97 protein-coding genes and 1 pseudogene (2 of these 98 running past the window's edge) are annotated in these 115,343 nt (G+C 62.4%); 69 read left to right on the top strand and 29 right to left on the bottom strand.

Going from position 1 to position 115,343, the window contains the following annotated elements:
- The 3 genes in view from AB4Y31_RS01320 to AB4Y31_RS01330 are tightly spaced (at most 36 nt apart) and all read right to left on the bottom strand, a layout consistent with a single transcriptional unit that may run on beyond the window.
- On the bottom strand, nt 1-109 hold the start of the coding sequence (locus AB4Y31_RS01320) for an ABC transporter ATP-binding protein (protein WP_368672370.1). It extends 731 nt beyond the left edge of the window; 109 of the gene's 840 nt are visible here — the first part of the coding sequence; its start codon is at nt 107-109; its stop codon lies off the left edge, out of view.
- 5 nt (nt 110-114) lie between these two features.
- On the bottom strand, nt 115-1,176 hold the full coding sequence (locus AB4Y31_RS01325) for an ABC transporter substrate-binding protein (RefSeq protein ID WP_368672371.1): 1,062 nt from the start codon (nt 1,174-1,176) through the stop codon (nt 115-117).
- A gap of 36 nt (nt 1,177-1,212) precedes the next feature.
- Entirely contained in the window at nt 1,213-2,067 is an 855-nt protein-coding gene (locus tag AB4Y31_RS01330; protein ID WP_368673415.1) for a TauD/TfdA dioxygenase family protein, read from the bottom strand.
- Between the two features lie 290 nt (nt 2,068-2,357).
- Here AB4Y31_RS01330 and AB4Y31_RS01335 point away from each other — a divergent pair, with 290 nt between their 5' ends.
- Together AB4Y31_RS01335 and AB4Y31_RS01340 are read left to right on the top strand one after the other, a co-directional pair.
- Nucleotides 2,358-3,197 (top strand): DMT family transporter, encoded by an 840-nt coding sequence (locus AB4Y31_RS01335; protein ID WP_368672372.1) that lies wholly within the window; start codon nt 2,358-2,360, stop codon nt 3,195-3,197.
- A gap of 184 nt (nt 3,198-3,381) precedes the next feature.
- On the top strand, nt 3,382-4,968 hold the full coding sequence (locus AB4Y31_RS01340; RefSeq protein ID WP_368672373.1) for a methyl-accepting chemotaxis protein: 1,587 nt from the start codon (nt 3,382-3,384) through the stop codon (nt 4,966-4,968).
- A 36-nt stretch (nt 4,969-5,004) separates the two neighbouring features.
- On the opposite strand, the gene AB4Y31_RS01345 is transcribed toward AB4Y31_RS01340, so the two are convergent.
- The 12 genes from AB4Y31_RS01345 to phnF form a co-directional block, all read right to left on the bottom strand.
- Nucleotides 5,005-6,465: an efflux transporter outer membrane subunit gene (locus tag AB4Y31_RS01345; protein WP_368673416.1), complete on the bottom strand. Its 1,461-nt coding sequence runs from the start codon at nt 6,463-6,465 to the stop codon at nt 5,005-5,007.
- 27 nt (nt 6,466-6,492) lie between these two features.
- On the bottom strand, nt 6,493-7,995 hold the full coding sequence (locus AB4Y31_RS01350) for a DHA2 family efflux MFS transporter permease subunit (RefSeq protein ID WP_368673417.1): 1,503 nt from the start codon (nt 7,993-7,995) through the stop codon (nt 6,493-6,495).
- Between the two features lie 124 nt (nt 7,996-8,119).
- Nucleotides 8,120-9,223, bottom strand: coding sequence for an HlyD family secretion protein (locus AB4Y31_RS01355; RefSeq protein WP_368672374.1), 1,104 nt, complete (start codon nt 9,221-9,223; stop codon nt 8,120-8,122).
- A gap of 67 nt (nt 9,224-9,290) precedes the next feature.
- Nucleotides 9,291-9,716, bottom strand: coding sequence for a MarR family winged helix-turn-helix transcriptional regulator (locus AB4Y31_RS01360; RefSeq protein ID WP_368672375.1), 426 nt, complete (start codon nt 9,714-9,716; stop codon nt 9,291-9,293).
- 125 nt (nt 9,717-9,841) lie between these two features.
- Entirely contained in the window at nt 9,842-10,894 is a 1,053-nt protein-coding gene (locus tag AB4Y31_RS01365; protein ID WP_368672376.1) for an NADP(H)-dependent aldo-keto reductase, read from the bottom strand.
- A gap of 94 nt (nt 10,895-10,988) precedes the next feature.
- Nucleotides 10,989-11,645, bottom strand: a complete 657-nt coding sequence (locus AB4Y31_RS01370) for an acetyltransferase (RefSeq protein WP_368672377.1) — start codon at nt 11,643-11,645, stop codon at nt 10,989-10,991.
- 44 nt (nt 11,646-11,689) lie between these two features.
- Complete coding sequence (gene phnE, locus AB4Y31_RS01375; protein ID WP_368672378.1) at nt 11,690-12,490, bottom strand: phosphonate ABC transporter, permease protein PhnE; 801 nt, start codon at nt 12,488-12,490, stop codon at nt 11,690-11,692.
- 2 nt (nt 12,491-12,492) lie between these two features.
- Nucleotides 12,493-13,347, bottom strand: a complete 855-nt coding sequence (gene phnC, locus AB4Y31_RS01380; protein ID WP_368672379.1) for a phosphonate ABC transporter ATP-binding protein — start codon at nt 13,345-13,347, stop codon at nt 12,493-12,495.
- Nucleotides 13,344-14,243, bottom strand: a complete 900-nt coding sequence (locus AB4Y31_RS01385) for a phosphate/phosphite/phosphonate ABC transporter substrate-binding protein (RefSeq protein WP_368672380.1) — start codon at nt 14,241-14,243, stop codon at nt 13,344-13,346. Before AB4Y31_RS01385 ends, phnC begins: the two co-directional genes overlap by 4 nt.
- 217 nt (nt 14,244-14,460) lie before the next feature.
- Nucleotides 14,461-15,030, bottom strand: coding sequence for a phosphonate metabolism protein/1,5-bisphosphokinase (PRPP-forming) PhnN (phnN, locus tag AB4Y31_RS01390; protein ID WP_368672381.1), 570 nt, complete (start codon nt 15,028-15,030; stop codon nt 14,461-14,463).
- Nucleotides 15,027-15,770, bottom strand: coding sequence for a DUF1045 domain-containing protein (locus AB4Y31_RS01395; protein ID WP_368672382.1), 744 nt, complete (start codon nt 15,768-15,770; stop codon nt 15,027-15,029). The genes phnN and AB4Y31_RS01395 overlap by 4 nt, the downstream gene beginning before the upstream one ends.
- A gap of 12 nt (nt 15,771-15,782) precedes the next feature.
- Nucleotides 15,783-16,571, bottom strand: coding sequence for a phosphonate metabolism transcriptional regulator PhnF (phnF, locus tag AB4Y31_RS01400; protein ID WP_368673418.1), 789 nt, complete (start codon nt 16,569-16,571; stop codon nt 15,783-15,785).
- A gap of 292 nt (nt 16,572-16,863) precedes the next feature.
- On the opposite strand from phnF, the gene phnG reads away from it, so the two are divergent.
- The 21 genes from phnG (at nt 16,864) to AB4Y31_RS01505 (ending at nt 49,226) form a co-directional block, all read left to right on the top strand.
- Nucleotides 16,864-17,343 carry a phosphonate C-P lyase system protein PhnG gene (gene phnG / locus AB4Y31_RS01405; RefSeq protein ID WP_368672383.1) on the top strand — a complete coding sequence of 160 codons (480 nt, stop codon included), beginning with the start codon at nt 16,864-16,866 and terminating at the stop codon, nt 17,341-17,343.
- Complete coding sequence (phnH, locus tag AB4Y31_RS01410; RefSeq protein WP_368672384.1) at nt 17,340-17,960, top strand: phosphonate C-P lyase system protein PhnH; 621 nt, start codon at nt 17,340-17,342, stop codon at nt 17,958-17,960. The genes phnG and phnH overlap by 4 nt, the downstream gene beginning before the upstream one ends.
- A complete protein-coding gene (locus AB4Y31_RS01415) occupies nt 17,960-19,117 on the top strand; it encodes a carbon-phosphorus lyase complex subunit PhnI (protein ID WP_368672385.1) in 1,158 nt (385 codons plus the stop codon). The genes phnH and AB4Y31_RS01415 overlap by 1 nt, the downstream gene beginning before the upstream one ends.
- Nucleotides 19,114-20,100 carry an alpha-D-ribose 1-methylphosphonate 5-phosphate C-P-lyase PhnJ gene (locus AB4Y31_RS01420; protein ID WP_368672386.1) on the top strand — a complete coding sequence of 329 codons (987 nt, stop codon included), beginning with the start codon at nt 19,114-19,116 and terminating at the stop codon, nt 20,098-20,100. The genes AB4Y31_RS01415 and AB4Y31_RS01420 overlap by 4 nt, the downstream gene beginning before the upstream one ends.
- Complete coding sequence (phnK, locus tag AB4Y31_RS01425; protein WP_368672387.1) at nt 20,097-20,867, top strand: phosphonate C-P lyase system protein PhnK; 771 nt, start codon at nt 20,097-20,099, stop codon at nt 20,865-20,867. Before AB4Y31_RS01420 ends, phnK begins: the two co-directional genes overlap by 4 nt.
- Nucleotides 20,868-20,907: 40 nt before the next feature.
- Nucleotides 20,908-21,660, top strand: a complete 753-nt coding sequence (gene phnL / locus AB4Y31_RS01430) for a phosphonate C-P lyase system protein PhnL (RefSeq protein WP_368672388.1) — start codon at nt 20,908-20,910, stop codon at nt 21,658-21,660.
- 80 nt (nt 21,661-21,740) lie between these two features.
- Nucleotides 21,741-22,874, top strand: coding sequence for an alpha-D-ribose 1-methylphosphonate 5-triphosphate diphosphatase (locus tag AB4Y31_RS01435; protein WP_368672389.1), 1,134 nt, complete (start codon nt 21,741-21,743; stop codon nt 22,872-22,874).
- Between the two features lie 293 nt (nt 22,875-23,167).
- Complete coding sequence (locus AB4Y31_RS01440) at nt 23,168-23,434, top strand: BrnT family toxin (protein ID WP_368672390.1); 267 nt, start codon at nt 23,168-23,170, stop codon at nt 23,432-23,434.
- A complete protein-coding gene (locus AB4Y31_RS01445) occupies nt 23,421-23,729 on the top strand; it encodes a BrnA antitoxin family protein (RefSeq protein ID WP_368672391.1) in 309 nt (102 codons plus the stop codon). Before AB4Y31_RS01440 ends, AB4Y31_RS01445 begins: the two co-directional genes overlap by 14 nt.
- 240 nt (nt 23,730-23,969) lie before the next feature.
- Nucleotides 23,970-24,776: an enoyl-CoA hydratase/isomerase family protein gene (locus tag AB4Y31_RS01450; protein ID WP_368672392.1), complete on the top strand. Its 807-nt coding sequence runs from the start codon at nt 23,970-23,972 to the stop codon at nt 24,774-24,776.
- A gap of 156 nt (nt 24,777-24,932) precedes the next feature.
- Nucleotides 24,933-25,808 carry a helix-turn-helix domain-containing protein gene (locus AB4Y31_RS01455; protein ID WP_368672393.1) on the top strand — a complete coding sequence of 292 codons (876 nt, stop codon included), beginning with the start codon at nt 24,933-24,935 and terminating at the stop codon, nt 25,806-25,808.
- A 294-nt stretch (nt 25,809-26,102) separates the two neighbouring features.
- Nucleotides 26,103-29,117 carry a molybdopterin cofactor-binding domain-containing protein gene (locus tag AB4Y31_RS01460; protein WP_368673419.1) on the top strand — a complete coding sequence of 1,005 codons (3,015 nt, stop codon included), beginning with the start codon at nt 26,103-26,105 and terminating at the stop codon, nt 29,115-29,117.
- Nucleotides 29,114-29,935: a xanthine dehydrogenase family protein subunit M gene (locus AB4Y31_RS01465; protein WP_368672394.1), complete on the top strand. Its 822-nt coding sequence runs from the start codon at nt 29,114-29,116 to the stop codon at nt 29,933-29,935. Before AB4Y31_RS01460 ends, AB4Y31_RS01465 begins: the two co-directional genes overlap by 4 nt.
- A gap of 62 nt (nt 29,936-29,997) precedes the next feature.
- Nucleotides 29,998-30,531, top strand: a complete 534-nt coding sequence (locus tag AB4Y31_RS01470; protein ID WP_368673420.1) for a (2Fe-2S)-binding protein — start codon at nt 29,998-30,000, stop codon at nt 30,529-30,531.
- Nucleotides 30,524-32,089, top strand: a complete 1,566-nt coding sequence (locus AB4Y31_RS01475) for an AMP-binding protein (RefSeq protein WP_368672395.1) — start codon at nt 30,524-30,526, stop codon at nt 32,087-32,089. The genes AB4Y31_RS01470 and AB4Y31_RS01475 overlap by 8 nt, the downstream gene beginning before the upstream one ends.
- Before the next feature lie 92 nt (nt 32,090-32,181).
- On the top strand, nt 32,182-33,537 hold the full coding sequence (locus tag AB4Y31_RS01480) for an MFS transporter (RefSeq protein ID WP_368672396.1): 1,356 nt from the start codon (nt 32,182-32,184) through the stop codon (nt 33,535-33,537).
- Nucleotides 33,538-33,711: 174 nt separating this feature from the next.
- Entirely contained in the window at nt 33,712-42,975 is a 9,264-nt protein-coding gene (locus tag AB4Y31_RS01485) for a DUF4347 domain-containing protein (RefSeq protein WP_368672397.1), read from the top strand.
- Between the two features lie 44 nt (nt 42,976-43,019).
- Nucleotides 43,020-44,780, top strand: a complete 1,761-nt coding sequence (locus tag AB4Y31_RS01490; protein ID WP_368672398.1) for a TolC family protein — start codon at nt 43,020-43,022, stop codon at nt 44,778-44,780.
- A 27-nt stretch (nt 44,781-44,807) separates the two neighbouring features.
- Nucleotides 44,808-45,674: an efflux RND transporter periplasmic adaptor subunit gene (locus AB4Y31_RS01495; RefSeq protein ID WP_368672399.1), complete on the top strand. Its 867-nt coding sequence runs from the start codon at nt 44,808-44,810 to the stop codon at nt 45,672-45,674.
- A 10-nt stretch (nt 45,675-45,684) separates the two neighbouring features.
- Nucleotides 45,685-47,046 carry an efflux RND transporter periplasmic adaptor subunit gene (locus AB4Y31_RS01500; protein WP_368672400.1) on the top strand — a complete coding sequence of 454 codons (1,362 nt, stop codon included), beginning with the start codon at nt 45,685-45,687 and terminating at the stop codon, nt 47,044-47,046.
- A complete protein-coding gene (locus tag AB4Y31_RS01505) occupies nt 47,031-49,226 on the top strand; it encodes an HlyD family efflux transporter periplasmic adaptor subunit (RefSeq protein WP_368672401.1) in 2,196 nt (731 codons plus the stop codon). The genes AB4Y31_RS01500 and AB4Y31_RS01505 overlap by 16 nt, the downstream gene beginning before the upstream one ends.
- Before the next feature lie 49 nt (nt 49,227-49,275).
- Here AB4Y31_RS01505 and AB4Y31_RS01510 read toward each other — a convergent pair whose 3' ends face one another.
- A complete protein-coding gene (locus AB4Y31_RS01510; protein WP_368672402.1) occupies nt 49,276-49,851 on the bottom strand; it encodes a flavin reductase family protein in 576 nt (191 codons plus the stop codon).
- Nucleotides 49,852-49,893: 42 nt separating this feature from the next.
- Complete coding sequence (locus AB4Y31_RS01515; RefSeq protein WP_020566418.1) at nt 49,894-51,336, bottom strand: PLP-dependent aminotransferase family protein; 1,443 nt, start codon at nt 51,334-51,336, stop codon at nt 49,894-49,896.
- Nucleotides 51,337-51,822: 486 nt separating this feature from the next.
- Between AB4Y31_RS01515 and AB4Y31_RS01520 the strand changes: the two genes are divergently transcribed.
- From AB4Y31_RS01520 to yfcF, 9 genes are read left to right on the top strand one after another with little or no spacing between them, the layout of a single operon-like run.
- Nucleotides 51,823-53,160 carry a KamA family radical SAM protein gene (locus tag AB4Y31_RS01520; protein WP_368672403.1) on the top strand — a complete coding sequence of 446 codons (1,338 nt, stop codon included), beginning with the start codon at nt 51,823-51,825 and terminating at the stop codon, nt 53,158-53,160.
- A 2-nt stretch (nt 53,161-53,162) separates the two neighbouring features.
- Nucleotides 53,163-54,236: an Ldh family oxidoreductase gene (locus AB4Y31_RS01525; RefSeq protein WP_368672404.1), complete on the top strand. Its 1,074-nt coding sequence runs from the start codon at nt 53,163-53,165 to the stop codon at nt 54,234-54,236.
- Nucleotides 54,233-55,138 (top strand): branched-chain amino acid aminotransferase, encoded by a 906-nt coding sequence (locus AB4Y31_RS01530; RefSeq protein WP_368672405.1) that lies wholly within the window; start codon nt 54,233-54,235, stop codon nt 55,136-55,138. The genes AB4Y31_RS01525 and AB4Y31_RS01530 overlap by 4 nt, the downstream gene beginning before the upstream one ends.
- Complete coding sequence (locus AB4Y31_RS01535; protein ID WP_368672406.1) at nt 55,131-55,922, top strand: TauD/TfdA family dioxygenase; 792 nt, start codon at nt 55,131-55,133, stop codon at nt 55,920-55,922. Before AB4Y31_RS01530 ends, AB4Y31_RS01535 begins: the two co-directional genes overlap by 8 nt.
- Nucleotides 55,923-55,942: 20 nt before the next feature.
- Entirely contained in the window at nt 55,943-56,905 is a 963-nt protein-coding gene (locus tag AB4Y31_RS01540; protein WP_368672407.1) for a diiron oxygenase, read from the top strand.
- A gap of 36 nt (nt 56,906-56,941) precedes the next feature.
- Nucleotides 56,942-57,793, top strand: a complete 852-nt coding sequence (locus AB4Y31_RS01545) for an N-acyl homoserine lactonase family protein (RefSeq protein WP_368672408.1) — start codon at nt 56,942-56,944, stop codon at nt 57,791-57,793.
- On the top strand, nt 57,790-58,338 hold the full coding sequence (locus AB4Y31_RS01550; protein WP_368672409.1) for a cupin domain-containing protein: 549 nt from the start codon (nt 57,790-57,792) through the stop codon (nt 58,336-58,338). Before AB4Y31_RS01545 ends, AB4Y31_RS01550 begins: the two co-directional genes overlap by 4 nt.
- Nucleotides 58,325-59,575 carry an MFS transporter gene (locus AB4Y31_RS01555; protein ID WP_368672410.1) on the top strand — a complete coding sequence of 417 codons (1,251 nt, stop codon included), beginning with the start codon at nt 58,325-58,327 and terminating at the stop codon, nt 59,573-59,575. The genes AB4Y31_RS01550 and AB4Y31_RS01555 overlap by 14 nt, the downstream gene beginning before the upstream one ends.
- A gap of 38 nt (nt 59,576-59,613) precedes the next feature.
- Complete coding sequence (gene yfcF / locus AB4Y31_RS01560; RefSeq protein WP_018442530.1) at nt 59,614-60,249, top strand: glutathione transferase; 636 nt, start codon at nt 59,614-59,616, stop codon at nt 60,247-60,249.
- Nucleotides 60,250-60,306: 57 nt separating this feature from the next.
- Here yfcF and AB4Y31_RS01565 read toward each other — a convergent pair whose 3' ends face one another.
- The 4 genes from AB4Y31_RS01565 to tssJ form a co-directional block, all read right to left on the bottom strand.
- Complete coding sequence (locus AB4Y31_RS01565; RefSeq protein WP_368672411.1) at nt 60,307-60,699, bottom strand: hypothetical protein; 393 nt, start codon at nt 60,697-60,699, stop codon at nt 60,307-60,309.
- Nucleotides 60,700-60,984: 285 nt separating this feature from the next.
- Nucleotides 60,985-61,770: a type IVB secretion system protein IcmH/DotU gene (gene icmH / locus AB4Y31_RS01570; RefSeq protein WP_368672412.1), complete on the bottom strand. Its 786-nt coding sequence runs from the start codon at nt 61,768-61,770 to the stop codon at nt 60,985-60,987.
- 4 nt (nt 61,771-61,774) lie between these two features.
- Entirely contained in the window at nt 61,775-63,121 is a 1,347-nt protein-coding gene (gene tssK, locus AB4Y31_RS01575; RefSeq protein ID WP_368672413.1) for a type VI secretion system baseplate subunit TssK, read from the bottom strand.
- 90 nt (nt 63,122-63,211) lie between these two features.
- Nucleotides 63,212-63,832, bottom strand: a complete 621-nt coding sequence (gene tssJ, locus AB4Y31_RS01580) for a type VI secretion system lipoprotein TssJ (RefSeq protein WP_368672414.1) — start codon at nt 63,830-63,832, stop codon at nt 63,212-63,214.
- A gap of 324 nt (nt 63,833-64,156) precedes the next feature.
- Between tssJ and AB4Y31_RS01585 the strand changes: the two genes are divergently transcribed.
- From AB4Y31_RS01585 to tssA, 8 genes are all read left to right on the top strand, one after another.
- Nucleotides 64,157-64,810 (top strand): hypothetical protein, encoded by a 654-nt coding sequence (locus AB4Y31_RS01585; RefSeq protein ID WP_018442525.1) that lies wholly within the window; start codon nt 64,157-64,159, stop codon nt 64,808-64,810.
- 40 nt (nt 64,811-64,850) lie between these two features.
- Nucleotides 64,851-65,387 carry a type VI secretion system contractile sheath small subunit gene (tssB, locus tag AB4Y31_RS01590; protein WP_368672415.1) on the top strand — a complete coding sequence of 179 codons (537 nt, stop codon included), beginning with the start codon at nt 64,851-64,853 and terminating at the stop codon, nt 65,385-65,387.
- 15 nt (nt 65,388-65,402) lie between these two features.
- The gene (gene tssC, locus AB4Y31_RS01595; protein WP_368672416.1) at nt 65,403-66,893 is read left to right on the top strand and encodes a type VI secretion system contractile sheath large subunit; all 1,491 of its coding nucleotides are present in this window, start codon (nt 65,403-65,405) and stop codon (nt 66,891-66,893) included.
- Between the two features lie 80 nt (nt 66,894-66,973).
- Nucleotides 66,974-67,477, top strand: a complete 504-nt coding sequence (locus AB4Y31_RS01600; RefSeq protein ID WP_018442522.1) for a type VI secretion system tube protein Hcp — start codon at nt 66,974-66,976, stop codon at nt 67,475-67,477.
- A 133-nt stretch (nt 67,478-67,610) separates the two neighbouring features.
- Nucleotides 67,611-68,114 carry a type VI secretion system baseplate subunit TssE gene (tssE, locus tag AB4Y31_RS01605; protein WP_018442521.1) on the top strand — a complete coding sequence of 168 codons (504 nt, stop codon included), beginning with the start codon at nt 67,611-67,613 and terminating at the stop codon, nt 68,112-68,114.
- A 53-nt stretch (nt 68,115-68,167) separates the two neighbouring features.
- Entirely contained in the window at nt 68,168-70,033 is a 1,866-nt protein-coding gene (gene tssF / locus AB4Y31_RS01610; RefSeq protein ID WP_368672417.1) for a type VI secretion system baseplate subunit TssF, read from the top strand.
- Entirely contained in the window at nt 69,997-71,115 is a 1,119-nt protein-coding gene (tssG, locus tag AB4Y31_RS01615) for a type VI secretion system baseplate subunit TssG (RefSeq protein ID WP_368672418.1), read from the top strand. The genes tssF (AB4Y31_RS01610) and tssG overlap by 37 nt, the downstream gene beginning before the upstream one ends.
- A 16-nt stretch (nt 71,116-71,131) precedes the next feature.
- Entirely contained in the window at nt 71,132-72,247 is a 1,116-nt protein-coding gene (gene tssA / locus AB4Y31_RS01620) for a type VI secretion system protein TssA (protein WP_368672419.1), read from the top strand.
- Between the two features lie 80 nt (nt 72,248-72,327).
- On the opposite strand, the gene AB4Y31_RS01625 is transcribed toward tssA, so the two are convergent.
- From AB4Y31_RS01625 to AB4Y31_RS01640, 4 genes are all read right to left on the bottom strand, one after another.
- On the bottom strand, nt 72,328-73,209 hold the full coding sequence (locus AB4Y31_RS01625) for an OmpA family protein (protein ID WP_368672420.1): 882 nt from the start codon (nt 73,207-73,209) through the stop codon (nt 72,328-72,330).
- Between the two features lie 58 nt (nt 73,210-73,267).
- Nucleotides 73,268-74,254, bottom strand: a complete 987-nt coding sequence (gene tagF / locus AB4Y31_RS01630; RefSeq protein WP_018442516.1) for a type VI secretion system-associated protein TagF — start codon at nt 74,252-74,254, stop codon at nt 73,268-73,270.
- Nucleotides 74,251-78,192, bottom strand: a complete 3,942-nt coding sequence (gene tssM, locus AB4Y31_RS01635; RefSeq protein WP_368672421.1) for a type VI secretion system membrane subunit TssM — start codon at nt 78,190-78,192, stop codon at nt 74,251-74,253. Before tssM ends, tagF begins: the two co-directional genes overlap by 4 nt.
- 64 nt (nt 78,193-78,256) lie before the next feature.
- Nucleotides 78,257-79,120 (bottom strand): M15 family metallopeptidase, encoded by an 864-nt coding sequence (locus AB4Y31_RS01640; protein ID WP_368673421.1) that lies wholly within the window; start codon nt 79,118-79,120, stop codon nt 78,257-78,259.
- A gap of 128 nt (nt 79,121-79,248) precedes the next feature.
- Between AB4Y31_RS01640 and AB4Y31_RS01645 the strand changes: the two genes are divergently transcribed.
- From AB4Y31_RS01645 to AB4Y31_RS01730, 18 genes and pseudogenes are all read left to right on the top strand, one after another.
- A complete protein-coding gene (locus tag AB4Y31_RS01645) occupies nt 79,249-80,256 on the top strand; it encodes a hypothetical protein (protein WP_368672422.1) in 1,008 nt (335 codons plus the stop codon).
- Nucleotides 80,257-82,077 carry a type VI secretion system baseplate subunit TssF gene (gene tssF / locus AB4Y31_RS01650; RefSeq protein WP_368672423.1) on the top strand — a complete coding sequence of 607 codons (1,821 nt, stop codon included), beginning with the start codon at nt 80,257-80,259 and terminating at the stop codon, nt 82,075-82,077.
- A 274-nt stretch (nt 82,078-82,351) separates the two neighbouring features.
- Nucleotides 82,352-84,400, top strand: coding sequence for a type VI secretion system Vgr family protein (locus AB4Y31_RS01655; protein WP_368673422.1), 2,049 nt, complete (start codon nt 82,352-82,354; stop codon nt 84,398-84,400).
- Nucleotides 84,401-84,430: 30 nt separating this feature from the next.
- A complete protein-coding gene (locus AB4Y31_RS01660) occupies nt 84,431-84,868 on the top strand; it encodes a DcrB-related protein (protein WP_368672424.1) in 438 nt (145 codons plus the stop codon).
- A gap of 53 nt (nt 84,869-84,921) precedes the next feature.
- Complete coding sequence (locus AB4Y31_RS01665; RefSeq protein WP_368672425.1) at nt 84,922-89,208, top strand: RHS repeat-associated core domain-containing protein; 4,287 nt, start codon at nt 84,922-84,924, stop codon at nt 89,206-89,208.
- Entirely contained in the window at nt 89,208-89,642 is a 435-nt protein-coding gene (locus AB4Y31_RS01670) for a hypothetical protein (RefSeq protein WP_368672426.1), read from the top strand. The genes AB4Y31_RS01665 and AB4Y31_RS01670 overlap by 1 nt, the downstream gene beginning before the upstream one ends.
- Nucleotides 89,643-89,848: 206 nt before the next feature.
- Nucleotides 89,849-91,324: an RHS repeat-associated core domain-containing protein gene (locus AB4Y31_RS01675; RefSeq protein ID WP_368672427.1), complete on the top strand. Its 1,476-nt coding sequence runs from the start codon at nt 89,849-89,851 to the stop codon at nt 91,322-91,324.
- Nucleotides 91,325-91,454: 130 nt separating this feature from the next.
- A complete protein-coding gene (locus AB4Y31_RS01680) occupies nt 91,455-92,066 on the top strand; it encodes a hypothetical protein (protein ID WP_368672428.1) in 612 nt (203 codons plus the stop codon).
- A gap of 269 nt (nt 92,067-92,335) precedes the next feature.
- The gene (locus AB4Y31_RS01685; RefSeq protein WP_368672429.1) at nt 92,336-93,823 is read left to right on the top strand and encodes an RHS repeat-associated core domain-containing protein; all 1,488 of its coding nucleotides are present in this window, start codon (nt 92,336-92,338) and stop codon (nt 93,821-93,823) included.
- Nucleotides 93,820-94,431, top strand: coding sequence for a hypothetical protein (locus AB4Y31_RS01690; protein ID WP_146013376.1), 612 nt, complete (start codon nt 93,820-93,822; stop codon nt 94,429-94,431). Before AB4Y31_RS01685 ends, AB4Y31_RS01690 begins: the two co-directional genes overlap by 4 nt.
- A gap of 252 nt (nt 94,432-94,683) precedes the next feature.
- A complete protein-coding gene (locus tag AB4Y31_RS01695; RefSeq protein ID WP_102607176.1) occupies nt 94,684-95,043 on the top strand; it encodes a hypothetical protein in 360 nt (119 codons plus the stop codon).
- Nucleotides 95,044-95,209: 166 nt separating this feature from the next.
- Nucleotides 95,210-95,548: a hypothetical protein gene (locus AB4Y31_RS01700; RefSeq protein WP_018442505.1), complete on the top strand. Its 339-nt coding sequence runs from the start codon at nt 95,210-95,212 to the stop codon at nt 95,546-95,548.
- 274 nt (nt 95,549-95,822) lie between these two features.
- Nucleotides 95,823-96,149, top strand: coding sequence for a hypothetical protein (locus AB4Y31_RS01705; RefSeq protein ID WP_368672430.1), 327 nt, complete (start codon nt 95,823-95,825; stop codon nt 96,147-96,149).
- A gap of 32 nt (nt 96,150-96,181) precedes the next feature.
- Nucleotides 96,182-96,796, top strand: coding sequence for a pyridoxamine 5'-phosphate oxidase family protein (locus tag AB4Y31_RS01710; RefSeq protein WP_368672431.1), 615 nt, complete (start codon nt 96,182-96,184; stop codon nt 96,794-96,796).
- A 250-nt stretch (nt 96,797-97,046) separates the two neighbouring features.
- Nucleotides 97,047-98,642 carry a diguanylate cyclase gene (locus AB4Y31_RS01715; RefSeq protein ID WP_368673423.1) on the top strand — a complete coding sequence of 532 codons (1,596 nt, stop codon included), beginning with the start codon at nt 97,047-97,049 and terminating at the stop codon, nt 98,640-98,642.
- Between the two features lie 58 nt (nt 98,643-98,700).
- Nucleotides 98,701-101,259 carry a PAS domain-containing protein gene (locus AB4Y31_RS01720; protein WP_368672432.1) on the top strand — a complete coding sequence of 853 codons (2,559 nt, stop codon included), beginning with the start codon at nt 98,701-98,703 and terminating at the stop codon, nt 101,257-101,259.
- A gap of 19 nt (nt 101,260-101,278) precedes the next feature.
- A pseudogene (locus AB4Y31_RS01725) lies at nt 101,279-101,485 on the top strand (STM2901 family protein); the annotation flags it as partial.
- A complete protein-coding gene (locus AB4Y31_RS01730; protein ID WP_368672433.1) occupies nt 101,482-101,853 on the top strand; it encodes a DUF1493 family protein in 372 nt (123 codons plus the stop codon). The pseudogene AB4Y31_RS01725 and the gene AB4Y31_RS01730, both read left to right, overlap by 4 nt.
- Nucleotides 101,854-102,535: 682 nt before the next feature.
- Here AB4Y31_RS01730 and AB4Y31_RS01735 read toward each other — a convergent pair.
- The 3 genes from AB4Y31_RS01735 to AB4Y31_RS01745 all read right to left on the bottom strand — a co-directional run bounded on the left by AB4Y31_RS01735 (nt 102,536) and on the right by AB4Y31_RS01745 (nt 104,741).
- Nucleotides 102,536-103,645, bottom strand: coding sequence for a macro domain-containing protein (locus tag AB4Y31_RS01735; protein WP_368672434.1), 1,110 nt, complete (start codon nt 103,643-103,645; stop codon nt 102,536-102,538).
- 16 nt (nt 103,646-103,661) lie between these two features.
- The gene (locus AB4Y31_RS01740; RefSeq protein WP_368672435.1) at nt 103,662-104,249 is read right to left on the bottom strand and encodes a DUF4433 domain-containing protein; all 588 of its coding nucleotides are present in this window, start codon (nt 104,247-104,249) and stop codon (nt 103,662-103,664) included.
- A 237-nt stretch (nt 104,250-104,486) separates the two neighbouring features.
- Nucleotides 104,487-104,741, bottom strand: coding sequence for a hypothetical protein (locus AB4Y31_RS01745; RefSeq protein WP_368672436.1), 255 nt, complete (start codon nt 104,739-104,741; stop codon nt 104,487-104,489).
- Nucleotides 104,742-105,463: 722 nt separating this feature from the next.
- Here AB4Y31_RS01745 and AB4Y31_RS01750 point away from each other — a divergent pair.
- From AB4Y31_RS01750 to AB4Y31_RS01760, 3 genes are all read left to right on the top strand, one after another.
- On the top strand, nt 105,464-106,024 hold the full coding sequence (locus tag AB4Y31_RS01750; RefSeq protein ID WP_368672437.1) for a hypothetical protein: 561 nt from the start codon (nt 105,464-105,466) through the stop codon (nt 106,022-106,024).
- Between the two features lie 169 nt (nt 106,025-106,193).
- A complete protein-coding gene (locus tag AB4Y31_RS01755) occupies nt 106,194-106,883 on the top strand; it encodes a hypothetical protein (RefSeq protein ID WP_368672438.1) in 690 nt (229 codons plus the stop codon).
- Between the two features lie 312 nt (nt 106,884-107,195).
- A complete protein-coding gene (locus AB4Y31_RS01760) occupies nt 107,196-107,843 on the top strand; it encodes a hypothetical protein (protein ID WP_368672439.1) in 648 nt (215 codons plus the stop codon).
- 171 nt (nt 107,844-108,014) lie between these two features.
- On the opposite strand, the gene AB4Y31_RS01765 is transcribed toward AB4Y31_RS01760, so the two are convergent.
- Entirely contained in the window at nt 108,015-108,728 is a 714-nt protein-coding gene (locus AB4Y31_RS01765; protein ID WP_368672440.1) for a hypothetical protein, read from the bottom strand.
- 103 nt (nt 108,729-108,831) lie between these two features.
- Between AB4Y31_RS01765 and AB4Y31_RS01770 the strand changes: the two genes are divergently transcribed.
- The 8 genes from AB4Y31_RS01770 to AB4Y31_RS01805 form a co-directional block, all read left to right on the top strand.
- Complete coding sequence (locus AB4Y31_RS01770; protein WP_368672441.1) at nt 108,832-109,137, top strand: cellulose synthase; 306 nt, start codon at nt 108,832-108,834, stop codon at nt 109,135-109,137.
- A 222-nt stretch (nt 109,138-109,359) separates the two neighbouring features.
- The gene (locus tag AB4Y31_RS01775) at nt 109,360-109,572 is read left to right on the top strand and encodes a major capsid protein (protein ID WP_368672442.1); all 213 of its coding nucleotides are present in this window, start codon (nt 109,360-109,362) and stop codon (nt 109,570-109,572) included.
- Nucleotides 109,573-109,823: 251 nt separating this feature from the next.
- Nucleotides 109,824-110,087 carry a hypothetical protein gene (locus AB4Y31_RS01780; RefSeq protein WP_368672443.1) on the top strand — a complete coding sequence of 88 codons (264 nt, stop codon included), beginning with the start codon at nt 109,824-109,826 and terminating at the stop codon, nt 110,085-110,087.
- A 30-nt stretch (nt 110,088-110,117) separates the two neighbouring features.
- Nucleotides 110,118-111,677 (top strand): virulence factor TspB C-terminal domain-related protein, encoded by a 1,560-nt coding sequence (locus AB4Y31_RS01785; RefSeq protein WP_368672444.1) that lies wholly within the window; start codon nt 110,118-110,120, stop codon nt 111,675-111,677.
- A 121-nt stretch (nt 111,678-111,798) separates the two neighbouring features.
- Nucleotides 111,799-112,077, top strand: a complete 279-nt coding sequence (locus AB4Y31_RS01790; RefSeq protein ID WP_368672445.1) for a DUF2523 domain-containing protein — start codon at nt 111,799-111,801, stop codon at nt 112,075-112,077.
- Between the two features lie 9 nt (nt 112,078-112,086).
- The gene (locus AB4Y31_RS01795) at nt 112,087-113,004 is read left to right on the top strand and encodes a zonular occludens toxin domain-containing protein (RefSeq protein WP_368672446.1); all 918 of its coding nucleotides are present in this window, start codon (nt 112,087-112,089) and stop codon (nt 113,002-113,004) included.
- Nucleotides 113,005-113,207: 203 nt separating this feature from the next.
- Entirely contained in the window at nt 113,208-114,404 is a 1,197-nt protein-coding gene (locus AB4Y31_RS01800; RefSeq protein WP_368672447.1) for a type II secretion system protein GspD, read from the top strand.
- A gap of 421 nt (nt 114,405-114,825) precedes the next feature.
- Nucleotides 114,826-115,343 carry the 5' portion of a hypothetical protein gene (locus AB4Y31_RS01805; RefSeq protein ID WP_368672448.1) on the top strand. It continues 259 nt past the right edge of the window, so the window shows 518 of its 777 coding nt (coding positions 1-518); its start codon is at nt 114,826-114,828; its stop codon lies off the right edge, out of view.

Consider the following 115,343-nt stretch of genomic DNA (forward strand, 5'->3'; position numbering starts at 1 on the left):
ATTCGAGCGTCAGGTCGGCGACGCGCAGCAGGCGCGCGCTTGCGAGCGACGATCGCGCGCCGTCGTGCCATGCGCGCCGCTCGGCTAGTGTCGAGGGGTTCGCGGCCATGCTTCTCAGCTCCCGTTCGCGATGGCCGGATCGTCGAAGAAGTAGTCCTTCCATGATTTGGGCTCGTTGCGGATCGCGCCGACGCGGTGCATGAACTGTGCGAGCGGGAACGTGTTCTGCGGCACGATCGTGAATTGCACTCGAGGGTCGCGGATGATCTTCAGAAGCAACGCCCGGTCCGTCTTCGAATGCGTGACGCGCAGATAGATGTCCGCCGCGTCGTCGGGATGAGCGGTGACGAACTTCGCCGCGTCGGAGAGCGCCGCGACGAATGCGCGATACGTCTCCGGGTTCGACTCGCGGAATTTTTCCGTCGCGTAAAGCACGGTGGCCGAGCTCGGGCCGCCGAGCACCTCATAGGAGCTCAGCACGATGTGAGCAGACGGATTGCCCGCGAGCTCCTGCTCTTGGAACGGCGGATTGCCGAAATGGCCCGTGATCTCGGTGCCGCCCGCGACGATGGCGGCCGTTGCGTCGGGGTGCGGAATCGCCTGCGTGAGCTTGTCGAGCCGGTCGTAAGCGCCGTCGCCCCAGCGCTTCGCCGCGGCCATCTGCAGAATTCGCGACTGGACGGAAACCGACACCGCGGGCACCGCGATGCGGTCCTTGTCGGTGAAGTCGGCGATCGAGCGTACGCGCGGCTGATTGCTCACCAGGTAGTAGGGCAGATTGCCGAGCGACGCGACGCCTTTCACGTTCTGTCTGCCGTGCGTGCGATCCCATACCGTCAGGAGCGGCCCGACGCCGGCCGCCGCGATGTCGATCGCGCCGGACAGCAGCGCGTCATTGATGGCTGCGCCGCCGGAGAGCTGAGTCCATTCGACTTTGATGTCGAGCCCTTCTTTACGTCCTTCCTTTTCGATGAGCTGCTGATCGCGCACGACGTTGAGCAGCAGGTAGACCACCCCATATTGGTCGGCGATACGCAGCGTCCCTTCGGCGTGAGCAATGATCGGAGCGCCGCACGTGGCAAGGCCGAACGCGATGGCCGCTAAGAAGGTGGTGAAGCGAGCGGTGCGGTGCCGGAATCGCAAGCGAGCGGCACGCGTGGCGCGGAAAAACGTCATTAAGAGAAGCTCCCCAAAAACGCGGGCGATGCGCGCTCAGAACGGCACGTCGCCTTCGATGGTCGTGCGATGGAGTTTCCGCCGCAGGTGATCGGGCGTGCCGGCCGCCAGATGCATCAGCGAGCGGTTGTCCCAGAACACGAGATCGTGCGGTTGCCACCGGTGGCGATAAATGTGCTCGGCTCGCGTGCTGTGGGCGAAGAGTGCTTGCAGGAGGGCGTCGCTCTCGTCTTGCGGCAGGCCGACGATGCGAGTCGTGAAATGCTCGCTGACGAAGAGCGCGCGGCGTCCCGTCTCGGGATGGGTTCGGACGACCGGATGCACGACGGGCTTGACCTGCGCCAATTGATCTTCCGATAGCTTGGGCCGCCACGGGCTGAGATGGCGCAGCGTCTCGTATTTGGCGAGATAGGTATGCTCGGCGAAGCGGCCTTCGACCGCCTGGCGCAGCGCCTCGGGCAGTGTTTCCCATGCGAGGTGCATGTTGGCGAAGAGCGTGTCGCCGCCTTCGGCGGGCAACTCTTGGGCGTGCAACATCGAGCCGAGACTCGGCCGCTCCTTGTAGGACAGATCCGAATGCCAAAAGTGGCCGGCATCGCCGAGACCGATCGGTCTGCCGTTTTCGACGATGTTCGAGACGACGAGGATCTCCGGATGCCCCTCGAGATGGAACTGATGCAGCACGTGCACTTGCAGCGGGCCGAAGCGACGGCTGAACGCGATCTGCTGGCCCGGCGTGATTCGTTGATTGCGAAAGACGAGAACGTGATGTTCGAGATGTGCCCGGTGTATGCGCGCGAAATCGTCCGCATCGAGGTGGCGGCTAAGGTCGAGGCCGATGACTTCGGCGCCGAGCGGCGCGTCGAATGGACGGATGTCGATACGGTGCATCAGCGCCGCGTCGTCAGCATGGGCGGTGGTCACGGCAGGTCCTTCGGGTGAATGGCTGCGGAGTTTCGAGGGATAGAGCCGTTGACTATAGGTGCGCCGACAGGCACAAACAACGAAGCAAATCTGCAACGCTTAGCAGAGATGGTGATAAGAGCGCCCGGCTACGCGTTGAACGGGCGGCACTGCGTTTCGCATTCGTGAGAGTTTTTCTGTTCCGAGTGCGCAATTGATCTCGTTTGTCTCGGAGCAACAACATCGTTATTCTGGTCGGAGATCAGGAGAATCGATCGATGCCGACGAACGTCATGCTGTTGGTGCTTTTCGCCGCTTTTCTGCATGCGAGCTGGAACGCGGTGGTGAAGTCCAGCCCGGATAAACTTCTCGACATCGTGCTCGTCACCTGCGGGGCAGCCGTGCTTTGCGCAATCGCGCTTCCGTTCCTTCCGTTTCCGGCGCCGCGCAGTTGGCCCTACATCGCGGCATCGATAGCGATTCATATCGTCTATTTCGCCTTGATCGGCGCGGCGTATCGCAGTGGCGACATGGGCCACGCTTACCCGTTGATGCGCGGAACGCCTCCGCTCGTCATTGCGTTGCTCAGCGGCCCGCTCATTGGCGAGCATCTCTCGGCCGGTGAGTGGAGCGGCATTTTGTTGATATGTGCTGGAGTGCTCGGACTATTGCTCGCGAATCCGGGAGGCCGCAGTACGATCGAGACGACTCGCCTCGCCCTTGCCAACGCGCTCGTGATCGCCGTCTATTCGCTCGTCGATGGGACGGGTGCACGACTGTCCGGGCATCCGGTTTCCTACACCATGTATATGTTCCTATTCACCGGACCATCGCTGCTCGCGTGGGCAATCGTGCGCCGCAAAGGCGACGTGCGAGCTTACATCGGCGCACGGTGGTACCTCGCATTGGCCGGTGGCGCTTGCACGCTGAGCGCTTATGTGCTCGTGCTGTGGGCGATGACGCGCGCGCCCATCGCAATGGTCGCCGCCTTGCGCGAGACGGCCATTCTCTTCGGCACGGCGATCTCGGCTTTCCTGTTGAAAGAGCGGCCCGGATATGGCCGACCTATTGCTTCCGTCGTTATCTTGCTCGGTGTAATTGCACTCAAATTGACGTGACTGCGAGGTTTGCTTACAAGGGATTCAGGAAATCCTGATCCCGGCCGACTATCAAAAACTTCCCTTTTTTGCCGATATTGCGGGTGAACCTCGTTCGCTGTTCAGTGCCTCTTGTCCCGCGTGCCTATCCTCGCCGAAAGCGGGACGCCGTGTGTCGAGCCTTCTACCCGATTTCGTTCCCAGCATGCGCATCTCCGCTCTCAAAGTCCGCACACGCCTATGGTTGGGCTTCGGCATCGTATTAATCGCGCTTTTCTTCATTACTGCGATCGGCTTGATGAGGCTTGGCACGATGGACGGCGAAATCACGAACGCAGTCGATTTCAATGCGCCCGAAGTGAATCTTATCGCCGATGCGCAGATATACCTCGATGATGCGAGGAGCGCAGTGCAAGATCTTATGCTTGCGGGCGACGCCGCGAGTGCGGCCGTCGATAAGCAACGATTGGACGACAGCATCACCAAGTATCAGGCGGCCGAAAAGAAGGTTGCGGAAAAGTTCAATGCGGACCCCGCCACCGACGAGAGTGAGCGCGGGTTCGTCCGGCAGCTTGCCGATGCGGAAGCGGCAGGACTCCCTCTCCTGCAAAAGGTTGCTGCACTGGGCCTCGCGCACGACCCGGCGACCGTTGCCGCGCTGACGAACGAACTCTCGCCTGCCATGCGCCGCTGGACTTCGTTGCTCAAGCAATTCCGTGACTATGAAGTCAAAGCACTTTCGGAGAGTGGGGCGGAGGCGCATCGTGCATATCGCGCCGGCCGAAACATTCTGTTGAGTCTGTCGGCGCTTGCTGTGGCGCTGTCGATCGCCATGTCGATCGCGATCGCCGGGAGCATTTGCAAACAGCTCGGCGGTGAGCCCGATTATGCGGCGGGCGTCGTCGCGCAAATCGCGCAGGGCGATTTGTCGGTATCTATCGCCTCCGAGGGACGAGATGAACGCAGCCTGCTGCACTCGATGCAGCTGATGCGCGAGAAGCTTCAGGCCGCCGTTAGCCGGATCCGTCTGGGCACGGACAGCATTGCGACAGCTTCGAATCAGATCGCGAGCGGGAACGCCGATCTTTCGGCGAGAACGGAAGAGCAGGCCGCCTCCCTCGAAGAAACGGCGTCGAGCATGGTGCAATTGACAGAGACCGTGAGGCAGAACGCCGACAATGCGCGCCAGGCGAACGGGCTCGCGGTTCGCGCCACCGACATGGCCGGCGCTGGCAATGAATCGATGCAGGCAATGCTCGGGACCATCGAGCGGATAAGCGGCAGTTCCAGCAAGATTTCCGATATTACCGGCGTCATCGAAGGTATAGCGTTCCAGACGAATATTCTTGCGCTAAACGCGGCCGTCGAGGCCGCGCGAGCCGGCGAGCAGGGCCGGGGCTTCGCCGTCGTGGCGGGCGAGGTCCGCAGTCTCGCGCAGCGCTCGGCCGCTGCAGCCAAGGAAATCAAGGAGCTGATCAATTCCTCGGTATCGACGATCGAGGAAGGCGCTAAGCAAGCCACCGAGGTCGGCGACGCGATTGGGCAGGTCAAGCAAGCCATTCAGCAGGTCGCGGATATCGTCGGCGAAATCGCCGCGGCCTCCGAGGAACAAAGCCGCGGCATCGAGCAGGTGAATCGCGCCGTCAATCAGATGGACGAAGTCACGCAGCAGAATGCGGCGTTGGTCGAGCAGGCCGCCGCGGCGGCGCAGTCGCTTTCGGAGCAGGCGGCAGGCTTGAGAGACGCTGTCGCCGTGTTCAAGGTCGCCGATTCCGCTATCGCGCGGGTTTGAGTGCCGCGTAGGCGCCCGGCGTGCGCTTGACGATGGTCAACGGACGAGGGGCGGCGTCTTGGTCAAAAGTGCTGCGCGGCTGATGTCGTCCTCAGACGCTTGCGTGCTCCATCCGCCGCCAAGCGCGCGGTAAAGCGTGACGGCCGCGAGCGCATGGGCTCGTTTCACCGCGTTCAGCGATTGAGCGTCGGCGAGATTGGCTTGTTGGGCGGTCAGCACGTCGAGGAAATTCGCCGCGCCGCCGCGGTAGAGGCGATCCGAAAGTTGCAGCGCGTGATCGGAGGCTTGGAGGGCGTCGGCCAAGCGTGCGGCCTCGGCATCGTCGCTGACCAGATCGTTGCGCGCATCTTCGATTTGCCTCAACGCTTCGAGCATCGTCTGGTGCAGTGCCAGCTCGGATTCCCGCATGCGGCTTTCATTCGCGTCGATACCGGCCTGGATTCGGCCCGCGTCGAAGATCGGGCTCGCCGCGTTGAGCGCGGCGCTGAAAAGATTGTCCGTCAATGTTGGGAGACCCAGGTACGACGAAGCCAGCAGTCCGTCCGTCAGCCTCAGGTTGAAGTGCGGATAACGCGCGGCATGCGCCTCGCCGACTTCAGCCGCGCGCTGTTCGATCGTCGCGTAGGCCTCGAGGACGTCGGGCCGGCGCAATAACGCCTGGGAGGGCAGCGTCCCGGGCAGTTGCTGTGCGGGGACGGGAATCGGCGTCGGACTCTCGAGCAGCGCGTCGACGCTTTCGGGAGGGCGTCCCGCCAGCACCGCAATCAAATGCAGTTGCTGCGCGACGCGGGCCTGTGCGCGCGGAATCTGCGCCCGGATGTCTTCGAGTTGACCGCGAGCACGCTCGACGTCGAGCCGCGTCGAGAGCCCGTATCGAAGGCGCTCCTCGGTCAATGCGAGCTCGCGGCCTCGGCTGCTCTGCTGATCCGACAAGATTTGCAGCTCGTTTTGTTGCCAGCGCAGATCAATGTAGGCAGCGGCCGTATCGGCTGCGAGCGCGAGACGCAGTGCATCGAGCGCTTGCCGGCTGCCGCTCACGCGAGCTTGGGCAGCGAGCACGGCGAGGCGCTGGCCGCCAAACACATCGGGTTCCCACGTCAACGCGAGACCGGCGCCGGCTTCTTTAACGTAGCCGAGCGGCGGCGGTGTGTTCTGCCTGACGTACGCTGCTTGCGCAGTGGCGTCGAGCTCGGGCTTGCGCGCGGCATCGACTTGCCGCTCGAGCGCCTCAGCCTGCCGGACGCGCTCGCCGGCCGCCTGCAGATCGAGATTGCCATGCAGCGTCGAGGCTACGAGGTCGTGCATGACAGGATCGCCGAACTGCTGCCACCAGACGTCTGCATCAATGCTGTCAGTTGGCGCCGGCTCGCGCCACGCGTCGGGCGCGACTTTGGCGACCTTCGTGACGAGATCGGCATGCTGAGCGGGCGGGACCGCGCAGCCGGCGATGCCGAGTGCGGCGAGGCAGGTAATCGTGGCGGCGAGGATCGACTTCATAGTTTCCGGACCTGACATGGGTATGACTCAGTGCGCATCGGGAGGGGGCGCGGTATTGCCGAACGGCTTCGCGAAAGCGGCCGCGACGAGCGCGACGATGAAGCACAAGGCAAGCGCGAGAAACGTATCGGAGAACGTCAGCGTCAGCGCCTGGCGCATCAGCGTTTCGTGCAGCAGGGCAAGACCGGCCTTCGATGCGTCGATCGTCTGCCCCGTGGCGCCGAGCACGTCTGTCGCGCGTTGCATCAGTCCTTCGACGACGGGCCTGCCGATGCTTGCGTGCTCCGCAAGGCGTTCGTAGTGCAGGTTCAGCCGGTCATTGAGCATCGTGTTCGCAACGGCGATGCCGATGGCGCCGCCGAGATTGCGCATCAGATTGAAAAGCCCGCTTGCGGAACGAAGCCGCGGTGGCGGCAGTGAGCCGAGCGCCATCGTCACGATCGGCGGAATGCAAAACTGCTGACCGATCCCGCGCAACGCTTGCGGCAGCAGTAGTTGCTGCCAGCCCCAGTCGCTCGTGAGCGGGACGTAGAGATAGCATCCCACGCCGAAGCAGACGAGTCCGAAGACGAGGAGCATGCGCATATCGACGATGCGCGCAAGCAGCGAATAGACGACGAGGCCGAGTATCTGAAAGCAGCCTACCGACAGCAGCGCCAAGCCGATCTGCAGCGAATCGAAGCCGCGTACGCGTCCGAGAAAGACAGGCGTCAGAAAGACAGTGCAAAAGATGCCGGTGCCGGTGACGAACGAAAGGAGGCTCCCAATGCCGAAATTGCGTAAGGCAAGCGCGCGCAAATCGACGATCGGTTCCTTGGCCGTGAGCGCACGGACGATGAAAAGGAAACCGCAGATTGCGGCGATCCATACGCACGCCACGATGAGGTCGTCGCCGAGCCAGTTCTTTCGCGGCCCTTCTTCGAGCACATATTCGAGGCAGCCGAGAAAGCCCGACATCAATGCGATGCCCCAGTAGTCGCCTCGTTTCGCGAGCGTGAGGTCGGGGCGGTCGAAGTCGACGAAGCGCGGCACGAAGAGCGTGACCGCGATGCCGGGCGCGAGATTCAGGTAGAAGAGCCAGTGCCATGACCACTGCGACGTAATCCAGCCGCCGATCACCGGACCGATCGTCGGCGCGAGCGTGGCCAGCGCACCGATCGTCGTCGACGCGATCAGTCGCTGGCGTGGTGGAAACAGCACGAACGCGGTCGTGAACACCGTCGGAATCATCGCTGCGCCGAGTGCGCCTTGCAGCGCGCGGAATGCGATCATCGATTCGATGTTCCAGGCGAGTCCGCACAGGATGCTCGTCACCGTGAAGCCGAACGAAGAAAAAGTGAAGACCCAACGTGTCGAAAAAACGCGCGTGAGCCATCCGGTCATCGGAATGACGATGATCTCGGCAATCAGGTAGGACGTCTGCACCCACGAGAGTTCGTCCTGGCTCGCGGACAATCCCCCGCCGATGTCGCGCAGCGATGAGGCGACGATCTGGATGTCGAGGGTCGCCATGAAAAAGCCGACACACATCAGCGCGAATGCCAGGACCTTCGTGCGCGCAGGCAAATCGGCGGGGTTCAGCGGGGCGGCGGTGGCCGGCGCCAGCGTGACGGTGCTCATGAGCAGGCTCTTCTCTAACGTGACTCGATCAGGACTACGAAGCAGCCTTCGCGTGAGAGGCGCCGACATGGACTTCGACGTTCGCCGAGAGGCCCGGACGCAACGTCCCTTGCATCGGCGGCGGAACGGTAAGGCGGATGCGTACGGGCACGCGCTGAACGATCTTGGTGAAATTGCCGGTCGCGTTCTCGGCCGGCAACACGCTGAACGTCGCGCCCGTCGCCGGCGCGAGGCTTTCGACGACGCCGTGCAGCGTTCCGCTCGATGCATCGAGTGTCACGTCGGCCGCATCGCCAGCCCGCATCTTCTTGAGTTGATCCTCCTTGAAATTGGCATCGACCCAGAGCCCGCTCGCCGGCACGACGGTCAATAGCGCCGTGCCGGCGCCGGCCAGCATGCCGACGCGCGCGGTGCGGTTGCCGATGTAACCGTCGACGGGCGAGCGGATCGTCGTGTATTCGACGTTGAGCGCGGCGACGCGACGAGCCGCCTCCGACGTTTCGACGCGCGATCGTGCCGCCGCGATTTGAGCGTCGAGCACTTGCATTTCGCGCTGTGCTGCAACGAGCGCCGCCGCGCCGCTCGCAACGGCGGCGCGCGCTTTGCGCTCGTCCGCATCGGCGCGCTCGGCCGCCTGGCCGGATACGGCGTCGTCCTTGACGAGTGCGCGGTAGCGCATCCGATCCTGCACGCTGCGCGTGAGCTCCGCTTGCGCGGCCTGCACATCGGCGGCGCGCTGATCGATCGTCGCGACTTGCAGCGATTTCTTCGCCTGCCACTGAACGAGCTCGGCGCGTGCGCTGTCGATGTCGGCATCGGCTTGCGCCAGGCGTGCTTCATAATCGCGCGCATCGAGCCGGATCAACACCTCGTTCTGGTGCACGTATTGGTTGTCCTGTACGAGCACTTCGGCAATAAAGCCGCTGACTCTCGGCGCCATCACCGTGACATCGCCGCCAACGTAGGCATCGTCCGTCGACTCGATCAGGCGGCCGACGAAGTACCAGCGCAGGGCCGCGCCGGCCAGCGCGATCAGGACCACGAGGATGGCAATGCGCATCCACGGAATGGGGCGCGTGCCAGGCCTCGCCAGGCCGGTGCCGCCGGCGGGAGCAGTGGAGGGAGATGTCGACGACATGGGCTTATCTGTGCATATGCACTTTAAAGGTTAAAAAAACGTGCGGAACCGCCGCTCGCAGGGTGACTCATTTCCCGGTCAGCGCGAACAGTTCGCTGCGCAGCGCTTTTGCTCGCGCCCGGCCGAACTTTGTCTCGAGCTCTTCCTGGGCGGCATGCCAGCCGCGCTTCGCGTGTTCGAGGGTGCGCTGCCCGGCCTTCGTCAGACTGAATGCATGCGTGCGCGCATCGTGCTCGGACGGCTCGGCCTGGATCAACCCGTCGCGCTGCAGCGGCTTCAGTGCGCGCAGCAGCGTCGTTCGCTCCATCATCATCGCCTCCGCGAGCTCGAGCATCGTTTGATGCGGACGCCGCGCCAGCTTTGCCAGAATCGAGAACTGCGCGGCCGTCACGCCCGCCTCGCTCAAGTGACGCTCGTACAGTTGAGTCACATAGCGCGCGGCCCGCCTGATCGCGAGCAAGTTGCATTCGTCGTAGGAAGTCGGACCTGTCATGATGCGAATCATACCTGTGCATATGCACGTGACAAATCGCGATTCTAGCGGAACTGTTGCTCGGACGCTTGCACAATCGGCAGATCGATGGACCGAGCGGCGCCCGGCCGCCCGGCGTTGCCCGATTACGGCGCGGGATTCGGCTGCGCTTCGTGCAGGGCATCGATATCGGCCAGTGCCTCGGCTGGCAGCTTCACATCGATGCTTGCGATGTTTTCGCGCAATTGGTCGAGCGAAGTCGCGCCGATCAGCGTGCTCGTCGTGAACGGCCGCGTGTTGACGAAGGCGAGTGCGAACTGCGCCGGCGAGAGGCCATATCGTTTCGCCAATGCAACATAAGCGCTCGTCGACTTGACCGCTTGCGGCTTGCTGTAACGCTGAAAACGCTCGAACAACGTGATTCGCGCGCCGGCCGGACGCGCGCCGCCTTCATATTTCCCCGACAGCCAGCCGAACGCGAGCGGCGAGTAGGCGAGCAGGCCGATTTTTTCCCGATGGCTGAATTCGGACAGCCCTGTCTCGAACGTGCGATTGAGGAGGCTGTAAGGATTCTGGATGCTGACGATGCGCGGCAGACCGAGGCGCTCGGCCGCCCGCAGGAATTGAGCCACGCCCCATGGTGTTTCGTTGGATACGCCGACATGGCGAACCTTGCCCGACTTCACGAACTCGGCCAACACCGAAAGCGTTTCCTCGATCGGCACGGTGTAAGCGTCGTCGATCCACGGATAGGTGGAGCGCCCGAACGTCATCGTGCTGCGATCCGGCCAATGCAATTGATAGAGGTCGATGTAGTCCGTCCGCAGACGCTCGAGGCTGCCGTGCAGCGCCTCCGTGAGGTTCTTGCGGTCGAACTGATTCGTGGCGCCACGGATATGCCGGGGGTTGTGCGGCTGGCGTGCGGGCCCCGCGATCTTCGTGGCGAGCACGATCTTTCCGCGGGCGTCTCGATTGCGCGCGAGCCACGATCCTATGCAGCGCTCCGTTGACCCTTGGGTCTCGGGTCGCGGCGGGACCGGGTACATTTCGGCGGCATCGATGAGATTGACGCCACGATCGAGCGCATAGTCGATCTGCGCGTGCGCTTCGCGCTCGCTGTTCTGCTCGCCCCACGTCATCGTGCCGAGGCCGATCGCGCTCACGCGCACGTCCGAATCGCCGAGTCTGCGATATTCCATGCTTCGTCCACCGGTTGCAAAAATGGAACGCTATCACGAGGGGCGGCAACCTGCAGCGAACTGTGAATAGAGATGTACCGACAGCCCGCGGAGCTCAAACGTCGTATTTCTCGGCGAACCCTTGCGCGCCGAGCGTGCGGAAATCGCTCAACGCGGCGTCGATGCGCTCGTGCGGCCAGTCCCACCAGGCGATGCGCTGAAGGCGTTCGGCCGTCTTCGCATCGACGCGCAATCGCAGCACGCGCGCCGGCACCCCGACGACGATCGCGAAGGGCGGGACGTCCTTCGTCACGACGGCACCCGAGCCGACCGCCGCGCCGTGGCCGATCGTCACGCCCGGCATGACGATCGCGCCATGGCCCAGCCAGACATCGTGACCGATGGCGACGCGGTCTTGCGCGCGCCACTCGAAGATCTCTTCGTCGTCTGCGAGCGAGAGCCCGTATGAGCGCGAACGGTAAGTGAAATGGTGAAGCGTTGCGCGCCAGGTCGGATGATTGGGCGGATTGATGCGCGCGCAAGTGGCGATGTTGACGAACTTGCCGATACGCGCGTGAGCGATCTGATTGTCGCCCATCGCGTAGCTGTAATCGCCGAACGCGGAGTTGGCGATCTGACTGCGCGGTCCGAAGTAGGTATAGCGCCCGAAATCGCTGTTACGGACCACGGCCGTCGGATGGATGTCGGGCGTTTCGGACAACACGCGGCCGAGCGTCCAGGGGTCGACGCCGCCGAGCTTATCGATGTGCATGGAGCAAATTTTTTCGACGCGCAAGCAAAAGCTGTGTCCCACCCTCAGGCCACGAGGCTGCGCAAATAGGCCGAGATCCGCTCGGCGCAGGTGACGAGCACGAAAGTGACGATCAGCAAAAACGCGACCGTCTGGTATTGGAAGAGATTCATCGCGGTCAGCAGCATAAAGCCGATCCCGCCGGCGCCGACGAAGCCGAGCACGAGCGACGAGCGCAGGTTCTCGTCGAAGCGGTAGAGCGCGATGCCCAATAGAGACGGCAATACGCCGGGGACGACGGCATGCGTGAACACTTGCAGACGTCCGGCGCCGGTCAGCGTCAATGCTTCGACAGGGCCCATGTCCATGTCCTCGATCACTTCGGCGAAAAGACGGCCGAGCATGCCGACCGAGTGGACCGCGAGCGCCAAGGCGCCCGGAAACGGCCCGAGTCCAACCGCGGTGACGAAAAGCAGCGCCCATACGAGATCGGGAACGGACCGCGTAATGCCGATCACGGCGCGTGCTCCGTAATAGAACGGTTTTCCAGGCGTCACGTTTCTTGCGGCGAGGATCGACAGCGGAAAGGCAAGCAAAACGCCGATCACGGTTCCAAAAATCGCCAGATCGATCGTTTCCAGGACAGGCATCAACGTCGGTCCGAACTGGTCGAACGCGGGCGGCAGGGAGCGGGAGATGATGTCGGCCATCCCGCGCGCCCCGGTAATCAGATCCTGCGGGCGGGCCTGCACGACGATCCATGCTTGCACGAAGAGCGCGGCCGCGACGATCATCGCACCGAACGAGGCGACGTTGCGGGCCATCGACGGGCCGCCCGCTATCCGGCCTTTGTAAGGAGTGCTCATCGTCACGCATCCGCCACGTACAGATCGGCGATCTCGCGAGCCGATACGGTCGACGCGGGGCGATCGAATACCGTGCGCCCGCGGCGCAAGCCGAGAAGACGATCCGCATAACGCGTCGCCAGCTCGGGCTGATGAAGCACGCAGACGACGGCAAGGCCGTCCTCGGTCGCGAGCCGGCGCAACAGACGCATCACCTCGTCGGCGGCCTCCGGGTCGAGACTGGCAACGGGCTCGTCGGCGAGCAGCACCTGAGGAATTTGCGCGAGCGCGCGCGCCACGGCCACGCGCTGCGCTTGTCCGCCGGAGAGTGTTCCCGCGCGCTGATCCGCCAGGTCAACCAGGCCGACTTCCGCGAGGTAGCCGAGCGCCGGTTCGACTTCGTCGCGCGGCACGCGGCCGAGCACCGTGGCGAGCGTGCGATGGCGGCCGAGCGCCCCACAGCAAACATTGGCGAGCACGCTGCGACGGCGCACCAAATTGGCGTGCTGCGAAATCAGGGCGAGCGGCATCCGTGCCTCGCGCAGTGCCTTGCCCGATAGTGACGCCAGGTCACGGCCCGCCACCTCGACGGTGCCGGTAGTCGGCCGATTCAACCCGACCACGCATTTCATGAACGTCGACTTGCCGCTGCCGTTGCTGCCGAGCACGACGACCATTTCGCCGGCTTCGACCGACAGGTTCATGTCCTGAAGGGCGGTGTGGCCGTTCTCGTACCGCATCGTCAGATTACGCACGGCAAGCTTCACGCCGGACGCGAGCGCGGCGCCGCGCGCCGCCTCGCGAGCCGCGGCGTGAGCCTGCCGGGCTCCCGCCGACTCGAGCGCCGCGGCGCCCGATGTTCCGAAGATCGTGTTCACAGTTTTGCCAGGTCGACGTGCAAGGTCTTCACCAGATCGCGAATCTGGTTGTAGGCGGCATCCGATTGCGCCGTGGTCTTCAGCGCCGGGTTTTCATTCGCCGCGAGGAACTTCTGATCGGCCTCGGGCAGCTCGTGGAGGTCGAGCGAGCTCAGGACCTTCGCCAGACGCGCTTTGAACTCGGCCGGCAGATTGCCGCGCACGGCGAGCGGGTCGAGCGGAATCGGCTCCGATTGCCAGAGCGTGACATAGGCGTTCGGATCGAACTCGTTATGCAGCTTCGCGCTCGCGATTTCCTCGCTGTTCAGCTCGCCCGCTTGCACCTTGTGGTTGCGCAGCGCTTCAAACGACGCGGTGTGGCTGCCCGCGTAGATCGCCTTCACGCCCTTGTCCGGATCGATGCCGCTCTTGCTCAGGCCGTAAGCCGGAAACAGGTGACCGGACGTCGAGCTCGGGTCCGAGTAGGCGAACGACTGGCCCTTGACGTCGGCGATCGCCTTGACGCCCGATCCAGGCCACGTGACGATGGACGCGGTATAGGTAGCCGGTTTGCCGTCCTCGCCCGCGAACGTTGCCACGGCTTCCGCATGAGCGACTTGATGAGCGAGCACATAGCCGAGCGGCCCGAATTCGCCGATCTCGAGCTTGTCGTTGCGCATCGCTTCGATTTCGGCGTTGTAGTTCGTGGCGACATAAAGCTCGACCTTGCAGCCAATCTTCTTGCCGATCATCTCCGCCAGATCCTTGTAGACCGGCAGCAATCGCTGCGACGATTCGTACGGCTCGACCCCGAAACGGACCACGCCGTCGTTCGGGCAGGTTCCTTCGGCATGGGCCGCCCCGGCGGCGAAGCCTGCGACGAGCGCGGCGGCAGCGAAAATCCTGGATACCTTCATATGTTCCCTTTCCCCGAGTGGTTGCGCATCGATGGGACGCGGACCGTGCGCGAATGCGCCGTGCCACGTTCAGGGCATTGTGGGACGCGTAGATGATGAATTTATGAACGTGGCGCACGCAGCGCCGAAAGCGCGCCGCAGGGCCGGATGTGCGGACGTCTAGATGTATCGATGTCCGGATAGAAGGCAGAGAGGTGAAGCGTTGAGTGTCCCGCCGTCATTCGGCGGCGAGCACCTCCAGCAGTGCGCGACCGGCTTCTTCGATCTCGCCCGAGTTGTCGATCGTCGCGAGCGCGACCTGCGCAGGAACGGCGAGCGGCACGCGGCGAGCGAGCCGCGCGTGGACTTCGTCGAGCGTCTCGCGTCCGCGCGAAGCGAGGCGGGCGGCGAGGACTTCGGGGCGGGCATCGATATGCACCGCGGCGAGCGTGGGATATCGCGCGACCGCCTGCTGCAGGTATTCGCGCGAGCCGTTGACGACGACCGTAAAGCCGCGGTCCATCCATTCCTCGATCTCTATGCCGATCCCATAGCGCAGCCCGTGGCTCGACCATTGCAGCACGAACAGCCCCAGCTCGGCGCGGATACCGAACTCTTCGTGGCTCAGGTAGATATGGTTTTCGCCGCCGGCGCCGGCTTCGCGCGTGATATACCGGTGCGCAAAAATCACGCGTGAGCCGCTCAGGCGATCGCGTGCGTAGCCGAGCAGCGTATCTTTGCCGGCGCCCGACGGTCCCATGACATAGACGAGCCGTCCCTTCGTCGGCACCTGTGGCGGTAGGTTCATAGCGAGTCTCCGAACGGCAGTCTGGCGGCGAGTGTAAAGGGTTCGCCGGGCCGGGGCTCGATGAAGAGCGCCGCGCCGTCGACGGGCAGCGGGCCGAGTTCAGGCAACTGCGCGCGCCACCAGTCGATCAGAATCTGGCGATGGCCCGAATCGATGGAATCGCTGAGCGTCATATGAAAGCGAAACTCGTCGAACACGTACGGGTAACCCCAACGATCGAGCAGCTCGCGCTGGCGCTCGGTCAGATTCGAATCGAGCCTGCGCTCGCGTTCCGCTTCGCTCGGCATCTCGCGCAACGGGGCGAACTCGCGAACGGCATCGGCCGCGAGCGCGCCGATCGCCGTGGCGCCGTCGGCCGTCGCCGGTCGAATCGCAACGAACCGTTCGAGAGCAGCCGCTTCGACGGCGAGATCGAACCGGCGCTGGCGTCGAGCCCATGCGAGCGCCCGCTCCAGGATGTCATCGAAGCGCACACCGGCAGCGGCGCGCGCCGGCGCGACCAAGGTGCCGTGCCATCCGTAGCGCCGCGGCGAGTGCGATAGTGCCGGGACATCCAACCCACGCGCCGCGAGTGCCGCGATCAGCGGTGGCGCGAGCGTCTCCGCCGATTCGGGATCGCGCGAGAGCCAGCGGCACCCGGCGCTCCACCACGACGATCCGCGCGCGGGCGCGTAATAGATCGCGAACCGGCTCTCGGCCAGCCACTCGATCGGTTCGTTGTACTGACCGTCCCGTTGCATGAGTCCCCCAGCTCAGACATCCTGTTCCACATAAAGCTGCACCCGATCCGCGGCGAAATGCGTGATGCCGTATTTGATCGGTACGCCGTCCGCGTCCACATCGACGTTCTCGACCCAGAGCACGGGCTGCTGACGGTTGATGTTGAGTCGGCGCGCGACTTCGGCATCGGGCAGCATGCTGCCGATGCGGCTCCAGCGCCGCGAGTAGTCGACGATGCCAAACTCGGCGAGCGCGACCGAGAACCCGCCGTCCGCTCGTTCGAGCGCCTCCGGGAAGCCGGCGAAGCGTGCAGCGGGATACCACGCGTGCGCGTAGGTGAGCGGTACGCCATCCGCCGCGTGAAGCGACTCGATTCGATAGACGAGCGTGCCGGTGCGCAGGCCCAGCGCCTTCGCGACTTTCGGTTCGGCCTTCACGGACGCCGCCGACAATACGATGCCGCGCGCCGAGTGCCCCTGTTCGCGCAAGTTTTCGGTAAACCGCGTGCGGCGCCCGATCGTATAGTCGATCGCCCCCGGTTGAACGAATGTGCCTCTGCCTTGTTCCACACTGACGAGGCCCTGCGCGGCGAGTCCGAGCATGGCGCGGCGCACCGTGTGCCGGTTCACGCCGAAACGCTTCGCCAATTCGCTCTCGCTCGGCAGGCGTCCGTTCTCGCCGAATCCGCTCGAGGCGATCTCCGCGGCGAGCACTTGTTCGATCTGTCGCCATACCGCCACGCCCGCCCCGCGCTCGACGGCACTCGCGGGAATCGGCGATGTGCTGATTTCCGTGGCCCGGCCGCTGTTACCGCGTTTCATCATCATGTCATTCCGATCGGTCAAATTCGTCGTTCAGCGAGCATTGTATGGGCCCCCACGTGATCGGGGCGTGAAAGGCAAAGCAAATCGTTGCGGAAACACAATGCCGCACGCTGCCGACGACGATATGCTAGCATGTCGAGCATCGATCTAATCGTCTAGACGACTAGATGAAATTGCTGCGGAGGCAACAACGAGAGTCGAGGCGACCCGGCATAAAGACGGCAGGGGCCGGTCCGAGTTCGTATTCGCGTACCAAAATGCATTCGCGACAGATCCAGGAACCGCATACATGAACGATTCATCCCCCGATATCGAGCTCGAGCGGCGGCGCTGGCTCGCGCAGCTCGCGCGGGCGCCGCGTGCGACGCTCGAGTGCGCGCTCGAGGCCGTCTGCGACGGCATGCCGTTGCCAGCCTTCGACTGGCTGCGCGCGCCGCAGACCGGGCTCGCGATGGTGCGCGGGCGCATCGGCGGCACCGGCGATCCGTTCAACGTCGGCGAGACGACGGTCACGCGTGCCGTGCTTCGTCTGAAGTCGCGCGACGGCGTCGGCCTCGTCGGCGTGGCTTATCAACTGGGGCGCGACAAGCGGCGCGCTGAACTCGCGGCGCTCGCCGACGCGATGCTGCAGTCGCCGCGCTGGCGCGACGCAGTGCGCGATCGATTGTTGGCGCCGCTCGCGCGAACGCTCGATGAAGCGCGGCGCGAGCGCACCGAGAGCACTGCCTCGACGCGCGTGGATTTCTATACGATGGTCCGAGGCGAATGATGATCGACAACGACAAGCTTTCTTCGCTCGATGCGCTCGTGCGCGGCTTTGCCGATCCGGTTCACGATGCCCAAGCCTGCTTTCGCGTGCTGCTCGATGCACTGGCGCGGCCCGGTACGGCGTACTCGATCGACGTTGCTCTCGACGACGACGCGCAGCGTCAGTGGCCCGCGGCGGCGTTCGCGGCCCTCCTGACGCTCGTGGATTTCTCCACGCCCGTCTGGCTTCAGCGGCGCGACGAATCGCTCGCGCAGGCGATCCGCTTTCATACGGGTGCGCCGCTCGCCGATGCGCCGGAAGCGGCCGCCTTCGCGTATATCGCCGATGCGGCGAGCCTGCCCGCGCCCGATGCGTTTTCGCTCGGCACACCCGAGGAGCCGCAGGGCTCGGCCACGTTGCTGATCCGAGTCGACGCGCTCGAAGGAGGGCGGCCGCTGACGCTGTCGGGCCCGGGCATTCGATCGAGCGTTCGCGCCGCGCCGCTCGGCATCGCCGATACGTTCTGGCATGCGCGGGCAGCGCTTGCCACGCAGGCGCCCTGCGGCGTCGATTGTTACCTCTTTTGCGGGCGATCCGTGATCGGCATCCCGCGGACGACTCGAGTGGAGCTCAACTGATGTACGTCGCAGTCAAAGGAGGCGAGCGCGCGATCGAGGCATCGTGGCGCTTGCTCGAAGCAGCAAGGCGCGGCGATCGCGCGCAACCCGAGCTGACGATCGCACAGATCCGCCAGCAGATGCGCCTCGCCGTCGCACGCGTGATGACCGAAGGCTCGGTCTACGACGAAGACCTCGCGGCGTTGGCCATCAAGCAGGCGGCGGGGGATCTCGTCGAAGCCATCTTCTTGCTGCGCGCCTACCGCACGACGCTGCCGCGCTTCGGCTACACACGCCCGATCGACACCGAGCGGATGGACGTGCAGCGGCGTATTTCCGCCACGTTCAAGGACGTTCCAGGCGGACAATTGCTGGGGCCAACCTACGACTACACGCAGCGGCTGCTCGACTTTTCGCTGCTCGCCGATCGGGATCATGAAGGCGTCGGCGCCGAACACTCGGTGCCGCCTTCCGCCGGACTTAACGCCGGGTCCGCGCAATCCGGTCCCGAGGCCGCTGAACCGACGCCGATACCGCGTGTCGTGACGCTGCTCGACGCCGAGGGTCTGATCGAACAGGAGCGTCCCTCGGAGAATTCTGCGGAGCCCGTCGACCTGGCGCTCGAGCCTCTTTTAATGCCGGCGGAGCGCGCCGTGCGGCTGCAAAATCTCGCGCGCGCCGACGAGGGCTTCCTTCTTTCGACGGCGTACTCGACGCAGCGCGGCTATGCGCGCAACCATCCGTTCGCGGGTGAAATCCGGTTTGGCAAGGTGGCCGTCGAGATGGAGATCCCCGAACTCGGTTTTGCCGTCGAACTCGGCGAGATCGACGTCACGGAATGTCAGATGATCAACCAGTTCGCGGGCAGCAAGAAGACGCCGCCAAGCTTCACGCAGGGATACGGCCTGGCGTTCGGCCATTCGGAGCGAAAGGCGATGGCCATGTCGCTCATCGATCGGGCACTGCGCGCGCAAGAGCTTGGTGAAGCGGTGACCGCGCCGGCGCAAGACCCCGAGTTCATGCTTTATCACAGCGACAACGTGGAGGCTTCGGGGTTCGTGCAGCACCTGAAGCTGCCGCATTACGTCGATTTCCAATCGGAGCTCGAATTGATCCGACGCCTGCGTGCCGCCCACCCGGCGGCGCGCGCGGCCGAGCCAGAGGAGGACGAAGCATGAATGCGCGGCATAGGCAGCAATCGCCCGAATCGAGACAACCGAATGAATCGACTTCGACGGGCGCGGCCGTCGAGGGCTACAACTTCGCTTATCTCGACGAGCAGACGAAGCGCATGATTCGCCGCGCGTTGCTGAAGGCTGTCGCGATACCCGGGCACCAGATACCGTTCGGTTCACGAGAGATGCCGCTGCCGTACGGTTGGGGCACGGGGGGCATTCAGGTGACGGCCGCGATCATCGGCCGCGACGATACGCTGAAAGTCATCGATCAGGGGTCGGACGACACGACCAACGCCGTCAACATCCGGCGCTTCTTCGCGCGAACGGCCGGCGTGCGGACGACGACGCGCACGGTCGAAGCTTCCATCGTGCAGACGCGTCACCGGATTCCCGAGACGCCGCTGACGGAGAAACAAATCCTCGTCTATCAGGTGCCGATGCCGGAGCCGCTTTATCGCCTCGAGCCGAGGCTCGCGGAGAGCCGCAAGCTGCATGCGCTGTCCGAATATGGGCTCATGAACGTGAAGCTCTACGAGGATATCGTCCAGCACGGAAGCATTGCGACGACCTACGACTACCCCGTCATCGTCAACGGCCGCTATTTGACCGCGCCTTCGCCGATTCCGAAGTTCGACAATCCGAAGATGCATATGAACCCCGCGCTGCAGCTATTCGGTGCTGGGCGCGAGCGGCGCATCTATGCGATTCCTCCTTACACGAGCGTGCGCAGTCTCGACTTCGAAGACTACCCGTTCCAAGTGCAGCGGTGGGCACAAGCCTGCGCGATATGCGGCTCGCGCGAAAGCTTTCTGGATGAAATGATCGTCGACGACAAGGGCGCGCGGATGTTCGTTTGCTCGGACAGCGACTATTGCCGGCAGCAACTCGAAAAGCGCGAGGCCGGTGAGGCGCATGCGCAGCAGGCGCAAGAGCCCGATTGGAGGAACGTGCTTGCAAGTGAGACCGATGGAGGGCGAGCATGACACCGTTGCTGACTGCGCGCGGCTTGACGACGCGCTATGGCGAGCGGATCGGCTGTGAGGACGTGAGCTTCGATCTGTATCCGGGCGAAGTGCTTTGCGTCGTCGGCGAATCGGGTTCGGGTAAGTCGACGTTGCTCAACACCATCGCGCTGCGTGTCCGCGCCGCTTCAGGTAGCCTGCAATACACGACGTCGAACGGCGAAGCGCTCGACCTGCTGACGTTGTCGGAGCCGCGTCGGCGCCTCTTGATCCGCACCGAATGGGGTTTCGTCGAGCAGAACCCGCGCGACGGATTGCGGATGGCCGTATCGGCCGGCGCGAATATCGGCGAGCCGCTGATGGCGGTCGGCGCGCGCCATTTCGGCAAGATCCGCGAGACGACGACGAACTGGATGCGCCGTGTCGAGCTCGATGCCGAGCGCATGGACGAACTGCCCGGCTCCTTTTCGGGGGGCATGCAGCAGCGGCTTCAGATCGCGCGCAACCTCGTCACCGGTCCGCGGCTCGTGCTGATGGACGAGCCGACCGCGGGCCTCGATGTGTCGGTGCAGGCGCGCCTGCTCGATCTGCTGCGCACGCTCACCGCGCAGCTGAAGCTCGCATGCGTGATCGTGACGCATGACATCGGCGTCGCGCGCCTGCTCGCGCATCGCCTGATGGTGATGCAAGGCGGACGCGTTGTCGAGGCTGGCCTGACCGATCAAGTGCTCGACGATCCACAGCACCCCTATACGCAATTGCTCGTGTCGTCCGTGTTGCCGGCCTGAGCGCGATGCCGACCGCACTGTGAAACAACAGGAGTCCTCAATGAACGGCGAACCGATCGATACGAGCTTTGTCGACGACGAAAGACTGATGCTGCGCGCACGCGGCATTGCAAAGACGTTCGTGCTTCACACGCAGGGCGGGCAAGCCATTCCCGCCCTGCATGGCGTCGACCTAGACGTTTCGCGCGGGGAATGCGTGGCGCTCGTCGGTCCCTCGGGCGCGGGCAAGAGCACGCTGCTGCGCTGCCTCTATGGGAACTATCTGGCGAGTGCTGGATCGATCGAGCTGCGCGATGTCGCGAGCGAGCGCCGGTACGTTGCGCTGACGGGCGCGAATCCGCACGACGTCATGCGCATGCGGCGCGACGTGATCGGCTACGTCAGTCAGTTTCTGCGCGTGATTCCGCGCGTGACGACGCTCGATCTCGTTTCGGAGCCGCTCGTCGCGCGCGGGGTCGAAGCCGACGCAGCGCGGCGTCGCGCGGGCGATTGGCTCGCGCGCCTCAACATACCTGAGCGCCTCTGGCATTTGGCGCCGGCGACGTTCTCGGGAGGCGAGCAGCAGCGCGTGAACATCGCGCGTGGGCTGATTGCCGAGCAGCCGGTATTGTTGCTCGATGAACCGACCGCATCGCTCGACGAGGCCAATCGCAACGTCGTCGCCTCGATCATCATCGAGGCGCGCGAGCGGGGAGCGGCGATCGTCGGCATTTTTCACGATGAGCCGACGCGCGAGCGGGTGGCCACACGCCGGCTCGAGCTCGAGCCCGTGGCGATGGCCGCGGCCGTATGAGGGAGCTATCGGGCATGAACGAGCGTCCAGCGAAAACGAGTGCAGGCTGATTCCTGTCAGAGCGGATATGGAGCAACGGGATGTTGATCAAGAATGCGCGCATCGTCACGCGCAACGAAGAATTCATCGGTGTCGTGAGCGTGGAAAAAGGGCTCATCGCCGACGTCGCGCCCGGCACCACGAGCGCGCCCGAGGCCGAGGACTGGCACGGCGACTATCTGCTGCCCGGATTCGTCGAGCTGCATACCGACAATCTCGAGAAGCATTTGGCGCCCCGCCCGGGCGTGATGTGGAACGTCGAGGCGGCGTTCGTGATTCACGATGCGCAGGTGGCCGCAGCCGGCATCACGACGGTCTTCGACTCACTCGCGATCGGCTCTCGCGCCGACGCAGGTTTGCGCGGCAGCGAAATTCATCGCCACGCGGTATCCGCCATCGATCGCCTGGCCGAGCATGGTTTGCTGCGGGCCGATCACTATCTGCATCTGCGCTGTGAAGTGGGCACCGAGGATGTCGTCGATCTCTTCGACGAGTTCGCCGATCATCGGCTGCTGCAGTTCGCCTCGGTGATGGATCACACGCCCGGCCAGCGTCAGTGGCAAGACGCCGCGAAGTGGCGACAGTACCAGGAGCGCAACGGCAAGTGGAGCGACGAGAAGATGGAGGCTGCCCTGATCGAGTTGGGCGAGCTCCAGGCGCGCTATGCCGAAGCGCATCGACGCTGCATCGTCGATCGCTGCAAGTCGCTCGGGATAGCGGTGGCGAGCCACGACGATACGCTCGTCGAGCATGTCGAAGAAGCGGTGCGCGACGGTATTGCGATCTCCGAGTTTCCGACGACCCTGGCCGCCGCGCAGGCCGCTCGCCATCATGGCCTCGCCACGGTGATGGGGGCGCCCAATGTCGTGCGAGGCGGGTCGCACTCGGGGAACGTGTCGGCGCTCGAACTGGCAAAGCAAGGACTGCTCGATATTCTGTCTTCCGATTACGTGCCCTCGAGTCTAATGATGGCCGCCTTCCAGCTCGTGCGAGATGCAGGCTGGTCGTTGCCGCGCTCGATTGCGACTGTTTCTTCGGCGCCAGCGAAGGCGGTCGGGCTTGAGGACAGAGGCGCGATCGAAAAGGGGTTGCGCGCCGACATGGTGCGCGTGGGTCTGAGCGGTGCTTTGCCCGTGCCGCGCGCGACTTATGTCCTTGGTTCGCGAGTGGCGTGAGACTCGCGCAGCGCGAGCGTCCGATTGTTCGCACGATACGAGCAGTCCTTTCTTTGGGAACGGCTTTGATGTTCTCCCTCTCCCGATTCGTCTTCGTCAACCGTGAGTCCGTCACGGATCGTCGTCCGAGATTCGAACGCAACGCAGCCATCAGGGCATGAGTCGAAGCACAATCGCCGCGCATCGGCTCCGCAGTAGGCGATTTCGCCACGCTGCGGATCGCCGATGGGTGAGTTTGCGCATCTGCAAAAACTCGTTGCCTTGATAACTTTCTGCATCTACAATAAGTGCAAATGGAAGTCACGTTCGATATAGAGAAGGATAGGAAGAACAGAGCGAAGCACGGTATGTCGTTGGCGGATGCGGCGATGTTCGAGTGGGATACGCTTAGATACGAGGTCGATGCGCGACGTGACTACGGGGAGATTCGATGTCGCGGATACGCGTTCATCGAGGACCGACTCTACGCAATTGCGTTCACGTTTCGAGACGAGTCCATACGGGTGATCAGCCTGCGAAAAGCCAACAACCGGGAGATGGATGAATATGAACAAGCGTAAGCTCAAGCGAAATACGCCCGAAGAAGAAGCCGCGATCAATCGCGGCATTGCGGCGGACCCGGACAACCCGGAATGGACCGCGGAGGAGATGGCGCGAGCCCGCCCCTTCTCGGAACTCGTCGCGCAGCAAAAGCGCATGGGACGGCCCCCGAAGGAGAGCCCGAAGGAGCAGGTATCGGTCCGATACGATGCGGACATCATTGCGGCGTTCCGCGCAACCGGTGAAGGTTGGCAGACACGAATGAACGATGCTCTGCGTACGTACCTGGAGGAGCATCCGCTCAAGGCGGCGTAGCGCATGCGCCGATATCCGGAAGCTCGCGAATCGCCCGCGTCGAGGCGACTCGCGGGCTTTTTTTTGCGCCTGCCATTCAATGTCGACGAAGCGATCCGCCGACGAAAATCGGACTCTAAGGTAACTGTCCGGAACAACGGGTAAGCGGCGAGTTTCCCGTTGGCCGATACTGGCCCCGACACCAAGCGCTGCGCAAGCGCCGGATAGGGAAAACCCCAGTTACTCGGTCCAGGAGGATCCATGACCCAACTCGTCCACCCCGCCCAATCGCTGCTTTCGGAGTTCGACGGCTTTCGCATCGAATTCAGCGAAGCCAATTCACGCGCCGACATCGTCCTCGATCGTCCGCCGTTCAACGTCGTCTCGATGAAGCAACGTGACCAGTTGCGCATGGTCTTCGAAGCGCTCGACGACGATGCGCGCGTCCGCGTGATCGTCCTGCGCGGAACCGGCGAGCACTTTTCGAGCGGCGGCGATATCAAGGGCTTCCTCGAGGCATCGCCCGAGCGCGTATCGAAGCTCGCCTGGAATGTCGCGGCGCCCGCGCGTTGCTGCAAGCCGGTCATCGCGGCGAACCGAGGCTACTGTTTCGGCGTCGGTTTCGAGTTATCGCTTGCCTGCGATTTCCGAATCGCCACCGATACCACGCTCTATGCACTGCCGGAACAAAAGCTCGGACAAATCCCGGGCTCGGGCGGCTCGGCGCGCTTGCAGAAGATGATCGGCATCGGCCGCACGAAAGACATCGTCATGCGCTCGCGCCGGATCCCTGGCGCGCAGGCCTATGACTGGGGCATCGCGACGGAGTTCGTCGCCGATGCGGAACTCGAAAGCGCGACAGACGCCATGGTGCGCGAGCTGCTCGCCTTCTCGCCGCTTGCGCAGCGTACCGCGAAAAAGCTCCTGAACGATACGGAGGACGCCCCGCTCTCGATTGCGATCGAACTCGAAGGACACTGCTACAGCCGTCTGCGCAGCTCGCACGACTTCCGCGAAGGCGTCGAGGCATTCCATCAGAAGCGCAAGCCCCTCTTCAAGGGCGAGTGATCCGCGTCGAAAAAGGCGGCGCGGGAGGAGAGCCGGTAAACTACGATGACATAAGCGGATGCGCGAACGATGCACGTTTCGAGGAAGACGAGCGTTGCGATCGAGCGCGCCCGCGGCCGCTCACCTGGCGGCACCGGTCAGCGATGAGGCCAGCGAGTGTCGAGTGCCATCAAAATCTATCAAGGCAGGTTCGGACGCGTAGCGTTGCTCGATATGGATGCGCCGCTGGTTCAGCATGCGCATCACCATTGTCATCTGCTGATCAAGGCAGCCGGCCCCGACACATTTTTCTCCGTGCACGATGAGCTTCAGCCGTTGACGGACGATACGGCGGTACTCGTCAATCCCTGGGAGCCGCATGCCTATCGCCACTATGAAAACCCCGAGCAGCCGCATACCGTCATCCTCGCGATGTACATCGAGACGGACTGGCTGACGGAGATCCGGCACCCGCTCGGCGGCAGCGGCCATCCGCAGTTCTTCCCACAGCCTTGCGTGCGCATGTCCGCGCAGGCGCGCAAGCTCGCCGAAGAGCTCTCGCTCGAAATGTGGTGGTCCGACAGCATTGCATCGGAGCGCCTGGAAGGCTTGCTATTCGAGTTGATGATCTCGGTCATCGATCCGGCGAAGAACTGGCGCGAAATGTCGCGGCAGATGGAGCTCGCCCATCGCCGGCCTAGCGATCCACGCATCCGCAAGGCGATCGCCTGGCTGCGCGAAAACACGGGCGCTGACCCGGACATGAACCGGCTCGCCGAGCATTGCGGATTGTCGCGCGCTCATTTCTTCGCGCTGTTCCATCGCTGCACCGGCGTTACGCCGAACGTCTATCTCAACGTCTTGCGCATGGAGTCGGCCATTCGCGATCTGTCCGAGGGCACGAGCTCGCTCACGGACATTTCGTATGACATCGGCTTTTCCGCTCCCGCGCACTTCACGCGATTCTTCCGACAGCATCTCGGCATCACCCCAAGCGAGTACCGCAGGGTCGTCGAGCTTTACGATTCGCAACGCGGCCAAGTGCAAATCTAGGTTTGTGCGCAGGGTCCGCTCGGCCGAGGCTTGCGCCTCACCGCATGCCCTACGCCTCGCTTCATGCGGCGCCGCATCGCAAAGCATCAGACTCTAGGGTAATTCGCGCGACGGTCGGGTAAAGCGATTCGGCTTGTCTGCCTCTATCTTGACTATCAATAAGCGCCTCTGCGAGCCGATGCGGGTGTAACGCAATACGTCGCAGCGACTCCCGAGGCACGATCAGGGTAAAGACAGGAGACATGCGTGAGCGAAACCGATATCGGATTGACGGCCGAGCGTCGCGCCGAATCGATACGGACTGCTGACGAATCGGGTGCGAACGCCGAGGCGCGTCCGCATGTGGGCCGGCCGATGGAGCGAGTAGAAGACGCCGCCATCTTGACCGGCCGGGGCCGCTATGGCGACGACCTTGGCGTGAAGCCGGGCACGCTGTACGCTGCCGTGCTGCGATCGCCGCACGCCCATGCCGAGATCAAGCGCCTCGATGCGCGCGCCGCACTCGCCCGCCGTGGCGTACGGGCCGTGCTGACGAGCGACGACGTGAAAGCATGGTCGCAGCCTTTCGTCGTCGGTGTGAAAGCACCCATGGAACAATGGGCACTCGCGATCGATCGCGTCCGCTACTGCGGCGAGCCGGTCGCGGTCGTAATCGCCGAATCGCGCGCATTGGCCGAAGACGGGCTCGACGCCATCGAAATCGAATACGCTCCGCTGCCGCCCGTTACGTCGATCGAGGCGGCGATTGCGGACGATGCACCCGTGCTTCACGCGAAGGTCGGCTCGAACGTGGTCAGCGATCGGCATTTCCGCTACGGCGATCCTGAGCGCGCATTGGCGCAAGCCGCGCATCGCGTTTCCATCGAAGCGCATTATCCGCGCAACACCTGCACGCCGATCGAATGCGCCGTCGTGATCGCCGAACACCTGTCCGGCGATGAGGGATACGAGGTCACGTCGAATTTCATGGGGCCATTTTCGCTCCATGCGGTGATGTCGATGGCCCTCAAGGTCCCCGCCAATCGGTTGCGTCACAAGGCGCCGCGCGATTCGGGCGGCAGCTTCGGCGTGAAGCAGGCGGTCTTTCCCTATGTCGTGCTCATGTGCCTCGCCTCGCGCAAGGCGGGCGCGCCCGTCAAGTGGGTCGAGGACCGCCTGGAGCATTTGAGCGCGGCGACGTCGGCGACGGCGCGCTGGACGAGGCTCACCGCGGCCGTCGAAAGCGACGGGCGCATCACCGCGCTCGACTACGATCAAATCGAGGATTGCGGCGGCTATGTTCGCGCCCCGGAGCCGGCCACGTTCTATCGCATGCATGGGTGCCTCACCGGCGCGTACGCGATTCCGAATCTGTCGGTGCGCAATCGAGTCGCGCTGACGAACAAGACGCCGACGGGACTCGTGCGCGGATTCGGCGGCCCGCAAGTCTATTTCGCGCTCGAACGGCTGATCCAGCGAATCGCGGTCGAACTCCGTCTCGATGTGCTCGACGTCTATCGCCGCAATTTCATCGCGGCGGACGCGTTTCCCTATCGAGCCGTCGCGGGCGCGCTGATCGATTCGGGAAACTATCAGCAGGCCCTCGAGCGCGCGCTCGCCGATGGCGGATACGACGAGCTCGTCCGCCGCCGCGACGCCGCACGCAGCGAGGGGCACTTATACGGCATCGGATTTTCGGCGATCGTCGAGCCGTCGGTCTCGAACATGGGCTACATCTCCACCGTTCTGCCCGTCGAAGCACGTCGCAAAGCGGGGCCCAAGAGCGGGGCGATCGCGAGCGCGACGGTGAACGTCGATCTGCTCGGCGGCGTGACGGTGACGATCGCCTCGACCCCTGCAGGGCAAGGGCACATGACCGTTTGCGCACAGGTCGTCGCCGACGTGCTGGGCCTCGATCCTTCCGCGATCGTCGTCAACGTCGAGTTCGACACGATCAAGGATGCCTGGTCCGTCGCGTCGGGAAACTACTCGAGCCGCTTCGCGGGAGCGGTTGCCGGTACCGTGCATCTCGCCGCCGTGCGCGTAAAAGAGAAGCTCACGAGGATCGTCGCGGCGCAGTTCGGCTGCGCCGAGGGCGACATCCGCTTCCAAAACGGGCGCGTGTTTTCGACGGCGAATCCGGCCAATGCGCTGCCGTTCGTGCGCATCGCGAGCAATGCGCCGCACTGGGCACCCGCGCTCTTGCCCGAAGGCGAGGAGCCGGGCCTGCGCGAGACCGTGTTCTGGACGCCACCGAACCTGGAGGCGCCCGACGAGGAAGATCGGGTCAATACGTCCGCCTGCTATGGATTCGCGTTCGATATGTGCGGTGTCGAAGTCGATCGAGCAACCGGCCGCGTGCGAATCGACCGCTATGTGACGACGCACGATGCGGGCACGCTGCTCAATCCCGCGCTTGCCGACGGCCAGATTCGCGGGGCGTTCGCGCAAGGGCTCGGCGCGTCGCTGATGGAAGAGTTTCGCTACGGCGCGGACGGCAGCTTTCAATCGGGGACGCTCGCCGATTACCTCATCCCAACGACCTGCGAGGTGCCGGACCCGATCATCGTCCACCTCGAGACGCCTTCGCCGTTTACGCCGCTGGGCGCGAAAGGGCTCGGCGAGGGCAACAACATGAGCACGCCGCCGTGCATCGCGAATGCCGTTGCCGACGCGCTGGGGGTGAAAGACATTCGCTTGCCGCTCACGCCCGCCAAGGTGATGGCGTTGATCCGCATCGACGATCCCGAGCCTTCGCGGCCCGAATATCGCCAGGCGGCCAAGCCGAAGAAGCCGGTGGGCGTGGGCAAAGCGTTGACGGCGCAGGGCACCGTCGAGCTGCGCGCGAGTCCCGAGGCTGTCTTTGCCGTATTGATGGACCCGTCTGCGCTCGCCAAGGTGATTCCCGGCTGCCATGCACTGGACGCGACCGCACCCAATCGCTATCGGGCCGACGTGACGGTGGGCGTCGGAATGATCAAGGCTCGCTTCGAGGCGCGGATCGGCCTCTCCGATATCGAAGCCCCGCGCAGGTTGCGTCTCACGGGAGAAGGCATCTCGCCGCTCGGCACGGCGCGCGGAGAAGGGCTCGTCGAGTTGACGCCGACCGAGCTCGGCACGTCGCTCTTTTACGACTACGAGGCGCAAGTATCCGGAAAGGTGGCGGCCGTGGGCAGCCGGATGCTCGAGGGTGCCGCCGGCGTCGTGCTGCGGCAACTGTTCGAGTCATTGGGACGGCAAGCCGAGGGTCCGCCTGTCGATGACGACCGGGCACGACGCGGCGGCTCGTGGCTCGAGAGGTTTCTTGCGATGTTCAGGAGGCGATCGTGAAGCCGGCGCAGTTCAGTTACGTTCGTGCCGTCGATACCCGGCATGCGCTCGAGGCGCTCGCGCGGACCGGAGCCGACGCGCGCGTGCTCGCAGGCGGGCAGTCGCTGATGGCGATCCTCAACATGAGGCTCGCGGAGCCTCGCTGGCTCATCGATATCTCGCGCACCGCGGAGCTCGATGTCGTCGAAGTCGATTCGAAGGGCGGGCATCTCATCGTCAAATCCGCGGTGACGCAGGGAAGCGTCGAGTGGCGCGCAACGCTCGCGGATGAGGTGCCGCTGCTCAAGGCGGTATTTCCTTACATCTCGCACTTCCAGATCAGGAATCGCGGCACGGTCTGCGGATCCGTCGCCCATGCGGACCCGAGCGCCGAGCTGCCGCTCGCGCTCGTCACGCTCGGCGGCGACGTCGTGCTGCGATCGGCGAAGCGCACGCGCCTCGTGCCGGCCGCCGACTTTCTTCAAGGCATGTTGATGACGGCGCGCGAGCCCGACGAGCTCGTCGAAGCGGTTCGCTTTCCGTTGAAAAGGCCCGGCCAACGATTCGCGTTCACCGAGTTTTCGGCGAGGCACGGCGATTTCGCGCTCGTGGCCTGCGCGGCCATGGTGACCGACGACGCCATCCGCATCGGCGTAGGCGGTGTGGCGGACCGGCCTATCGTCGAATCCCTGCCGAAGCTTGACGGTGACGACTTGCGCGGCGCGTTGAACGATCTCGCCTGGAAGCTCGGCGCCCGAGACGATGCGCACGTGAGTGCATCGTACCGGCGACATCTCGTCAGGCAACTCGCCTGGAAAGCCATCGAGGAGGCAAAGTGAGGAGTCCTAATGGACATGAGAGCGGCGATCCGTCGCGCGGCGCTCCGCCGGGCGGCGCTCCGCTGCGCGGCGCGCATGCTCAAGGAGAAAAGCGTGCCGTCACCGTGGAGCTGAACGGCCGCACGCGGCAAGGCGAATGCGAGCCGCGCGAACTGCTGTCCGATTTCATTCGTCACGCGCTCGGCGCAACCGGAACGCACGTCGGCTGCGAGCACGGCGTCTGCGGCGCCTGCACGGTTCGGATCGACGGCGTGGCTGCGCGCTCGTGCCTGATGCTCGCGGTTCAGGCCGACGGGCGTCGAATCGATACGGTCGAAGGATTGGCCGCCAACGAGATGCTCGGCGATCTTCAAGAGGCCTTCCGGCGACATCATGCGTTGCAGTGCGGGTTTTGCACGGCCGGCATTTTGATGTCGTGTGCCGATTACCTCGAGCGCGTTCCGGAACCGACGGAGTCGCAAGTGAGGGAAATGTTGTCGGGGCATCTGTGCCGCTGCACGGGGTATACGCCGATCGTGGCAGCGGTGCTCGACGTCGCCGCCGCGCGGCGCCGCCGACGCGAGGCCGGCGAAGGAACGGAGGTGACGCATGCTTGATCTGGGCCGCACTTTTTTGCAGGCGGTGGAACGCAGCCCGAACGCATTGGCGATCGTGGACGGTCCCGTCGAAATGACGTATCAGCGGTGGTATCGCGAGATCGGCAAGGCGGTGGCGGGCCTGCGGCGATTGGGGCTCGAGCGCGGCGACCGGCTCGTCGTGGTGCTGCAGAACCGCTGGGAGATGGCGACGCTCCATTGGGCCTGTCAGTTCGCCGGCGTCGTCATCGTGCCCGTGAACTGGCGCAGCAAGGCCGAGGAACTCGATCACAACGTGAGCGATGCGGGCGCCAAGGCTGTCGTCTATGAGCCCGTGTCCGCCGAGGCGGTCGCGGGAAGCTACGCGGCGCAATCGAAGATACGCATCGGGCTCGATGGTGTGGAGGGTGCGTCGATCGGCTTCGAGGAATGGCTCGGCTTGCCTGGTGGCGAGGCACAGGCGAACGCCACGTCCGCGGCCGGGCCCGACGACTACTCGGTGATGCTCTATACGTCGGGCACCACGGGGCTCGGCAAGGGAGTACCGCGCAGGCAGCGGCACGAGCGCGCCGCCGCGCTCGCTCATGTGGCGCAGAACCTCTATCGACACGGCGAGCGCACGCTCGGCGTGATGCCGCTCTACCACACGATGGGCGTGCGCTCGCTGCTCGCGATGGCGCTCGTCGACGGACTCTTCGTCTGCGTGCGGCGCTGGAACGCGGCGCTCGCGCTCGAATCGATCGCCAAGTACAAGCTTACCTGCCTCTATCTGGTGCCTACGCTTTACCACGACCTGCTTGCGGCTGCCGAGTTTCGCGATACCGGTGTCCACTCGGTCACGAAGCTCGGCTTCGCCGGCGCCCCGATGAACGACGGGCTGCTGAAGCGCTGCTCCGAAGCATTCAAGCCGCAACTCTTCGTCAATCATTACGGTTCGTCCGAGGTGTACACCGTCAGCATCGAGCAGGACGCGGCCGAGAGGCCGGGCAGCGCGGGACGCGCGGGCCTCAATACGCGCCTGCGCGTCGTGAAGCTGGATTCGGTTTGTCCCGACGATGTCGCCGCTCGTGGCGAGGAAGGTCAGATCATCGCCGATCTGGCCGGCGACGAAGCGTTCGAAGGCTATTGGAACCGACCCGACGCCAACGCGAAGTCGCTGCGCGACGGGTGGTATTTCACGGGCGACACGGGCTACCTCGACGAGCGCGGCGACCTTTATGTGACGGGCCGCGTCGACGACATGATCATCAGCGGCGGCGAGAACATCTCGCCCGTCGACATCGAGTCGATTCTCTCGCTGCATCCCGCCGTCGACGAAGTGGCGGTGGTCGGCCTGAAGGATGAGCGCTGGGGGCAGAAGGTCGTCGCATTCATCAAGCGATCGGCTTACGTGGATGCCGCGGCGCTCGACGAATATTGCCGAGCGTCCGATCTCGTCAACTTCAAGCGGCCGCGCGAGTATGTATTCGTCGATGCGATTCCGAAATCGCCGGTCGGCAAAATTCTGCGCCGCAAGCTGTCGGCCGGCGAATACGAGCTCGAAGCGGGTTCGAGTGCGAGAGCAAGTAACGACGGCTGACAAATCACAGATCGTCGAGGGACAGGCGGCGCTGGTGGTCGGCCGCATTCATCGAACAATGAGCCGATAACGGCATGAGGATGGAGACTGAAATGGATGACGTATTACGGGAAGCGACGGCGCTGAGGCGAGTGGGCAACAAGCAGGTGCTCGCCGCCGTGATCGCCTCATGCCTCGGATGGGCGCTCGATCTCTTCGACCTGTTCGTGATCTTGTTCGTCGCGCCCATCGTGGGGCGCCTGTTCTTCCCGTCGACGAACGCGATGCTCTCGCTCGCGGCCGTCTACGCATCGTTCGCGGTTACGCTGCTCATGCGGCCGCTCGGCTCGGCGATCTTCGGCTCGGTCGCCGACCGCTACGGACGCAAGCGCGCGATGATCGTTGCCGTGGTGGGCGTCGGGCTCGCCACGGCCTCGTTCGGTCTTTTGCCCACAGTGCCCCAGGTCGGCGTCGCCGCGCCGATCATGTTCCTCGTCCTTCGGCTCGTGCAAGGAATCTTCGTGGGAGGCGTCGTCGCCTCGACGCATACGATCGGAACGGAGACCGTCGAGTTCAAGTACCGCGGCGCCGTATCGGGGCTCGTCGGCGGCGGTGGGGCGGGGATCGGCGCGTTGTTGGCCTCGATCGTCTACCTCGCCACGTCCGCCGCGTTCCCGGGCGCGGCGTTTGAAGTATGGGGCTGGCGCTGCATGTTCTTCGCGGGCATCGTGAGCTCGGCGCTCGGAGTGTTCGTCTTTAAGAGTCTCGAAGAGTCGCCCGTCTGGGCCGCGGTGGCCGAGCAAAAGCGCCGAGCGGCAGCCGCGAGGAAGGCGGCCGGCGAACGCGCTCGTTCGCCGCTCTCACTGCTGTTCTCGAAGAAGTATCGCTCGGTGCTCCTCGTGAACCTGCTGCTCACGATCGGCGGCGGCAGCGGCTACTATCTGACTTCCGGGTATTTGCCGACCTTTCTCAAAGTCGTCAATCACACGCCGAACAGCGCCGCCGGTCTGATCCTCATGATCTCGAGCTTGGCCGTGCTGGTCGCGTCGGTTGCTGCCGGCCATTTGAGCACGCTGATCGGGCGCAAGCGTGCATTTATCTGGCTCGGTATCGCGAGACTCGTTTGCTTTCCATTGCTTTATGTCGCATTGGCGCGCGCCGACAGCCTCGCATCCGTCGGGTTTTACGCGGCACTGTTGAGCGCGCTCGGCAGCGCAGGCTATGCGCCCGTCCTCATTTTTCTCAACGAGCGCTTTCCGACGTCGATTCGCGCTTCGGGTACGGGCTTGTCATGGAACATCGGTTTTGCGATCGGCGGGATCATGCCGACGGCCGTTTCGATGCTCGCGCATACGCCTCGCGAGCTGCCGAGCGTGCTTGCCGGCGCGCTGGTCGTGGTCAGCATCGTGTTTCTCGTTGGGGCCTTCGTTGTCCCTGAAACGCTCGGACGGCTCCCGGACGATACGTGAATTTCAAATTCCTTTCAATGTGCTGCGAAAGTGATGAATTCGAAATAAGGACGGAAGGGTCACAAATTCCACGCTATGAGATGGATTGTTAAATTTCGCAAAAACTCAGTAAGACGTATTGTGAGATTTAAATAAAACCCCTACATTGCCTTCCCAAAACGCGGGGGAAGTGCGATGAGACTAGTTCTTGAGCCGCGCCATCTTTTCGATGGCAGCGTGGCGGCGGTCGCGGCAAAAACAACACATACGGCCGTGGAGCAGCGGCACCATCAGGATGGTGCCCATGCACACGCGGCGGGTTCGCATCATCACGACAAGAACCACGAGGCGAAGCAACACGGCTCCGCCGACGCCGTGCACGGGAACGCCGAGGCACCCGCCGTCGCAGCGAACCCGCAAGCGACGGAAATTCTCTTCGTCGATCCGCGCGTCGCCAATTGGCAAACGCTGACTGCGGGCGTAGGCAAGAACGTTCAGGTCGTCGTGATCGATCCGAATCGCGACGGCATCAGCCAGGTGACGGCGGCGTTGCAAGGCCGCTCCAATCTGTCGGCGATCCAATTTCTGACCTACGGCTCCGCAGGCCAGATCGAGCTCGGCAACGCGCCGATAACGGCCGACACACTGGCGGCCGCCAAGCAGCAAGTCGCTTCCTGGAGCGATCATCTGTCCGCCAACGCCGATATCGAGTTTTGGGGCTGCGACGTCGGACAGGGCGCGAGCGGGCAGCAGTTCGTCGACACCGTCCATGCGCTGACGGGCGCGCAGGTCGGCGCATCGACCGATGCGACGGGCGCGGCTTCTCTCGGCGGCGACTGGACGCTCGAGCGCACCACGGGTGTGCTCGCGGTCGGCTCCCCGTTCAGCGCGGCGGCGATGGCCGCTTATCAGGGCGTGCTCGACACGCCCGTGCCGAGCGTTTCGTTCGTCTCGGGCACGGTGCCCGGCGACGTGCTCGTCGGCGGCACGTTCACCGAGACCGTGCAGTTTCAGAACACGGCTTCCAACGCTGCCGGCTACGGCCCGTTCATCGATCTCTTCGTGCCGAGCGACTCGGCGGAAAACGTCTCGCTGACGAGCGCCACCTATCTCGGCGCTGCCGTGACCGTCGACAAGGTGACGCTCTCGTCGAACATCGCGGGCCACGTCGGCACGCTCGGCGCGCTGCATCCGCTCGCGCTCGACAGCAGCGGCAATCCGCTTTTCATCGCCGCGCCGAGCGGGTATCAGGCGGGCGATACGATGTACGTCCTGCAATTGCCGTTCGGCAGCTACACGCCGGGCGAGCCCGCTGCCCAGATCCAGCTCACCTTCTCGGTGGCGAACACGACCGAGTTGTCGAGCATGCACGGCGGGCAGGCGCTGAACATTTCGGCGATCGGCGGCTTCCAGTACGGCGCCGACCCGCTCAACAATCCGACTACCGATCCCTCGATTCGCGGCACGGTCGGCACCGCGAGCGTGACGAGTGCGAGTGACGGCCTGGCAACGGCATCGACGCAAGTCTCGCTGATCGACGTATCGGCGACGACGGATCTGCACGAGGGTGAAACGGCGACGGGGCCAGATTTTCCGTTCGACTACGTGATCACGCTGCAACCGGCACCGGTTACGCAGTCCGATCCGATGCACAACGTGACGTTCACCTTCAACCTGCCCGATCAGGTGCAGTACACGAACGGCACGATTACGTTCACCGAGCCCAACGGCGTGACCGGCACGGCGACGTTTCACCCAAAGGCCGGGAGCGTGGGCGGCGCGGGCGGCACGGTCACGGTGACGTTCTCGTCGCTTTCGACCGATGCTTCGAATACGCCGACGGTCATCAAGATTCCCGTCTTCGTGCCGCAATTCGATGCGTCGGGGGCGTCGATACTCGGCGCATCGGGGCAGCCGCGCACGATCGATTCGACGGTGATTTACACCTACACGGGCTCGTGGACCGCCCCCACCGGCTCGCTCGACCACTCGGCCGGCGCGCAGACGATTTCGGGCGACAGCTCGACGAACACCGAAACGAGCTCTTTTGTCGCCAAGTCGCTCGCGATCCAAGTAACGGACGATGCGCCGAACGGCAACATCGTGCCGGGCGAGATCGTCAACTACTCGATCAACTTCCAGGTATCGGACTATTACGCGCTGAACCAGCTCGATATCGCCGACCTGATCGGCGATGGTGTCACGCTGCTCGCGCCGGCCGATGCGGGCTATGCGACCCCGCAGCTTTCGCTGACGACGGGCGGCTCGACACGGACGATCTCGTTCGGCGATGTGACGAACAACGTCGCAACGACGATCAACAGCCAGACGGTCGCAGCAAGCGGCTCGAACGCGAACTGGAACTATACGCGCGACGATGCGGGCTCCACATCGAATCCCGGCGCGACGACGGCGACGTTCGACATAGGCGAGCTCATCGAGGCGAATCTCGGCGGCGCGGCGTTCGCGGGCGTACTGCAAGGCGGATCGATCAACGGAAGCGGCGGGCCGACGCAAGGCGTCATCACGTTCAAGGCCAAGGTGCTAGACAAGTACACGAACGTGAACAGCCAGGACAGTCTGCGCGAGAAGGATCAGATCACCGATAGCGTGACGACGACGGGCACGAGCGCTTCGGTCGTGACCGTCGACAACGGTACGCAGACGATCACAGGAACGAACGGGACAGTCACCGACGGCTCTTCGGTGACGAACACGGTCGCGCCGGGCCAGCTCGTGCTGCAGGTCGTGGCGGTGAACGGGCAGACCGCGGATCTCACCGACATCAAGCCGGGCGATACGGTCACCTACGGGATGACGTACACGCTGACGACGGGCGACTACGGCAATCTCGATCTAACCGCGTACTTGCCCTTGCCCGTGTTCTCGACGACGGACCCGCTTTCGAACGGCGGCACGGTCTCGAGTTATTCGATGGACAGCACCGACGCGTTCCCGACCGCGGGCACGTACAAGCTCATCAACCCGCTCTCGGGTGAAGCGACGCCGACGGTCTCGGCTAACGGCACCGCCAACAGCCTCTCATTCAACTTCGGCAATCGCGACGACCCGAACAACACCGCCGGTCAGCAGGTAGTCGTCTACTTCAGCGTCGTGGCGTCGAACAAGCCGTTCGCGAACGGCCTGCAATTGACGACGCAGGGCGGAAGCTCCTACACGAACGCGGAGGGCCAGACGGTCGCGGCGGCCGCGATCAAGCAAGTGCCGCTGCAAGAGCCCGAGCTGGTGACGAAGACGGGCGTCGTCTCGATCGCCGGTGACGGCGGCGGCTCGAAGGGCACTTACTCCGCCGATCCGTCGAATTCGACGACCGTCACGTGGCCGTCGCAAACGACCACGACGCCGAGCGGCTCGGGCGCCCCGTTCGCCGCGGCGGGGACGGCGGCCGGCACCGATCCGCTCACGGGCAGCGGCAACCCGTTGGCCGCCGACAATCTGAACGCGACCGGCGGCGACGGCGGCGACCTCACGAGAATCGTTTCGACGGTGCAGAACCAGGGCGGAGCGGCGGCCTACGATGTGACCATCGAAGGAACGTTGCCGACGGGCTTTTCGACGAGCGACGTTCAGAACTTCGCTATCTATAATTCGTCCGGCCAGCAGATCGAGGCGGGCGTGACGGCGGCGCAATACTTCGCCGCCGGCGGCGTGAAGCTCGGCTCGTCGGTCGCGGCGAACGACAGCATCTATGTCGTCTACGACCTGAAACTGCCGACCGCCCAAGAAACGGGCGATACGCTGACGTTTGCCTCGAACATCGTCAACTGGGCGAGCGTGGCGGGCGGTGTCGCGACCGGCAACGGCTTCGTTTCGGGCTCCGGGACGTCGGCGCAGGTCGTCGGCGAAAACGCGGCGGCGCTCAGTGACAACGCCACCGTCAAGCTTTCGGCGCCGACCGTCGCGAAGACCGTCCTCACGGCGAGCGACACGACCGATATTCCGTTGACCGGGAGCAACAACGTGGCGCTCGGTGAGACCGTCACGTATGCGATCACGGTCACGTTGCCGCAGGGCACGACGGCGAACGGCTCCAGCGACGTCACGTTGACCGATTCCCTTCCCGCCGGGATGACGTTCGGTGGCCTCGGTCCCGTCACATTCACCGGCATCAGCTCGCCGGGCGGTCCGGCCGCGGTGACGGCGACCGTCTCGGGCGGCACGATCACGTTCGACCTCGGCAGCTCGCTGACGAACGCCCAGGTCGACACGAACGGCACGGTCACGATCGTCTATACGGCCACCGTCACGTCCACGGATACGCCGGCCGACGGCACGGCGCGCACGAACAGCGTCGTCCTCCACTATGACTCGGTGACGTCCTCGGCTTCGACGGCAACGATTCATGAAGTCGATCCGAACGTCAGCGAGACGATCACGGTCAAGGACACGGGCACGGGCACGACGATCGCCAACAACGGCACCGTCTACAGCAACGAAGGGTTGACCTATACCGTTACGCTGAAGAACAACGGCGATGCGCCGGCGCAGGACATCGCGGATCTCATCGATCTCCCGTCGGGGCTCAACTATGTGCCCGGCTCGCTGACCTATGTGAGCGGCGGCACCGGTGAATCGGCTTCCGATACGTCGGGCCTCTCGGTCGGCCTCACCACGCTCGGCGTGGGGCAGACGGCCACCTTCACATTCAAGGCGACCGTCGCACCGAACCAGGCAGCGGGCTCGACGATCACGGTCGACACACCGAACGACGGTACGTCGGGCACCTACTACTCGCAGCCCGGCACGGCGCAAGGGCATAAGTACACCGACAGCGCGAGCACGGCCGTCAAGATTGGCCAAATCGTCCCCGTGCTCTCGATCACTGGTGAGTCCAACAATACCGATACGGTCCACACACCGAATCAGACCAATACGCAAACCTCGATCGTGGCGACGGTCGGCGAGGTCGTGACGCTGCACGCGTACGTCCAGGTTCCCGAAGGCGCGAACCCGACGACGCTGAACTTCGCGCTGCCTCCAGGACTCGAGTACTTGAACGATGGCAGCGCCAGGATTGCGTTCGTGACTCCGAACGGCGATCTCTTATCGAGCAACACGACCGATCTATCGAGCGTGGCGCAGTTGCAAGATGGCAATTCGGGTGGTGCCAACTACGTCGATCCCGCTACGGGGACGACGACGGCCGGCGACGTCGCCACCTACAAGCCGACGAGTCCGTTGTCGTCGAACGTGGTGACGACTGCAGGCGGCAATGTCAGCATCAACCTCGGCACGTTGTCCAACAACGACGGCTCCGCGTTGGGCAACTACGTCGTCGTCGAGTTCAATGCGGTGGTGGCGAATATCGCGTCGAACGTGCAAGGCGCGGCCGCGATGGCTGCCTCGCTGACGGTGGGCGGCGTGACGTCGAACAACGTCAATGTTGCGGTGGACGAGCCCAACGTGACGGTCGCGAAGACGGCGACCGCCGTGGACAATGCGACGGGCACGGTCACCTATCAGGTGACGGTTAAGAACACAGGTGCATCGACTGCGTACAACGTCGTGGTCGACGATCCCGCCGCGCCGAACGAAAGCAATGTGACGTTCGTGAGTTCGACGGGCACTGGCGTTGGCGGAGCGGCTCAAGGCGGCACGACGACGAGCGATCTGAATTACGCAATCGGACAATTGGCCGCGGGCGGCAGCGAAGTCATCACTTATACGGTGCAGGTGGCACCGGGGCAGACGGTGCAGAACGATACGGCTTCCGTCGTCTGGCAAAGCCTCGCCGGGCAACAGACGTTCAACGGATCGACGGGCGGTACCGTCGGCTCGACCACGGGTGCCCGCGATTTTGATTCCAGCGTCGGTGCGCCCGATTCATATCGCGTCACCGCGACGACTCAGATCGCGACGGCCTCGGGCCGCGTCTGGCAGGACGTCGGCAACGATCCGACCACGTACGCCACGTCGGGCGGCTCGGCCGATACGCCGCTTGCCGGCGTGACCGTCACGGCGAAGATCACCGAAGGGGACGGCACGGTCATCACCGAAACGACGACGACGGCAGCCGACGGCACCTATACCTTCGGTGCCCTGCCGCAGGGCACGGTCGTCATCTCGCTGCCGGGGGCCGGCAGCGGCGGCCTGCCCGCCGACGAGACGCTCGCCTACAACGATGGCAATGCCGTCACGGGCAGTCCCGCCTCGACCTCGTTCACGGCGAACGGGGATGCGCACGCGAACGTCAATTTCTCCTATCAGGCGCCCGATACGCCGCCTACCATCACCCAGTGGGGGGGCAATGCCGATTCCTACGTCGAAGGGAGCGCGCCCGTGCGTCTGTCAGGGCCAGGCTCGCACATCAGCGACACGCAGCTCGATGCGCTCGGCGACTACAGCAACACCACGCTCACGCTGCAGCGCTATAGCGGAAGCACGCCCGCGCCGAGCGCGAGCGACGTGTTCACGGCGATGGGACCGCTTGTGTTCGGCGCCGGCGGCGTGGTCAGCTACAACGGCACGAATGTCGGCACGTGCACTGAATCGGGCGGCAAACTGTCCGTCACGTTCGGTGCCGGCGCAACCGCAACGACCGTCGAAGAGGTGCTCGACAACATCGCCTACTCGAGCACCGATACCAGCACCGTCAGCACGGGCATCCGCATCGGTGCGACGCTCGACGATCACAACGTCGCCGGCGCTCAGGGTACGGGCGGCAACATGGTCAGTGCGCCGGTCTTCGTCACCGTCAATGAAATACCGGGTCTGGGCGCGTCGGCGGTGACGTTCACCGAGCCGAACGATGCTTCGGCGGCAGCGGTGGCCATCGCCGTCGATCCGACCGTTGCCGTGACGAGCGCCGATACGTTCTCGGGCGCGACGGTGCAGATCAGCGGAAACTATCGACCCGGCGAAGACGTGCTCGTCGTGACGGGCTCGCTGCCATCCGGCGTGACCGCGAGCTTCGACTCCGCCACCGGCACGATGACGCTGACGGGCACCAACCTCGATGCGGCGACGGTGCAGGCCGCGTTGCGCGCGGTCAGCTACTACGACAGCAGCGATACGCCGAGCACGACACCGCGCGACGTGACGATCTCGGTCATGGACAACGTCACGCATGCGACGACGACGGCCGCCGTTTCGACGATCGACGTGGTGGCGGCGAACGATTCGCCGATCCTGAACGGCAATCCGGTGACGGCGACTTCGATCGAGGACAACGGCGTGCCGACGGGCGCCGTCGGCATGCTCGTCTCACAGCTGACCGGCAACGGCAACGTGACGGATACCGACGGCGCGAACGCGCACGACGGCCAGCCGACGGGGCCGACCGGCGTTGCGATCACCGCGGCGGATACGAGCGAAGGCACCTGGTGGTACTCGACCGACAACGGCGCACATTGGACCGAGTTCGCGGGGCAGGGCCTCACCGCGATCTCGTCGGGCAATGCACTGCATCTCGTGGCCGATGCGAATACGCGGATCTACTTCGAGCCGGCCAAGCAGGACTGGAACGGTACGGTGAACAATGCGCTGACCTTCCGTGCGTGGGATCAGTTCGACGGCGTCGCGAACGGCACGGTCTCGGCGCTGCCGACGACCGGCACGTTCGGGCAGGGCACGAACACGCCGGCATCCGCTTATTCGGCTGCGCAGGAGTCGATTCCGCTTCAGGTCGTGGCCGTCAACGATGCACCGATCGGATCGGGCAGCGCGGACATGCCGACGATCGCTGAAGACACGACGGCGCCGCAGCCGCAAACGGTCGCATCGCTCTTCGGTTCGCATTTCGACGACAGTGCCGATCAGCAGCAAAGCACGAACAATCCGAGCGGCTCGGTGGCCGATACGTTCGCGGGCATCGCCATTACCGGCAATGCGGCCGATCCGAGCCAGGGGAGCTGGCAATACTCGACGGACAACGGTGCGACTTGGCATACGATCGCCGCCACGGGTCTCTCCGATTCGAACGCCCTCGTGCTGTCGTCCTCGGCCGAGCTGCGTTTCGTGCCGACGCCCGACTTCAACGGCATACCGGGTCAGCTCACGACGCGGCTCATCGAAACCTCCGCTACGGCCGTTGCGGGAACGGTGACCGGCACGCAACTCGCCACGGGCGACTTGGCCATCACGGGTGTCGACGTGTCGGGGGCGCACCATGGGGGCTCCACATCGGTGAGCGCGGAGACGGTCACGCTCGGTATCGACGTCACGCCCGTCAACGATGCACCTATCGCGAGCGGCTCCGCAACGATCGGCACCGTCAATCAAAGCGACCGGAATCCGGCCGGTGACAGCGTCTCGACGCTTTTCGGCAGCCATTTCGACGACAGCGCCGATCAGCAGCAAAGCGCGACGAATCCGACGGGCTCGACCGCGAATACGCTCGCGGGCATTGCGATCGTCGGCGATGCGGCGAGCGCGTCGCAAGGCACGTGGCAATATTCGAGCGACGGCGGCAAGACGTGGATCAACGTACCCGCGAACGGTTTGGGCGACGGCAACGCCCTCGTGATCGCCGCCTCCGACAGCCTGCGATTCCTGCCGTCCGGCACCTTCAACGGCACGCCGGGTGCGCTGACGGTGCGGCTCATCGACAGCTCGGGCTCGACGCCCGTCACCGACGCGGCGGGAGTCGATCTCGGCGCGGTCGGCGGATCGACGCCGTACAGCGCGGCAACGATTCAGCTGACGGCGCAGGTGACGGCAACGAATCGCCCTGTCTTCTCGAATTCGAATCCGTTGATTCCCGACTTCAACGCGCCCAACGACTACAACAAGCTCGGCGGGCAAGTCGATCCCAACGCGCCGTTCGCTTCATCGCGACAAGATCATTTCCCGGACGACGGGGCCATTCCACCTGCCGAAGGGCGCGGCTATCGACCCGATCTGTACAGCCAGCCGATCATCCCGCAGGTGTGGCTAACGGGGTCGGTCGGAAGCCGCTTCATCATCGAGCAGCAGCAGTCGATCATCGCGGTGCCGTCCGACCTTTTCAACGATACCTATCCGAACGCGGAGCTTCAGTACGAAGCACGCGCGCCCGGCGGCGGTCCGCTGCCGCCGTGGCTCGAGTTCGACGCGCGCAGTCTGACGTTCACGGGCACCCCTCCGGTCGGCTCGCGCGGCACGGTGGAGGTCGAGATCGTCGCGCGCGATCAGTTCGGCAATCAGGCGACGGCCACGTTCCAGATCACGGTGGGCCGCGAGTCGCACGATCTCGAGCATATGCTCGCGCAACTCAACGTCGCGCCGCCTGCATCGGTTTCGCATAGGACGCAGGCCGGTCACGAAAGCGATCATAAAACCGATGACCGAACCGATGACCGATCGGGTCATCAATCCGATCAGTCGTCGCGCGGCGCGGGACGCAGCGCGTTTTCGGCGCAGCTTCGCAACGCGGGTCCGGTCGGAAAGATTCTGCAGGCGCGGCAAATGGTGCATTCCGTTGTCGGAGCGGCGGCGCACGGGGCGAAGGTCAGCAACTAGCAGACGAGCATTCAACCAAATACATCAAGAAAGCGAAGACCGACATGAAGAACGACATCGTCAGCCGCCACGGCGCGGCTGGACAGGGGCGGATGCGGGCCGAGCCGCATGCGGAACACGGGGCAAGCCGCGGCAGTTCGCGGGCGCGCGCGGCCTCTTTGGCGCGGGTCACCGGCCTGACCTTGCTATCGGCTGCGGTATTGTCCGCGTGCGCCATCAAGCCCGAGCCGATTTCTCAAGCCGAGCACTTCAAGCGCGCGCAAGACGATTACAAGACGCTCTACGCGACCTATATGCCGCTCACGCGGCCGCTGACCCTGCCCGATGCGATCGCCCGCGCGCTCAAGTACAACTACAACGCGCAACTCGCGAAGACGGAACAGACGCTGCAGGACAAGCAGCTCGACCTCGCGATGGCGCAGATGTTGCCGCGCATCGCGGCCAACGCGGGCTACACCTGGCGCAGTAACGACAACGCGGCCGAAAGCGTGTCCGAGCTGACGAAGCAGCGGTCGCTCGAGTACTCGTTCTCGGAGCCGCCTTCGCATGCGACGGCCTCGCTCGAGCTGTCGTGGAACCTGCTCGATCTCGGCGTCAGCTACTTCCAGGCGAAGCAGCAGGGCTACCGCACTTACGCTGCCGTCGAGCGCCGCCGTAAGGTGATCGACGACCTCGTGAAGGGCACGCAGGAGGCGTATTGGAAAGCCGTCGCGGCCGACCGGCTGCTGCCGCGCCTGCGGCCGTTGCTTGCCGAAGCCGACAAGCAGCTGCAAAACGCGCGCGAAGCGAGCCGCGAGAAGCTCGTGCCGCAACTGCAGGGACTCGACTACCAGCAGAACATGCTGTCGGTGGTGGGCCAACTGCGTCGCATGGAAACCGATCTGAACACGGCGCGTGTCCAACTGGCGTCGCTCATCAACGTGCCGACCGACGTGCCGATCCAGTTCGCACCGATGGAGCTCGATGTCGAAACGTCGGCCACGCAGATCGATCCGCGCAAGCTCGAGGCACTCGGGCTCGCCATGCGGCCCGAGCTGCGTGAAGAGGCGTATCAGGAAAAGATCGACCAGCAAGACGTCTACAAGGAAATCGTCAAGATGATGCCGGGCGTCGGCGTGCTCGGCAGCCTCAACTACGACAGCAATCAATATCTCTTCAACCCGCGCTGGGCACAGCTGGGCGTGAATGCGACGTTCAACCTCGTCAACCTGATCGAGGGGCCCAAGGCGATTTCGGCGGCAAAGGCATCGGTGGAAGTATCGCGCGAGCGCCGTCTAGCGTTGAGCGTCGCCGTCCTGACGCAAGTCAATCTGAGCTATCAGGAGTATCTCGCCGCCACGCAGGATCTCGATATCGCCAAGCAGATCAACGATGTCGAGCAGCAGATCCGCGTCGCCTCGGCGAACGAGTCGCGCGCGCAGGAAGAATCCGATGCCGACCGCATCCGACGCGATCTGGCCTCGATGGTGGCCGAGTTCACCTACGATCGCGAAATCGCGCAAGTGCATACGGCTCTCACGAATCTCTATACGTCCGTCGGCGTCGACCTCGTGCCGCCGAACGCCGATACAGACGATCTCGCGACGCTCAGCGAGCGCGTGAAGTCGGCTATCTCGGGCTGGGAAGCCGGGCGGCTGCCTGACGTCGCCATGCTGCAGCCCGCCGCGCCGGCAGCGCCGGCCGCCGCTGCCGGCGCAACGGACACGCCCGCGGCGTCCGCGGCCGCAGCGTCGGCGACAACGGCGACGCAGACGCCTGCAGCGCCTCCAACGGAAAAAGCCGAAAACACGCTGGCGGCGAAATAAGCGCAATACGGGTAGGAAGGAGTACGAATGAAATTGCAATACAAGCGCGCCTCGAGGGCGGGGAAGCTCATGGCGCTGGCCGCCGTCTTGACCGGAGCGGGCGCGACGGCCGTTTTCGCGGCACAAGCGTCGGAACCGGCGCCCGCGACGCACGTCGTCCCTGTAGCGGCTCAGCCGCACGCACCAGCCACGACGACGCCATCATCGACGCCCGATATCCGCGTGCAAATCGTCGCGGACACGATCGCGACGATCGGGGCGCCGATGTCGGGGCGCGTCAGTCAGTTTCCGTTGCATGACGGGGACCGGTTCAAGCAAGGGCAGGTGCTCGCCCGCTTCCTCTGCTCGGAAAAGGAGGCCGCGCTCGCTCATGCGCGCGCCGTGCTCGAAAGCCGCAAGTCGGTCAACGAAAGCAAGCAGCGCCTGCGTGCGCTCGGCACGTCGAGCGAAGTCGAGTACAAGGTGGCTCAGGCCGACCAGGAACAGGCGGCGGCCGACGTGCAGGCCGCGCAGACGCTCGTGGACAGCTGCGTCGTCGCTGCGCCTTTCGCGGGTCGCGTATCGGCCGTCTACACGCACAACTACCAGTACTTGCAAACGGGCGCGCCGATGCTCGAAGTGCTCAGCGACAAGAGCCTCGATCTCGAGATGATCGTCCCTTCCCAGTGGCTCGCCTGGCTCAAGCCGGGCAGCACGTTCAACGTGGCGATCGACGAGACGGGCAAGACCTATCCGGCCACGCTCACGCGTCTCTCAGGCAAGGTCGACGCCGTGAGCCGCTCGATCAAGGTCTACGGGCACATCGACAATCCGCCCGATACGCTCTTGCCCGGCATGAGCGGTCACGCCGTCTTCACGCCGCCGCCCGGCGTGGCGCTGACCTCACGCCAATGAAGTCGCACCCATGAACTCGCCCGTCAACGCGCTCAACTACCAGCTGCTGCGGCTCGGCGCCGTGCTCGAGCTCGAGCGGCGAGCCCGTGCGGCGGCGCGAGAAGAACTCGGATTTCTCATCGTCAATGAGACCGCGAGCGTCGTCCATTATCAGCAGGCCGCGCTGTGGCAGGACGCGCCGGCCGGCGACGATCCGCTCTTGCTGTCCGGCGTCGCTTCCGCCGAGCGCGGCGGCCCTTATTACATGTGGCTCGCGCGTGTCTTCGCGGCTCTTGCGCGCGAGGATGCGCCGCAGGCAAGGCCGCGGCAGCCGCGCGTGATCGAGCCCGCCGAGCTGCCCGAAGCGCTCGCGCGCGAATGGCCCGAGTGGTTTCCGGCGAATGCGCTGCTGTGCCCGCTCGACTGGCGCGACAGCGAGCCGGCCGGCTACCTGTTGCTCGGCCGTGCCGATGCGTGGGCCGACAGCGATCGGCAACTGCTTGGCGCACTCGCCGGCACCTATGCGCAAAGCCTGCTGTTGCATCGGCGCGTGCGCAAGCCCAGTGTGCTGCGGCAACTCGCGGCGAGAAAGAGACCGCTCGCGATTGCGGCGGCGGTGCTGCTCGCGATCGTCGTTTTTCCCGTGCGCGAATCCGTGCTCGCGCCCGCCGAGGTGGTGCCGGTCGATCCGGCGCCCGTGCGCGCGCCGTTCGACGGCGTCGTCGGCGCGCTGCGTGTTGAGCCGAACCAGGCCGTCCACGCGGGCCAGCCGCTCGTCTCGTTCGATCGAACCCAGTTGCAGACGCGTTACGAGGTCACGAAAAAAGCGCTCGACATGGCGCGCGAAGAGTATGCCGATACGTCGCAGCAGGCGATGAGCGACGACAAGGCGAAAGCGCGGCTCGCCATGCTTTCGAGCAAGGTCGAGCAGGAGCAGGCCGAGCTCGTCTACGACGAAGACATGCTGCGGCGCGCGGAAATCACGGCGCCTGTCGACGGTATCGCCGTGTTCGACGACAGCAGCGAGTGGATCGGCAAGCCCGTCGTGCTCGGCGAGCGCATCATGGTGGTCGCGTCGCCCGCGCGCACGCAGTTGCAGATCGAGGTGCCCGCTGCCTCGGTCGTCTCGTTCAAGCCCGGCGCCGAAGTCGTTTTCTTCAGCAACCTGTCGCCCGACAAGCCGGCCTACGGGAAGCTCACGTTCGCGAGCTACTCGAGCACGGTCGCGGCCGATGGCGTGATGTCGTACGCGTTTCGCGCGTCGCTCGATCCAGGGCACGCCCTGCGTCTCGGCCTGAAGGGCACGGCGAAGATCTACGGGCCGCGCCGCGCGCTCGCGCTTTGGCTGCTGAGGAGACCTCTGACGGTGTTGCGCGAATGGCTGTCGATCTGATCGAGACGCCGGAGAGCGGCGTCGCTGTGGAGCAGGCGAGCGCTGCATCCGACGCCGTCCATGGTCATACGGGCGACGCGCCGCCCGTCGCGCTGCCGCCGTTGCGCGAAGACCTCAAGCTGTTGCCGGGGCCGGCGGCAAGCGACGGCAGTCCGACCTGGACGCTGCACGATCCCGCACGGCACCGCTACGTGCGGATCGGCTGGCTCGAGTTCGAAGTGCTCGCGCGTTGGGCGCTCGGCAACACCGAAGCCGTTGCTCGTTCAATTTCGGCCGAGACGACGATCCGCGCGACTTCGCAAGACGTGCTCGACGTCCTGAGCTTCGCGCATCGCGCGGACCTGACGGCGCCGCTCGATGCCCGAGCGACAGAGCGTTTCGCCGCGCTGCGGGCGGCCGAGCGATTGGCGCCCGCGCGCTGGCTCTTGAAGAACTATCTGTCGATCAAGTTGCGCCTCATCAATCCCGATCGTATGCTGTCGGCCGTCGTGCCGCGCATCGGCTGGGTGTTTTCGCGCGGGTTCGCGATCGCGCTCGCGTTGCTCGCCGCGCTCGGCTTCTATCTGATCAGCCAGCAATGGGCGGCATACACGCACAGCTTGCTGCATCTGTTCTCGCTGCAGGGCGCCGCGCTCGTCGGTCTCGCGCTCGCCTCGGCCAAAGTCGTGCATGAAATCGGCCACGGTGTCATGGCCAAGCGCATGGGCTGTCGCGTGCCCGCGATGGGCGTCGCGCTGCTCGTGCTATGGCCGGTCCTGTGGACCGATACGACCGATGCCTGGCGCCTGACCGATCGTCGCAAGCGCCTCGCCATCGATGCGGCCGGCATGCTCGCCGAAACCACGCTCGCCGTCTTCGCGTCGCTCGCCTGGTCCGTCTTGCCCGACGGCCCCCTGCGCACCGGGGCCTTCTTGCTCTCGAGCTCGACGTGGCTGTTGACGATCGCGATCAACGTGAATCCGCTCATGCGCTTCGACGGCTACTTTTTGCTGTCGGACTGGCTCGACGTGCCCAACCTGCAGGACCGAGGCTTCGCAATGGGGCGCTGGTGGCTGCGCGAGACGCTGTTCGGCCTCGGCGATCCGCCGCCCGAAGCGTTTCCGCGCGCGAAGCAGCGCATTTTGATCGTCTATGCGCTCTCATGCATGATCTATCGGTTCTCGCTCTTTCTCGGCATTGCGCTCGTCGTCTATCACATGGCGTTCAAGGCGCTCGGGATCTTCCTCATGTGCGTCGAGATCGGCTGGTTTCTCGTGCGGCCCATCGCCGGTGAGATACGCGTATGGCGTGCGCGGCTCGGCAGCCGGCGGCCGGACCGGCGCGCGATGATCACGTTCGCGTGCTGCGCGGTGGCACTGATGCTTTTCGTCGTGCCGTGGCGACGCGAGCTCGCCGCTCCCGCGCTCATGCGCGCGGCCAAGCAGACGACGCTTTATGTCGCCGAGCCGGGCCGACTCGTGAAGCAATCGACGAACGGCGCCGCGGTGGCGCTCGGACAGCCGATCTTCGCGCTCGAATCGCCGACCGTCGAATATCGCAAGGCCGCCGCGCTTGCCGCGCTAGGCGGAGTCGAGAACCGCATGAAAGGCCAGGCTTTCGATCCCGAGCAGGCGGACATGATCGCCGTCGGCGAACAGGAGCTGCAAGGCGCGATCGCATCGGTGGACCAGGTCTCGGCGCAAGAGGCGCTCCTCACCGTTCGCGCGCCGTTTGCCGGCGTGCTCACCGATGTGCCGCCACTGCGCGAAGGTGAATGGCTGCCTCGCCGCGAGGCGCTCGGGACGTTGATCGATCCATCGTCGGCCGTGGTCGTTGCGTTCGTCGGCGAGGCCGATCTGCCGCGCGTCCATCCGGGCGCACATGCGCGGTTCTTTCCCGAGAACGGCGACTCGCCTGTCGATCTCATCGTCTCGAGCATCGAGACGACTTCGGTTCGGACGCTCGACGTGACCGAGCTCGCATCGGTCTATGGCGGCGGCCTTGCCGTGCGCAAGAGCGCGGACAACAAGCTCGTTCCCGAAACGGCCGTCTATCGTGCGGTACTCGTTCCCCGTGATCCTCACGTGGAGGCATGGCGGCGGTTGCGCGGGCAGGTCGATATCGAAGGCGATCGGGCGAGCCTCATCGGCCAGATTTATCGCAGGGCGGTGGCGCTCTTCATCAGCGAGAGTCAGGTTTAACGCGAGGGCCGGCGAACGCGCACCGATAGCGGTGCCGTGGCGCGGCTGTTCAGCGCGGGTTTGCCGCTACGATGCCCGACACGCGTACGAAGTTTCCACCGCCAAGGTGGTGGATCATATGGAGGTCGCTATTCGAAGCGTCGAACGTCCAATGGCCGTTGTGGAATACGCGTGAATCGGCGGCAGCGGCGACCACCTCGCCGAAGCAGGTGTCGTAAGCGTCTTCGGTATGCGGCTCGGAGATCAGCCTGCATTCCATCCACGCCGCGCAACCCCGCTCGATGATGGGCACGCCGAGCCGAGGGCCGGCCACCGGCGCGATCGCGAAGCGCTCGAACTTGTCCACGTCTTTACCGGTGCAACTCCCCACCGCATAAGTGAAGTCGATCGCCGCGGCAGTCGGTACACAGATGCCGAACGTGCCGCTTTTCGCGACGAGCTCGCGCGTGAACGTGTGCTTGTCGATGACGATGGCGATGCGCGGCGGCGTGAATTCGACGGGCATCGACCAGGCGGCGGCCATCACGTTGCGCCTCTTTCCATCAGTGCTCGTCACGAGCACCGTCGGTCCGTGGTTGATGAGGCGGCTTGCATGTTCGAGTGCGACAGGGCGGAAGTGGCTCATGGCATCGCCTGCTCAATAAACGATTTCGGAAGAGAAAGTCTCTCACAGTTCGCGCGCGAGCCGGCCCAGCGTGCGAATGGCCGACTCGACGCGCCCTTTGATCGGCATTCCGCAGCTGAGCCGCAAGCAGTCGTTGAATTTATCCATGTTCGAGAAAATCGATCCTGGACAGATGCGGATGCCTTCAGCGAGCGCCTTGTCGAACAGAATGTCGGTGTTTTTTCCGTCGGGCAGCCGCACCCATAGCAGTAAGCCGGCGTCGGGGCACGTCACCTCGGTGCCCGCGGGAAAATGGCCGAGGATCGCTTCGACGAGCTGCGTGCGCTGCTGCTTCAACAAGGCATTCATCCGCTTCATGTGCCGGCTGAACGCACTGCCGGCCATGAAGTCGGCGACGACGAGCTGCAGCATCTCCTCGCGATGGCGCGATACCGCGTACATGAGCATTTCGATTTTCTTGTGCCATTTCCCGCCGATAAGCCAGCCGACGCGCAATCCGGGCGAAAGCGATTTATTCAGCGAGTTGCAATAGATGACGTTGCCCTTTTTGTCCCAAGCCTTGAGCGGCCGCGAATAAGCGGGGTTCGGCAGGAAAAAGCCGTACGTGTCGTCTTCGATGAGGGCGATATTATGTTTTTCGCAAAGCTCGATCATCCGCGTCTTGGCCGTTTCCGGCATCGAGCAGCCGAGCGGATTTTGCACCGACGGCATGCAAACGACTGCTTGAATCCTGCCCATGTGATTGATCGCGAACTCGAGGGCGTCGAGCGAGATGCCCGTATCGGGGCGCGTCGGGATCTCGATGGCCTTCAGGCCGAGCGACTCGATGATCTGCAGGATTCCGAAATAGGTGGGCGACTCGATGGCCACCACGTCGCCCGGGCTCGTGACGGCCATCAAGGCTAGCGACAGCGCTTCGCTGCAGCCGTGCGTCACGAGGATCGTTTCCGGATCCGCGTGCATCCCCCGGCTCACCGAGCAGCGCGCGATGGCCTCGCGCAGCTTGGTGACGCCTTCTCGTTGCGGGTGCGTGCCATAGACGCGCGGCCTCGCGCGCAACAACCGCAGCATGTTGTCCCTGAGCGCCGCGCCCGGGTAGAGCTCGGGTGCGCAGACTGCGCCGGCGAGATCGACTTTCATCGGCCGCCGCGTACCGCGCGCGAGCGTGACCGAGATGCGCTCGTGTACGCCGACGTAGTCGGCCGGGTCGATCCGCTCATTCGCATTGTCGAAGTCCGACACCGCCGCCGCGCCCGCGCGCTTCACGAGCGGCATCGCATCGATCACGAAATAGCCGGCTCGCGACTTGGCCTCGACGTATCCCTGTCGCTCGAGAAGTCGGCATGCCTCCACCGCCGTCGAAATCGACACTCGGTGGAGCACTGCAATATCCCTCAACGAGGGAAGCCTCTCGCCTTTGCCTAGAGAGCCACTCGCGATGGCCTTCGCATAATGCTCAGCGAGCGCTCGATATTTTTTCGCCATTCTTTCTGTGCTCGACCCAGTACACGTTCGGAAAATTATACCGGAACAGAAGCTTGATTTGTCGACCTGTACAGGCCCATTTACCGATTGCTTGTTACTGTTTAGCGCAAACGAAATATAGGACGATGCTTCATGTTTTGAAGAGCGATGCATCCAATCAACATGACGGATAACTTTCGAACGCCTCGACAGCACCGAGACACAAGGCTCCACGCGAGAGCGGGCCAGACCTGTGGCGAGCGCGGGGCGAGAGGCGTTTTATTGCTATTGGGTTGACCATCGTTTCGTGCGACGAATCGACATAATCGGCAATATTGACCAGAACCGATCTGGCTAAAACACGTGATATTGATCCGATGATTGGCGAAATCGAGCGATCGCTCGTGTCGCGAAAGGAAGAATTAGGCGAAGCGATTTAAATCATTCGCCCATTAATTGCGGTCGCGCAAGCGTCAAAACCGCCAATCTACTTTATCTGGAGCCATTGTGGAAGCAGAAAAGTTCAGGGCGTACAACCCCAAATCCATCGCCAGCTCCGCGTACTGGGCGCTTCTGCCCGAGGAGACGAAGGATGCGCTGGCGACGGTATCGAGAGTCTTGCCGTTCCGAACGAACGAGTACGTGTTGCGTGAACTGATTGATTGGTCGCGCGTGCCCGACGACCCCATCTTTCGTCTGACGTTCCCGCACCGGGACATGCTGCCGGCCGAGGACTACCGGAGGCTCGGCGAATTGCGCTCGGATCAACGCGCGGCGGACGCCGAACGGTATATCGCGATGCTGCGTCAGCGAATGAATCCGCATCCCGCGGGCCAGATGACGCACAACGTGCCCTTGCTCGATGGCCGTCCGCTGGAGGGGCTTCAACACAAGTACAAGGAGACGGTGCTGTTCTTTCCCTCGGCGGGCCAGACTTGCCATGCCTATTGCACGTTCTGCTTCCGCTGGCCGCAATTCGTCGGCGTGGAAGACCTGAAGTTCAACGCGCGAGAGAGCGATGACTTGCGGCGTTATCTCGAGTGCCACCCGCATGTCACCGACGTGCTCGTCACGGGCGGCGATCCGCTGGTGATGAATGCCGAGTCGCTGGCGGGCTACCTGGAGCCGCTGCTCGCGATCGAGCATCTGCAGAACATCCGGATCGGCACCAAGTCGGTGGCGTACTGGCCGCAACGCTTCGTCACCGACAAGGATGCCGATGCTTTGATGCGGCTCTTCGAGCGCATCGTCAGCCGCGGCAAGAGCCTCGCGATCATGGCGCATTACAACCATCCCGCGGAGCTGCGACCCGACATCGCGCAGCAGGCGGTCAAGCGCATCATCGGCACCGGGGCGACCGTGCGCATGCAGTCGCCGATCGTCCGCCACATCAACGACAACGCAGAGGCCTGGTCCGAGCTCTGGACGACGGGCGTGCGTCTCGGCGCGATTCCCTACTACATGTTCGTCGAGCGCGACACGGGGCCGCACCGTTACTTCGAGCTGCCGCTCCTCGAGGCCCATGCGATTTTCAAGGCCGCCTATCAACGCGTGTCGGGCCTGTCGCGAACCGTGCGCGGACCTTCGATGAGCACGCATTACGGAAAGATTCTCGTCGATGGCGTCGCGACGATCGGCACCGAAAAAGTGTTCGTACTGCAGTTCCTGCAGGGGCGCGATCCCGAATGGGTGCGCCAGCCGTTTTTCGCAAAGTTCGATCCGGCTGCGGTCTGGTTCGACGAGCTGGAGCCTGCGTTCGGCGAATCGGCATTTTTCTTCCAACGCGCCGATCGATCGCCCTCCAGGCAGCCGATCTATCTGCGCCCCTTGACTTACGCAAGCTGATCATGACGACCTATATCCGATCCGATGAGCTCCACGAGCTCTGTGAAAAAGCGGCGTTGGCGCGCGGCGTTGGCGCGCAGTACGCGAGTTGGTTCGCACGCGCGCTGACGCGCACCTCGCTGATGGGCATCGACACGCACGGCCTGCGCTTGCTGCCGCTCTATTTGCGTGAGCTCGACGAAGGGCGCAGCAATCCGTGCCCAGTCATGCGAACGATGCGGCAATCCGGCGGCACCGCGCTCGTCGATGCGGACGGCGCGCTCGGCGTCGTGGCGGGCACGTATGCGGCAGAGTTCGCGAGCGACCTGGCGAGCGAGCATGGCGTCGGTGTCGTCGCCGTCGCCAACTCGAATCACTTCGGCGCGGCTTCCGTGTATGGCGAGCTGATCGGCAAGCGAGGGCTGATCGGCATGGTCACGACGAGCGCGGCCGCGCGCATGGCCCCGTTCAACGGAAAGCGCGCAATGTTCGGCACCGACCCGATCTGCTTCGTCGCGCCCGCGCGCGCGGACGACCTCTATCTCTTCGACATGGCGACGAGCCAGATTTCGTACTCGCAAGTGAAGTACTACCGGCGCAACGGCCTCGAGCTGCCGGCCGGTTGGGCGCTCGATGCGGATGGTCGGCCGGCCGGCGACCCGTCGCGCGTCGCAGCGCTCTCGCCGCTCGGCGGCTACAAGGGGCAGGGGCTCGCGATGATGGTGCAGATTCTGAGTTGTCTGCTGGCCTCGATGCCGCTCGATCACGAGCTTTCGCATCTAGACGCCGAGCCTTACGACCGCGGCCGGCAGATTGGGCACTGCCTGATTGCGATCGATCCCGCCCGGTTCGGCTCGCTCGATCGCTTCAGACAGAACGTGTCGGATCTGATGGAGACGATTCGCCGGACCCCTTCCGTCGACGGCGAGCAAGTGCTCGTAGCCGGAGATCCACAAAAAGCGTCCGCCGCGAGCCGCACCAGCACGGGGATTCCCTTGAATGCCGACGAGGCGCGAAGCCTCGCTGATGAGGCAAGACGCCTTGGTCTTTCACGAATCCTTTCGGACAACGAAGCATTGCAAAAGGAGGTGGCATGACGACCGCTCCGAACGTTCCCTTCGACCAGCGCGAGGGCACGATATGGCTCGACGGCCGTTTCGTCGAATGGAAGAGCGCCCGGATCCATGTGCTGACGCACGGTCTGCACTATGCGAGCTGCGTATACGAGGGCGAGCGAGTCTACTCGGGCAGCGTCTTCCGGTTGCGCGCACATACGGACCGGCTCTATCGCTCCGCGCAGATGCTCGATTTCGCGATTCCCTACGCCAAGGAAGAACTCGAAGCGGCTACGGTAGAGCTCATCGAACGAAACGAGATCGTCAACGGCTATGTGAGGCCCATCGCCTGGCGCGGCTCGGAGCAGATTTCGACGTCCGCGCGCGCAACCCGCATTCATGTTGCGCTCGCTTGCTGGAGCTGGCCGAGCTATTTCGATCCGGCCGCCAAAGAGAAGGGGATTGCGCTGCAGACGGCGATATGGCGCCGGCCGCCGCCGGTCTCGAGCCCCTATGAGGCCAAGGCGTCGAGCCACTACATGATCGCGACGCTTTGCAAGCATCAGGCCGAGGCGAACGGATTTCACGATGCGCTGATGCTCGACTGGCGCGGACAGATCGCCGAGGCAACGAGCGCCAACATCTTCTTCGTCCGTGATGGCGTCCTGCATACGCCGACGCCCGACTGCTTCCTCGACGGCATCACTCGGAGGACCGTGATCGACCTCGCGCGCGAGCGGGGCATCGAAGTCGTCGAGCGCCCGATGTTTCCCGACGAACTCGATTCGTTCAGCGAATGCTTCCTCACAGGCACGGCCGCGGAGGTTTGCCCGGTGGGGCGCATCGATGCTCACGCGTACCAGCCCTCGACCATCACATTCGATTTGATGGGCGCGTATTCGGAACGAGTCAATCAAGTTGAAGGAGCTCTCGCCCATGAATGAATCGATCGTAATCGACGACATCGAAACCGCAACGACGTTCGATGCGGCACACGAAGCGCTGAGCCGGCAAGGCTGGACCGTCCTCGCACCCGCGTTGCTCGAGGGCGGTGTGCGCGCGGCGCTCGGACGGTTCGGGGCCATCGTGCCGCAATACAACGGCGAGGACACCTGGGAAGTCACGATGAGGCCCGGCTTCGAGAAGCTGCCGTATTCGCAGAGCCGTAACGCGATCGGCCCGCATACCGAAGTGCCTGTCGGCAACCCGCCGCCGCACTATCTTGCGCTGCATTGCCACCGTCAGGCGCGCTGCGGAGAAGGCCATACGCGACTGGCCGATGGCATGACGTTCGTGCGCTCTCTCGATGCCGAGCTGCAGCGGTACGTCCATGAAAGGCCCGTGCAATTCGCGGCGACATTGGCGCCCGGCACGGCGCGCAGACAGACGCTCACGGTGCCGATCATCGATGCGAGCGCGAGCGGCGATCGTCCGATCTTCCGCTTCAGCTACAACCAGTTTCTCTACGGCGACGTCAATCCTTCGGAGGCGGCATTGAGTGGTGTTTCAAGCGGCGCAACGAGCGTCGCCTCGACGCGACGCGCAAGCGCCAGCCGCGATCCGCTCGTGCGCCTCGCGATGCTCGCCGCGTCCTACTTCGAATCCGAAGCGGTACCCGTGCTGATCCCGGATGGTCACCTGATGATTTGGGACAACCATCGGCTGATTCACGCGCGCAGCACCTATTCGGACCCCGCGCGGCATTTGACGCGCTATTGGCTGCAATAGCGTTGAAGAGGAATTCACCCATGAAGAATGCGAACACGGCACTGATCGCCCAGTTGAACCAAGGCTGGCCGCGCAGGGCGACAGTCTGCGATATGGAGCGGTTTCGCGCGAGCGGCGAATTCGATGCCGAGAAGCCGGATTATCCGGTCGCGCTCGTGCCGTTCTACACGCACGAAGCGATCGAGCGGCTCGACGCTCCCCTGAAACAGGCCATCCTGACGTGGGGGTGGATCGGCTACAACCGCCGCACGGTCGCCGCGGAGGATCACGTCGTGAATCCCGCGCTCAACTATCTCGCGAGCGAGATCCTGGCGGGAGACGATTGGGTTTTCACCGAATCGATTCGGCAAACGCTCGTCGATGAGCACTATCACACGCTCATGCACCTGAACGCGATTCAGCGCACGCGGCGTGAGCGCAAGATCGAGCTCGACATGGACTTGCCGATGTCGGTCACCTACCGCGAGCTCGAGAGACTGAAGCGGCAGCTCGTGGAGCCGTGGGAAAAGCAGCTCGCGGGCGTCGTATTCGCAACGGTGGCCGAAATCAGCGTCAATGCGTTTCTCGACATCCTGGCCGACGACGAAACGATTCAGCCGCTCAACCGAAGCGTCGCGCAAATGCACAACCGCGATGAGTACGCGCACAGCAAGACGCTCGGCGAAATCAGCAAGGTGATTTTTCATCGGCTGACGGCGAAACAAAAGACGTTTTTCGTTGCGACCTTGCCCGTCGCACTGCGTGCCTTCGTCGCCCAGGACTTCTCCATGTGGGAAGCGATCCTACGCCAACTCGGCCTGCCGAATGCGACCGAGATCGTTCTCGATGCGCGGCAACCCGGTGCGCAAAGCGCGCTGACGCGCGACTACAGCGGACTGTATCGGCTCGCGGACGAGCTCGGGATTCTGGGCGAACTCGAGTTCGATTTTTCCGGCAGCACAGGCAAAAAAAAGCCGGCCGCCTTGCACGCACAGGCGCACTGACAAGTGCGGACAACCGTTTCAAGGACTCTGGAAAAAATGAAGGAATCCAAAACATCCCAATACGAGGTGTACGCCCTACGGATCGGCAGCAACGCGGATCGCACGGCCCGCGAGAACTTCTTTTTCGATGCCTGCTGCGGTCCGCCGGATGCATCGATGCCGCTCGATTACTTCTTCTGGGTGATTCGCAACGACGAGCGAACGATCGTCGTCGATACGGCATTCCCGCTATCGACCGGGATCAGGCGCGAGCGCCAGATGAAACGCTCGGTGGGTGAAGCGCTGGCCGCATTGGACATCGATCCGTCGACAGTCCGTGATGTCGTCGTCACGCACTTGCATTGGGATCACGCGGGCAACCTCGCGCTGTTTCCCAATGCGCGCGTGCACGTGCAGGGCGCCGAGCTGCGGTTCTGTACCGGCGCCGAAATGCGGCACAGGCAGCTCGCCAAGATTTATGAACGCGACGACGTGATGCAGGCGGTCGGCATCCTCCATGATGGACGGCTCGTCGTGCACGAGGGCACGGTCACGCTCGCGCCCGGCATCGAGCTTTGCCTCGTCGGCGGCCATACGCCGGGAAGCCAGGTCGTGCGTGTGGCGACGCGCCGCGGCAATCTCGTGCTGGCCTCGGACGCGGCGCACCTATGGGCCAACGTGCGCGGACGTCGCCCGTTTCCGATCCTGCATGACCTCGCCAAGGTGCTCGACGCATTCGAAACGATCGATGCGCTCGCCGAAAGTCCGGAGCATGTCATCCCTGGCCATGATCCGCTCGTGGCGACGACGTTTCCGGCGTTGCGCGGCGATCCCGATACGTTCTGCTTGCATGAGGATCCGCTGACCGATGCGACGCAGTCCGCTCTTATCGAGGAGTCGACTCTATGACGCATTCCGTCACCGAGGGGCGGCTTTTCGACTACGGCCAGTACCGCGACCATTTCGCCGATGTGCCGGAGCAGGCGGTCACGTGGCCGTGGCCGCAGACGGCCAAGTCGTTGGCGGCGGCGCGGCACGGCGAGCGCGGCACGTTCACGCTCACGCGCGATGGCACGGCGGCCGGGTGCGAGATCGTGCCCGGCATGGCCATCAACGTCCAGGTTGTGCCGCCGCATGAGTCGACGCGGCCGCACGCGCATGCCTGGTGGCATCTGTTCATCGTTCAATCAGGTCGCGGCGTCGCTCATGTCGGCGAGCACGAGGAGCCCGTGCGACTCGCGCCACGCGACGTCCTTATCGTTCCGGCTTGGTGCATGCACGCATTTCATTGCGATGCGGACGAGGCGCTCGTGCTTTTCAGCATGAGCAACTTGCCTCAGCAGAAGAGTCTTGGCAATCTGAAGGCCTCGGAACCTGAGGGCGTGCTCGACGACAGCGTCGGTCACGGGGTAACGAAAACGATAATAGAGGGCCAACTAGATGAATCACAATAGCCAACACGCGGCAGGGCGATCCTTTGCCTCCAGCGCCGCCTATCGGTGGATCGTTCTCGCCGTCGCCGCGTTCGCGCAAACCACCGCCTCGATTACGGCGCAGGGCATCTATACGCTGATTCCGCCGTTGCAGAAGGCGTTTCATTTGACCGAAGCGACGGCGGCACTCGCGGTCAGCGCGCTGAACGGCGGGCAGGTCGTGACGATGCTGATGCTCGGCTGGCTCATCGACCGTTTCGGTGAGCGATACGTCGTTGCGCTCACGATGGTGCTGATGGGCCTGGCGGCATTCGCAGGGTCCGCGCTCTCGACGAGCTTTGCCGTCCTGTTGATGTTCTTTGCGTTGATCGGCACTTCGTATGCGTCGGTGCAGCCGGGCGGAACGCGGGCAATCCTGCGCTGGTTTCCGCCGCACGAGCGCGGCATGGCGACGGGGATCCGGCAGGCGGGCTTGCCGCTCGGCACTGCACTCGCCGCGATGGCGCTGCCGCTCATCGCGACGGTGCATGGATGGTCCATGGCGCTCGCGATTCAAGGGGCGATCAGTATCGTTGGCGGAATCTTGTTTGCCGTGCTGCATCGCGATGAACGCGAGATGCAGGGCGCGCCTGCCGCGGCGCCGCCGAAGTTCGCGACGGCGGTCAAGCTCGTGGCAGCCCACTCGGCGGTGTGGCCTGTCATGGCGGCCGGCGCGGTGATGGCCACGTTTCAGTACACATTCGCGACGCATGCGATTCCCTTCGTCACGGCACGTTTTCACTATTCGACGATTGCGGCGGGACTGCTGTTCTCCGTTTCGCAGTGGCTCGGCATCGTCGGTCGCATCGGACTCGCATGGGTCAGCGACAAGTTCTGGCCGACGAAACGGATCCGCTCGCTCGGTTTCAGCATGGCCGTCTGCATCGCGGCGACGGTGGCGCTGCTCGCGATGCCCGCGGGGACGACGAACGCCACGCTGACGGCGATCTTTTGCGTCCTCGGGTTGTTCGGCGTCGGCTGGTATCCGCTTTATCTGCTGCAGCTCGCCGAAATGGCGCCGAAGTCTGTCATGGCTTCGACGATCAGCTTCTCGATGACGATCAACATGGTCGCGATCAGCATCATGCCGCCGATTTTCGGCGTGATCGTCGACCGCTTCGATTATGTCGCCGCCTGGACCGTGCTCGCGCTCGTCGTGGCCGCCGGTATCGCGGTGCTTTGGAAAGGCGCCGCCGTTGCCGAGCGCGCATACCCGTGACCTTCGTGACTCCAACCCAACTTTACATAGGATCCTGAATGAACGCCTCGCCAATTTATTTGTACGTCGGTGCGGATTACGTCAGTGCGTTCGCGATGTCGGCGTTCGTCGTGTTGAAAGAAAAGGGACTCGACTTCGAGATTCGGACAGTCGACCTCAAGGCGAAGCAGCAGCACAGCTCCGCCTATCGCGAGATCTCGCTGACACGCCGCGTGCCGACGCTGCTGCACGGCGATTTTTCGTTGTCCGAATCATCGGCGGTTGCCGAGTATCTCGAGGAAGTCTATCCCGCCCCTCGTCATGCCGCCGTCCTGCCGGCCGATCGCGAAACGCGTGCGCGGGCGCGTGAGCTCCAAGCGTGGATTCGCAGCGATTTCATGCCGCTGAAGAGTGAAAGACAGGCGGACCGGATCTACTTCCCCGAGCCCGTGAAACCGTTGTCCGAGCCGGCGCAGCTCGCCTGCGACAAGCTGCTTGATGCGGCCGATCGGTTGATCCGCGACGACCGCCATGGCGTGTTCGGCGATTGGTGCATCGCCGACACCGATTTTGCGCTGATGCTGAACCGGCTCGTTGCCTGCGGCGACCCGGTGCCGCCGAAGGTGTTGCGATATGTCGAGCGTCAGTGGGCGCGGCCAAGCGTGCAGCAGTGGGTCGCTCGACCGCGAGGATGATCGGCGGGACGTTCGGCGCGACGGGTGTTGGCCCGTCCGCGATGCCTCACTTGCGGCTTACGCGTGCCCACCGCGGCTTTGCCGTTGGTCGGCATGTGCGACGCCGGTCTCGGAGAACCGCGCGAACCAGTTGTAGAGTCGTTTGACGACGTGTGTCGCGGCGGCGACCTCGATCAAAACGGCTGTGCCGCTCGAGGAAGCGCCCGTCATGGACACGTATTGAGATCGCTCGACGAGATAAGTGTCGCCTTCTTGCAGAAGATGCGATCGGAGTGGAGCTGACTCGCCGAGCCAATCTAGCGTTGGCTCGGCGTACGTCAACCGCACTGCGCCCTCGGTTATTATCAGTCGCGTGTTGCGAGGCAGCGAAACAGCGAGCGTTTGGTTGTTGTGCAGCGTGAGAGTCGATAAAACCGACTCCTCGCTTGCCGTGGATTCACGCTTATCCATTTGCTCGCCCTCCGTGTCGCGCAAGCATCGTTTTGAGAAAGCGTATCCGGGACGCGAGAACCATAACAGGAACAAGCGAGGCCGATTTTTTCCGATACAGCACGAAGGCCGGCTAGCCGCTCTCCGCGAGGGGGCCTGGCGCCCTGCGCTAAGCCGGCGGCGGCGCCGAAATGGAATTTCAAAGATCGGGGTAGTGTTGCGGACTCGACGCTGGGGAGCCGCATGCGCTCCGGGTTGGCCGGCCGGGCAATGACACTTGCGCCGCGGCGAGCCGGGCGCTCGCGCTCAAGGCAACGAAATCGTCAGATTGGCCGATTCGGCTTCCGGCTTGACGAGCTGGGAATAGGGCGCCAATGTGCCCAGCGTATGATCGCGCAAAAAAGTATGGAGTCCGAAATAACCGGTCAGGCCGATAAACGCAAACACCGCGCCGATGGTCCACAGTGGCACTTCATGCTTGAGGCGATGGGCCACTTGATCGGGCAGGGGCCAATGTGGCGCGAAAGCGGCCCGCTTGCCTTTCATGCGTGCGATCTCGTCGCCGAGCCTTGCCGTCAGATAAGCCAATTTCTCCGGCCCCTCGAGCAGGTACTTGCCTTTGAACCCGAGCAGCAAGCACATATGGAACACCTCGAGCGACTGCAACCGCGCCACGCCTTGTGCACGACACGCTTCGAGATGATCGAAGAACTTCTCGCCGGCCAGTTGCTCGCCGAATAGCGTGAGCTGCAGCGGCCGACGCTCCCAGACATCGCGGATCTTGAACGTCGACGAAAGCACCGTTTCGTCGATCGTCGCGCAAAACGCGAACTTGGCCGCGTAGACATCGTCAGCCGGCACATTGAGCTTCTTCGCGCCACGCTCGAAGTCCGCAAGGAAGGCTTGCACGCGCGAGCTGAACTCGGCGGCATCGGCGGGCTCATGTCCCTGCTTGAGCAGGAACAGCATGAAGAAGCCGTCGTAGAGCAGGTCGTGCAGCGAACGCGCCTGGGCGCTCGCATCGACGCTCGGACTCCATGCGGATACGGGAGGCGGTGCGCTGCTGCCGAGAAGAGAGGGGACTTCGGTCATGATTTCAGGAAGTAACGGCGATCAAATCGACTTTGAGATCGTTGATGCCCGACGGCGTGTAGATCATTGCCGATTGCGCCTGCAGCATCCGCTCATAAAGCGGGCCGCGCGCTTCGAGCGCGAAGTAGCAGGCGCCGGGCCGCACGGGAACGGCGGGCGGGACCTGCGGTGTATAAACGAGCCTCACGCCGGGCATTGCCGACAACACGAGTTTGTCCACATCGTCAGGCGCGCCGATCTTGAAACGCGTCGGCACGACCTCGACGAGCTCCACGGGCGGCAGATCGGCCGATACGGCGATGTAGAACGTGGTCTTCTCGTCGATCCGGCCCGAGTCGAGGCGGCCCACCCGAAACGACGGCCGCACCTCCTCGAGCGCGATCGCGAAATGACGTGTCGAGATGACGGTTTCGAGCAGGTCCCGCACGATCTCGTCGAGCCGCGCGAATGCGGGGCCGGGCTCGTCGTGCCGATAGACCGGCAAATCGGTCAGCGTGTACTGCTTCGAGAACGTCATCAACTGCCCCGCAAGCCTCAACAGCTCGTGAAAGAGACGCTCCGGGTGCAGCGCCGGTTGTTGATGCAAATGAATGAGCGAGGCGACCGCCGCGTTCACCGTATGCAGCAGCCAGAACGACGCGATATCGCCCGAGCGGAATTCGATGATGTTCTTCGTCGGCTCGCGATGAAAACCGTAGAGCGCGTTGACCTTCGCCTGGAGCGCATCGATCAGTTGGCGCAGCCCGTGATGCAATACGGGGGAAGCTTCGATCGAGAGACAGGGAGGCACGAAGTTGGCGTCGAACTCGAAGCCCGAAGTCGCCGTGCGCCGCACGTGCACGATCGGCACCGCGATGAGCTGCTGGCGCGGCTCGTTGTGACCGACGAGCCTGACACGCGTTTTGAGGAACGTCAGCGCGGCCGTCATCGCGCCCGTGAACTGGTCGGCCACTTCCGCCTGCTTGCTCGCATAGCGCATCGGCCGGTCGCTCGTCGGGTCGTCCGTATAATTGCTGCCGCTCTCGCGCATCGGGTTCAGCGCCACGTAGAACACGGAATCGGCGATACCTTCGGGCAGCGTTTGCAGCGAAATGGCCTCGGGCAACTCATCGGCTTGCGGGGCCGAAAACAGCGTGCCGTCGGGAAAGACGATCGAGAGCTCCGACAAGCGCAAGGTGCCGCCGTTGAGCGAATCGAGATCGAACGCAACGGAGCGCACCCCCCAGTTGAATGGCTGCAGCGCGCGTATCGATTCGACGAGGCGCGCCTCGTGATAAGCGTCTTGTTGCTGGAAATGTTGAGGCCGGAGAAAGAGGCCCTCTCCCCAAAGCAGCTTTGCCGAATAACTCATCCCGAAACCCACGTTGTGTTGTTCAAGGCGCCGCTGATGCGGTCATAAAAAATTCATTGCACGGACATTGACCATCCATTGCCGTCTCGTTCAACCGCAGGATACCGACGACAGCAAATTCAACGGCGGCATCGGCAAGCCCGGATCGGGCGGAATGACGGTGCCGCTCGTCACTGTCATTGCGCAGTTATGGAGGCCGATCATTATGCCGGATTTCTCCGATTTCGCCGGATCGAAAGCGAATTTCCAACGCCGCAGCGCGGGATCGCGGAAGAGGGCAACGACGCCGAAAGCCTGCGCTTCACGCGACACTTTCTCGGTCATCTGGTAATGCTGGCCCGGAATCAGCGTCACTTCGCGCACGCTTAGCAGATCCGCGCCCAGCGCGCTTTTCTCCTTCGTCGGGTCGGTAAAGACGTCGAACGATGCTTGCTGGAACGCGGTCGGGTCTTTGAGCACATACAGACGCACCACTAGCCCAAGCGGGTGATTGTCGGTTGCCGCATTGAGATTGGACGCCGCGGCGAGCGTGAGCGGGACGTTGCGCGGCGGCTTTTGCGAATCGGGCACCGGGGGCTTGCCGATGCCGGCGGCCTGCAGCGCAGTCGAGGCCACGCTGCCGAGCGCGGTGACGCCAGCCGCGCAACCCGCGAGCGTCCCCCCCGCGACGAGCAATGAAATGGTGCATATCAAATAACGCTTTATTGGCATTTCACCGCGCGCTCCGTCTTATCCGCGACAAACTTTTTTAGAATTCTGCCGCCCGTATCCGCGTCCCGAAGTTGAGAACGGACAGGTTTGTATAGCTTCATATATCGGAAAATTTTTCTTGTGCCTTGTTAAGAGGCGATTTACTCGGAAATAGTTTCCTATCCGTTCTGCATAACGCTTATTCGCAATAATTCCATTCCGCTATCGTCATGCGATTGGAGTTGAATTATGGAAAATTGGCCGGTACTATACGCCCGCGCTCGCCGCAAAGCAAAGCCGTGGTTTGTCTCGGCGAATTAATAAACGATCGGGCAGTGTCGGCAAATGAACAAACAGCAAATCTTTCGCAAACTTTCGACGGCCGTGCTGGTATGTGCCGTCATCGCGGGCTGCGCCTCGCAAAAGCAGGCCAATCAGACTACGCCGGCCGCATTCGACAAGGCGCTGGCCGATGCCGATGCCGTCGCCAAGGGCGGCGACAAGGACAAGGCGCTTGCGCTTTATCAGCAGTTGACCAAGGCCGACCCGACGCGTGAAGAGCCGTGGTCGCGTATCGCGCAAATCGAGTTCGACAATGCGCATTACGGGCAGGCCATCGTCGCGGCGCAAGAAGCGCTGCAGCGCGATTCGACGGACCGCGGCGCGAAAAGCGTGCTGGCCGTGAGCGGTCTTCGCGTCGCGACGCAGTCGCTCGGCGAATTGCGCCAGGACGCCGAGCTCGCCGGCGATGCCAAGACGGACGCGCAGGCACTCGCGCATCAGCTGCGCGACACGCTGGGCCAGGCAACGCTGTTCCCAGAGGAAGTCGCGCAGAACAAGCCTCCGGTCAAGAAGCGCCGCATCGTGCGGCGCCACCCGGCCACGGTTGCGAAGAAGGACGCCGATCCGGGCGCGGCCGACCAGCCGGCCGCCGATGCGCCCGCGCCTAAGGCCGCCGCCGGCGCGAGCGGCGCCGATCCGTTCAGCGCGCTTCGTTAAAGCGTCGTTCGTTTCACTCATACGCTTCGGGGAGCTGCCGATGGCCAAGAAGGAAAGCATTCAGAAACGCTTGCAGAAGGTGCGCCCGCCGCGCGTGCAACTGACTTACGAAGTCGAGCGCGGCGACGCGATCGAGATCAAGGAGTTGCCGTTCGTCGTCGGCGTCGTGGCGGACCTCGCCGGTCAATCGGAAGTCGAGCAGCCGAAGCTGCGCGACCGCAAATTCGTCAGCATCGATCGCGACAATTTCGACGACGTCATAAAGGCCGTCGAGCCGCGCGCCGCGTTCGAGGTCAAGAACCGGCTCACCGACGCGGGCGGCACGTTCGCCGTCGATTTGCGCTTCCGCTCGATGGCGAGCTTCGATCCGGATCAGGTGGTGGCACAGATCGAGCCGCTGCGACGCCTGCTCGAGGCACGCTCGAAGCTTGCCGACCTGCGCAACAAGCTGGCCGGGAACGACAAGCTCGAGAGCATTCTGAGCGACGTGCTTGCGAATACAGCGCAGGTCCGCGCGCTCGCCGCACCGGCGGACGAACAGGGCGATGCGGTCGATCAGGACAAACCGGGCGATTGAGCGAGCGAGGGCAACATGAATCAGCAAGCGGCTACGGCCAATCCGGCGCAACCGGAAGCAGGTGCAACGACGTCACTGCTCGACGAGATCATCGACAAGAGCAGGGTGGCCAAGTCCGATTCGGAGCACGCGCGGGCGAAGGACCTCATCAGCGAACTTGCGAACCAGGTGCTCGACGGAACGGTCGTCGTCTCCGACAACCTGGCGGCCACGCTCGACGCGCGCATTGCCGAGATCGACCGGCTGCTTTCGGCGCAACTGAGCGAGGTCATGCACGCATCGCAGTTCCAGCGCATCGAGAGCACGTGGCGCGGCCTGCAATACCTCTGCAAGGAAAGCAACACGGGTTCGGGCATCAAGATCAAGGCGCTCAACGCGACGAAGCGCGAGATCGTGCGTGAATTCAAGACCGCGGCGGAGTTCGATCAAAGCGCGCTCTTCAAGAAGGTTTACGAAGAGGAGTTCGGGACATTCGGCGGCGCGCCGTTCGGGGCGCTGATCGGCGACTTCGAGATCACGCGTCAACCGGAGGACATGTACTTCATCGAGCAGATGTCGCACGTGGCCGCCGCGGCGCATGCACCGTTCATCACGTCCGCTTCGCCCGAGCTGCTGGATCTGGAAACGTTCGCCGACCTCGGCAAGCCGCGCGATCTCGGCAAAGTGTTCGATACGGTCGAATATGCCAAATGGAAGTCGTTCCGCGATTCCGAGGATTCGCGCTACGTCGGCCTTACGCTGCCGCGCTATCTCGGCCGGCTGCCGTTCAATCCGAAGGATGGCCTGACGGCCGACGGCTTCAACTTCGTCGAGGATGTCGACGGTACCGATCACAACAAGTACCTCTGGTGCAACGCGGCGTGGGCGTTCGCGGCACGGTTGACGGCCGCGTTCGACGACTTCGGCTGGTGCGCGGCGATTCGCGGCGTGGAAGGCGGTGGGCTCGTGGAGGATTTGCCGACGCACACCTTCAAGACCGACGATGGCGAGATCGCGCTCAAATGCCCGACTGAAATCGCGATCACCGATCGCCGCGAGAAGGAGCTGAGCGACCTCGGGTTCATTCCGCTCGTGCATTGCAAAAACACCGATTACGCGGCGTTCTTCGCGGCACAATCGGTGCAGCGTCCGAGGAAGTACAACACCGACAGCGCGAATGCGAACGCGGTGCTATCGACGCAGCTGCAATACATTTTCTCGGTATCCCGCATCGCGCACTACCTGAAGGCGATGATGCGCGACAAGATTGGCAGCTTCGCCTCGGCGCAGAACGTCGAGACGTTCCTCAATCGCTGGATCGCCCAATACGTGCTCCTCGACGACAACGCAACGCAGGAGCAAAAGGCGCAGTTCCCACTGCGCGAAGCGTCGGTTCAGGTCACGGAGATTCCCGGCAAGCCGGGTTCGTATCGCTCGGTCGCATTTCTGCGCCCTCATTTCCAACTGGACGAGCTCTCGATTTCGCTGCGGCTCGTCGCTGATCTGCCGAAGCCGGCGGGTGCCTAAGCATCGTGAAACGAAGGGCGGCGATGCATGATGTCAATCGCCCGGCCCACCGCTCAACCTCTTATTCGGAGTCGCGAGAGATGAAAGACATTTACATGAAGTTCGGCAATCCTGCCATCAACGGCGAATCGCAGGATAAGGACCACTCGAACTGGATCGAGATCAGCTCGTGGAATCACTCCATCACCCAGCCGCGCTCGGCAACGGCCTCGACGGCCGGCGGCCATACCGCGGAGCGCTGCGAGCACGCGGATATGACGTTCACGAAGGACATCGACGTCGTAAGCCCGCTCCTTTATCAGCACGCCTCGGGCGGCACCACGTTCGATGAAGTCACGATCGACTTCATGCGTTCGGACGGTGACGGTAACCGCGTGAAGTACCTCGAAATCAAGCTCAAATACGTCATCGTCTCGAGCGTTGCGCCGAGCGTGGTCGGCGAGGGGCTGCCCGTCGAGCAGTTTTCGCTCAAGTACGCCGCGGTGCAATGGAAGTACACGCAGCAGAAGATCGGCGGCAACCAGGGCGGCAATGCGCAGGGTGCCTGGAGCCTGACGAAGAACGACAAGACCTACGCGGTCTGACGTGCGGCGCGGCGCGTCGCGCCCGTCATGGTGAAGCGTTGGCGTGGGCGTGACCGTCCGCGAGCAACCGCAAGGGCGCCGGCGCCGGAAAGTGCCTGCGCCCTTGCTAGCTCAGAATGAATGCATCGCACCGATGAAGCGATTCGAACCTAGCTTGCTCGACAAGCTTTTCGACGACGACCCGCGAATGCCGGCGCCCGCCGCGATGCGGCAGCTTTCGCTCGACGAACTGAAAAGCCGAGTCGCGCGTGACGTCGAAGCGCTGCTCAACACCCGCCTCGCACCTCGCGAGCCATTTCCGCAAGGGAGCGAGTGCGTGCGTTCGGTGTTGACATACGGGTTGAGCGACTTCGCGGGCCTGAGCCTCGTGCGACACGAGGACCGAGTACGCATCTGCGACTCGATCCGTCAGGCAATCGAGCAGCATGAGCCGCGTTTGCGCGGCGCGACCGTTTCCCTGGAAACGAACCCGCAATCGACGAACGCCCTTTATTTCGTCATTCGCGCGAAGCTCGTCGTGCACCCAGCCGAAGAACCGGTCAGCTTCGATGCGATGCTCCAGGCTTCGACGCTGCAGTATTCGGTCTCGCGCTCGCGCCGTGCCGGCGACGCGGCGCGCAGCCGCATGTACGAGTAACCATCGGCAGGCACCACGGCAAAACCAAAAAGATCTGGCGCTCGGGGAAAACGATGGACGCGTTGCTGCCTTACTACGACCGTGAGCTTGCGTTTTTGCGGCGGTACGCGCCGGGTTTTGCCGATCGCTATCCGAAGATCGCGCCGCGTCTCGCGTTTGCGGACACGCAATCGGACGATCCGCATGTCGAGCGGATGATCGATGCGCTGGCGCTGCTCGGCGCGCGCATCAACCGCAAGCTCGACGATGACTACCCCGAGTTGGCCGAAGCGTTGCTCGAGGTGCTTTACCCGCATTACCTTCGGCCGTTCCCGTCGTGTTCGATCGCGCAGTTCGCCCCGAGCAGCGCTGAGCGAATCGACGAACCGGTCACCATTCCGCGCGGCACACAGCTTCGCAGCCGCGACGTAAACAGCGTTCATTGCTGCTTTCGCACCGCGTACGACGTGATACTCGCGCCGATAAGACTCGCCCGAGCTCAATTCAGGGCGCTTGCCGAGCTACCTGCGCACGCGCCCGTGCTGCCCGGCGATGCGTCGGGCGTCGTATCGTTTCTGTTCGAAAGCACCTCATCGGCGAGCGATCTCACTGCGATCGGGCTCGATTCGGTACGCGCTTACCTGCATGGCGAGCAGTCGTTTGTCGCGACGTTGGCCGACAGTCTCTTCATGAAAGCAATAGCCGCCTACGTAGAAGCCGACGAGCCGGGCGAGTGGCGGCGTCTTCCGGCGCTTCCGCTCGAGCAGGCCGGATTCAGCGATAAGCAATCGCTGATCGACTACCCGGCCAAATCGCATCCTGCCTACCGCCTGCTGACCGAATACTTCGCGTTTCCCGAGAAGTTCGGCTTCATCGATTTCGACATTGCCGCCATGCTGCACGCGAGCCGGCGCTGCCGGCGCCTGACGCTGCATGTCGTGATCGGGCGGGTACGCGGCGAAACCCAGGTGCCGCGGCTCATCGAATCGCTTGCGGCGCATCACCTGCGGCTCTTTTGCTCGCCCGTCGTGAATCTTTTCAGGCAACCTGGCGAGCCGATCCACGTCAGTCACGAAGTTGTCTCTTATCCGGTCGTTGCGAATGCGCGAAACGCACGCGAATACGAGGTCTATTCGATCGACGCAGTTCACTTGGTGAGAGAAGGCGCGAACGAGCAGACCATCATGGAGTTCCGCCCGTTCTTTGCGCTCCGCCACGACGAGGCAGGCAAGGTTGGCCGATATTGGTTCGCGCGCCGCAACGCCACCGTGGCCGACATGAGCCCGGGCTATGAGACGGAGATCTCGATCATCGAGAGTGCATTCGATCCATCGAGCGCACAAACTGACACGCTCAGCCTCGAATTGACCTGCACCAATCGCGACTTGCCGGCGCGGCTTGCCATCGGGCTCGAAGGCGGCGATTTGTTCCTCGATGACGCCGCCATGGAGGACGATGCGGCGCTCACCGTCGGCGCCAATCCGATTTCCATGCTCTGCCGGCCCACGCCGACTGTGCGCGTCGAGCGCGGAGCGTCGATGCAGCTTCGACTCGTCTCGCATCTCGCGCTCGGTCACGCTCCGCTCGTCGATGACGATCTCGCGTCGCTGAAGGAGCTGCTCTCGCTCTACGATTTGCGGCATACGGCCGTGTCGACGCGCCATATCGAAGGTCTCGTCGGCGTCGAGCGGCGGCCGGCCGTCCAATGGCTGCCGGGTAAGCCGTTCGCGACGTTCGTGCGTGGTGTCGAGATCCGTCTCACGATCGACGAGGCGCATTTCGTCGGGACGAGCGTTGCCGCCTTCGTCAGAGTCCTCGACGCCTTTTTCGGGCTCTACGTCAACCTGAATCGATTCGTACAACTGATTGCCGTGTCCAAGCGCACCGGCGAGGAGATCATGCGATGCAAGCCACGCAGCGCAGAGTCCACGCTGGCGTAGTCCGGCGGCTCCTCGACGAGCCATATCGCTTCCAGTTCTTCCAAGCAGTGCGCATGCTCGAGATGTGGTTCGAGCAAGACGTCGTGCGGCACGCGGGCGAGCGGATCATGTTCCGCAATACCTTGTCGCTGACGTTCGCACCGAGCGAGCTCGAGCGCGCCACGCCATACGACGTCGACGGCGCTCCGTTGGACAGCGAGGAAGCGCGCGATGCGGCGATCGAGGCACGCTCGCTTGCGCGTGTCGATCTGGTACCGGCGTTTTTTGGCATGCTGGGCGGGCAGGGTGCGTTGCCGCTGCACTACACGGAAGATCTGATCGCACGTGAGCAATTGCGGCGCGATCGTGCCGCCCGCGCGTATCTCGATGTCTTTACCCACCGAGCAACGGCGCTGTTCTACGAGGCGTGGAAGAAGTACCGGCTGCCGTTTCACTACGAGCTCGACGAGGACGAACGCTATCTGCCGTTGCTGCTCGCGATCGCAGGCTTGGGGCACCTCCCGACGCGCGGTGCCTTGCAGCAAGGGACGGGCACGCTGATCGACGAGGCGCTGGGCGGATATGCGCTGCCGGTCCGGCAGCGGCCGATGTCGGCTGCCTATCTCGAGCGCGTGTTTGCGGACTATTTTCGCGTGCACGTGCGCGTCGAGCAGTTCATCGGAAAGTGGTACGACGTGCCGCGCTCGAATCTGTCGCAGCTCGGCTACGCGAACGTGACGCTCGGCGCGACGGCGCTCGCCGGCGAGCGCGTCTGGCAGCGCGATATGCGGCTGCGACTCGTCCTGGGACCCCTATCGAAGCGTGACTACCAGAGGCTCCTGCCGGCCGCGCCGCACGCGGTCGCGCTCGAGCGAATGCTGTCGCTCGTGGGCGGCGCCGTATTCGAATACGAAGTCTCGCTCGTACTCGCGCGCAGCGAGGTGGGCGCGGCTCGTCTCGGCGGTGGTGCGCGGCTGGGCTGGGATGCCTTCGTCTGCACGCGGGAATCCGAGCGCGACCGCGACGACGCGCGCTATGAAGTCCACGTCATCGACGATCGCGAGGAAGGAAGGCCGCAACTCTCGAGACGTCCACGATATTGAATACGAGGAAATCTGAATGGCGATCGACCTCAACCCGCTTTTAGAGCCGTTCCCGGGCGCATCCCCCTGTGGCCAGGACTTGCTGTTTTCGAACGATTTCGACGCGATCCAGCAGGCGCGCCGCTTCGACGATCCTTCGCTCGATCAGGGGGAATGGGTAACCGAGATCAAGGAGGCGGACTGGGATTTCGTCATCGATCGCTGCAGCGCTTTGCTCGGCACGCAGACGAAGGACCTGCGGCTCGCGGCGTGGCTGACCGAAGCGCTTGCAATGAAGCAGGGCTTGCCCGGACTGACGCAAGGCTACACGCTGCTCGCGGGACTATGCGAACGCTACTGGGACAAGGTTCATCCGCTGCCCGACGGCGACGACGCCGAGTATCGGCTCGGCAATGTGACATGGCTCGTCCGACGCACGGCGGAATTGCTGCCCGATACGCGCCTCACGCAAACCTCGACCGGAAGCTTTTTCACGGCGGTCGACTGGGACGTTGCAACGCATGTGGCGCAGGCATCCAAGCGAGACCCGGAGCGCGCCGATGAGATTGCGCGCGGCAAACCGTCCGTCGAGCAGATCGCTGCCGCCAAACGTATTACGCCCGTGACGTTCTACCGAACGTTGTTGGACGAACTGAAAGCGTTCGAAGCGGCGATGCTCACGCTGGAATCACGGTTGGACGAATACGCCGGCGAATCCGCTCCGAGTTTCCGGCAGACAAAGGAGTCCTATGCATTCGTCTACGGGCTCGCGGAGCGATTTGCGCGCGATGTCGGCGTGAGTCCCGATCCTGCACCCGGCGCCGTCGCGGCCGATTCGCACGAGCCGCGCGAGGCCGAACGCGCCGAGCCCACCTTCAAGACGCCGCTTCCACGAACCGCGACCATGCCATCGAATTCCGAGCCCGTCCCTGCGGGCGTCATCCGAAGTCGCGCCGACGCCATCGCGCAATTGCGTGCCGTCGCGCAGTTTCTGCGCGCCGCGGAGCCGCATAGCCCGGCCGCCTATCTCGCCGACAAGGCGGCCGAGTGGGCCGATATGCCATTGCACCAGTGGCTTGCATCGGTGGTGAAAGACGACGGTCAGCTGGCGCACTTGCGCGAGTTGCTGGGAGTGAAGCCCGAGCCGAGGTGAAGTCGGTCGAGCGCGCGCCGTGTTCGAGCCGCGATGCGCGTGCGCCATCACACGCGCCGCGCATCGACATGTCCGATCGCCTATTTGCCGACGCGAAACTCGATGCGCCGATTGCGCGCGCGCCCTTCGTCGGTATCGTTCGATGCGATCGGCTGATCGGGCCCGGCGCCCATCGTCGTCATCGACTGTGGCGCGATGCCCTTCGTGACCAAATACCCTTTGACGGCGTCGGCACGCGCCTGACTGAGCGCAATATTCGACGCGCGGCTCCCGGAATTGTCGGTATGGCCGATGATCTCGAACGAGTTGTTCGGCATTTTCGCGATGACGGCGGCGAGCTGATCGAGGATGGCCCGGCCTTGCGGCGTCAGCGTCGCGCTGCCCGTTTCAAAAGCGATCGTGCGGTTCGCCAGCGTGCTGTCGAGCACGCCTTGCTCCGATGCGCTCACGTGCAAGCCGTTCCGGATCGTGTAGGTGGGGTTGAGCGCGTTGGCCATATCGCTCGCGATTTGCTGGCGTTGCGCTTCGTTGCCCACTTCGCCCTTGACGTCGATTTGCGTGCCGTCGATCTTCAGTTGCCCCTTGCTGATCTGCTTCAACTGCGGGCCTATCAACTTCTGGACGTTGGTCGACCAATTGGGCGGCGTGGCGACACTGCCGACTTCGATCTGATCGACGATGTTAGCCGCGCCGTACGTATCGCGAAGGCGGGTCAGGACGGCGGTGCGCGTGGCCTCGTCCGGCACTTTGCCGCTGATGACCACTTGTCCCGGGGCCGCGTTGACCGTGGGGGGCACGCGCGTAGTGGCTATGCCGCCCGTCGCAGGCGGCGCGGACAGTGTCGTCGTTTTGATATGGATGCCGCTGTTGTCGATCGGCGTCACGCTTGCCGGCGCGGCATTGTCGGCATGGACGGCCGCGCTTGCCACGAATCCGAGACATGCCAGCGCGATCGACGCCAACTGCGAAACTGTCCGAGGGCGCCACCGTGCAAAAAGGGAATCAAAGTCAGCCATCGCGTTAAGCCCCGACGAACGCTTCACGGAACGTATCGATGGCGATACGCAACGAGAGTTGAGGTTGTTCGAGATAGCTGACGAGCTTGCTGATGCCGGGCTCGTTCTGCGCATGTTCGTCGATCCATTCGGGATCGTCGATGTCGATGTTCTGGGCCGCATAGGCCTGTGGATCGATGACGCTATGGAGCGTCTTCGCCGACGCACCGTTGAATCCGATCACCAGTCGATCGCGCTCGGCGATCGTGCCGATGAAGATCGCGATCTCGAAATCGGCCAGCGCGAGAAACGGGGCGATGAGTTCGAGCCAGAACGCGGCGACGAGGCTTCGATAGAACGAATCGACGGGCAGCGGCAGCGTGAGGCCGCGTTCGAGATGCGGCGCTTTGCTCAACATGACGGGCTTCAGCAGCGAGCCGAGCGCGAGCATCGCGCCGCGCAGCCGGACCGGGTGGCCGCTCGCCAGCAGCATTTGCTCGAGGCCGGCCAGCGTCTGGTGCTCGACGAAATCGGCGAACGTGCCGTCGTGCGAGCTCGCCACGCCGACATCGATCGGCACCTGGGTATCGCCGAGCGCCTGCAACGCGGCATTCGGCTCCGCGCCCTCGAAAAGCTCGCGCATCTGCTTCGCGGCGCGCGCCCAGAGCCGCGCGAAAGCAAGCGGGCTGCGCGCAAGAAACGCAAGGGGGCGCTCGACTTCGAGTGCCGTCGCCGCAAGCAGCGGGAACCGCCGCGAGGAGACATCGTGACTCGTCATCATGTGACCGGCGATCGCGAGCTTGCTTTGCGAGCCGAGGAAAGCGAAGTGCATCGGCTTCGCGTTCTCGTAGACGATTTTCCAGCGCGGGTCTTCCGCGAGCAGCTCCATCGCTTGAGCGATCCAGTGATCGAGCGTTTGCAGTAGCTGCGGATTGTTCGCGCTCTTGACGAAGTCGCCGCGCGAGGGAATCTTGCCGAAGTAGGCCAATTGCGCCTGGACCGATTGCGTCATTGCGCGGCTCCCGGGTTCGTGGCGGCGGCGTTGACCGCGGCCGGTGTAGTCGAGGCGGTGGTGGACACGCTCGCGGACTGTGCGCGGCCGGCGGCGTCCGCCGCAACCATCGCAGCGGTCGCGGCGCCGCTCGACGAACCGCTCGCGGCCGCGGCGGCAGCGCGGGTCGCGGCGACGTCGACGACCGACGTCGGCAGGCGCGCGCCGCGCAGGCTTTGCTGCTGCGGGGCGTCCGACGATCCGCTCGATGGCTGCGAGGTGCTGACGATGCGCATGCTGAACGCCACCGTCACATCGCCCTGCGTCCATGACAGATCGAAAGTCCCGTCGGCGTTGCGCTTGCGCTGCGCGGAGTTGATGAGCTTCTCGAGGCCGTAGCGGCCCGGCTCGTTGACGAATTGGACCGTGCGGCCGTCGAACGTCACCGCCGTCAAGGTCGCGCCGGCCGTACCCTGTGGATTCGGCCAGACGAAGTTCGCCCACTGCGCCGGCGTGTTGCGATAGCGAAGTTGCTGGCCGTCGATCGTGATCGTATATTCGGTCGTTTTCGAGCCCGGCTGTGGCAGGATCTGGAACACGGTCTGCGGCTCGCCCGCCGACTGCCCGCCACCGGCGGCGGCGCCGGAGAGCGGCGCGACCCAGCGCGCGAATCCGCTCGAGAAGTCGGGCGTCAACGCAATGCCGATGCCGCCCCACGTGCGAGGGCTCAGGGTATCGCCGCGCCGCACGGCGAGCGGGCCGAGTGTTGTGCCGACGAACTTCGACACCGCGCCATCGGGCCCGAACACCTGCGCGATTTCACCCGCGCCCGCTTCAACCTTCGCACTGGCGGAGAACGGATACTTGTTCGCGAGCGATGCTTCAAACGGCTGGTACACCTGAGCGTCCCAGACCTTGTTGACCTCCTCGCTGGCCGGACCGACGACGACGGCGAAGGCCTGCATCAGCGGCCGCACGAGCAGCGGTCTCAAGGTCTTGCGCTGGTCGTCGGTGAGCCCGTTGAGCATCTGCTCGTCGACGATCTTCAGGGAATCGGCGAGCTCGGACCCGCTGCCCTCGAGCGTCTGCTGCATCAGCTGGCGTGCGCCTGGCCCGGGATCGCCTTGATTCTTGATCACGTTGAAACGCGTGCGCACTTTCGAAAGGGAATCCATATAGTTCGCGAGCAGCGACGTGTTGTCCTGCTTTGCGACGATGCGCGCAAGTCCGGTGAACGCCGCGCCGACCGGCCCCATCGCGGGTTGGGCAGGGACGATGGCGTCCGGATCGATGCCGGCCGTTTTCGCCGCGTCTTCGTGCAACGAGAAGAAGCGCTTGAACCATCCGCTCGTGCCGTTTTGCGCGCGTTGCACCGTCGTGGAGGCAAGCGCCGGGTTGTCCCAGCCGGTCTGGTCGTACGCGGTTTCGAGAATTTTCCTGATCGGCGAGCTCTGCGGGTCGCCGAGCCGGTTCATCGATGCGACGGCCTGACTGAAGTTGCCGAAGTCCTGAATGGCAATGCCCTGCATGAAGCGCTGCCAGTGCTGTGCGTACTCGGCCTTGTACATGCCGACGAGCGCCTTCTGGATCTGCTCAGGGCTGCCGTCGAGCGTCAGGTCGTCCTGGGAGGCCGTGTTGAGCACCCAATCCTTCGCCTGGAGCTCTTTCGTGGCCGCGTCGCGGATTGCTGGCCGGACATACTGGAACCATGCATCGCGCGTGAACGTACCGGGAATCGCATAGCTGCCCGCGACGAGGCTCGTGTCGCCGTCGCCGACGATACGCGCGACCGTCATCGGCGCGAAACGCGTCGAGGCACGTGCCTTGATATCCTCGTAGACGCGCTGCCGCGCCGGCATGCCGCGCACGACGTGACGCAGATCTTCGCGGGTTTCGTCGACGAGCGAGAGATTCGCGTCGATCATGGGCCAATCGTCGTCGGCGACGCGCGACAGATAGAACGTGATCATTCGTTCGGCACTCCTGATCATCTCGTCGCGCGGCATGTTGCCGCGATTCGTCTCGAGCCAGCCGCGCCAGAAGCGGGCCAGTTGATCCGTGAGATGGGCCGCTTCGATGTGGCGCTTGTCCGAGAGCATCAGATAAGTCTTGAGCGCGTTGTAGGCGTCTTCGACGTTCGTGGGCGAGGCGTCGCTGTAGAGGCCACCCTGCGCGTTTGGCCCATTCGGCGCGGGCGACAGAACATTGGCGCGAGCAGAGACGGGCACCGCCCCCGATTCGGGCGGACGCGTGAGCGGCGCAAGTTGGTCGGCGTGCGCATTGACGTCCTTCAGGAAGGCCGCGAGATTCTGCGAGACCGGCGTGAGCATCAGCTGCTTGATGCCGCGGTAGTACTCGGTCAGCAGACGCTGCTCGATGATGTCGCCCTGGTAGAGCCCGAACGAAACCGAAAGCGGCCTGTCGCGACGATATTGCTCGAGCTGTTCGATACGGTCCTCGAGAATATCCATCGCCTGAAGACGCGATTGCAGATCGTCGCGCTTTTGCTGGATCCGCACGATGTTGTTGAGGTCGGCCTGCACATTGGCCACGAGCTGCTGATTGCCGATCGTGGACCAGGTCCAGCCGCCCAGCGCGAGCGCGAGGATGGCGACGAACGCGAAGAAGGTGCCGTACCGCAGCCGGAGCTTCGCGGGGCTCGCGAACTGGCGCACCGTCTGCTTGTCGGCGAAGATGACTTTCGAGAAAAGATCGCGCAGAAAGAAGCCGTTTTTCGAGGTGGGCGCCTGCGCTGCCGGCACGTCGTCGGCCGAAAGACCGAACCGCTGTCCGATCCGCTGCGCCGCGGCGCTGTTCGTCACGCCCTCTTGCAGCGCGCTCGTGAAGTAAAAGCCGCGCAAGATCGGCTTGTACTGAAAGGGATTGTTTTCGAAGAGCGTGGCGAGAAACACGCGCAGCGCCGGCTTGATCGAGAGAAACTCGAGCGGAAAGCTGAGCTGGCCCGGGGCGAGCTTGTTGCCGCGATTCAGCGCCATTTGCGCGACGCTGATTTCCTTGAGGCCTTCGTAAAGCTCCTCGAACCGCTCATCGAACAGCGCGACGATATCGCGTTTCTCGTCCGGCTCGTACGGCAACGTTGCTCCCCAGACGCGATCGTATTCATGGCGCTCGCCGCCACCGAAGAATTCCGAGAATCCGGTAATCAAGTCCGCCTTCGTGAACATGACGTAGACGGGCGCGAAGACTTCGAGCTTTTCCGTCAACTCCTGCACGCGCTGGCGCAGACTCCGCGCGAGGTTGATCGTCGTATCGGGGCGGCCGGCCGTCAGCTCCGCGATGCTCGCCGTGACGATGATGCCGTTGATCGGCGCGCGGGGCCGGTAGCGTTTGAGCAAGCCGAGGAAGCCGAGCCATTCGGTGCGGTCTTCCTCATAGACCGAATATCGGCCCGCCGTATCGAGCAGGATCCCCTCGGTGGTGAAGAACCAATCGCAGTTACGCGTACCGCCGATGCCGTGAACGACGGCATCGCGCTTTTCGGCGAACGGAAATTGCAGCCCCGAGTTGAGCACGGCGCTGCTTTTGCCCGCGGCGGGATTGCCAATGATGATGTACCAGGGCAGTTCGTAGAGCGCGGAGCCACCCGATAGCTGACCGATCTTCGACGTCTTGATCGTGCGAACGGCATCGACGAGGCGTGTGCGCAACGCATCGAGCTCCGCTTGACGGGCCGGCTGCGCAGGAGCCGATGTCGCCTTATCGGCTGCCGCTTGCTGCTCGAGCATATCGCCGAGCTGGCGATTGGCGCGGCGCGTCGCGGCGGCCCGCCAGAGCCAGACGATCACGACGATCGCGAGCACGGCGCCGCACGCGATCGCGGGCCAGACGAGCGGAGCGTCGTACCAGAGCGCTATCCCGAAGACGATCGCCGCGACGAGGAGCAGCCCGACGACGGTCATCGTCCGCTTATGAAAGATTGCATTGAGAAAGCGTTGCATAAGGCGTTCTTCTATTCGAATGCGAATGGCATGACGCAATGTGCGGCATATCCCGAAACACGTATCACTTGCCCGCCATCGCGGCGGCTCGCGCGCGTGCCAGGACGAATCCCGGCTTGTGGTATTCAACGTGTCCGAGATCCATCAGTTTCCATCGTCCGCCCCATGTCAAGCCGACTTGCTCGGCTGTTTGCCCGTAGAGCTCGTAACCCCGCATCGCCCACGGGTCCTTTTCCGATATCACGAGCTTGCCGTCGCGCAAAAAAGCGTTGTCGGCGGCAAGCCCATACTGGTGATAGCTCTGATAGGCGGCCGCATTCGTTACACCCCCGAGTTTGGCGAGCCGGTCCTGCCGCTCCGGACTGCGATAACCCTCGAGCAAAGCCATTTCATAGCCGTATTGCTCGCGCATGATCTTGTAGACGAGCAATAAGCGCGTTCTAAAGTCGCTGTCGAGCAGATTCCAATCTCGGCTGGCATCCACCAACGCTGGACGGACCTGTTCGACTTCCTGCGTCGCAAATACCTCCGGCGGCAAAGGCGGCGGTGGAACGAGCTGTTCACCTTGAAGCAGCGCGGCGATTTTCTCGTCCGGCACCCGTGTGACGTCGTCATACTCGGATAGTTGACCGCCGCGCAATGCAATTGCCAGAAAAGGAGGCGCGGCAAGGATACCTGCGGTAATCAAAATCAGCAAGCGATGGCGAATCAGTATTTTTTTCGCGCCACTAAACGCGGATTGGGAAATTATTACTGATTTGGAAAAGCGAGTGCGTACTTCGGTTGCGCGTTTGGTTGCGTGAAGCCCGATGCGCCGGTGCAGTCCGAGCGCTGCGTTCATCAGTGCCGCGCGTGCCGGCGGCAATAGCAGCACGGCTGCCAGCATCACGGCGAGCGCGAAATAAGCGGTAAGCGCAATGACAATCAAGGTCGGCCCGTAGCGGTGAAATAAATTGTCTTTTGTAATGCTTGCTCTTAGAATCTGCCCAGCCTGCTGCAAGGGAGGCCGGATCACATTATCAGCTCGAATTAATCCCGGATTCAATGAGGCAGTGAATGAGTGCGCCGGATAGCCGCGATTCCAAAGCGCGGCCCAGCTTGCTTTCCGATACAGCGAACGATCTCGCCAATGACGGTTCACGCATTCTCGCGAACCTCGAAGGCCGCGTCGCCGCGCAGCCTTTGAAGTCACGCGGCTCGAAGAAGCCATGGCTATTCGCCGCGGTCTTCGCATTGGCCGGTGCCGGTGCATTCGGCGCATGGCAATGGCGGCATACTATGCCGGGCAACGGTGAAAAACTGGCGACGGCCCCTGCCGGCGGTAATGCCGGTACGCAGGTGTCCGCCGCAACACCGGCGAATGCCAGTACGCCTCTTTTGGCAGCCGCAGCCGCGGCCGCGGCCGCAGCGCCTGCGAGCCGCGTCGACATATCGTCGCTAGCCGCTCCGTCTTCGTCGCAAGCGGCCATCATCGTTTCGGACAACGCGCCGGGCGCACAACCTGTGCCGTCCAGCGCATCCGCCGCATCCGTCGCCGCAGCGTCCACTACTGATAGCTCGGACGGCGGACGATTGTCGCGCGCACTCGCCGCCGGTGCCGAAGCGCCCAAGAGCCACGCGAGCGCAACCGCCCAGGAGCAGGCGAAGCATCCAGCACAAGGCCGCTCGGCGGCGAAGGCCGTTGCGTCACACAACAGTCATGAGCGGCAAACAAAGCGCCACGCGGAGCGTGTGGCCACTGAACGTTCGCGCAATGGCACGAACGCCGCCGCGAAGACGAAGCCCGACGAAGACGTCGATTTGCTGGCCGCGCTCGTGGCGCGCACGAAGCCTTACGATGCCAGGCAGGGGCCGGCCGCAGCGAAGGCGCAAGTCGGCTCCGCAGCGGCGCGAAAGGAGGCGGCGGGCTCAGGCACTCTGCGTCAGGTGAGCCTTGCGCAACAGGTGGCCGAATGCTCCAAACGCGGCCTCATCGAGGAGCAATTCTGCCGTTGGCACGTCTGCGCCGATCACTGGGGCAAGGATCCGGCGTGTCCGTCGAGTACCCCGTCCGTCTCACACTGAATGGAAGAACTGCTTCCTTACTACGAACGCGAACTTGCGATGCTGCGTCGCTCGCTGAAGGAGTTCGCGGCGCGCTATCCCAAAGTCGCCGCTCGCCTGGCGATTTCGGGGGAGCATTCGGAGGATGCGCACGTCGAGCGGATGCTGCAGTCGTTCGCGCTGATCGCCGCGCGCATCTCATCGAGGATCGACGACGACTACCCCGAGCTCACCGAGGACTTGCTCGAGATCGTGCAGCCGCGGTACCTGCGGGCCTTTCCGTCTTGCTCGATTGCATGGATCGATCCGAACAAAGGCAAATTCTTCGCGGGCCTCGCGGAGCCCAGGACATTGCCGAAGGGCACGGAATTAAGGACGAAGGGCACGTCATACCGCTTTCAGTCGGTCTATGACGTCGTGCTGGCGCCGATTGCGATCGAGGAGGTTCGATACGCACGTACGGCTTACGCGCCGACGGGCGTCTCACTGCCCGAACAAACGACAGGCGTGCTGACGTTCACGCTCGCGTTTCCGTCGGGACCCAAGGCGATTGCATCGACGATGAACAAAATGCGCGTCCATGTGACGGGCCAGCGCGAGATCGTGGCATCGGCGATGGACGGTCTTTTGCTGCATGCGGCGGCGGCTTTCGTCGAATCCGACGGGCTCGAGCGCTGGCAACGGCTCCCGCAAATTCCGATCGGCGCGGTCGGCTTTGAAGCCAGCGAGTCGATGATGGGCGCGAGCGCCGGCGCAGCGCAGGTGTTTTCCTTTCTTCTCGAGTACTTTGCATTTCCCGAGAAGTTCGATTTCTTCGATATCGAAGTGTCGACGCTTGCCCGTGCCGCCGGCTCCAGCGGACGTGTGAAATTGCACCTGGCCATCAAGGACGTGCACGAGGATTCGTGGCCGGCCGTGCGCATGGCGAAGCTGACCGCCGAGAACTTCAGGCTCTTTTGCACACCGCTCGTCAACCTCTTCAAGTGCGACGCGCCGCCTATCGAAATCGCCGAGAAGGTGGACACCTACACGGTCGTGCCGAGCGTCAAATCCGACACGTACGCCGAAATTTATTCGATCGACGAGGTGCGTGCCGTTCGCCCGGGCGGCGTCGCGATCGTTCAGCCGTTGCGCTCGCTCATGCACGGTGAATCGACGAGCTTTTCAGGCCCATACTGGGCAGTCCGACGAAAGGATCATATGGAGCGGGCTAGGCGCGAGCAGCGGACGCAGCTTTCGCTCGTCGGTCTCGACGGCAAGCCCATGAAGTCTGACATCAAGACATTGTCGCTGCAATTGACCTGTACGAACGGAAAACTGCCGTCAGAGCTTCCGATCGGGGCGGACGGCGGTGATCTCGAGACCACGGGCATCGAGAAAGATGCCGTGATCGTTTTGCTGCGGCGTCCAACCGAGCCGGTGCTGCCGCCGCGCGGCGAAGGCGCCCTGTGGCGAGTGATTTCGCATCTGACAGTGCATCCCATTCAGCTTCGCACCGAGGCGCTCGACGAATTCAAAACGCTGTTTCGTCAGATTGCGAACGTTTCGGGGCTGCAGCCCAGACAGATCGACGGCCTCCGACACTTGAGCAGCCGCAGCAGCATGCTATGGATCGTGAAGCCGCCGTGCCCTGCGTTCGTGCGCGGCATCGAGGTCGAGCTCGTCGTCGACGAGCAGGCATTTGCCCAGAGCAGCCTGGCGACGTTCATCGCCGTCATGGAGCGCTTCTTTGCGCCGTATGCGCCTGTCGACAGCTTCGTCCAGCTCGTCGTCATATCGAAGAGCAACGGAAGGGAGATACGACGATGCGAGCCGCGCGAGGGCGTTGCGACGGTGCTCTGAAAATTGCCTCATCCAATGCACAACAATTGTCAGACGCCGCCCTAATGACATCAAAAAGGGTGATTAATCAGCGGGAATTTTGATACATTACCGACCGACTCCATCGAGGAATATTCAATGGAGCAGTCGTTGCATTCACCGTTTTCCCAGCGTGGGATAGCGAACGGGGTTCATCATGAGTTTCGTGTCGAACGAAGGCGGCAACGGCGGCCTGACGGGCCTGGGATCCGGCTCGCCGGCCGCGCCGCTCAATGCAATCGGCTCGTTTGCGGGCATGGCGAGCCAGGTCGCCACGCTGACCGGCGCGCCTGGCGCCGCGGCGATCGGCGGTGCGTCTCGCACTTTACAACTTGCGCAGACGGGTCTGTCTTTATTAGGTAAAACGCCTGCTTCGATTGCCGATTCGATCAATAGCCTTTCGGGTGCGCGGCCTCGCCTGACGCAAACGAATCGGTTCATTACTTTTGAATCGCCATTAGGTGAAGACGTATTGCTGATCAGCGCGGCAGTCATCGACGAATATGTCAATCGGCTGCCCGAGATGCACCTCGATTTGCTCTCGCATCAGAGCGATATCGAGCCGGAGAAGCTCGTCGGCCAGCGCGTGAAGCTGACGCTCAAGCCCTCGCGCATGAACGCGAGCCTCACGACGATCGTATCGCGCTCGAGCGAGAACGACCGCCATTTCGACGGCTACGTGGCCTCGTTCGCGCGCGTGGGCAACTCAGGGACCGTCACGCGCTACGAGATGACGGTGGTGCCGTGGTTCTGGTTCCTCACGCGCTCGACCGATTGCCGCATCTTCCAGAACAAGACGGCGAAGCAGATTCTGATCGAGATCTTTCAGGAGCTCGGCTTTCACGATTACGAGTTCGACCTTCGCACGGCGCAGGCGCCGCTCGAGTACATCGTGATGTACCAGGAGTCCTACTACAACTTTTGCGCGCGACTGATGGAGCAGGAAGGCATGCTTTGGACGTTCCGCTACGAGAAGGACAAGCATGTGCTCGTGATCGGCGATACGAACTCAGCCTTGCCGAAGGTCGAGACGCTGAAGGCGGTGCCGTACTACGCGGACAGCGCGGCGAGCGAGCGCGAGGGCATCGACCGATGGGACGAGGCGTTCGAGTTTCGCGTCGGCAAGATCAGCTTTCGTGATTTCAACTACAACCAGCCGTCTTCGTCGCTGATGTACGTGCAGGCGCCGACGAGCCGCCTGAAGAACCCGAAGATCGAAACGACCGAGCGCTACCAGTATCACTCGCTTTACGATCACCACGACGACGGACAGCGCTACGCGCGTTACGCGATGGAAGCCGAGGAGGCACAGGCGCGGCGTTTTAATGGCACAGGCTTCGTCTGCGCGATGACGACGATGGGCCGCTTCACGCTCGTCAATCACCCGAACGCCGCTTACGACAATAAGGACTACGTAGCGTTGCACGTGCGGCATCAGGCCGTGAACGACTACACGCGGCATGCGGCCGAGATGCCTTACCGCAACGAATTCACATGCCAGCCGTTCGAAGTGCCGTACCGGCCGCAGCGCATTACGCCGAAGCCCTACATGCAGGGGACACAGGCGGCGATTGTGGTAGGCCCGAAGGGCGAAGAGATCTACACCGACGGCAGCCGTGTGAAGCTGCACTTCTTCTGGGATCGCCGCGGGCAGTACGACGGGTCGGATTCAATGTGGGTGCGCGTATCGCAACCGTGGGCCGGTGAAGGGTGGGGCGGCTCGGCGATTCCGCGCATCGGGCAGGAGGTCATCGTCGCGTATAACGACGGCGATCCCGATAACCCTGTGATCGTCGGGCGCGTTTTCAACGGGGCGGCAGAGAACCCGTACAAAGAGACCAGCGGCCAGACGATGGGAATCCGCAGCAAGACGCATCGGGGCTCGGGTTTCAACGAACTGCGGTTCTCCGATGTCAATGGTTCGGAAGAGGTCTTCCTGCACGCGCAGAAGGACATGACCACAGTCATCCTCGACAACGAAACGCACACCGTTGATCAAGGCAATCGCACGGTGCTCGTCAACACTGGCGACGAGGTCAAGCAGATCGGGAAGGGCAGTCTCAACGAATCGATTGCGCTCGCGAGGACGACGACGGCGACGACGGTCGAAGTCAACACGGCCGCGAAAGACGGCGGTGGCGGGACACAGGTCTACCAAGCCGAGCGCGGCATCATGCACGCGGTCGGCGCCAGCATGATCACCTTGGCGCCGGAGGGTATCCGGCTCGAGCACAATGGCTCGGTCATTTTGATCGACGACTCGGGCGTGATGATCAACGGCAAGCGAATCGATTTGAACAAGTAGGAACGGCCCAGCGCCCCCCTGAGACAAGACATGGACTACGCGATAAACGAAGGGACGTTCACGCTTCCTGACACCGCCTTCGATCGGACGGTCAACGCCATTCTCGTCAACCTGGGACCAGGCGGATTGAGCTTGGTCGTTTCGCGCGAGCCGTTGCAGGTCGAGGAAAGCGAAGAAGCATTCATTGATCGCCAATTGAAAGCGGCGGCGCGCCAGGTGCCCAGCCTTAAGGAATTGGGACGGCGCGCGGTGACGGTGGGTGTCGAGAACCTGCCCGGTACGCAGATCGATCTCGTGCTCGAGCAAAGCGGTGCGACGTTGCATCAATTGCAGACGGTCTTTCGCGTCGGCGGGGACCGCATGGTCGTCATGACGCTGACATGCGCCAAGCCGCTGGATGCAGAGCAAATTGCCTTCGCGCAACAGATGCTCGACAGCTTTGCGCCGCGCTCGCGGGCCATTGGCTGACGCCGCGCCCGCTCAAGTCCCCTGTTCGACTTACGCCCGACGACTTCTCGGCCATGACCGCAGCCGCGCGAATAGACGATCCGATCGAACATACGTCGCTAATGGGTGACCTGCTCAAGATGGGCGGCTCACTCGTGGCCGGCATTGCCGTGGGCGCGGCGTTGACGGCGGTGGCCGCGGCTGGCGTGGCGTTGGCGGTCGGCACGGGCGGATTGGCCGCGCCTGCCGAGCTTGCCATCATGGTTGCCGTATCGGCGGCGATGGAGGGAACGGGGCTCAACGAACTCATCGACAAGGGCGTGTCGAGTGCCGTCGATGCGCTCGTGCCGCCCGTCATCAAAGGCAATATCAGCAGCGGGTCGTCCGATGTCTTCGTCAACGGGGAGAAGGCGGCGCGTGCTGCTTCGCCTGGCGATCTCGATACGGTGAAATGCAGCGATCACGGCGGCCCGCAGATGATCGCGCAGGGCTCGGACAGTGTATTCATCAATGGGCAGCCCGCCGCGCGTGTGAAGGACAAGACCACATGCGGCGGTTCGATCGCGAAAGGTTCGGACAACGTATTCATCGGCGGTGGAACGGTCACGGTGCGCGAGATCCACGACGAGCGGCCTTGGTGGGTCGGGGTGCTGGGCTTCGCAATCGGCGTCGCGTTGGCGTTGTGCGGACGAGGCAGGATGAACCTGAAGGGGCTCATGGGGAATCTGCCTTGCTTGGCGATGAGCTTCGGCGCCAGCTTTGTCGGCGGGATGATCGGCCATGGCATCCGCACGCTCGTGGGCCATCCGGTCAACGCCATTACCGGGGGGAAGATTCTCGACGGTGAGCACGACACGGACTTCGTGCTGCCCGGGCCGCTGCCGATTACCTGGCGACGCTTTTACAGCAGCCATGACGTGCGAGCCGACAGTTGGTTCGGGCAAGGCTGGAGCGTGCCGTTCAGCGTCGAGCTCGTCGTTGAGCGTAACGCGGCCGGCGAGGTCGAGAGCCTGACCTATTACGACGAACAAGGGCGCGATATCGTCTTCCCGCCCGTTCCCGCCGGTGAGAGCCACTTCAGTGTTCCCGAGGGTACGTATCTGATCTGTACGGCGGGCGGGCACTATATCGTCGAAACGGTCGATGGGCTTTACCGGGACTTCGGACCTGCGACAGGTCAGACGCCGGTGGAGCGGCTCAAGCTTCAACGCCTCGAGGACCGCAACGGCAACTGGATTGCTTTGCAGTACGAAGCAACCGGCGGCGCGCATCGCCCGTCGAAGATGACCGACAGCTGCGGTCGCGTGTTGCGCTTCGACTACGATCCCGGATTCGCGCAATGCATCACAGCGGTGCGCCTCGCGCGCGGCGTCGAGGGCGAACCTGAAGAAGTCTTGGTTCGATACGAATATTCCGCCCAGGGGCAACTGGCAACGGTCACCGACCGCACGGGAACCGTCCGACGCCGGTTCACCTATGAGAATCGGCTAATGACGAGTCAGGTCCTGCCGGGTGGCCTTCAAAGTTTCTATGCATGGCAGGGCGAAGGCACGACGGCGCGTGTGGTGCGCCATTGGACCGACGACGGCGAATCGTACACGTTCGAGACCGACACCGAGCAGCGCACGACGATCGTGCGGGATCAATTGGGGCGCGTCACCCGGTGGGAGTGGAATGCCAATTGCCAGCCCACGTCCTATACCGATGCCGAAGGCAACGTCTGGCGGCTGGAATGGAACGAACTGCGGCAACTCATGCGCGCAATCGATCCGACTGGCGCTACCACGTCGTTCGAATACGACGAGCTGGGCCGCGAGATCGCTCGCACCAACGCACTTGGCGAAACCGAAAGAACGGAATGGAATGGGCACTTCGATGTTCCGATCGCCGAGACGAATGCGGCGAACCATCGGCGCGTCTACCGCTACGACGACAAGGGCAATCTGAAGGTAGCCGTCGACGAGGCCGGCTTCAAGACCGAGTACCACTACGACGAGCGCGGCCTGCTGCATACGATCCGCGATGCGCGCGGGGGATACAAGCTGCTCGAATGGAATAGCCGCGGGCAGTTGACCGCCTACACCGACTGCTCGGGCAAGCAAACGCGATTTACCTACGATGAACGCGGCTCGTTAGCCCGCGTGACGGACGCGATGGGGCAGCATACCGCCTATCGCGCGGACCCCTTGGGACGTGTGACGGAAATTGTCAATGCGGACCGCAGCCGGCAGGAATTTCATTACGACACTGCCGGCCGGCTGACCGAGATCGTCGATGCGAAGGGCAACCGCACCCGTTACGAGCTGAATCCGCGCGGATTGGTCATAAGCAGGACCGATGCGGCCGACCGCGCGGTGCGGTTCGGCTACGACGCGGCTTACCGCCTTGCGACGCTGACGAATGAGAACCGCGAGACGTATCGCTTCAAGTACAGCGAGACCGATCGGCTTGTGGAGGAAATCGGGCTCGACGGCATACGGAAAACCTATGAATACGATGCTCGGGGATCAGGAACCCGAACGACGGATGCCGCGGGCACGGAGCACGCGCTGATCACTGCCTACGCACGGGATGCGCTGGGTCGGGTGATCGCGAAAGAAGCGGGTGAGCTGCTGTGCACATACGGATATAGCAAGGCCGGGCAATTATCGAAGGCCGAGCAGTTCGCCCGATATGGCGAGCGCGCTTCGCTTCAAAATCGCGTCGAGCTCAATTACGGACCGCGAGGCGAAGTGCTGAGCGAGCGCACGGCGACGGGGCGCATCGAACACCGGTACGACGAGCTCGGCAACCGGATCGCGACTCAACTGCCCGACGGACGCACGATCAACTGGCTCTACTACGGCTCCGGGCACCTGCACCAGGTCAACCTCGACGGCATGGTGATCACCGATATCGAGCGCGACGATCTGCATCGAGAGGTGCTGCGCACGCAGGGCAGGGTGACGAGTCGGTTCGGCTATGACGTGCTGGGGCGGCGCACGCTGCAGGAAGCGTTTGCGGGTCGACCGGCGGCGCCGGATGCGCAAAACTTCGCACTGCGGAAGGAGTGGCAATACGATCCGGCGGGCGAGGTGGTGCGCAAGCTGCATTCGGTGCATGGGAGGACGGACTATCGCTATGACGCGACGGGGCGCATCGAGCAGGCGAGCGGCGTGGGAATTCCGCCGGAAGTGTATCGCTGGGACGCGGCGGCGAACCTGGTGTCGGAGGAACGGCGAGGCGGCTATGTCGAGTACAACCGGCTCAAGATGTATGAGGACAAGCGCTTCGAATACGATATCTACGGGCGGCTGACGAAGAAGCTGAGCGGGCACGTTCAGCAGCAGCGCTTGGTCTATGACGCGTTCCACCGGCTGACGCAGGTGATGACGCAAAAGGGCAACTGGCAGTGGATGATCGCGTTCGAATACGACGCGTTGGGGCGGCGGATCCGCAAGTCGAACGGCCACGTGACGACGGAATTCGTGTGGGACGGGATGCGGCTGCTGCAGGAGCGCTGCGGCGATGATGAGGCGACGTATCTGTACGAACCGAATAGTTACGTGCCGTTGGCACGCATCGACAGCAAGCCGGCGCCAGCGGCCAATGATGGGCACATCGCGCCGCCGAACGTCTACTACTTCCATAACGACGTATCGGGACTGCCGGAGGAGTTGACGGACGGCGACGGACGGGTGGCGTGGCGGGCGCGATACAAGGTTTGGGGCAATACGATCCAGGAGGAGTGGGTACACCCGGAACCGGTCATGAGCACCGGGCGGCAGATGACGCCGATTCCGCAGAATCTGCGGTTTCAGGGGCAGTATCTGGATCGCGAGACAGGGCTACACTACAACACGTTTCGGTTTTATGACCCGGACGTGGGGCGGTTCATCAACCAGGACCCGATCGGCTTGGCTGGCGGAAGCAACCTATACGCGTACAGCCCCAATCCGGTGACGTGGATAGATCCGTGGGGATGGAGTTTTTCCAAGACAACTTGGGGTCCGGGGGATAAAGGAACGGGGCTTTCATATACCGTCTTTCAGCAAGATATTGACTGGGACTTGGAGTACCGAGGAAAGACAAACTTGATGCGTGCTTCTGAGGGGGGCGCGCCTTTCGTTATGAAGGATGGGGTGTTGCAGCAAATCCAGTTGCATCATTCGCGTCAGCAATCGATTGGACCTTTATTTGAGGTGACGACTAGCACCCACAGAGCTGCGAGTGGTGCTGGTAGAGAAGCGTTGCATCCATTCGGGAGTCAAAAAAATCCTGATTTCCCTGTGGACCGGAAGGCATTCGATGTTGACAGAAAACAGTACTGGAAAGATCGTGCTGCGGCCGCCAAGGCGGCAAGGAATGGAGGGTGTAGGTGATGATTCCATCGAAGGTTGAAACGTATCTCGCCACAGTCAGTGGCGATGTGATCCGGACAAATCCAAAATCGACGGAGCGGGTGATCCGCAGTTTGGGAGTAGATCCTAGCTCGGAACTTGGGGCGTTTTATTTGAAGTACCAGGGAAGCTTCATAAGCCCGCGTCCGGTGGCTGAACTGCTTGATATCGAGGGGCCGGCGATACCAGCGATTCCGGATCAAACGGACTATGTCCGTGATCGATATCACATTCCCGACCAATATCTCGCGCTTACGTCGGATGAGAGCGAAGGGATGTATCTCTACGGCAAAGATGATGAGGCAGTCTACGACCTCGACATCGGGGCACTGGATGACTTCTTGGAAGGTAATATGCCGGCACGCTGGGCTACCTTCAACGACTTCCTGGTTTGGTACTTCGATGTAGCACCGTAATGCACGAAGGGCCGCTGAGCGGCCTTCGTGCTGTGGACGTTAGTCGAGAGCTTGCCTGATGAACATGTACCGCTTGGTGTAGTCGACGGAGAAGTGGACGCGCTTACCGGGACCGAGGTTCAGAGCAGCGTACCAGTGAGCTTCATACAGCGGTTGAAGGGCTTCTGCGACATGCCTGAGCGCTCAGATGAGCTCTCGCGCCGACGTTGCGCATCGAACACCGGTACGACGAGCTCGGCAACCGGATCGCGACACGACTGCCCGACGGACGCACGATCAACTGGCTCTACTACGGCTCCGGGCACCTGCACCAGATCAACCTCGACGGGATGGTCATCACCGATATCGAGCGCGACGATCTGCATCGAGAGGTGCTGCGCACGCAGGGCAGGGTGACGAGCCGGTTCGGCTATGACGTGCTGGGGCGGCGCACGCTGCAAGAAGCGTTTGCGGGTCGGCCGGCGGCGCCGGATGCGCAAAGCTTCGCACTGCGAAAGGAGTGGCAATACGATCCGGCGGGCGAGGTGGTGCGCAAGCTGCACGCGGTGCATGGGAGGACGGATTATCGCTATGACGCGACGGGGCGTATCGAGCAGGCGAGCGGCGTGGGCATTGCGCCGGAAGTGTATCGCTGGGACGCGGCGGCGAACCTGGTGTCGGAGGAACGGCGAGGGGGCTATGTCGAATGCAACCGGCTCAAGATGTATGAGGACAAGCGCTTCGAATACGACATCTATGGGCGGCTGACGAAGAAGCTGAGCGGGCACGTTCAGCAGCAGCGCTTGGTCTATGACGCGTTCCACCGGCTGACGCAGGTGATGACGCAAAAGGGCAACTGGCAGTGGATGATCGCGTTCGAATACGATGCGCTGGGGCGGCGGATCCGCAAATCGAACGGCCATGTGACGACGGAGTTCGTGTGGGACGGGATGCGGCTGCTGCAGGAGCGCTGCGGCGACGAGGAGGCGACGTATCTGTACGAACCGAATGGCTACGCGCCGCTGGCGCGCATCGACAGCAAGCCGGCGCAGGCGGCCCATGATGGGCACATCGCGCCGCCGAACGCCTACTACTTCCATAACGACGTGTCGGGACTGCCGGAGGAGTTGACCGACGGCGACGGACGCGTGGCGTGGCGTGCGCGATACAAGGTATGGGGCAATACGATCCAGGAGGAGTGGGTACACCCTGAACCGGTCGTGAGGACCGGGCGCCAGATGACGCCGATCCCGCAGAATTTGCGTTTTCAGGGGCAGTATCTGGATCGCGAGACGGGGCTACACTACAACACGTTTCGGTTCTACGATCCGGACATCGGACGGTTCATTACGCAGGATCCGATCGGTCTGCTCGGGGGCGCGAACCTCTATCGCTATACGCCTAACCCGCTCACCTGGATCGATCCATGGGGATGGTGCTCGACTAAGCTTGGCAAAAATATGGGCGCCCGTCCGAGCGATGAGATGGCTAATCACCATCTTATTCCGGAGGAGATAATGGGAAATCCGCGTTATAGAAATTTATTTGAAAACGCGAGGAGATCCGGATTTGAACCGGATGGGGCGTCGAATGGTATCTTCCTCCCAGGAAATCAGGGTATGACCGAGAAGACCGGGTTGCCGGGGCACTGGTCCAATCACGCACACATACGGCCGCTATTGACGCGAGAGTCAATGCATTGAATAACCAATTCACAACTGGGCGACTTAGCGATACACAGGTCGTTTTGGGTCTCGGAAAAATCCAGGCGGACGCAAGGGCTGGATTGGAAGGGGGATTGTTTAGCGTCGATCCTGTAACAGGGAGGTTGAATTGAAGGAAGAGAGGCTCTATATCGTTTTGCCGCAACCGCATGATTGGGTTTGGAAGGCAACCTTCTTGCCTGATGTACAGTTTCCGTGGAATGATGTTTCGATTGCGCCAAAAATTGACACGCATTTTCAAATGTTTATTGACTGGAGGAGGTTGAAAAACATCGACTTGGATTATTTTCTACCGCAAGGGCCCGTTGTTAGTCAAAAATTCGCTTCGCTTTGTACGGATCAAGGGGTCGACTTTCAGTTGATTTCTTTGGATGTCATTCTTAACGGAGTGAAGGTCAAGGAGAAGTTTTATTTTATGGCTCTTAATAAATTCGTTTCTATCGTCGATGCCGATAGGACGTCGCACGTGAGAATGAAAAAAATGGATGGAACTGGGTATGAGATAAATCCGTTCTTTCCGGATATCCCGGAGTACGACATGCTTGAGCGTATCGTGTTTAATGATTTGAAAAAGCCCCCTCTTTTTATCGCGCCGGAAATTGGGAGTAGGCGTGTTTGTACTCAGCAGTTTAAGGAGTGTATGGAGGGCCACGGGATGAAAGGGATCGAATTTCAGCCAATCGACGAACGTTTCCGATATGAATCGTTTGGGTTCCAATAACATGAAGGCAGCGGTGGTCTCACTGCGTCACGCCTCGTTATCCGGAAAACCTATGAATACGATGCTCGCGGATCGGGAACCCGAACGACGGATGCAGCGGGAACGGATCACGCGCTGATCACTACGTACGTACGGGATGCGCTGGGCCGGGTGATAGCGAAAGAAGCGGGTGATCTGCTGTGCATATACGGGTATAGCAAGTCGGGGCAATTATCGACAACTGGCTCTACTACGGCTCCGGGCACCTACACCAGATCAACCTCGACGGAATGGTCGTCACCGATATCGAGCGCGACGATCTGCATCGAGAGGTGCTGCGCACGCAGGGCAGGGTGACGAGTCGGTTCGGCTATGACGTGCTGGGGCGGCGCACGCTGCAGGAAGCGTTTGCGGGCCGACCGGCGGCGCCGGATGCGCAAAGCTTCGCACTGCGAAAGGAGTGGCAATACGATCCGGCGGGCGAGGTGGTGCGCAAGCTGCACTCGGTTCATGGGCGGACGGACTATCGCTATGACGCGACGGGGCGTATCGAGCAGGCGAGCGGCGTGGGCATTGCGCCGGAAGTGTATCGCTGGGACGCAGCGGCGAACCTGGTGTCGGAGGAACGCCGGGGCGGTTATGTCGAATACAACCGGCTCAAGATGTATGAGGACAAGCGCTTCGAATACGACATCTATGGACGGCTGATGAAGAAGTTGAGCGGGCATGTTCAGCAACAGCGCTTCGTCTACGATGCCTTCCACCGCTTGACTCAGGTGATGACGCAAAAGGGCAACTGGCAGTGGATGATCGCGTTCGAATACGATGCGCTGGGGCGGCGGATCCGCAAGTCGAACGGCCACGTGACGACGGAATTCGTGTGGGACGGGATGCGGCTGCTGCAGGAGCGCTGCGGCGACGAGGAGGCGACGTATCTGTACGAACCGAATAGCTACGTGCCGCTGGCGCGCATCGACAGTAAGCCGGCGCAAGCGGCCAATGATGGGCAAATCGCGCCGCCGAACGTCTACTACTTCCATAACGACGTGTCGGGACTGCCGGAGGAGTTGACCGACGGCGACGGACGCGTGGCGTGGCGGGGGCGATACAAGGTATGGGGCAATACGATCCAGGAGGAGTGGGTACACCCTGAACCGGTCGTGAGGACCGGGCGGCAGATGACGCCGATCCCGCAGAATTTGCGTTTTCAGGGGCAGTATCTGGATCGCGAGACGGGGCTACACTACAACACGTTTCGGTTCTATGATCCGGACGTGGGACGGTTTATTAATCAGGATCCGATCGGGCTGCTCGGCGGCACGAATCTCTATCAGTACGCGCCGAGCCCCCTAACATGGATTGACCCTTGGGGTTGGTGTTCCACCGTTCTCGGCAAGAATATGGGGGCGAGGCCTGGTGATGAAATGGCAAATCATCACCTCATCCCCGAGGAGCTGATGAAGCGCCCCGACTTCGCGCCAATGTTCAAGAAATTGCGAAGCATGGGCTTTGAAGGGGATGGCGCATCAAACGGAAAATTCTTACCAGGTAATAGCGACATGGCTCAAAAAACTGGACTACCAGGACACTGGAGTAACCACAACCAGTACACGGGAGCGATCGAGCCGAAGTTGCAGCAACTGAATCAGCTCTGGCAACAGGGACAAGTATCCGATACGGATCTCATTCTCGGTGTACGCAAGGTTCAGAATTGGGCGTCGCAAGGGCTCGATAACGGCCTATTCCCCGTGGACCCAGTAACTGGACGATTGCTATGACTACCTTATTTTGCTTGCAGTACGATGGAACGAAGCCCGGTTGTCCTCCGTACCTTAGCGGCGAGTTTAATCACTCAGAGTTCGAATGGGAGCCCCTGGATCCACATGCGGCGGATGCGACGATTGTCAAGGACTACCGGTTTCGATCAAAGATAAAGGACTTTGATTGTGATTACTATGGACCTCTGCGCCTTGTTTCGGAGCAGTTCGTGAGCTTGTGCGAGGCACTGAAAGTGGAGCATCGAGCTGTACCGATAGGTCTCTCGTTGCCCGGAGGCCGCAAGCCCACAAAGAACTACTTCATTCTTTTGCTCCGCAGTCATATCAGCGCCCTCGACAGAGATCAGTCGGAATACAGCGATGCGGCGGATCCCCGCACTGGTGAAGCATTGAAGAATCGGCTCTATCCGGGGGCACATATGTATGACCGCATCGATCGATTCGTTCCTGCGGACATTGCCTATCCAGCACTCTTTGTATGCATCGAAACGGGCGCACTTTTTTGTACAGAGAGTCTTAAACGAGAATCAGAAGTACGCGTGCTGAAAGGTCTCAAATTTCAGCCGATCGACGATAAGTACAAGTACGATCCATTTGCGGGGCTCTAGTCGATGGTGAGCATCCCCCGTATAAACGTTGATGTGCGGCTGAAAACGCGTCAAGAAAAACTATGCGTTGATGGAAGATGTAAGTCGGAGAGGCTTCCTTCCTGGTAATCAGAGTATGACCGACAAGACCGGCCTGCAAGGGCACTGGTCTGCCGGAGCAGTTGACCGACGGCGACGGACGCGTGGCGTGGCCTTTGAAGGAATTTAGAACGCGGCGGAAAGTTTGGGGACGATCTGCAGTTCGAGATGAACATGGAAGAAATTCTTAACCCTGTAGAGATCGCTATCGATAACGAAGATAGTGACGACGGATTTTTTTCCGTTGGCTTCATATTGAACTTCGATGTAGATCAGGTGCCGCATAACATCGGCCTCTGTCGAGACGCTTACGAGAATCCTGATTCGATCTATGTCGAGCCAGATGATCAGATATATGGCTTCCGTACGAGGAACGCATCATTCACGGTTAATGAGTTGATCGTGACGATTTCGTTGCATGATGAAAATAAATTTCACTGGGATGGTTCGAAGTCGGTAAGGATCAAACTTGATCCAAAGAAAAAGGACGATGCTGTCGCGTGCCTTCGTAGGATATTTGATCTGCAACCTTGAACAGCAAGGGCCGCAGGCGCGGCTCTTCACCTGCGTTGTGACGGTCAGTCGACAGCTTGCCTGATGAGCTGATCATGGGTCCTGCCATCTTGACTACCCCGCAAAAGGTATTGGCGGAAGAAATACTTTGGTGGAAGAGGGTGCAGGATAGCGCACGGGATCTAACATGAAACTTTATCGAACGATTCAAGAGCTGCTTGGCGAACTGGATAAGCTCAACTGGGATGCTGCTCTGTTTGTTGATCAGAGCTCTTGGGCGACCAAGCCTCGGGAGACGGAGATTCTCTATCTGGAGGGGGATGATGAGCTCGAAGACGTTGTCGCTGGTACGCATTTGCCGAAGATTGCAAATGATCGAGGTATGCGGCAGTTGCTCGATGTTGAGACGTTTCGAGACGTCGTCAACTTTGAGAGAAAGCGAAAATCCGCGGCTTCAGAGGCGGACATCATTCATGCTTTAGATTGTTACCGAGAGAAAGACGATTTTTATGATCCACATCACTGAGCGCTCTAGCTCAGATTGACTGACGGGGTTCTCCGGATACGCCAAGGGCCCCTGAGCGGCCCTTCGTGCTGTGGTTGTTAGTCGAAAGCTTGCCTGATGACGATGTGCCGCTTGATGTAGTCGACGGAGAACGTGCGCGGGGAGCGGCTGATCGATGAGTCGGACGTGAGCCCGATTTCTGGCGTACGAGACTGGCCGAGCGCGGAGCTGAGCTACATTGCAGGCAGTTGGTGACCCGATATCGTGCGGTCGTTGAGAAAAGGAAGGAGCAGACATGAGCAAAGTTGACACGCGCGTTCGCAATGTGACCAGACGAGGGGCGAATCTGTTCGCCGAGTCAGGCCTTGCCCCCGAGGAATCACGGCGTTATCAACCCGAGTCGCAGGCGCTCATCAACGAAACGTTGGCACCCAAAGAGCCGCTCACGGGCGAGCATTCACCTTTTGGATCGGAGCACCAAAACCCGATGGATCGCGCATCAAAGACTGATTGGGAGTGGCTGAAAAAGCTCAAGGATGAGCAGATCGACACAAGCGACATTCCAGAGCTGAGCGACGAGTTCTTCGCCCGCGCTTGTATACTTGCCCGTCAGTACCGATAGCGCTATTCCTCACCATCCCCGAGGGCATCGCCGTGACCCATTCCATCACCACGCTCGAGCAACTCGAATCGATCTACGGCCACGCGCATGAGCGCTCGTTGTGGAAAGAAATCGACCATCTGAACGAGGACTACCAGGCATTCGTTCGAGCGTCGCCGTTCGTCGTGCTGGCTTCGGTGGGCGAAGGCGGAACGGACTGTTCGCCGAAGGGCGATCCGGCTGGATTCGTGTCGATCCTCGACGAGCGAACGTTGGCTATCCCCGATCGGCCCGGCAACAATCGAATTGATAATCTCAAGAACATCGTCGCCGATCCTCGCGTCTCTCTGCTCTTCCTGATCCCGGGCGTCGGCGAAACGCTGCGCGTCAATGGGCGCGCGCGGATATCGGTCGATCCGCAATTGCTCGCCCGCTTCGAAATTCGCGGCAAGCAGCCGCGCACGGTCATCGTCGTCAGCGTCGAGAAGGTGTACTTCCACTGCGCGAAAGCGATCGTGCGCTCGAGTCTCTGGGATCCAGCGAAGCATGTCGAGCGCTCGTCCTTGCCGAGTACCGGTGCGATGCTCCGCCGCTTGAGCGGCGGCACCTTCGATGCCGAGACATATGATCGCCAACTACCTGAAAGGACGCAGACCTCGCTCTACTGACCGCTGGCGCGAGGCCGGGCGGGCCGGAGTGTCATCTCGCGCGTACACAACATTCAGGAAATCCTTACGGCGAATCAACATTCAGGCTGGCCCACCGCAGCCGTTTACCTGTTGTAATTCATGCCTTCTATCGCGCAAATGCGCGCCGATCGTCGGCGGAGCAAAACAGCAGGCCGTTGTCGAAGCGTGACGTGACGTCGCAGCCAAGGCGAACCGAAGCGAGCTGTCGACGATGGGGGTAATCAAAGGGATGTTGCGGCGTCATCAGGCGGAGTCCCACGAAGGCTTCGCCGTGCGAAGATCGACAGCGTCGGCGCTGCGGCGATGGCTGGATGCTTTCGGCCGCCGCGTTCTGTCGCCGGCGGGCGTTTTTGCCGTAGGTGTGTGTCTCTCCCTCGGTGTATGCGGCGTCGGCTCGTGGGGGCTCTATCAGGAGCGCGAGGACGCTTACGCGCGTGCCGTGGAGAACGCACGAAATCTCCTTCTGCTCGTCGAGCACGATATTACTCGCAACATCGAGCTCTACGGCCTGTCGCTCGATGCGGTCGCCGAGGGAGTCGGTGACCCGAAGGTCATGGCATTGCCGCCTGAACTACGCAACGGGATTCTGTTCGATCGGGCGGCCGCCGCGAGGGATCTCGATGGCATTCAGGTGCTGGACGAGCGCGGCAAGCTGTTGATCGATTCGAATGGCCGGTGTCTGCCAGGAATGGACTTCTCGCGTGACGAAAGCTTCATCATGCAGCGCAAGGCTGTCGGCAGCGCGCTCCTTATCAGCAAACCCTACCTCCCCCGCTGCGGCAACGGGCGCCCCGTCATCAGTCTGAGCCGCCCCATTTTGCGTCCGGACGGATCGTTCGCCGGCGTCGTGACCGGCGCGCTGGCGATCGACTATTTCCGCGAATTGCTCGAGGGCTTGCATGTCGGCGAGCACGGTACCGCCGCCGTGATCGAAACAAACGGCACGCTCGTCGCCAGGCTTCCATTCGACGCCAAAGTGATCGGCCGAGATTTGAGCCGCGTCGACTCGTTCAAAAAGGTGATGGCGTCTGACGAAGGCACGTTCGTCGGCACCGCGTCGATCGATGGAACGCGCAAGATCTATGTGTTCAAGCGTCTCGCCGGTCTCTCGATCATCGTGGACGTCGCGCCGGCCGAACAGGACGTCTATGAGCAATGGCAAGCGCGCGTGGCGTTCGTCGGAGCGTTGATGATCGCATTCTGCGCGATCGTCGTCACCGTTAGTCTGCTGCTCAGCCGCGAGCTGAAACAGCGTGCCGACGATCAATCCCGGCTCTATCAGCTCGCCCATACTGATGCGCTGACGGGGCTCGCCAACCGGAGAAAGTTCGATCGCATCGCGCAAAGGGAATGGCGCCGGGCCGTACGCTCGGCGAGTCCCATCTCGCTGCTGCTCATCGATATCGACCGCTTCAAGGCATTGAACGACCATTACGGTCATCGCTTTGGCGATGAAGTTCTCCGCTCCGTGGCGTTGACGATCGAGCGCTGCGCTCGCCGCCCCTCCGATCGCGTCGCGCGTTACGGCGGCGAGGAGTTCGCCGCCACGTTGCCCGACACCGATGCCGCCGGCGCGCTGGCCGTGGCCGAGCGCATGCGCGAGGCGGTGGCAGGGCTCGTCATTCGCAGCCCGAGCGGCCCGCTTAGCGTGACCGTCAGCGTCGGTATCGCGTCGTGGACGATCGATGCGGCCGGACGGTGGCCTGAAACCGTCGATACGCTCATCGAGCAGGCGGACCAGGCGCTCTACACCGCTAAGGCCGCGGGACGCAATCGCGTGCATGTCGGAAATCGTGAGAACAACTCGTCGCCAATCTATTCGTAGGGCCGCCGCCGTGCTCACGCTATAGTGGCGCAATCGTCAAGTCAGTACGGGGCTCCCGGTGACGGAATCATACGAACTATTGCGGCTCAAGAGCTTCGCTCTCGACCGTGTGCGCGAGGCCGTCTATCTCATGGATCGGCACGCCCGCTTTATCTATGTCAACGAGGCAGCATGCCGAACGCTGGGATACAGCATCGACGAGCTGATGGGGATGACAGTCTCGGATATCGATCCGGCCTGGAATGCCGAGCGGTACGAGACTGCCTGGGTGACGCTGCGCGAGCGCGGGACGTCGCTCGTCGAAACGGCTCATCGTCGCAAGGACGGGCGCCTCGTTCCCGTGGAAGTCAGCACGAGCTATTTGGAATCCGGCGGGAATGAGTATGCCGTAGCACTTGCGCGCGACATCACGGCCGAGAAAGAGAAGCAGGCGCTGCTGGCGATGCGGCTCGAGCTGGAGGCGCAATTCAGCAGGCTCGCGGAGGCGACGCCCGACATCGTCTGTCGATATGATCGCCAATGTCGTCTCATCTATGCGAACTCTGGCCTCGAAGCGACGCTGCAACGGCCGCTCTCGCAAATGCTCGGCAAGACGCCCGCCGAGCATGCGATGGACGTGCGATTCCTCGAATTCGAGGCGCTGCTCGATGCAGTGATGCGCGATGGGCGGGAGCGGGATACCGAGCTGGAGTTGCCTGACATCGGTGAGGGTGTCCGGCATCACCATATCCGCCTCATCGCGGAGCGTCGCAATGACGGAGAAATCGTCGGCGCGTTCGCGATCGGGCGCGACATCACCGAGAGAAAGAAGGAGCAAGACCAACTCCATGCGAGCGAGCAGGCTTTTCGAGCCGTCGTCGAGCACTCTCCCGACTACATCACGCGCTACGACCGTGCGTACCGTCGCGTCTACATGAATCCCGCGATCTTGGCGGTCATGGGAAGGCCCGCGAGCGATGTGCTCGGCACCACGTCCGAACAGTGCTCATCGATCGTCGACGTCGCGGCGTATACCGCCTTTTTGCGCCGAGCGATGGAGACAGGTACCGAGGTGGCGCGGGAAGTGGGGATCCGCGATCCCGAGGGCCGAGTGCGCTGGGTGCATACGCGAATCGTTCCGGAATTCGCGCCCAAGGGCGACGTAGTCAGCCTGCTTGCGATCAGCCGCGACATCGACGAGCTCAAGCGTAGCGAGCAGCTCTTTCGTACGCTGACCGAAAACTTCCCTGATTTCATCGTGCGGTTCGATAGCGAGTGCAGGCACATTTATGTGAACCCCGCGGTATCGAGTGCGTTCGGCATAGCACAGGAAGACTTTATCGGTAAGAGGCTGGACGAACTCGATCTCGCGGGCGAGCCGGGACAGAACGCGCAGCTCGAAGCGTGCGTTCGTCGCGCTTTCGCGGAGGGGGTGCCAAACGAGTACGAGGCGCGGTGGCGCACCGGCGATGACTGGCACGTGTTCGAGGTCCGACACGTGCCTGAGAAGGATGAGGAGGGTAAGGTCGTCAGCGTGCTCGGTATTGCGCGCGATATCACTCGGCTCAGGATGGCGGAGCTGGCGCTCTCGGACAGCGAGCGCGCGTATCGCACGCTGGCGGAGAACGCGCCGGACCCCATCATTCGCTACGATCGCGACTTGCGGCGCATCTATGTCAATCCCGAGTTTCTGCACGTGACGGCTCAGCAACTGCACGAGGTGGTCGGCAAGCGGGTCAGCGAGGTCTCCGATTTGCCGGAATCCGTCGCCGGGAGCCTGGCGCGCCTGTTGAAAGGCGTCATTGAACATGGCGTCGCCGCCAAGGACGAATTCGCCTGGGAGCGGCAAGGTGAGCCAACGTGCTGGTTCGTGCACGCCGTGCCCGAATACGATGCGCAGGGCGACGTGCACAGCGTGCTGACGATCTGGCGTGACATCACGGAGCGCATGGAAGCGGAGCAGCGGCTGCACGAGTCGTATGAGCTGTTGAGGGAACTCGCGAGCAGACGCGAGACAGCCCGCGAAGAAGAGCGCAAGCGCATTGCGCGCGAGCTGCACGACGAGCTCGGACAACAATTGACGGCGCTTCGCATGGGCGCGTCCGCGTTACGCATGCGGTTCGGGCGCGAGAATCCGGCCGTCGCCGAGGCAATCCAGAACCTGCTGCCCTTGGCCGATACGACGATGCAGGTGGTGAGAGACGTCGTGGCATCGCTGCGGCCGGCCGTCCTCGATGCCGGGATCGTCGCCGCGCTGGAATGGGTGACGGCGGAGTTCTCGCGCACGAGCGATGCCGTCTGCCATCTGTGCGTGCCCGACGAGCAGGTGTCGCTTGCCGAGGAGGGCTCGATCGCGGTGTTTCGCATCGTCCAGGAGGCGCTGACGAACATCGCGCGTCATGCGCATGCGCGACACGTCTTCGTGACGCTCGAGCAGGCGGATGATTACTGCGTGCTCGACATACGCGACGACGGCAAGGGATTCGATCCGGTCGCCATTCGCAGAAGGTCGTTTGGGCTTGCCGGGATGAAGGAGCGCGCGATGATGCTGGGTGGTGAGATCAGCCTGACGAGCTCGCCGGGGCAGGGCACCTGCATCACGGTGCGCGTGCCGATGGGGCATGCGCAGGCGGAGTGATGCGGGTGTCACGCCCACAAAGCTGCGGGTGCGCTTGCCAATGATTACCAAGGTCGGACTTAGCGGAGTTGGGATAGGCTTTACGCGAAACCTGGGAGCGTTCGTTGGTCGTACCATTCCGGTCGTCGGTGAGCTTTTCTTGGCACGAGACGCTTTCATCATTATGCGCAATACAGTCCTGACCTATAACCGCCTCGCGAAACCAGATGACCGGGTGCCCCTATGAAAGATGCGACATGGGACCGTCTGGAGGCGTTCGCGCGGGAAGAGCTTGGCCGTCCAGTGTTCGGCGGTCAATTGATTTTACAGCCCACGTCGCGCCTTGAAGATGACCTAGGGCTGACGGGACTCGACGCGGTCGAATTCATCGACAAGTGGGCCGAGACATTCAACGTGCAGGCGCAAGGATTCCCGTACCGGCGCTACTTCAGCCCGGAAGGTCAGCAGCTACTTTCATCATTCCTGGGGCTGTTTTCCAAACGATTTCGCAGGCCGGCGCTCGTGCCGTTGACTTTGGGGATGTTGGCCGACGCTATGCGCCGTGGGAAATGGGATACCGACGAGATCGAAGCGACCGCGGATAGCGGCCATTGAGGTTGAACACCGGCTCGCCGTTGCGTCAACGCGGTTGACACTTCGTTGACAGTCGGAATAGAAAAAGGACGTAGATCTCGGTCGTTGTCAACGAGTGGCCGATCAGATCAGCGGCGAGAACACCCTCGCCGATTGCTCTAAGCTGTCGATGGGCATTGAGGCAACCGTTATTCAGCCTCACAGTCCAAATCAATGGACGGTCCCTGCCGCCCGCTGATCGCAACAGCGGCCGCGTATGCTTCGCAGACGCGCAGGAATTGGTGAGGGCAAAAAACCGTGGACAAGGTTGAACAGCGCCGCGGAGAAGTCATCTGCGCAATCCAGCATTCCGTCCGTGATGATCGATCGACGCGGGAAGGACTCTACCCACCCCGCCCATAGGTCGTGAAGTAGCGCGATCCATTCCCCCCGATGACTTGTCGTTTGGAGCGCGACGTCGTCGGGCAGCGTCATGACTCCGTCCCAAACTTCCTCCGAGATCAGATCAGTTGGTGGCCGATCGGGCTCCCCATCCGTCAGAGCAAAGTCGTCTGGTTCCAGCACTTTGCGGTGGGCGCGAAAATCGTCTGAATCAAGCCGGCGCACCATAAGGTACTCGTGAGTCGATACGCTTCAGATGGTAAACCCATGGGTCAGCGCTTGATCTTAGGAGCTGCTATCGCCCCCGCTGTCGCAGGGGAGACTATGCTGTTTCAAGTAGAGTCTCACTCGGTGCAATTCTCATCCATCCGAGCATGACCAAGTGGCGAATTGCCGTCGCAACTGCCAGTCGTTTTTCGTGTGTATTCCACGACTTTTTCCAGTCAATGATGAAGTCGAAGAGCTTTTGTTCGTCGACATCGTCGCCGGTTGCCTGCTTGAGTTGCCGGCTCGCATAAAGCACGGTCATTACTTCTTCAGCTTGTTCCGTGGACTTTATTCGGCTAAATAGATCGACTATCTTATCGATCTTCTTGCGATTGGCATTGATGTATTCGCTGTAAGAATTCGCTTCGCGCTCAAATTGGGGCGTCACCCTCATTGCGATCATGCGACCCAGTTGCTCTTCTTGGAGCCAATTTCTGTTTGCAAAAACATGTAACGCCTTCCCGACGTCCTCGGAGAACGGGCCGTAGCTACCCTTGCCGAAGATAAAGCCGGTCGGAATCCCCATTTCGGTGGCGACGTAGCAAACCTTTTGAAAGATCGTCCGGCCGACCAGGTTCGCATAAGGCTGTTGCTGCAGCTCGCGTAATATTTCGACCAAGACGGCCCATTCAGGTTTGAATGCGTCGGACTTTCGTCCCTTGCCCTCTAATGACATTTGCGTCGGTGCGCTCAGGAACTCCTCACTCAATTCCGATTTCGGAGTTCCGTAAGGTGCATACAATTCAACGTCGATGGGCAATGTTTTTAGCTTGCGGTAAATCAATGGACCAACTTCGGACCATTCTAGGCCACCGTTTCCGCAACCCAAAGGAGGCATAGCAATGCTCCTAACGCCCCACTCGGCTGAATGTGCAACGAGATAGTCCAACCCCTCCTCAATCGACTTTAGCCGAGATGGTGATCGCCAATGGTCTTTTGTCGGAAAATTAATAATTAGCTGACCGGTAAGGTCACGGTAGACGTATGGCTCACCGAGGCGAACTTGCTGGCGGTCGCATCGAGTCTTGTAGTCGTCGAACATTGCCGGGAATCTGCGCTTAAACTCCTGGGCAACGCCCTTGCCCATCACTCCTACGCAGTTGACGGTGTTGACCAGGGTTTGCGCGTCGCTGGCAAACATATCGCCTATTACAGCCTTGAACATTTGCGCGAACTCCTTCTTACGAAAAAAACATGTCTGCATCAACAGTCACTTGCAGGTTCGGCCAACCTGCCTGCACTCGGCGTGCAGTCGTTGCGTCGCGCGCATATGCGCCGAAAACGAGCGCGGCATCAACGCGATGCGGAACCAATACCTCGGCGCACTTCGCCGACTTCTTCCGCCAGTATGTGATCTGGTCATCATCAGTCCAGTCTCGCGCGAATATGCGATCGTAGTTCAACCATTCGTCCATCTGCTGCGGAGCGAGGAAGCGCACGTAGTCGCTGGACGCGTTCTGGTCGGCGATGACGGTGCCCTCAATGCCTAAGACGGCGACGGATACCCGCAACACGCACAAGTTCCCCGCCTCGTCCCTGCGCTTAGACATCATGGGGTTCCGCGCGTGAAAGTACAAGTTTGCATACTGGTGCAGTTTCAGGCCTCGAGGAACGTGTTTCTGATCGCGTCTGTCTTGGACCGGTTGCATCGCTACTGACTTATGGGCGAGCCTTGCGGCTTGCTCATAGGAGACGATCCCATATTGCAGAACCGATGGCAGGTTGACGATCGGCATGATGCAATGGAATTCAGTAACGCGTGGGTCCATGGTGACATTTCTTGTACGTGTGATGCCGTTGGTGGACCGCTACTTCGGCGTGCGCTGAAAGCGGTGCCGCGACTTTTCAGTCGGTAGGCGGGTGAGCTTTGACCGGTGGCTCCATCGAGATTTTACACTCCGGTCAATCTCTAAAAAACCGCGCGGTTCCCGGCGCGCCGCGCCAGTCTGGCGCGGCTTCCGAGCAACGTACGCTGAAGTTCTGATGGATGACGGTCGTGCGCCGCCTCAGGTACCGCTGACCGGGGTATGCGGTCCGCGTTCGCTTTGCACGGCGCGCAGCAGCGCGCCACGGGCATGATTGAGATCAGCTTCAAAGGCGCCGAATATGGCGACTTGGTCAGGCAGGGAAAGGCCGGCAAAAGCGGCAGCAACATCTTCGGCAGCCAGTAGGCAGGCTAGGGCGCTGAGACGGTCGATGCTGACCATTGCGACATCAAGGTGAGACTGCAGAAGCGTGGGATCTGCGACGGTAAAGTGCATTGCATGCGCCTCCTCTTGCGGGTTCGACAACCCGGACCCAATGCCAAATGAGGTGGCCGGGCACAAGACAAGGTTGGCATACCGGCGCAAAAGGGAACCGGCGAGCCCGAAGGCTCCCCCGTCAAGGCCCGACCATAGGGGAGCGCAAGACGCGCAGGCGAAAGCCCGCCGATTTCGGTCGGCCGCCTGCCTTTTGCATTTCCGGATGCCAATCCAGGTGTTCGCTGTTTCGAACACGCCGCAATCATAGTGACGCTGCGGTTGTGGATCAAGGCATGGGGCGACTAATCGGACGACATTACGGAGTCCGCGGCTGATGCGCTGTAGCCGTCAGAGCCGCTGAACTCATCGCGAGGATTGCGCAAAGGCGTTCGCCTGCGACGCCAGAATATTAGACACTGTCTAATATTCTGGCGCCGTCGCAAAGAAAAGGGCCTAGCATCTCTGCTAAGCCCTTGAATTTCTTGGTAGGCCGTACTGGATTCGAACCAGTGACCAACGGATTAAAAGTCCGGGTTGGAACTCAATAAAAACAAACAGATTTGGTGTTGTCCTGCTCCGCAATTCGGCCGATTCTGTAGATGGCCGAAGGCGCGCCGCTGGGGCGATCTGAGACATTGCGGAGCAGGTCGAGTCCGGGAATCGGGGTGGGGGTGGACTGCTTTTGGTGGTAGCGTGAGCGACGATAACTGTTCTTGTGCAACGGAGTGGGCATGTCTCCTGTGTTTGAGAAAGGGCTGTTGGACCGTTTCCCGTCCCTGTTCGCGATCAACGACGACTGGGCTGAACGAGGCGTGACAGAGCACTACCCAATAGCGTGCGGCGACGGGTGGTTTTCGCTTATTGAGCGCGCGTGTCTGACGCTGACTGAGCTCGAACGTCGCTATCAAGACTTTGGTTGTGTCGAGCCGTGGCTACCGCAGGCTGCTGTCTATACCGACGATTCGACCGGTCATGAGGGCCTATTGCGGTTTGACTTGCGAGATCTCCCGGTACGTGAGGGCACGCCGTTGACCATGGCGGCCCGCCGTTTCATGCTGGCGGAGGGAATGACTTGGATGGCGAGCGAGATAAGCCGCGATGTTTGCGAGGTGTGTGGCAATCCAGGCCGGTATGAGCGCGAGCGTGTGCGGTGTGTCTCGCACCTGCACGTATCGACGCGCGATGCATCAGCAGACGCCGCTCGCAAAGTGGCTGATTTGGTGGCGCGGGCCGTGAGTCCGGGCGGGGCTCGCGGATTCATCATCAAGGTGCCAACTAAGAAGCGACCGCCGCGCGGTTAAGCATAGTTGAGGTTGCTTAGAGGTACGCCGTTCGATCTGAGAGGCGTGGCAATGGGACGCAAGCAGACACCTCGTTCGCTGAAGCGTTGCTAAAGAAGCGCGTCGTAGCTGTCGATAACAAGCGATGGGCGTAAACGCTCGGCACGCCGCTATTGTCGGCGATGCTAGAATGGCCAAAAACGGAGAAAAAGCGATGGCGGACCTCGTATCCAGGCAGCAGCTGATCGATTTTCTGACGGCATTGCCGAGCCGGGGGGCAAGCAGTATCCGAGAAGGTTTTGCTCAACTTAGCGCTCGTGGCGAGCAGTCCTTTCCAAAACTTGTCGAAATTGGTGAACAAACCCTTAGCGGTGTGGCTGCGCCTGTCGGCGACGTCGCTGTTGAACTGGGGGTATCCGAGGGTATCGCAGATCTGATGCTGTCTGCATCCTCGATGACGATGTACGCCTGTGGTCGGTATGCTGGCGAACTGACGCCGAATGAATTGTCGGGTGTATTGTTGGAAGCTGGGCTGCTAGCGAATGAGGACGTTGGCAGACAGCTGGAGCCGTTTTTCGCGCTGGTGTTAGAGAGGCAGTCTCAGCTACGGGTGGACATCGAGAGGCAGGACGACGCGCGATCTGTGTTGCCGAACCTCATGCGGTTCGATCTGAATGTCGATGTGCGAGTGAAGTTTCAGAAGAACGAGGTCAAGTCTTTCCTGCCGGTGGTTATCGGACATATGGACACCGACGCCGAAGGACAGCTCATCTGGTTTCAGATGACGAAAGAGCAGCTGTTACGGTTGCAAGAAGATATAACGGATGTGCTCGACCAGGTCGCAGCCGTCGAAGCCAAGTTGTCGAGCTTCGGAGGGTGACATGGGTACGGCGGGAACAATAATGAACGTCGCTGTATTTGGCGACTGGCAGGCTTGGGCGATTACGGGGTTGGGATCGGTGTTGTTGTGGGGCCGACTGGGAAGGACGAAGGTCAGAGCGTATGTCCTGTCGCAGTGGCTTGATAGTTTCATGAAGGATGAAGGATTCCTCCGCGTCAGTGTGGAGCTCCTTCTGTTTGTAGGGATCGGCACTATATTAGCGTTAGGAATCTGTCAACCGGCGAGCTTCACGCAGGCGTTGGGCGCCGGTTTTGGATGGACCTCGTTGGTTGCCAAGCAAGGAAGATAGCCATGGAATCGAAGTTATTAGCCGAAAGGGCATATGTATGGATATCCAACATATGCTTGTTTGGAGTCGTGGCAATTGCGATTGCGTATGACCGGGTTTCGATGCCCGAAGCGGCAAAGACGGGTCTTTTTTGGGCGGCTATGGGGCTGGGTGTTGTGTCGTTTGCGTCATATGCAGTTCGCAGGAGTCGCTTGGCGTGCGAGGCTAGATCGGAAAAATCTGCGGAAGTGAGTGCAGCGACAGCCAGCAGCAACGTTGCGGTTGGTCCTGCTCAGCAGGATCAGTTGACCGCGCGGAATAAGGAAGCTGATTCGCCCAATTCGACTAGGCTTGTATCCATAAGCGGGTCAGTTCGTCTCAGCAAGCAAATTCACGGCGCGCTGTTGCTGGACGAGATTGAATTGCTCGAGGAGATGGAGCGTTCCTTTTCAGCCAAACAGCGGTACACCGTAACGATTAGAGCCTTGGAGCAGAACGAGCCTGTGAAGCTCCAGGAGCTTCGCGAGCTGGTTTATCTAAGGAAGGCGAGTTTTGAGGTCTTGGCGGGAGGCGCTGCTCTCGGGAAGGTTCGAAAAAATCCGAGCAAGTTTGTGAGACAGCCCGCACATTCGCCTCGAACGGTGGACATCGTTGAAGGGTTGCTCGTCTAGACACTTTTGGACCGTTACGGAAAGGCCCGCATTTCGCGGGCCTTTTTTCGTCTAAGCGTGTGGTGATCGCAGTCGGGCCAGTTTCGTGACAACTCGAAAGCTCGGCGCCCGGGAGTTATTCAGCGCAACGTCATTGTGCTATGGGGGCGATGTTCGCTCGTTCGAGCGTGGTCATTCCGGCGTCTTCTTAAATTCTTCGTCGAGCTCCCGTTCTTGCGATCGCTGTTGGTCGATTAGCGTGTCAACGTAGCCTATTTCTCGCAATCGTTCGAGCATGACTTCTATGTGGTGCTTTCGGGCGCTCACGATTCGTTCGGTAAGCTCCCGATGTCGAGAGTTTCCGAGCGCGGACGATACTTCTGTGGCACCTAGTTGAATGCTCGTATTGATGGCTACGCGAAAGAGGCTTGCGAGTTCAGCCTTGGTGAGTGTGGCTTCTCCGGCGTTTGGCCGGTTCTCGGTACGCCGCTTTTCTATATATCTCACTAGTGACTGCGCGACGGCCTCGAGTGCAGACATGCAAGTCCGAAAATACTCGGTGGAGTACGGGGTTTCATTGGGCAGAAATGTGCCGAAGCTGCCGGGAAACGCGAGGTTTGGTTGGGGAGCAGTGTGACCGGCCTCGTAGTCCGTGAGACCAGTCGACAGCCAGAACGCATGTTCGGGGAACAGCTTGCACAGCGCTTCAAGCATCTCAAGCGACGGTCGGGTCACTCCCGCCTGAACGTGGCGCCATTTGACCGCTTTGATGCCGGTCGCTTCTTCCAGCGCCTTCCAATCGTTGCGCCCTTTGTTGAACCACTGGGCCATTAGCAAGATGCGCAGTTCGACGTTGTATGCGGCAGAACTTGGCTCGTTCTGCTTGACATGGGTGCTATTCGTCATTATCTTACTCACAGGCGTAAAAAATTTACGCCGCGAAGTTAAAAACCTATTTTGCCACTTCCGGGTCAGGGTGCCCATTCTTTTCATGTGAAAGGAAATTGAAATGAATAAGCAGAAGGTGACGATTCTTCAGGTTATCGAGCGTGGCGGCATCTCGAAGAAAAGCGGGCTGCCATGGAAGGTGCATTCCGCTCAATGCATCCTCGAGCAGGAGAGTGAGAAGGGCAAGGAACTGCTCGTGGGGACGCTTAACTTGCCCGAGAGTCTTCAGAACTCGACGCCTGGCGATTACCTCGCTGAGTTCGCTTTCTATCAGTCGATGGAAGGGCGACTTGAGCCGCGTGTGGTGTCGCTGGTGCCTTTTGGCATGCCGAGGGCCAAGCCGGCGTCTGCATCAGCGTCCGCTTGACGGACTGGGTGTCGACCTGTGGGCCGTCTGTCCTCATTTGCGGTTGATCCGGTTTCGGCTCAACTAGCGCTACTGAACGTGCTTCTAGCCGTGAATCTGATTTGTAAAGGGATTGCGTACGTGACACGCGTGTTGTTTCGTCGCGACCCTCCGAAGAAGTCGATTCGCTCGAAAGTGGCCCACTCGGGCGAATCCTAATCAACGGGCCGCGAGGAAACCAAGATGAAGGACCTGAAAAAGAAGTTGGCTGTTGTCGCTGCTGGTGCTGCTGCCTCGACGGGCGCTTTTGCGCAAGCGTCGGGCGTGGACGTGACGAGCACCGTTTCGTCGATCAGCGCTGTGTCTTCGTCGATCGTTGCGATCGGCGGCGCAGTGCTCGGCATCGTCGTCGTGGCGTGGGGCTACCGCGTCGTGAAGGGCTTCCTCGGTCGTTGATCGGGGAGGCGGCAGCGATTAAAGGCGTCTGGGCAAAACCGGACGCCTTTTTTTCTGGTGGGGCGCGTTATGACCAGAGATCGATTGTGGTTTGCAGGCTGTGTGAGTCGTGCTGATGTGGCGGCGCGTCGTGCGCGTTTGATGCGGTTTCGCGCGTATCGGTCGTGGGTGAATCGGCGTGTGGCGGGTGCTTCGGTGCTTGGTCTTTGCGTCGGTGCTGTGGCCGTTCGCTGTTCGGTGCAGGTGCTGCGATGGCTGTGACGGCGATTGTGTGCGGCCCCGATGGCGTGAGCGGCGTCACGTATGCGCAGGTGAACGGGCAGCAGGTGAGCTGCGGCACCGATTCGTCGGGCGCGACGCTGTATTTGCAGGTCTCGACGCTCAGCGGCGATCAGCCGGTGCAGGGCGGTGACGTGGCGGGCTTGCAGATCGGCGGGGCGGTGCTTGGGGTGCTGGCGATCGCGTGGTGCGTGCGCGCGCTGCGTGACTTTTTGAACACGACAGGGGAGGTCTAGCGATGACTTGGTATTACGAGGTCGTGGCTATTGTCAGCGCTACGTGTCTGGTGGCTGGTTACATCATTTTCGGCTAACGCTATGTGGAAAAAGATCGTTTTGCTTTTCACGCTGGTGGCGATGTCGTGTCAGCAGGCGGCTAATGCGCAGGCGCTGCCTGTTCTGGAAGCGTCGTTTGGTGGCGTCATGAATGAGGCTATTGGCGGTGCCGTGGCGGCGAATTTGGCGCGGCGGGGCATTACGGTCGCGGCCAACGATGCTGTGTTCCAAAGCACCATGAACTTCATCGGTACTGCGGTAAATGACGCGAATTATGCGAGCGCCGCGGTGACGACGGTTGCGGCGATTGCAGGTGCGCCGGTATGGTTGACGACGGCTTTGGGGCTTGGTGCGTTGGCCGCTGTTGGCGGAGTGGCATGGGGGATTTATCAGTTCACCCAGAACAACGGCACGGGGACGCTGCCGAATGGTCAACCTGTGCCTGCGTCGCTGTCGCTCACGCCATCATCTACGGGTGCGGGGACCGGGACGCTGGCGTCGCCTGCGCCTGTGGGCTTCTATCAGCTCTACAACAACAACAGTTGCAATTCGTTCACTACGACGAACTGTCCGACAGGGTTGCCTACGACGGTGCCGACGAACTTGCCGTATGAGGCGTCGGTTGATAACTATACGTTTGTGGCGTGCGTGAGCGGCGCTGATTGTGCGCAGCAGCTTGGCGCGATATTGCAGCAGAAGACCTGCGGCAATGGTGCGATGGTGACGAACTGTGTGCTTAGCTATCAATCGCAGGGCATGCAGGGCGTGATTGGCGGTCAGCCTACCGAGACGTTTATTACTCGGTTGGACTATGACAACTACACCGTTGATCCGAGTACTGGACAGCAGGTGATTGGCACGCACAGCTTTGCGACGACGGGTGGTGGGGGGGTGACGCCGAATTATGGGTACGTTGCGCCTGCGCAGCCGGTGACGGGTAGTTTGTCGTCGCTGCCTATCACGAGTTCGATGCTTTCGCAGCCGTTGCCTGCGGCTTTGACGGCTCAGATGGCTAATCAGTTGTGGCAGAACGCTGCGGCCAAGCCGGGTTATGTGGGTGAGCCGTATTCGTCGACCAATCCGATTACTGAGGCCGATGTTGGTTCGGCGTCGGTGCACCCGACTTTCGGTGATTTGGTGGAGGGTCTTCCTGCCCCGTCCGGGTCTACTACGGTGCCGATTGCTCCGACGGGTATCACGCCGGTTACTAACCCGGGCACGGGTACAGGTACTGGCACGGGTATTACGTCTCCAGCGTCGAGTGTTGATCCTTGTGCGATCGATCCTAGTGCGTCTGCTTGCGCGCCTTTGGGGTCCGCTCCGGCTGCTCCGCCTATTCCAACGAGTTCGACGAGCGTGGCTATGTCGCCGTGGAGCGTTGGTCCGGCTGATGGGGCTTGTCCATCTCCGAAGACGTTTGAGGTGTTCGGCTCGTCCTATTCGTTGGCGTTTGATCCACTCTGTTCGCTCGTGCAGAGCATTCGGCCTGTCGTGCTGGCGCTGTGTGCGCTGGCCGCGGCGTTCATTGTTGCTATGGGGGTGACGGCGTGAGGGTGATCGTGGTTTGTTGTTTGTTGATGGCGGCGTTTTTTGCCTACATGGTTTCGTCGGTGGTACATGAGACGGATCGTGCGAATGATGCTGTGGATCAGGTGATTGCCAGGTACGCGCGATGACATGGGCGACGTGGCTGCTGGGGCTGGTGCAGCCGCTTATCGTCAATGCGCTGATTGCGTTGGGCGTCGGCGTATTGACGGTGGGCGGCATCGACCTGGCTGTGAATCAGGCGCTGTCGTGGCTGCAATCGTCGGTCGGCGGCATTCCTGCGGATCTGGCGAACCTGCTGGCGATGGGCGGGATTTTTCAGGGCTTTGGGTACATCGGTGGGGCGATCAGCGCGCGCGTGGCGATGGCGGGAGCGTCGAGCATGAAGAAGTTTTTTATCAAGTGAGGCGGCGCTATGGCTATCACGCTGGTTACCGGGGTGCCGGGTAGTGGCAAGACGTTGTGGGCGGTTGCATCCCTGTTGAAAGAGATCAAGGCGGGGCGTCGTGTCATCGCGAACGGCATCAAGGGACTGGCGATTGATCACGAGCTGTGGGACGACGACATGGTGCGCGAGTGGCACAAGCACTGTCAGCCCAATGACGTGATCGTGATTGATGAAGTGCAGCGCATCTGGCCTCCGGTGTCGGCCTCGGTGAAGGCGACCGAAGACATTGAAAAGCTGCACGTGCACCGGCATTACGGCGTGGACATTCTGGTGATCACGCAGCATCCGAACCGCATGAACAAGACGATCCGCGATCTGGTCGGGCGTCATGTTCATGTGCGTCGGCTGTTTGGTGGCCGTCGCGCAATGATCTACGAGTGGGATAGCGCGCATAACCCGAATAGCGGCCTGCGCGATGCGGTCAAGCATGTGTGGCCGTACCCGAAGAAGGTGTTCGAGCTGTACACGAGCGCCGAGCTGCACACGAAACCGAAGGCGGTAACGCCTAAGGCGCTGTTCATCCTGCCGATTGCGCTGATTGTTGCGGTTGTGCTTGCGTGGAAGGGCTTCAAGAGCGTGTCGGGCGGCTTCGGTACTCATGGCGAGGCGATGGCCGCAGAAACGCCTGTGGCGGCTTCTGGTGCGTCCGGTGGGGCGGGTGTGCCGAAGGGCGCGGCGTCGACGAAGTGGCGGGTGGCGGGTCAGTACGCGATCGACGGGCGGGGGTATGTGCTCTTGGCTGATTCGACTGGGCATTTTCGGCGTGAGTCGGCAGACGACTTCAAGGGCGAAACGCTCGGCGTGACGGGCACGGTCGATGGGGAGCGGGTGGCGGTGTGGACGGGGCAAGCGGGTAACGATAAGGCCATTGGGGGAAGCAAATGAAGCGGGTAATCGGGGCGGTGTGCGGGGTGCTGCTTTCATGGTCGGTGTTCGCGGCGGATTCGGTGCCGCCGATTCCGACGTTGCCATTGCCGCCGGCGTCGGGTGTCGTTGTGCCGGCGCTGGTGTCGGAGCCGATGCCGGCTGTTCCGCTCAGGCCGTTGCCGCGCGTGAAAGGCGGGGCGTTCGATCTGCGGTTCGTCAACGTGGGCCAGCTCGTCGATCTGCTGTACGGCGATGCCATGCACGTGCCGCACGTGATTAGCTCGGAGGTCCTGCAGGACACGCGGCTGGTGTCGTTCCAGTACGACGGCAAGGCGGGCGATCTGCATACGTTCGTGAAGGTCTTCCTCGACTCGCAGGGCTTCAAGGTCGAAACGCGCGATGGCGTGGACTTCGTGTCGACGAAGCCAGCCGAGGAGGTCAAGCAGCCCGAGCACGAGACGTATGTGTATCACCCGCGTTATCGCACGGCGGACTATCTCGCCCAGGTGGTGCAGCCGCTGTTTTCGGGGCGCATGACGGCTTCGGCGGCTCCGGTCGGTGGGCTGGTGCCGTCCGGTGTGGCAGCGGCCCCTGTGGGCGCTTCCGGTGCCGCCGCGATGCCTGCGCCGTTGCCTATGCCGGCAAAGTCGGGCGTGTCGGCGGCTGACGATCTGGTGTTTGTCGGTTCGCCTTCCGAGATTCGGAACGTCAAGCAGCTGTTGCCGCAGCTCGACCGGGCCGCTGGTGAGGTGGTGGTGCGTGGCTGGGTGTATGAGGTCAACACGGAGAACGACCACAATTCGGCGTTTTCGATCGCGGCCAAGGTGCTGAACGGCATCGGCGGGCAGGTGTCGCTGTCGAACGGGCCGACAGCGCAGGATTCGACGGCGATCCGTTTCACGAGTAATTACCTCAATTTAGCGATTTCGGCGCTCGATGCCGATACGCGGTTCAAGCAGGTCAGCGATCCGCATGCGCGCGTGGTGTCCGGTTCGAGCGTGCGGCTTAACGTGGGCTCGCAGGTGCCGACACTCGGCAGCATCAGCTATCAGGGCGTGAGCGGCACGCCCGTCCAGTCCGTGCAGTATCAGGATGCCGGTTTGATCTTCGATGTGCAGCCGACCGTGATGGCCGACGCGATACAGGTGGAGCTGCAAGAGCAGATGTCTAGCTTCGTGGCGACGACGACCGGCGTGAACAACTCGCCGACGAAAAATACGCGGCAGATGAGCACGACTGTGAGCATGAGGGACGGCGAGGTGATCGTGATCGGTGGGCTGGTGCAAGACTCCGACTCTTCAAGCCGGAATAGCGTCAGCTGGTTGCCACGTTTCATGGATGGTCATGGGTCGTCGAGGGGCCGTACGGAAGTTCTATTGGTTTTGCAGGTGGCGCGGGTCGGTGCGCCGAAGACGTAGGCGGTTGCGCTGGGGTCAAGGCTCGCGACAGCGACCCGGAGGGCTAGGCCTTGACGCCAGCTGTGCCTACATACGCTCGTGCATGGGATGAGTCGGCCGTAGGACGGCGCAACCCATGCCGAACCGGATGGCGATGCTGAGTAAGCGGTGGAGCTTGATAGAAAGGGTTTGCGTGTGGCGCGCGCCGGGTAGGACGCAGCGGAGCGCGGACAGCCCGGCGCGCGAAGCGCGCCTATCTTTATATCAGGGACACTTAACGTACGAGGGGCGTGTTTGATGCGGGAGGCGGAAAGCCATCGCACTGATCACAGAGGAATGGCCACTATGAACGGCGATTGATGCGCAGGTAGGCAAAAGAAAAAAGCCTCGACCGCTGGAACGGCTCGAGGCTCGTACAACAGCATTACAAGGGCTAGTTGCAATGCACGACGACAGTATAGGGAATTTCTCGGCATTCCGTCGAGAGTGGGTGGTGCGTGGCCGGAATTTCGGTGACGGGCAAGTTGAGGTGACGGCTACTCGGTTTGATCGATACATGGGGGCACAGTCTCTGAATGCTCGCCCGAAAGCAAAACGTGGAGAGTCCGAGAAGTCGGAGCAAAACCTGTTAGACGCTGCGAAGAGGGCTAAACAGCAAGTGCGCTTACGGTGTAAAGCAATTGGCGCGGATCGGATGATCACGCTGACCTACGAGAGCAATATGACGGACAAGGCCGTGTTGAAGCGGCACTTCGATGCCTTCCGTAGAAGGATGGGCAGGTTCAGGGATTTTCATTACGTGGCCGTCGCTGAGCGGCAAGAGCGCGGCGCGTGGCATATGCATGTAGCTGTGAAGGGGCGCGTGGTCTACAACTTGGTGCGCTCGATCTGGCGGTCTGTGATTGGTGAACAAGCTCGGGTGCACGTCGCGAATCCGTTTCGTGAGAAAGGTTTGCGTCA

Source organism: Trinickia sp. EG282A (assembly GCF_040965455.1).
GTDB classification, from domain to species: Bacteria; Pseudomonadota; Gammaproteobacteria; order Burkholderiales; family Burkholderiaceae; genus Trinickia; species Trinickia symbiotica.

Excerpts from the sequence above, each read along its gene's own strand:
- phnG (WP_368672383.1), top strand. The coding sequence starts at position 16,864 with ATGAACGATTCATCCCCCGATATCGAGCTCGAGCGGCGGCGCTGGCTC.
- AB4Y31_RS01415 (WP_368672385.1), top strand. The coding sequence starts at position 17,960 with ATGTACGTCGCAGTCAAAGGAGGCGAGCGCGCGATCGAGGCATCGTGG.
- AB4Y31_RS01500 (WP_368672400.1), top strand. The coding sequence starts at position 45,685 with ATGAACTCGCCCGTCAACGCGCTCAACTACCAGCTGCTGCGGCTCGGC.
- yfcF (WP_018442530.1), top strand. The coding sequence starts at position 59,614 with ATGAACGCCTCGCCAATTTATTTGTACGTCGGTGCGGATTACGTCAGT.
- phnH (WP_368672384.1), top strand. The coding sequence starts at position 17,340 with ATGATGATCGACAACGACAAGCTTTCTTCGCTCGATGCGCTCGTGCGC.
- AB4Y31_RS01645 (WP_368672422.1), top strand. The coding sequence starts at position 79,249 with ATGAGTGCGCCGGATAGCCGCGATTCCAAAGCGCGGCCCAGCTTGCTT.
- AB4Y31_RS01765 (WP_368672440.1), bottom strand. The coding sequence starts at position 108,728 with ATGACGAATAGCACCCATGTCAAGCAGAACGAGCCAAGTTCTGCCGCA.
- AB4Y31_RS01550 (WP_368672409.1), top strand. The coding sequence starts at position 57,790 with ATGACGCATTCCGTCACCGAGGGGCGGCTTTTCGACTACGGCCAGTAC.
- AB4Y31_RS01345 (WP_368673416.1), bottom strand. The coding sequence starts at position 6,465 with ATGAAGTCGATCCTCGCCGCCACGATTACCTGCCTCGCCGCACTCGGC.
- AB4Y31_RS01530 (WP_368672405.1), top strand. The coding sequence starts at position 54,233 with ATGACGACCGCTCCGAACGTTCCCTTCGACCAGCGCGAGGGCACGATA.
- AB4Y31_RS01665 (WP_368672425.1), top strand. The coding sequence starts at position 84,922 with ATGACCGCAGCCGCGCGAATAGACGATCCGATCGAACATACGTCGCTA.
- AB4Y31_RS01330 (WP_368673415.1), bottom strand. The coding sequence starts at position 2,067 with ATGCACCGTATCGACATCCGTCCATTCGACGCGCCGCTCGGCGCCGAA.
- tagF (WP_018442516.1), bottom strand. The coding sequence starts at position 74,254 with ATGACGCAATCGGTCCAGGCGCAATTGGCCTACTTCGGCAAGATTCCC.
- AB4Y31_RS01795 (WP_368672446.1), top strand. The coding sequence starts at position 112,087 with ATGGCTATCACGCTGGTTACCGGGGTGCCGGGTAGTGGCAAGACGTTG.
- AB4Y31_RS01480 (WP_368672396.1), top strand. The coding sequence starts at position 32,182 with ATGGATGACGTATTACGGGAAGCGACGGCGCTGAGGCGAGTGGGCAAC.
- AB4Y31_RS01775 (WP_368672442.1), top strand. The coding sequence starts at position 109,360 with ATGAAGGACCTGAAAAAGAAGTTGGCTGTTGTCGCTGCTGGTGCTGCT.
- AB4Y31_RS01715 (WP_368673423.1), top strand. The coding sequence starts at position 97,047 with ATGTTGCGGCGTCATCAGGCGGAGTCCCACGAAGGCTTCGCCGTGCGA.
- AB4Y31_RS01420 (WP_368672386.1), top strand. The coding sequence starts at position 19,114 with ATGAATGCGCGGCATAGGCAGCAATCGCCCGAATCGAGACAACCGAAT.
- AB4Y31_RS01340 (WP_368672373.1), top strand. The coding sequence starts at position 3,382 with ATGCGCATCTCCGCTCTCAAAGTCCGCACACGCCTATGGTTGGGCTTC.
- AB4Y31_RS01365 (WP_368672376.1), bottom strand. The coding sequence starts at position 10,894 with ATGGAATATCGCAGACTCGGCGATTCGGACGTGCGCGTGAGCGCGATC.
- AB4Y31_RS01350 (WP_368673417.1), bottom strand. The coding sequence starts at position 7,995 with ATGTGTGTCGGCTTTTTCATGGCGACCCTCGACATCCAGATCGTCGCC.
- AB4Y31_RS01660 (WP_368672424.1), top strand. The coding sequence starts at position 84,431 with ATGGACTACGCGATAAACGAAGGGACGTTCACGCTTCCTGACACCGCC.
- tssB (WP_368672415.1), top strand. The coding sequence starts at position 64,851 with ATGGCCAAGAAGGAAAGCATTCAGAAACGCTTGCAGAAGGTGCGCCCG.
- AB4Y31_RS01565 (WP_368672411.1), bottom strand. The coding sequence starts at position 60,699 with ATGGATAAGCGTGAATCCACGGCAAGCGAGGAGTCGGTTTTATCGACT.
- phnL (WP_368672388.1), top strand. The coding sequence starts at position 20,908 with ATGAACGGCGAACCGATCGATACGAGCTTTGTCGACGACGAAAGACTG.
- tssE (WP_018442521.1), top strand. The coding sequence starts at position 67,611 with ATGAAGCGATTCGAACCTAGCTTGCTCGACAAGCTTTTCGACGACGAC.
- tssC (WP_368672416.1), top strand. The coding sequence starts at position 65,403 with ATGAATCAGCAAGCGGCTACGGCCAATCCGGCGCAACCGGAAGCAGGT.
- tssF (WP_368672417.1), top strand. The coding sequence starts at position 68,168 with ATGGACGCGTTGCTGCCTTACTACGACCGTGAGCTTGCGTTTTTGCGG.
- AB4Y31_RS01370 (WP_368672377.1), bottom strand. The coding sequence starts at position 11,645 with ATGCACATCGATAAGCTCGGCGGCGTCGACCCCTGGACGCTCGGCCGC.
- AB4Y31_RS01555 (WP_368672410.1), top strand. The coding sequence starts at position 58,325 with ATGAATCACAATAGCCAACACGCGGCAGGGCGATCCTTTGCCTCCAGC.
- AB4Y31_RS01730 (WP_368672433.1), top strand. The coding sequence starts at position 101,482 with ATGAAAGATGCGACATGGGACCGTCTGGAGGCGTTCGCGCGGGAAGAG.
- AB4Y31_RS01705 (WP_368672430.1), top strand. The coding sequence starts at position 95,823 with ATGAGCAAAGTTGACACGCGCGTTCGCAATGTGACCAGACGAGGGGCG.
- tssF (WP_368672423.1), top strand. The coding sequence starts at position 80,257 with ATGGAAGAACTGCTTCCTTACTACGAACGCGAACTTGCGATGCTGCGT.
- AB4Y31_RS01335 (WP_368672372.1), top strand. The coding sequence starts at position 2,358 with ATGCCGACGAACGTCATGCTGTTGGTGCTTTTCGCCGCTTTTCTGCAT.
- AB4Y31_RS01525 (WP_368672404.1), top strand. The coding sequence starts at position 53,163 with ATGACGACCTATATCCGATCCGATGAGCTCCACGAGCTCTGTGAAAAA.
- AB4Y31_RS01445 (WP_368672391.1), top strand. The coding sequence starts at position 23,421 with ATGAACAAGCGTAAGCTCAAGCGAAATACGCCCGAAGAAGAAGCCGCG.
- AB4Y31_RS01385 (WP_368672380.1), bottom strand. The coding sequence starts at position 14,243 with ATGAAGGTATCCAGGATTTTCGCTGCCGCCGCGCTCGTCGCAGGCTTC.
- phnN (WP_368672381.1), bottom strand. The coding sequence starts at position 15,030 with ATGAACCTACCGCCACAGGTGCCGACGAAGGGACGGCTCGTCTATGTC.
- icmH (WP_368672412.1), bottom strand. The coding sequence starts at position 61,770 with ATGACCGAAGTCCCCTCTCTTCTCGGCAGCAGCGCACCGCCTCCCGTA.
- AB4Y31_RS01770 (WP_368672441.1), top strand. The coding sequence starts at position 108,832 with ATGAATAAGCAGAAGGTGACGATTCTTCAGGTTATCGAGCGTGGCGGC.
- AB4Y31_RS01760 (WP_368672439.1), top strand. The coding sequence starts at position 107,196 with ATGGAATCGAAGTTATTAGCCGAAAGGGCATATGTATGGATATCCAAC.
- phnE (WP_368672378.1), bottom strand. The coding sequence starts at position 12,490 with ATGAGCACTCCTTACAAAGGCCGGATAGCGGGCGGCCCGTCGATGGCC.
- AB4Y31_RS01545 (WP_368672408.1), top strand. The coding sequence starts at position 56,942 with ATGAAGGAATCCAAAACATCCCAATACGAGGTGTACGCCCTACGGATC.
- AB4Y31_RS01360 (WP_368672375.1), bottom strand. The coding sequence starts at position 9,716 with ATGACAGGTCCGACTTCCTACGACGAATGCAACTTGCTCGCGATCAGG.
- AB4Y31_RS01780 (WP_368672443.1), top strand. The coding sequence starts at position 109,824 with ATGGCTGTGACGGCGATTGTGTGCGGCCCCGATGGCGTGAGCGGCGTC.
- AB4Y31_RS01355 (WP_368672374.1), bottom strand. The coding sequence starts at position 9,223 with ATGTCGTCGACATCTCCCTCCACTGCTCCCGCCGGCGGCACCGGCCTG.
- AB4Y31_RS01790 (WP_368672445.1), top strand. The coding sequence starts at position 111,799 with ATGACATGGGCGACGTGGCTGCTGGGGCTGGTGCAGCCGCTTATCGTC.
- AB4Y31_RS01435 (WP_368672389.1), top strand. The coding sequence starts at position 21,741 with ATGTTGATCAAGAATGCGCGCATCGTCACGCGCAACGAAGAATTCATC.
- AB4Y31_RS01740 (WP_368672435.1), bottom strand. The coding sequence starts at position 104,249 with ATGGACCCACGCGTTACTGAATTCCATTGCATCATGCCGATCGTCAAC.
- AB4Y31_RS01505 (WP_368672401.1), top strand. The coding sequence starts at position 47,031 with ATGGCTGTCGATCTGATCGAGACGCCGGAGAGCGGCGTCGCTGTGGAG.
- AB4Y31_RS01685 (WP_368672429.1), top strand. The coding sequence starts at position 92,336 with ATGGTCGTCACCGATATCGAGCGCGACGATCTGCATCGAGAGGTGCTG.
- tssJ (WP_368672414.1), bottom strand. The coding sequence starts at position 63,832 with ATGCCAATAAAGCGTTATTTGATATGCACCATTTCATTGCTCGTCGCG.
- tssM (WP_368672421.1), bottom strand. The coding sequence starts at position 78,192 with ATGCAACGCTTTCTCAATGCAATCTTTCATAAGCGGACGATGACCGTC.
- phnF (WP_368673418.1), bottom strand. The coding sequence starts at position 16,571 with ATGAAACGCGGTAACAGCGGCCGGGCCACGGAAATCAGCACATCGCCG.
- phnK (WP_368672387.1), top strand. The coding sequence starts at position 20,097 with ATGACACCGTTGCTGACTGCGCGCGGCTTGACGACGCGCTATGGCGAG.
- AB4Y31_RS01440 (WP_368672390.1), top strand. The coding sequence starts at position 23,168 with ATGGAAGTCACGTTCGATATAGAGAAGGATAGGAAGAACAGAGCGAAG.
- AB4Y31_RS01495 (WP_368672399.1), top strand. The coding sequence starts at position 44,808 with ATGAAATTGCAATACAAGCGCGCCTCGAGGGCGGGGAAGCTCATGGCG.
- tssG (WP_368672418.1), top strand. The coding sequence starts at position 69,997 with ATGCAAGCCACGCAGCGCAGAGTCCACGCTGGCGTAGTCCGGCGGCTC.
- AB4Y31_RS01690 (WP_146013376.1), top strand. The coding sequence starts at position 93,820 with ATGACTACCTTATTTTGCTTGCAGTACGATGGAACGAAGCCCGGTTGT.
- AB4Y31_RS01755 (WP_368672438.1), top strand. The coding sequence starts at position 106,194 with ATGGCCAAAAACGGAGAAAAAGCGATGGCGGACCTCGTATCCAGGCAG.
- AB4Y31_RS01700 (WP_018442505.1), top strand. The coding sequence starts at position 95,210 with ATGAAACTTTATCGAACGATTCAAGAGCTGCTTGGCGAACTGGATAAG.
- AB4Y31_RS01515 (WP_020566418.1), bottom strand. The coding sequence starts at position 51,336 with ATGGCGAAAAAATATCGAGCGCTCGCTGAGCATTATGCGAAGGCCATC.
- tssA (WP_368672419.1), top strand. The coding sequence starts at position 71,132 with ATGGCGATCGACCTCAACCCGCTTTTAGAGCCGTTCCCGGGCGCATCC.
- tssK (WP_368672413.1), bottom strand. The coding sequence starts at position 63,121 with ATGAGTTATTCGGCAAAGCTGCTTTGGGGAGAGGGCCTCTTTCTCCGG.
- AB4Y31_RS01450 (WP_368672392.1), top strand. The coding sequence starts at position 23,970 with ATGACCCAACTCGTCCACCCCGCCCAATCGCTGCTTTCGGAGTTCGAC.
- AB4Y31_RS01535 (WP_368672406.1), top strand. The coding sequence starts at position 55,131 with ATGAATGAATCGATCGTAATCGACGACATCGAAACCGCAACGACGTTC.
- AB4Y31_RS01585 (WP_018442525.1), top strand. The coding sequence starts at position 64,157 with ATGAACAAACAGCAAATCTTTCGCAAACTTTCGACGGCCGTGCTGGTA.
- AB4Y31_RS01395 (WP_368672382.1), bottom strand. The coding sequence starts at position 15,770 with ATGCAACGGGACGGTCAGTACAACGAACCGATCGAGTGGCTGGCCGAG.
- AB4Y31_RS01540 (WP_368672407.1), top strand. The coding sequence starts at position 55,943 with ATGAAGAATGCGAACACGGCACTGATCGCCCAGTTGAACCAAGGCTGG.
- AB4Y31_RS01485 (WP_368672397.1), top strand. The coding sequence starts at position 33,712 with ATGAGACTAGTTCTTGAGCCGCGCCATCTTTTCGATGGCAGCGTGGCG.
- AB4Y31_RS01670 (WP_368672426.1), top strand. The coding sequence starts at position 89,208 with ATGATTCCATCGAAGGTTGAAACGTATCTCGCCACAGTCAGTGGCGAT.
- AB4Y31_RS01695 (WP_102607176.1), top strand. The coding sequence starts at position 94,684 with ATGGAAGAAATTCTTAACCCTGTAGAGATCGCTATCGATAACGAAGAT.
- AB4Y31_RS01510 (WP_368672402.1), bottom strand. The coding sequence starts at position 49,851 with ATGAGCCACTTCCGCCCTGTCGCACTCGAACATGCAAGCCGCCTCATC.
- AB4Y31_RS01475 (WP_368672395.1), top strand. The coding sequence starts at position 30,524 with ATGCTTGATCTGGGCCGCACTTTTTTGCAGGCGGTGGAACGCAGCCCG.
- AB4Y31_RS01600 (WP_018442522.1), top strand. The coding sequence starts at position 66,974 with ATGAAAGACATTTACATGAAGTTCGGCAATCCTGCCATCAACGGCGAA.
- AB4Y31_RS01325 (WP_368672371.1), bottom strand. The coding sequence starts at position 1,176 with ATGACGTTTTTCCGCGCCACGCGTGCCGCTCGCTTGCGATTCCGGCAC.
- AB4Y31_RS01490 (WP_368672398.1), top strand. The coding sequence starts at position 43,020 with ATGAAGAACGACATCGTCAGCCGCCACGGCGCGGCTGGACAGGGGCGG.
- AB4Y31_RS01745 (WP_368672436.1), bottom strand. The coding sequence starts at position 104,741 with ATGCACTTTACCGTCGCAGATCCCACGCTTCTGCAGTCTCACCTTGAT.
- AB4Y31_RS01735 (WP_368672434.1), bottom strand. The coding sequence starts at position 103,645 with ATGTTCAAGGCTGTAATAGGCGATATGTTTGCCAGCGACGCGCAAACC.
- AB4Y31_RS01655 (WP_368673422.1), top strand. The coding sequence starts at position 82,352 with ATGGCGAGCCAGGTCGCCACGCTGACCGGCGCGCCTGGCGCCGCGGCG.